The following is a 102381-nucleotide window of genomic DNA, read 5'->3' as shown; positions in this document are numbered from 1 at the left end:
ACTAAGTAGGTTATGAAGGGTACTTCACGTATCCATCAGACCTCCCCGGGTAAGAGTGTAATCTTTCCTTCCATCCATCTGCTTCATTTACTCTGTATCACCTTCGGCAGAAAGGGCTTTGTTTTGTCATGCAAACTCACCCAGTAATACCTAGCCTCATATGAAGTTCGTGTTCCTCAGATCGGAAGTTTGCCGCTCGCTTCCTTCAGATTCCGCGTCACCACGGACACCCTTGCGTTAAGCTAACTGCTACTTCTGCCTTCGCAGCTCGGGACTTTCACCCTATAGATTACACCCATGCCGGGCGCACATCAAAAAGCCCGCTGGGTTAGCGGGCTTAAATAATGGTCATTGGACAACCTAATTGTTCAATTGTATTAACATTCTTATTATAAAATATGATAACCTGAGTCTACATGGATATTTTCACCGGTAATTCCACGCGAAAGGTCGCTAAATAGGAATAATGCTGTATCTCCAACTTCTTCAGGTGTAGTTGTTCTACGCAATGGCGCTTTTTCTTCAATTTCCTTCAAAATGGAGTTAAAATCACTTACACCTTTAGCTGATAAAGTTCTGATAGGACCGGCAGAGATTGAGTTCACACGAATATTGTCTTTTCCAAGATCTGCTGCTAAGTAACGGACACTTGAATCCAAGGAAGCTTTTGCTACGCCCATTACATTGTAATTCTTAATGGCACGCTCACCGCCAAGATACGTTAAAGTAACAATGCTGCCACCTTCAGTCATTAAACTGCGAGCTTCCTTCGCTACCGCAGTTAAAGAATAAGAACTAATATTATGAGCAAGCAAGAAACCCTCTCTTGTCGTGTTCAAATATTCTCCCTGAAGCTCTTCTTTATTAGCAAAAGCAATACAGTGAGCAACTCCGTGAATGGTCCCTACTGCCTCTTTAATCTCAGCAAAACATTTAGTAATTGCTTCATCACTCGTTACATCACATGGAAGTACAATAGTTCCCTCCGCTTCTAACGACTCTGCCAATTCACGGACACTGCTTTCTAGCCTTTCTCCTGCATAAGTAAATATTAAACGTGCTCCTGCTTTATGTAAGGAGCGTGCAATTCCCCAAGCAATACTGCGTTTATTTGCTACACCCATTACAACAAATGTTTTTCCGGCTAATGAAAGATTCATAACGAAAAAGTCCTCCTAAAATATATACAAGATATTAGTACTTGGTCCTAATTTTACACTATTTTATTAAAAATGAAAAGTATGTCATCCTAATAAAACCTTTTACTAGCTTCCGAAAACTCCAATTCATTTTTTAACTCATCAACATACTCTTTTGAACCTGTAACAATTAACCGGTCATGCAGTTGCAGTTCAGTATCTCCGTGCGGTACGATGGAATCTTTCCCTCTAAATATCCTGACAAAAATAACGTCCCCTGTAAACGGAAATCTACGTAACGACATGCCATCAAAGGCTTCATTCTTTAAGACAATTTCATAAAGAGCTGTTTCCTGGTTCGTTAATATATTAATAACATGTGGAGATTCGATCATGGCCCGTAGCAATACTTTTGTTGACATAAAAGAACTAAAGACTTCTACGTCATGCTCCTTTAGATTCTGCTCAAACTCAGGGGATTCAATTCTCGCAATGACTCTAGGAACCCCTTTTTCTTTTGCCTTTATAGCAAGGGAAGCATTTAATTCTTGGTCACCAGTTGATAGGACGACAATTTCTGAATCAAACACTCTTGTTTTCTCAATTGTTTCTAATGAATAATCTGGAATCTCCTCAATATCAAAAAGTGAATTCGCAATTTGTTTTTCATCCTTCTTTATTTGTGTATGATACAGAATGGGTTCATACAACCCCGATTTTAATTCTCTTGAAATTGGTAATGTAATTTGATTAGCACCAAGGATAGCAATGGGTATCTTCTTATTGGTAATTTCTTCTCTAGGGAACAGCTTTTTAAAAACAATAGGTGTAAATATGGAAGTAATAACAGCTACCAATATCAATGTTCCCTTCATTTGCTCGGTGATAACCCCGATCCTTTCTCCAATTGTCGCTGCAGCGATGACAAGGGAAAGAGTGGAAGTAAGTAAAAAACTTGAAGCAATTACCGTTTTTGTATCATACCAAAGTTTTAGCAGATAGACTGGAATCAACTTTGATAATAAAAGTCCAATCAACAAAAATGGAATTAAAAGAAGCAGTTTTTTATCACTAAACATGGACCAAATATCTAAATCCACTCCAACCATGACAAAGAAAATTGGAATGAAGAAGCCGTAACCAAAAGAATCAAGTTTATGTACCAACTCTTGATTCGGAGATAGCAATGACACTAATACCCCAGCTAAAAAAGCTCCTAGAATATTTTCTGCTCCAATGGTTTCAGATAAACCAACTAACACGATGATCAATGTGAAGACAGCACGAGTCCCAATTTGAACTGTACCTGTTGATAATGTTTTAATAAAGCTGCGATTTTTTAATCTTTTTCCAACAAAGTAAAGAACAACCCCTGCAGCAAATAAAATCAATAATAACCAAGTATTGCTGCTTCCTGAATCATTTAACGAAACAAAGATGGCAAGTAGTATCATTGTTGCCAAGTCTGCAATAACAGCAATTAATAAAATAATCTGCCCGATGACCGTTTTCATCAAGTGTGCTTCCTTCAATGTTGGAACTACTACCCCTAATGAGATGGTCGAGATGATCAATGTCATTAAAAAGACATTCTCAATAAAGCCAGTTTTTACAAAAATATATGATAAAATGAGGGATAGGACAAAAATCCCCATGAAAATGACCGAGGACACAACAAATGAATTTGGTTCCTTTTTTCCATTAGGTAAGGTTTTACGCCTTTTACTTCTCGAAAACGAGGTGAAATCAATTTCAAGTCCACTTAAAAACATGAGAAAAATAAAACCTAGAGTTGATAAGGTAGACAGCCACATGTCTTCATGAACAATATTAAATCCACTTTTCCCGATGATTAAACCTACAATGATTTCAGCTACCACAACAGGGATGGCATTTAATTTTATACGATGAAGAAGAATGGGAGTTAAAAAGGCCATAGTAACAACTATAAGCAAAGATGTAACTGATACATGCTGATCCATTGTATTCCTCCTTACATAAAGCATTATCGCTTACATTGATTAAAATTATCACATTAACGAAAAATATGGATAAAGGGGGTTATTCCAATGAAAATCGACATCATTGGTGACATTCATGGATGCTTTCAGGAATTAAAGGAACTAACCTCTTTACTAGGCTATAATTGGGACAAAGGGGTACCCCTCCATCCTGAAAACAGAGTACTTGGCTTTGTAGGTGATTTAACCGACCGCGGACCTCAATCACTAAGAGTAATTGAAGTGGTCTGGAAACTTGTTATCGAATATAAAAGAGCTTATTATACACCTGGAAATCATTGCAATAAACTTTATCGTTTTTTCCTCGGGAATAATGTTCAAATCACCCATGGTCTCGAAACAACAGTTGCAGAATATGAATCATTATCCAAACATAAACGGGAATCTATTCGAAAAAAATTTATGACATTATATGAACAGGCCCCTTTATATTTAGTATTGGATAATAATAAGTTAGTTATTGCTCATGCTGGGATTAAACAAGAATTAATTGGTATGAACAATGAAAAAGTAAAAAAGTTCGTTCTTTATGGAGATATAACTGGAGAAAAACATCCTGATGGTTCACCAGTAAGAAGAGACTGGGCTAAAACTTATTATGGCGATTATATAATCGTTTACGGCCATACACCTGTAAAACAACCAAGAATAATAAATAATACCTATAACATTGATACAGGAGCAGTTTTCGGCGGTAGCCTTACAGCTTTAAGGTATCCCGAGATGCAAATTGTCTCCGTTCCTTCTACTATGCCATATATTGAAGAAAAGTTTAAGAAATTTGACTGAATGAACACGCTAATATAGAAAAGGCTGACCCTATGTTTGTGGGTCAGCCACAATTAATTTCAACATATCTTCAGGAAGCGGTGCCGTAAAGATTAGTTTTTCTCGAGTAAATGGATGAGTAAATTGGATTTTTTTACAATGGAGGGCTTGTCGTTTAATAAAAGAAGTGTCTCCTCCATATAAATCATCGCCAAGCAATGGATGCCCTATATAGGACATATGCACTCTAATCTGATGAGTTCTTCCGGTTTCAAGCTTCAACTCAATATGTGTATATTCCCTGAACCGATTAATCACTTGATAATGGGTACAAGCATATTGGCCATCCTCACGTACTTCCCTTTCAATGATACTATCCTCTTTTCTACCAATAGATGCACGAATCGATCCTTTATCGTTAACTATCCACCCGGCTGCCAATGCTTCATATGTTCGATTTATTTCTCTTTTTCGCTGCATCATGCTAAATAAATGATGAACATGACGATGCTTAGCAATTAAAACAATACCCGATGTCTCCCTGTCCAGTCTAGTAACAATATGTGCGGTTGCTTGGAGCCCCATTTTGTTATAATATCCGACAAGAGCATTAGCAAGGCTTCCATTCGGGTGTTCTCGAGATGGAATCGTGTTCATACCAGCAGGCTTTACTACTACGAGGAGAAATTCATCCTCATATATGATATTTAATGGTATGTCCTCACCTTCAAAGCTTGGATTCTCAGGAGGAAAAATAACTTTTAATACATCCCCAGCTATTAGTCGATATCTCACGTTTTCTTCTTTGCCATTAACAAGTATCTTTCCTCCTTTAAACTTAATATCTGTTAAGGCTGTCCTTGAAATTCCAGCATTATGTAAAAACTCCTTTATTAACAAACCACCACTGTTTTCATCAATGTCCCATTGCAAGTAAAAACATTCTGTCATATTCGATGTCCTCTTTTAATCAGCGATAAATGAATCATGCACTCTCTTCCAGAAAGGAAACGGCCGGAAGCGTGCAAATCGAATTTTTTCATCAGGAACTCTAAATTGAATCGACTTGACATCTTTATGGAGAAATGTCAAATGATCGATTGTGATTTGAAAATCAGTTCGATTCACTGGTTTTAACATGCATGTATGATGGGCTGGTAGTATTAGGGGAGAACCTACTGTCCTAAACACCCTGTTGTTTATCGATGCCATTTCGGCAACTTGAATCGCTGATATAGATGGATGGATAATCGCTCCACCTAGTGCCTTGTTGTAAGCAGTACTACCTGAAGGAGTTGATACACAAAGACCGTCACCACGAAAGCGTTCAAAATGTTGTCCTCGTATCTCCACATCCATGACAAGGGTCCCTTCAACACATTTGACTGTTGATTCATTTAATGCTAAATATCTGGATTCCTTCCCAGCATGTGAGTAACGAATGATGACTTCAAGGAGAGGATATTCTACGATCTGATAAGGAGTTTTTGCTATTGCAATTACAAGTTTCTCAATTTCATCTGGTGTCCAATCAGCATAGAATCCCAAGTGTCCCGTATGTATGCCAACAAACGCTGTTTTACTGAGACGACTGCTATATCGGTGGAAGGCATATAATAGTGTTCCATCACCGCCAATTGAAATAACAATATCTGGTTGATCTTCATCATATTTAAGATCAAAATCTAATAAATATGTACGCATTTTATGCATTAAAATATTAGATTTTTGATCCCCTTTTGATGTTATGGCAAATTTCATCATGATATCTCCTTCTACTGTATTGCTTTCAAAAGGTAGTCAGTGAAATGAGATTCGACTTTCATTTATTTCCTTCTTGTGCCGATTCCTTCTTTCTTGTAAAAAAGGCTTGTGCTTCTTGAATTTCTCCGCGAATTAAAGACATTTCCTCATCCAGGCGAAATGCTGCTTCTGCTGCCCTTTGCAGTCGCATTTTTATATCTGAAGGAAAATCACCTTTGTATTTGTAATTAAGAGAATGCTCAATTGTTGCCCAAAAATTCATTGCCAGTGTTCTAATTTGGATTTCTGCGAGAATTTTCTTTTCTCCGTGTATCGTTTGTACAGGATAACTGATCACTACGTGATAAGACCGATATCCGCTTGTTTTTTTGTGAGAAATATAGTCCCTTTCCTCAACAATCTCAAAATCATTACGGATTCTTAATAAGGATACAACTTTATGAATATCATCCACAAACTGACACATGATTCTTAGCCCGGCAATATCTTGCATTTCCTCTTCCAATTTATCCAAGGGGATCCCTTTTTGTTTTGCCTTATCCAAAATACTGGCTATTGGCTTCACTCTCCCAGTCACAAATTCAATTGGTGAATGTGTCGAATCAAGTTCAAATTGCCCCCTCATACCTTTTAATTTAACTTTAAGTTCGTCAACCGCCTGTTTATAAGGAGCTAAAAATTGATCCCATTGCTTCATGACTCCACCTCATTGCTACTTATTAAAAAATGCTTTCAATTTTCTCAACCATTGCTTTCCCATAGTTGGTATTTCCTTTAATATTGCTAATGATATATTCCAATTCTTCAAGGAAATGAGTCAGTTCCATTTCTATTTCCCCGTTTGTAAGCACTACCTCCATGTTATGAACGTGAGCCTCCTTTAATGAGCCCCATATTGGTTCTGGTATGACAACATATGTATAGTCCTCTGAATTCTCCAATAAATAAATGAAGGAGAAATGATCAGAATCAACAAGAATTTGTCCTCCTGGATTTAGATCACTCAATGATTCGGATACTTCCAAAAAAAGTTTATTTTCAATAATTTTTGCATCTGTAACGTTTAACCTTTTCTTCATCTTTTTACCTCCATCTTTACTCTACTATTTTAGCATAATCTTTTCCATTCTCCCAAAGATTGAAGTTCTAATAATATTTGCGATAATAAAAATACAGGATGGTTGAAAGGAAGAATATCGAATGAGACAAAATATTGAAATTGAATTTAAAAATATATTGACAAAAAAGGAATATATAAGGCTTCTAAAAGCATTTGATATAAAAGAAGAGCAGATTTTTTCCCATGAAAATTATTATTTTGATACTCCCAATTTTGACTTAAAAAAGGTTGGATCGGCATTAAGAATCCGAAAAAAACAAGAATGTTTTGAGTTAACATTAAAACAGCCTTCCAATCTTGGACTGCTAGAAACAACCCAAACGTTAACTAGAGAAGAAGCCATTCAAGCCATACAATATAACCAACTTCCTTCTGGGGAAATAAAAGACATCATTGAGGAACTCAAAATTCCTTATTCAAATTTCGTTTACTTCGGCCTCCTTAAGACAAATAGGGTTGAAATAAATTATCTAAATGGATTACTTGTTCTTGACCACAGCTCTTATTTGGGAAAAGAAGATTTTGAAATCGAATTAGAGGTAGATAACTATTCAGAAGGCAAAGAAATTTTTAAAAAGCTACTTCAGTATTACGAAATTCCTATAAGAAAAACAGAGAACAAAATTCAACGCTTTTATAATCAAAAACATCATAAAGGAACAACATCCTAATCCTTATTTAATGCAATTCATTTGAGATATAAAAAGAGCATTGATACAATAGAGAAAACTCAAGATGGGAATCATTTTAATTTAACACTTTAACAATATATTATTGACTTAAGAATTTATTCGAACGATTTGACTGAAATATAAAGTTGGAAGAGGAGTTGTCAACATGATTGAGAAAAAACTTACACCTTTTGAGGCTATCGGGGAAGAAACTCTTCATAATCTTATTGACAATTTTTATGGCCTTGTTGCACAACATCCTGATCTGGCTCCACTTTTCCCAGATGATTTTTCAGAGATTGCGCGTAAGCAAAAGCAATTTTTAACGCAATATTTAGGTGGACCACCGCTTTATACCGAAGAACATGGACATCCAATGTTGCGCGCACGCCATCTTCCTTTTCCAATTACCCCGACTCGAGCAAAAGCCTGGCTTACTTGCATGTCTCAGGCAATGGACAAGACAGGATTGCAAGGTCCATTAAGGGATGAATTTTATTCTCGACTATATCTGACCGCTCACCATATGATCAATACTCCCGATGATAAAGAAATTACAGGTGAAGATCGTGAATAATTTCTGGGACCCAAGTTCGAAAAACCGTTGCCACGGTACAGAGAAAAAACCAATTGAAATTTATTTGTTTATTGACCCGTTATGCCCCGAATGCTGGGCACTAGAACCAATATTGAAAAAACTGCAAATTGAATATGGACGATATTTCTCATTAAAATATGTACTAAGTGGAAATTTAGCAAACCTAAATCTCTCCAGGAAAAAAAATTATGAAAATATCGCCGATATTTGGGAGAAAACAGTAAGTAGATCAGGGATGTCTTGTGATAACCGAATCTGGTTTGAAAATCCTGTAGACGCCCCTTATTATGTATCCATTGCGATAAAAGCTGCGCAACTCCAAGGAAGACGAGCGGGAACCCGTTTTTTGAGAAAAATTCAAGAGCGATTATTTTTAGACAAGCAAAATGTATCCGATATGAATATTTTGAAGGAATGTGCCGCCAAGGCGGGGCTTGATGTTGAAGAGTTCGCCAATGATATGCATTCTGAAAGTGCATCGAAAGCTTTCCAATGTGATTTAGAAATTACATCAGAAATGGATGTTCAAGAAATTCCAACACTTGTATTTTTTAATGAAAATGTGGAGGAAGAAGGTATTAAAATTACAGGAATTTATCATTATGAAATATATGAACAGATTTTGGAAGAAATGTTGACCGAAAAGCCAGTCAAATCACCACTTCCCCCATTGGAAACATTTTTAAAAATATTTAAATTCGTTGATTCAAAGGAAATTGCAGTAATCTACAATATGACTATTCCTCAAATAGAACGAGAGCTCAAGAAATTACTATTAAAACAAGTGGTGGCTCAAATTCCAGCAAAATACGGTACATTTTGGAGATACATTAAAGATGATGAGTAATATTAGTTAAATATCACCTAATGTGTTTAGGGAAAAAATTTTATTAAAAAAATGCCTTGCAGTATAACTGCAAGGCATTTTTTTAAATACGAACAAAGGGGATGGGAGAAATTTTTCACGGTCAAACAAAGGGGTATATGTTTGTTGTGATCAACTTCACGTATTTAATATAGCACGGTAATGTAAAAGTGACAAGAAGTTTGTGCTTCATTTCACATAATTGTCAAATATTCATAAAAGTATTCAATTCACAATACAAATAATGTAAGGATGTACCATTTTATGAAAAGGGGCATTATTACCTTGAAAAAAATCACATTACCATTAATGATTCTCTTTTTTGTCATTGCCTTTTTTCTTCATATTTTGGCTCTACTGAATATCTTTCCAATAATCATAAGTGTACCACTATTGTTCCTTGCAATTCTCATTCCCATTGTCTTTATTAATAACCGAAAAAGATTTAAAGGATTTTAAAAAGGATGGTACTTTAAAAGCACCATCCTTTTTAATTATGATAATAGTTGCTCTAATTCATTTAATTTTTCTTCAAAAACTTTACATGCATTTTTAATTGGTTCAGCACTTGTCATATCTACACCAGCTTTTTTCAACACCTCAATTGGATAATCCGAACTTCCAGCACTCAAGAAATCGATATAACGTTTGACTGCTGGTTCTCCTTCTTCTAAAATCTGCTTGCTTAAAGCAGTTGCCGCACTATAGCCAGTGGCGTATTGATAAACATAGTAATTATAATAAAAATGAGGAATACGTGCCCACTCTAAACCGATCTCTTTATCAATAATAATATCCTCTTCACCGAAATATTTTTTGTTTAAATCATAATACATTTCAGTTAGTAAATCAGCGGTTAATGCTTCATTATTTTGCGCTTTTTGATATATGAGATGCTCAAATTCCGCAAACATCGTCTGCCGGAATACAGTACCTCTAAACCCTTCCAAATAGTGATTGAGTAAATAGATTCGTTTTTGCTCATCATCAATTGTTTTTAACAGGTAATCATTCAACAATGCTTCATTACATGTGGAAGCAACTTCAGCCACAAAAATCGAATAATTTCCATAAGGATATGGCTGTGTCTTCCTAGTAAAGTAGCTATGAACTGAATGGCCGAATTCGTGTGCTAGTGTAAAAAGATTATTAACATTATCCTGCCAGTTCAGAAGAATATACGGATTTGTTCCGTAGGCACCAGAAGAATACGCTCCACTCCGCTTACCTTTGTTTTCATAAACATCCACCCAACGGTTTTCAAATCCTTCCTTTAAGACCTTCGAATATTCTTCTCCTAAAGGTGCTAAAGCTTTAATGACAAGATCCTTAGCTTCCTCATACTTTATTTCCATTTTTACATCTTTCACTAATGGCGTGTATAAATCATACATATGCAGTTCATCGACGCCTAACACTTTTTTCCTCAGTTTTACATAACGCTGTAATAAATGAAGATTTTCATTTACCGTATTGACTAAATTATCGTAAACTGATTCGGGAATGTTATTAGCTGACAATGCTGCATGTCTGGCAGAATGATATTTGCGTATTCTTGCATTAAAATTATTCTTTTTAACATTCCCGCTTAGGGTACTGGCAAACGTATTTTTAAAATCACCATATGTTTTATATACCGCTTGAAATGCTTCTCGTCTAACGCGTCGATCTTCACTTTCTAAGAAACGGATATATCTGCCATGAGTAATCTCAACTTCGTTCCCATTTTCATCCTTAATAGAAGGGAACTGCAAATCAGCATTATTTAACATGCCAAACGTATTACTAGAAGCATTCATTACCTCCCCTGCTTCCGCCAATAGTGCCTCCTGCTCAGCAGATAAAATATGCGGCCGCTGAAGATTAATTTCTTCTAGGGAATGTTCGTAGAGCTTTAGTTCTGGCTTTTCATTTAAGAAATTTTTCAACTTAGTCTCATCAATAGATAGTATTTCTGGAACAATAAAGGCAAACTGGCTAGCTGCCTGTGAATAAAGATTTTTCATCCGGTCATCTAAACTTTGATAAAATGAGTTTGTGGTATCTTGGTCATATCTCATATGTGAATATGTATAGAGTTTACCAATCCGTTCAAATAGCTGATCTTGAAATTGTAAGGCATTATAAAGGGTCTCTGCACTTTCACCAAGTCTACCCTCGAATTCTTTAATCCCTGTGATTTTGCTTTTTACCTCGTGAAATTCTTTTTCCCATTCTTCGTCACTTGCAAAAATATCTTCTAATCTCCATGTATATTCAACAGGGATTTCACTTCTTAGCGGCAGTGACTTTGCTGCAGTTTCATTGGCCATTCTGAATCCTCCATTTCCTTAGTATCACGAAAAATTTTATTATATTTAATATTCTTCTTAGGATGCCTATTTCCTTTTTTCATGTAGGAAATTTTATTGCGGCATATTCTATATTATACCCAAAGCCTTATATATTCCTTTAAAAAAATCCTGTGCCTCTTTTTTCTCTTCCTCAGTGGTGGGGATGATTATTTTTCGTTTAACTTGACATGTGGTGTCTCCAGTACGAATGAAAATATTAAGTTTGATTAATTCTCTAAAATACTCCATGACTGGTACCATTGGATTAATCTCATTTAACTGCGGAAGTTTCCTTATAACAATCTCATTTCTTTTCATTCTTTTATTCACGTGAAATTGTATTTCTTGTAGTGTAATCGTTTCACCGGGATGCTTACGGGAAATTACATCTAGATATAAGTATGTTTGCCATTTCACGGGCGATGTTTGAAGATAATATGAATGAGGAAGTGGAAGACCAATTTCAGGAGGCAACAGAAAAATATTTAAATTTCTACTGTATATTTCTTTCAGAAAGGGGTCTTGTGCTGCATTGGAATGAAGTGCCCACTTCAAGGTAAAATGATTAATGGTCCTTGCCCAAGTTGCATATTCGAGTACAAACCATTTTTTAGGAGGAGCAAGCAGGGTATTTATATTCATTTTTTCAAGGGGATAAATAGAGTATTGGGCGAATGCGTTTTTTATTGAATAAGGAAATAAAGATTCAATAAAGTGAAATTGTTTTTTTTCGGGGCAATAAGCAGGAATATAATCTCCAACAGATGACTTCCTTAAAAATAAATACGAAAAGTTTGAAAATGAAATAACATTATTTCCTTTTCTCTTGAGGTGGTTTCTAGAGAGGATCCAAAGTGGAATGTAATCATTTTCCAAGTATGTTTTTGTTCTTTTTTCAAAAACCGAATCAGATATAGTTGAACATTGGTATTCCAACGCAAATTTCCTACCATTGAACATAAATAGAATATCCGGCCGTTGTTTTATCTCTTTGTCATAGTACTCCAAACGGCAAGGAATCTTCTGACGGGTAAGCCACTGATACAGCTGTAGTTTTCCCTTCATGTGATCCATCGTTTCACTTTCAAAAAATTTATGACATGTACTTCCTTTTTTATGAGAAAAATGAAAAATGCGCTGATTCCCTAATTTGAGAATAACACTTTCGCCACAAATCGGACAAATAAATTCCTCTTTTTTTCTTAATTCCAATAATGTTTCCTTTGAGTAGTAATTCCCTAGACAAATTTTCAATCCAGTTTTAGTATGGGCGGTTAACATACCATTTCCTCCTTTCCTCCAAACTATTTCAACACCTACTTCAAAAATTCCTTTAAAAAAACCCGTTCTAATGAACGAGTTTTTATAATAGTGGTGATAACAATCTTGCTGTTGATTCCAAAAGTCTGTATCCAATATGTCTTTGTTGAAAGGTTTCCAAGTCAATTTGTTTAGAGTGTTTAAGATCATTTAGGTATTCTTCAACTAGCTTTAGTGTACTTTTTGTCCGAAATAAGAAAGCATTAACTTCAAAGTTTAAGTGGAAGCTTCTCATATCCATGTTTGAAGTACCGATAGAGGCGAGTTCACCATCAACAATGATTATTTTGCTGTGCATAAATCCACGTTCATATTCAAATACCTTTACTCCTGCAGCCATCAATTCTGGAAAATACGATCTTGACGCATGAAAGACAATCCTTTTATCAGGGCGATTTGGAACTAGAAGCCTTACATCAATGCCACTTAGCGCAGCCACTTTTAACGCTGAGAAAATATCTTCATCGGGAATAAAATAAGGTGACGCGATCCATACGGATTCTCTTGCAGCACTTATCATTGAAAAGAAGATATTTTTTATAACACTCCATTCATTGTCAGGACCTCCAGCAATCAGTTGAACGCCACCATGACTTTCATGATCAATTTGCGGGGATAAATATTCTGCAGTTAAGAAACTATGATTCGTCATATAGTACCAATCTTGAAGGAATATAAGCTGTAAGGTGCGGACTGCTTCTCCTCTAAGCATTAAGTGAGTATCCCGCCAAAAACCAATTTCTTTATTTCTTCCTAAATATTCATCTCCAATATTTAATCCGCCAACAAAACCAATATTTCCATCGATAACAATAATTTTACGGTGATTTCGAAAGTTAAATTTATTGTTTAAAAATGGTAATCTAACCGGACCAAAAGATACCGTTTCAATACCAGCATTTTTTAATTCATTTATATATGATTTCGAAAGCTGCCAAGATCCAACCGCGTCATACATAAAACGAACCTTTACACCTTGACTGGCTTTTTCAATTAAAATATTTTTTATTTCTTGGCCAATTTGATCATGACGGACGATATAGTATTCTAAATGAATATGATGTCTCGCTCTTTTCAATTCCGCAATAATATGTTGAAAGGTTTCTTCTCCATTGGTTAATACTTTCGTTGCTGTATCAAAAGAAATTGGACTGTTCCCCAGCTTTTGAGCCAACTTAAATAATTTTCCTTGGTGTTCTCCCATTAGTCGGAGCTTTTCATCGCTTCTAGGGTCTTCTTCTCCTTCAATAGATAAAAAAGCTTGTTTATCAAGAAAATATTTCTTTCGAAACATTCGTTCCTTTCGATAATTCCGGCCAAATAGAAGGTAGAAAATGAAACCAACTAGTGGGAAACTTCCCAAAACCACGAGCCATGTTATGGTTTGTGTTGGGTGACGATTTTCTAAAAAGATAACAAAACCGATAAATATCACTGACAGCGAGATTAAGACGCTTAAAAAACCTAAAACCCCATTCTCCAATTGGTCCCTAAAGAAAAACAAGAGAAGAGACAGTACCAAAACGAACAGAATAACTCTTACCGTGTTTTTCAGTGTTCTCACCTACCAATAACATGCTGTAGTTAAAATATTCTCTTTATCCATGAATAAATTCATATTTCATACAAAATACCGATTTCAAATATGAAATCGGTATGATTACTAATTGAAATATTTTCTCAGTTCTGCAAATACATTTTTCGAAATAATTTCTTTACCATATTCCTGAATCCGATGAATAGTTACTTGGGTTTCATTACCATATTCCAATAACACACTTAATATATCATCAACCTCATCTTCCCCAAACAACTCTTCAGGGAATTCAGTTAATAAATAATAATTGTCTTCAAAATAATAAAGCTTTGTAATCAATTCATCCAAACCAGGGCGTTTTGCTAGGTGAATAAGGTCTTCAAAATCCTTAAATGCAATAACAAATTCAAGATTATCGTATTCAAATAGAACATCTTCATCATTAAAATTCGAATGATAATGCTGTTCTAAAAGTTCTTCTATTTTATCCTCAACAGGAGAATCTTTAAAATTATCACTAGGTATTGGAAGTTCAAATTTTTGCCCGTCTTTAGACAATTGTGCTTTTGTTACCAGAACCTCTAAACCCTTATCCAAGGCTTGAACTTGAATCCAAAGTGGGCCTTCAACCATAAATTCTTCTTCACCATGAACTTCATCCATCATTTCCCAAAAGAGTTCTTCGCTTCGTTCCCGATTATACCAAATCTCTTCACGATCGAAGCCCCTTTCTTCTATATCAACATAGGAAATATAAAATTTCACTGTGTTTTCATTAATACGTTCAATTTCCATTATTACCTCTCCCTTCCATTGATCATATTGAAGGGACAAAATACCCCCAAGCAGATAACGCCTTTAGCATTTACTCTCATATATAGTTTATTCTTTCTAAAACAGTAAAAAAGTAAATACTCTTGTACTCTCATTTTATGACAATTAAGCAGATAAGGGAAATAAAATTCACTAAAAATAAAAAACCGTTAATATGCCTAGTAATAGCTTTTATTACTTATATTGAATATATATTCCTTTTATTATAACAAAGCAACAAACAAATCTCAAGACACAAAAAAGGCCTTTTAATAAAGGCCCTTTTATAGTCTTTAATTAACCATTCTCTGTGCTTCCCGTAATTGATAAGTCCGCACTTTTCTTGGAAGAAATCGGCGAATTTCATCTTCATTATATCCAACTTGCAGCCGTTTTTCATCAATGATAATAGGACGACGCAATAAACCAGGGTTTTCTTTAATTAATTTAAATAAATCCTGTAATGGCATCGCATCCAAATTAACATCTAATTTTTGAAACGTTTTTGAACGAGTTGAAATAATTTCGTCTGTTCCATCTTCCGTCATTCGTAAAATTTCCTTAATCTCTTCCATTGTTAATGGTTCAGAGAAGATATTTCTTTCTTTGTATGGAATATCATGCTCTTCTAACCATGACTTAGCTTTTCGACATGATGTGCAACTTGGTGAAGTGTATAGTGTTACCATTAATCTTCACACTCCTCTATTATTTACGAAACTAAATTCGATATATAGCAAACCCTAAATTATAATTATTATAAAAAAGGAATTTATATTATAAATTATACACTACAAATTCTAAAAAAGATATCCTTTTTTCAAAAATAATCATAAGGGCACTATTGGGAAAAATACTTCCCTACATATAAATAAACGAATAATTTACGAAAAGGTTTCAACAAATTTTAATTTTTTTCTCAACTAAAAAAATTTATTTTTTAATGTTCGTTTCTTAAATAAATTTCTAATTCTAATCATTTCTTATCTACGATACAACTCATTCTCAATTAGTTAAACAAATTGAAAACGCATTCATTTATTAATCCTTGACACCTTATTTTCTCTTTTATTAAGTGGTAAAATCTTTTAAAATAAAGTTGGGGAAACTTTATTTAATTTAATGAAAATTCGCTCACAATGGAGGGAAATGAATGGGTGCTTTTATAACTGATTTAACAGTAGTTGCTATTTTAATTATTGGACTTACTGCAGTTATGGGTGTAATTTTAAATAGCATTGGTGAAAAGGTATTTGGCGGAAAACGCCGTAGTGAATATGTTGATCAAAGCGCAAGATTTCAAACCGGATGGAAAGCCGTTGGTGGTAAAAGAAAATAATATTTGAAAATAAAGGATATACAAAGAGCAAGTAGAGAGTCTGGTTGTCATGCGTTTCTCAGCTTCCCCAGACCATTCTCCAAGTCAAAATTTTTTATCTTAGAAATAAAACGATCTCATTTTGAGATCGTTTTATTTTGATTGTGATTGATATTTTCTAAATTCCTTTTCCGAACATAATACAAAATGGCCTGGAGTTACTTCTCTAAATTCTACAGGTTCGTTTTCTTCGTAATTATGGTCAGCAGGATTATATGTTTTCCGCTTTCGTGTACGCTCGGTTATTGGGTCTGGTACTGGAATGGCCGATAAAAGAGATTGTGTATATGGATGAAGCGGATTACGATACAATTCTTCTGCTGGTGCAAGCTCAACCATTTTACCAAAATACATTACACCTATTCGATCACTGATGTATTTTACCATCGAAAGGTCGTGAGCGATAAAAAGATAGGTTAGTCCTTTTTCTTTTTGCAATTTTTTCATTAAATTTACAACTTGAGCTTGGATTGAAACGTCCAAGGCTGATATTGGCTCGTCCGCAATAATAAATTCCGGCTCTACGGCAAGAGCACGTGCAATTCCAATACGTTGACGCTGACCTCCAGAAAATTCATGAGGATAACGATTGGCATGTTCCTTGTTTAACCCAACTGTTTCAAGCAGTTCATATACTTTGTTCATTCGGTCTTCTTTGGATTTTGCAAGGCCATGAATATCGATTCCCTCAGCAATTACATCGGCAATTTTCAACCGTGGATTTAATGATGCATATGGATCCTGAAAAATCATTTGCATTTTTCGATTAAATTGCTTTAATTCTTTTTTTGATTTTTTTCCATGAACATTGACACCGTCATATAAGACTTCACCGTCAGTAGCATCATACAATCGAATAATCGTGCGCCCTGTAGTAGACTTTCCGCAACCTGACTCTCCTACAAGCCCTAAAACTTCTCCTTTATAAATATCAAATGATACATTATCGACTGCCCTTACTTCATTTGGTTTCCCAACATTAAAGTATTGCTTTAAATTTTTAATTTCAAGTAATTTTTTTCTTTCACCCATCTATTTCCCCCCCTTTATACCAACGAATTGATTTCTTCGCCTTTTAACCGCTTCAGGAGGTTCGACTTTTGGTGCATCAGGATGTAAAAGCCATGTTGCTGCATAATGGGTATCAGATACCTTAAAGAACGGTGGTTCCTGCTCTAAATCAATTTTCATTACATAAGGATTCCTTGGTGCAAACGCATCCCCCTTTGGAGGATCCAATAGATCTGGAGGAGTTCCTGGAATGGAATACAACTCTTCATCATTTGTTTCCATATCAGGCATGGAACTAATTAATCCCCATGTATATGGGTGCTGAGGATTATAGAAAATTTCATCCGCAGTACCTATTTCCACAATCTTACCACCATACATAACCGCTACACGGTCAGCAACATTGGCAACTACACCAAGATCATGAGTGATAAAGATGATCGAAGTATCGATTTTCCGTTGGAGATCCTTCATCAACTCAAGAATTTGTGCTTGAATAGTTACATCAAGTGCAGTTGTAGGCTCATCAGCGATAAGGACCTTTGGATTACATGCCAATGCTATGGCAATAACAACCCGTTGTCTCATCCCACCAGAAAATTGATGTGGATACTGATCTACACGAATTTCCGGTTTTGGAATACCAACCAATTTTAATAATTCAATAGCCCTCTCTCTTGCAGCAGTTTTACTTAAGTTCTGATGTTTAATTAATGGCTCCATGATTTGACTTCCAATTTTCATTGTCGGATTTAATGAAGTCATCGGGTCTTGGAAAATCATAGAGATGTCTTTTCCACGGATTTTTTGCATTTGTTTATCTGTTAATTTGGTTAAATCTTTACCTTCAAAGAGAATTTGACCACTTTTTATTTCTGAATTATGTTCTGGGAGTAATCGCATAATGGATTTCGTTGTTACGGATTTTCCAGAACCCGATTCACCAACAATCGCCAAAGTTTCTCCCTTTAGTAAATCAAAAGAAACTCCTCTAATTGCTTTTACTTCACCCGCAAACGTGTGAAAAGATATATATAAATCTTTAACTTCTAAAACTTTTTCCACTACCATTCACCTACCTTCTAATCACGCATTTTTGGATCTAATGCATCCCTTAAACCATCAGCTACCAGGTTGAAACATACCATGATTAACGCAATCATAATGGACGGAATAATCATCTGATACGGAAACGCAATCATAGATTTAAATCCATCATCAACTAAGGTTCCCAAGGAAGCAAACGGTTCTTGTAAACCTAATCCAATAAAGCTTAAAAATGCTTCAAAGAAGATAGCATTCGGTATGGAAAACATAGTATTAATAATTATGACGCCAAACATATTAGGGATCATATGTTTAAAAACAATGGATGTATCAGATGCACCTAAAGTCTTGGATGCTAGAACGAATTCTTGATTTTTAAATTTCAATACTTGCGCACGAACTACGCGTGCCATACTTGTCCAACCTGTTATCGTTAGAGCGATAACAATTGGAATAATACCTGGTTTCAGCACGAGTATCATTAATACAACGATAATCAAATTCGGAATACCTACGAGCACTTCAATAATACGCTGCATTACGCTATCTACGCGTCCACCTATATATCCAGATATCGCTCCATATGTGACTCCAATGATCATATCGATTACGGCTGCCAAAAAGGCAATCAAAAGGGAAATTTGAGTCCCCTTCCATACACGTGCAAAAATGTCACGGCCTAAACTATCAGTACCAAACCAGTAATAGGCATCGATTTTGCGAGCCTCATAGGCATTATATTCTGTTCCATTCCTCCTAGTTAAAGTACCATCGAATGGAAGCCAATGAATATTTTCTAATCCTTGAATTCTCGGAGGGAGATTGTTATGTTTCGTATTTTGATGATCGAAATCATATGGTGTAAGCATTGGCCCGACAAATGCCATGATGATGATAATGGCCAAGATAATCATGCTTGTTACGGCACCCTTATTTTTCCTGACGCGAAGCCATGCGTCCTGCCAAAAGTTTAAACTTGGTTTAGCAATTTTTTCGCTTTTTGAAGGATCAATATGGGCGGGTTGAAACATATCTTTAATAATGACATTTTCTTTATTGATCATTTAGCTTTCCCCCCCGTAATACGAATACGTGGATCAATAATTCCGTATAATATATCAACAACTAAAATAACAACAACGAATAATAGCGCAAATAATAGATTTGTTCCCATGATGACCGGATAATCGTTTGTTGCAATTGATTTAACAAACTGCTCCCCTAAGCCAGGAATAGCAAAAATCTTCTCAATAACGAGGGAACCAGTCATTAAGCTGACTGCTAATGGTCCCAATACTGTAACAACTGGGATCAAAGCATTTCTTAGAGCATGTTTTACACTAATTTGCCAATAACTTGCACCTTTAGCTTTAGCTAAAGTTATATAGTCTGAACCTAATACTTCAATCATCTCTGTTCGCATAAAACGAGCTGAAATCGATAGCGGGAACATCGCAAGTGCAATGGTCGGAAGGATTGTATATTCAGGTCCTCTCCATAACATAACTGGAAGCCAGCCTAGTTTCACAGCAATATAATATTGGAGTAATCCAGCGAAAATAAATGAAGGAATGGATTTGCCGACAACCGCTAGAAACGTTGAAGTATAGTCGATCCATGAATTTTGCTTTAAAGCGGCAATAGCCCCCAAGAAGATCCCGACTAAGGAACCTAGAATCATAGCCTGCAAACCTAAGACAGCTGAAGGGCCAATTCGATTTCCTATAAGTTCTGTTACAGGAGTATTATTAAATTGGAAGGAAACTCCTAAATCACCCTTTACAAGATTAGACATGTATTTAAAATATTGAACAGGCACGGGGTCATTTAGCCCATATTTCTCCAAAAGCAAATTCTGTTGAATTTCATTTAGCTTCTGAAAGTTATTAAACGGGCTTCCGGGTATTAGCTTCATGAGGAAAAAGGTTACAGTTGCAACGATAAATAATGTGATAAACATATAGATTAAGCGATGCCCTAAGTATTTAACCATGCCTACACCTCCTAATTCATTAAATTTTCGCCATTTTTCGACAACTTCAATACAGGTAAAAAGAGAGTATATTTTTTTAATATACTCTCTTTTTAGTTATTGGTTTAGCTTATTCTGTAATTTTAATCCATTGGTAACTATAGTCTGGTCCAAAGGCATGATGTGCGAAGCCTTTTACTTTTGGATTAATTAACAGGTTAACTGAACGCTGATACATTGGAGCAAGAGCTACATCTTCTTCTAATAGAAGTTTCTCTGCATCTTGTAATGTTTTCCAACGTTTTGCCAAATCAGTATCTTCGTTTGCAGATTTAATCATCTTATCAAACTCAGGGTTACTATATTCCATGTTGTTATGGCTTCCGCCTGTTAGCCATAAATCCATGAATGTCATTGGGTCAGCATAGTCAGGACCCCATCCACCAAATAATAAGTCATAATCTTTATTGTTTTCACGATCAATACGAATCTTGAATGGTACTGCCTCAATGTTAAGTTTTAACCCTGGGAGGTTTTTCTCCAACTGATCCTTAACAAATGCATCTGTTAATTTTGCAGTCTCAGTGTCTTGACCAACATATGTTAAAGTAATTTCCTTAACACCAAGTTCTTGTAATCCTTTTTCCCAAAGTTTTTTTGCTTCTTCTTTATTAGGTTTCAAGTATTCTCCTGCATCTTCGCGGAAATCCTTGTTTTCAAAGAATGTAAATCCTTTTGGAACTACAAAGTTAGCAGGAATGGATCCATTTGCTAATACGTCGTCAACAAGAGCTTGCTTATCAACAGATAAAGCGATTGCACGACGAATGTTTTCATTCTTAAGAGCTGGATTTTTTTGGTTCATCTTAATCCAGAAAATAGATGGTTCTTGGTAACGTAATAGTGCTGGGTCCCCTTCATATTGTGAAAGGATTGCAGCTTGTGCAAGCTTCGGTGTAATATCTGCTTCACCTGCAGTAAATGCATTAGCAGATGCTTGTGGTTCTTTAGATACGTTAAAGTTAATCTTAGTTAAAGTAACTTCTTTTGCATTCCAGTAATTTTCATTCTTTTCTAATACCCACTCAGTTGCTGTAGGACCATCCCATTTGGTCATTTTGAATGGGCCGTTTGATAGTAAGTTAGCTGCAGTCTTAGCGTAGTTGCCACCTTGAGCTTCAACGAACTTTTGGTTTTGTGGGTAGAATAATGGGAATGTTAAGTATGATTCAATGTATGGAATTGGTCTTTCTAATGTAATTTCTAATGTATGATCATCTAATGCTTTAATACCTAGATCTTCAACTTTTGCTTCTCCTTTTACAATTGCAGAGGCATTTTTAATTTTGCCTTCCATAAAGTATGGACCATATGGAGAAGCTGTATCTGGGTTAATCGCACGTTGCCATGCATATACAAAGTCATGTGCAGTTACAGGAGAGCCGTCAGCCCATTTTACATCTTTCTTCAATTTAATTGTAAGAACTGTTTTGTCTTCATTATATTCTGGCATTCCATCAGCAACACCTGGAATAACTTTTTGCTCAGGGTCTAGACGATATAGACCTTCCATAGTAGCAGCAATCATCGTAAATCCAATAGTGTCTTCTGCCAATACGCTATCCATAGCAGGAATCTCAGAAGATTCAAGGACATTCAGTACTTGTTCAGCAGCTAATTTTTCTTTAGTCTTTTCGCTGCCTTCTTTTTTCTCTGTTCCTTCTTGTTTATTACCGCCACATGCTGCCAGGAACATGCTTAACACTAGCGATAAAACAAGAAGTAGTGAAAGTTTCGATTTTTTCACTAGTAGTAGACCTCCCTTTTCTATTATTCTGAAAAATTACTACATTCTCTATTATACATATTTTCAATCAGTTGTACATTACTTTTTGAAAATTAATTTAAAACTTTCAAATATTTTTTAAAGTTGAATTTCAATTAACCGTGTTATATTTTATATTTATTAAGGAAAATTCACTAAAAACCTTAATAAATCAATGTTTTGGAGGATTAAATGTGAATGATCGATTAAAGAAAAGAATTATGTTGGTAGCGTTTACACAACTTTTTATTATTATTTTGTCTATTATTACGTACCATAATATTTCGATACTAAGCTATATCAATATATCTTTTTATATTAGTTCGGCCTTGCTGCTAAGTTCCTTAATTGTTTATACGATTCAAAGCGGATTTTTTGACACCATTTCAAAGTCCTTTAATCTTGCATTTTCAAGAGGTAATAATAAAAGAAAATTTCAGGATGTCCCTGGTATATCAGAACTCATAACTTTTGATAACAAGCCCCTATTTTTTTATGGGTTTGTGAATTTTCTATTAATGTTGCTAGCTCTGGCTTTTTATTATTTGTAATACCTTGCAATCAAATATGTCATTGCTTTATAATGAAAAATAATTTAATGAATATATTGGCGATGATAAAGAGTAGTAAGTATCATCTTTCGCTTCAGAGAGTTTGTGGGTGGTGTAAACAAACGCGAAAATGATTCCGAATGGACTTTGGAGCCTCTTTCCGAAACTTTAATCCAGTAGGATTGAAACAGTAGGAGTAGACGTTATCCTTGCGTTAAAAGGAATCCAAATGAAATTTGGAACTAAGTGACTCTATTTTGAGTAATTAGGGTGGTACCGCGAGCCATTCGTCCCTAAAAAACGGGATGAATGGCTTTTTTATTTATAAAGATAATTAAGTAATTATAGGAGGTCTATCATGAAGACGATTTTTTCAGGTATTCAACCAAGCGGCACCATTACGCTTGGGAACTATATCGGGGCTTTAAAACAATTTGTGGAGCTCCAAAATGAATATAATTGCTACTTTTGCATTGTTGACCAGCACGCCATTACGGTCCCTCAGGATCCAGTAGCACTTCGAAAAAACATTCGTAGCCTTGCTGCTTTATATATCGCTGTAGGTATCGATCCTGATAAAGCAACTTTGTTTATCCAATCTGAGGTACCTGCTCATGCTCAAGCAGGCTGGATTATGCAGTGTATATCATATATTGGCGAACTCGAGCGGATGACTCAATTTAAAGATAAATCAGCTGGTAAAGAGGCAGTATCCGCCAGTTTGTTAACCTATCCGCCATTGATGGCAGCGGATATTTTGCTCTACAATGCTGATCTTGTACCAGTAGGGGAAGATCAAAAGCAACATTTAGAGTTGACGCGTGATTTAGCAGAGAGGTTCAATAAAAAGTATCGGGATATTTTAACGATTCCAGATGTACGCATTCCTGAAGTTGGGGCAAGAATTATGTCTCTTCAAGACCCGACCAAAAAAATGAGCAAATCAGACCCAAACCAAAAAGCATTTCTTTCCTTGCTGGATGAACCTAAGCAAATTGAGAAAAAAATAAAAAGCGCGGTGACTGATTCAGACGGAATCGTAAAATATGACAAAGTAAATAAACCAGGAATATCTAATCTGTTATCCATTTACTCTATTTTAGGTGGTAAATCCATTTCTGAGCTAGAGGAAATGTACCAAGGAAAAGGCTATGGAGATTTCAAAAGTGACTTGGCAGAAGTTGTTGTCAATGCTTTTAAACCAATTCAAGACAAGTATTATGAATTAATAAATTCTAGTGAACTTGATGATATTTTGGACCGTGGTGCTGAAAAAGCCAATAAAGTGGCAAGCAAAACACTGAAAAAGATGGAAAATGCCATGGGATTAGGAAGAAAAAAACGTTAGTATATGAAAAAAGGCATATAACCTTTTCCAAAAAGTGATCGCATTCGGTAGTGCGCTATTAACCTGCCGTTATTTAATAAAAAGCCTGCATCAAATGGTATGTCGATCATACCATTTGGTGCAGGCTATTAGTTTACTTTCGGACCATGTTCCATTTCCCAAAGTTTTTCAAAAAATGGTTGTCCTTTTATTAAATTTTCACAAAACGTTTCATGCTTTTTGGACCACCCATATTTAATTGCTTCATAGAGTTGTTCCCATGCTTCAGTAAAATTCATTTCCTGTATCTTTGAGTAATTCTCAGGGCACCATTCTGTATACCAGTAACGAATTTCAGCTTCATTATTAGACGAAAGCAATTGGTCAAGGGCCATAAATAATAGTTGCTTTAATTGCCGTTCTTTTCTTGTAAGTCCTATCATTAATAATGGATCAGGAGATAAAATATGAAAATCCTTTTTATTTTGCTGCTGGTTGAAGTTATATTTTTTTGCCTCATGTGTACTGATCATTTCGTATACTAGCTGTTCCTGTCTAGGAATTAATCTACTCTTCCGAATTGGAATATTATACCCTATTGTATCAACTGCCAAGATCCCCATTCCATCTGTGACGACAAAACAATAGTCAAGTTGAATCCTTTCATGATTTTTTCTAAGATATGCCTTTTGATAGATATCATCTAAAAGTTGTTGAGGTAATTCAGATAAATCATTTTCAATATAGTTAAAAAGATTCGGCTCAACCTTTAAAAGAGGAACTTGATCTAGCAGTTCAACACCATCATCTTTTCGCCATTCATGAAAATGGCAGACATTATAACCGTTTTCTTCTCCCTCAAACCAATTCACCCATACATCATGAAGATATAACATTGCTAAATCCCTCACTTCCAGTAACTGTTTGTCAATCAGTATGGGCAGTCATTAGTTAAATTATTCCTTTATATATATTTTGCTCCAATGATGCTAGTTGAACTCTGCTCAAAAAAAAAAAAAAAAAAAAAGGGGCTGTCTAAAAAGTCCATTTAAGAGAAAAATGAACCCAAATTAAAAACCCAAGAATGTTGATTTAACAGCATTCTTGGGTTTTGCTTTTATAAAGATTTCGGCTGAAATACCACTTTCCGGACAGCCCCCTTATCTTTTAGATGTTGGATTGAAAGCATCTTTTAAACCTTCGCCGACAAAGTTTATTGACAAAATAGTCAAGGTGATTATTAGTGCCGGAGGAACCCAAATCCAAAGTTTATATTGTAATACATCTGGTTCGTTTGCTGAATTTAACATATTTCCCCAGCTAGGGACTTCCTGCGGAACACCAAAACCAAGGTAACTTAATGCTGACTCAATCACAATCATCGTCGCAAATGTTATTGTTGCTTGTACAATAATCGTAGATAATATATTAGGTAATAGATGTTTAATAATGACTTTCGCCGGAGAGCAGCCGATAGAAATCGCAGCAGTAATATACTCATTTTCTTTTTCTGAGAGGATTTTACTTCTCACAATCCTTGCAACTCCTCCCCAATAAAGAAGGCTAATCACTGCGATTAAAACCCACAAACCACTAACTTTCCCAAAGAGTATGGCATTAATTACAATAACAAAAACGAGAAAAGGAAAGTTTAAGATAAAGTCTGTAAATCTCATTAACAAACTATCAATGATTCCCCCAAAATAACCAGCTATCGATCCAATTAGCGTGCCGATAAAAACCACAAAAATGGTGCAACTAATCCCCACTAAAAGTGAAATTCGGCCGCCATATAACAATCTTGTAAAAACATCTCGGCCTGATTTATCCGTTCCCAGCCAATGTTCACTTGATGGTTTTAAAGACATTTGGCCAATATTCACTTTTGTTATATCGGCCGTCGTAATATACGGTGCAAGAAATGAAACAATAGCCACAATCACGAGAAAAATAAGACTGATCATAGCTAGTTTATTTCTTAAAAATTTTTTTCTAGCAATCGCTAATGGTGATAAACTTTTTTTGGGGTATACTTGAGTAATATTTGCATCCTTTTGAGTAACGATCTGCATCCTTTTCCCACCTAATCCAACCTTATTCTCGGATCTACTACACCATATAAAATATCTGCAACAAGATTACCGATTAGTGTAATTAATGAAAAAAGCATGGTTAACGTCATTAAAACTGGATAATCCCTTGTTCCAACAGATTGTAAGAAAAGTTGGCCCAAACCAGGATAAGTAAATATTGTTTCTGTAATTATGGCACCACTAATAATGGATACAAGATCAAACCCTAAGAAAGTTACAAGTGGAATAATCGAATTCCTAAGAATATGCACATTATATATTTTACTTTCAGGAGTACCTTTCGCTCGTGCAGTCCGAACAAAATCCTTGCGACTGTTTTCAATAATATCGTTTCGTAAAAATTGTGTATAACTAGCTATATTTAAAAAAGCAAGTACAAAAGCCGGTAAAATGACATGATGTAATCTACTTAACCAATATTCAATTGACCCTTCTTTAATACCAATACCTATCGAACCATTTGAGGGAAACCATCCAAGTTTAAAGGAAAAAAAGTAAATGGCGAAAACACCTGCAACAAAGGAAGGGATTGATAAACCCAAATAGTTAAATGTTCCAATCAGATTATCACCCAGAGTGTATGGTTTTCTGCCAGCATACATCCCCATTAGAAATGCGAATACATAGGTAATAAGTATAGAAGTAAATCCTAATAATAAGGTGTTGGGAAGCCGTTCTTTAATTACTTCAGAAACACTAATTTTAAAACGTGTAGATTTTCCAAAATCTCCTTGAATAAAATTAGTAATCCACCGGAAATATTGTTGAGGCAGCGGATCATTATAGCCTAACTTTTCCCTCATTTCTGCAATATACTCAGGATTTGTATTTGTAGGATCTATTTCTCCACTAAAAGAATCTCCCGGCATTAATCTGGCCAAGGTAAATATTACAATAGAGATCAGTAACAGCATCGGAATCATGCCTAAAAACCTTCGAAATGCAAACTTTAGCATGTTCATTCTCCTTGTCTATTACTATGTGAAATACGAAGGTGAAAAAAGGGGAACAAAGGATAATTCCTTCGTTCCCTCACCATAATGGAGTTGTTGGGTCATACCTACAACGCAGTTGTTCCTTCGATGTTATTCACTATTTATTGCTTAATCCACCATTCATGCGGACGGTTGTAACCAGATACATCAAATTTTACGCCTTGCACGCGTTTACTTACAGCCATCGTTTCTTCTAGTTCAGCAATCGGAAGTATAGGTAGCTCTTCCATAAATAGCTTTTGCCATTCAACATAAATGTTTTTACGCTTTTCGTTATCAGTTCCAACAACACTAATATCCAGTGCTTGATCCAGTAATTTATCACTTTCTTCATTTACCCAGCGAGGATAATTCCATAAGGATTTTGAGCCCCAAAGTGGAGTTGGATCTGGATCGGCACCAGTTGACCAGCCACCGAAGAATACTTCCATAGATTTGTCTGCTTTATCAAGCAAATCGTAGTAAAGGTTTACATCCGTCATCGTTAATTTTGTTTTTAACCCTACTTCTTCCCAATATTGAGTCAGTGCTTTTGCACGAGCTTCAAATGTTGGGTTTTGGGTTGCATAGTGAGAGAAGTTTATAACAAATTCCTTTCCATTTGGATCTTCACGATAACCATCGCCATTAATATCCTTATATCCGGCTTCATCTAATAGTTTCTTTGCTTTTTTCGGATCATATTTATATTGTTTTAATTCTTTTTGATCAGCAGCAATCCAGTGATTGCTAGGAATTGGGCGGTTAACCGGCTTACCTACTCCAAAGAAGAACGCCTTAACCCATTCTTCCCGGTTAATCGCATAGTACATGGCTTCACGAAGTTTCTTGTCTTGATACTTAGGCTCGTTCATGACATTTTTCTCGCCATCCCAAGTACCAAGGCGGAAACCAACATAGTAATAGCTTACTCCTGGATAGGTGATTGCTTCTACATTATCAAGCGCCTTTACCTGATCGATAATGCTAGGATGGAAAGAAGTCATATCAAGTGTACCGTTCTTTAATTCACCTACAGAAAGAGAGGGGTCAATAACCTTAATGACGACTTTTTCAATATGAGGCTTTCCACCGAAGTAGTCATCAAAGCGTTCCATCTCAATGGACTCACCGGGAACAACTTTTGTTACCTTAAATGGTCCTAGACCTACAGGCTTTGTGCGGACAACTTCTGAGTTAAGCATATCTTTTACTTCAATTCCCTTAAATGCAGTGCGATTCATTGGATATGTCCAAAGATTATCCAAGTTATTTACACGGGCTTTGTCAAATGTAATTTCGATATTGTAATCATCAATTACTTTAATGCCTTCGATTTTGTCAGTTTTTCCATCATGATAATCTTGGGCACCCACAATGTTTCTTACATTCTCAAAACGAGATCCTTCGTAATCTTTATTCGCAATTGTATATAATGCGAACTCCCAGTCTTTAACAGATAATTCGTCACCATTATGCCATTTAACACCTTTTTTAATTGTAAACTTAAACACTTTGTTATCTTCTGTTGTCCAAGAAGCAATATGCGGTTGGGCCTTTAAATGTTCATCATAATCAATCAAGTTCTCATCAAAGAAATTTAATACTTGATTATCAACTGCATCTTCATAAAATATCCAGTTAAATAATCCTTTTGGCTGAGAATCAAGGGCATACACCAAAGTTCCTCCGTCTTGCGGCTTATTAGACGTTTCCGCTGAGGATCCTTCTTTCTTATTTGTTCCCGCTTTATCGTTGCTTGAGCATGCAGTTAAAAATGCTGATAATACAAGCAAGAACACTATAAGCCAATTCATCCTTATCCGCTTCATTGTTTTCCCCCCTGTTTTTATTCATTAATTATAAAAGTGGCAAGCTACTCTATGATTGGGTTTCACCTCCCTTAATGCTGGCTTGGATTTTAAACATTCCTCCATTGCTACAGGACAACGGGGATGGAATGGACATCCACTAGGTGGGTTGATTGGACTTGGTACATCACCTTTTAATATGATTCGTTCCTTCTTTCGTCTTGGATCCGGAGTAGGAATCGCTGAAATTAAAGCTTGTGTATATGGGTGCATTGGTTGTAAATAAAGACTATTTTTTTCAGCAATCTCAACCATGCTGCCAAGATACATAACTCCAATTCGATCGCTCATATACTTTACAACACTTAAGTCATGAGCTATAAATAAGAAAGTCAAATCAAATTCTTCTTGTAAATCCCTTAATAGATTTAATACCTGTGATTGCACAGATACATCCAATGCTGATACCGGTTCATCAGCAATGATTAATTTAGGTCTTAACGCTAGAGCACGAGCAATCCCAATCCTTTGACGCTGACCACCTGAAAACTCATGGGCATACTTGTAATAGGCATCCTGCGGCAAACCTACTTTCTCTAATAATTCCATTACTTCCTTTTTTAACTCTACTTTACTTTTTTTCATAAAATTATAGATTGGTTCAGCTATAATATCCCCTACCATTTGCATCGGGTTCAGAGAAGCATACGGGTCTTGAAATACCATTTGCATATCTTTTCGAATCTCTCGCAAGGATTTACCTGAAAGCCAAGTTATGTCCTTTCCATCGAAAATAATCTTTCCATCAGTAGGCTTTAACAATCTTAGAATGGTTCTTCCTGCCGTTGATTTTCCGCAGCCAGATTCGCCTACCAATCCAAGTGTTTCCCCTTTTTTTATCTCAAAAGAAATATCATCGACCGCTCTGACATGTCCAACTGTTCTTTTAAAAAAACCACCTTTTACAGGGTAATATGTTTTTAGATTCTGTATTTCCAATAAATTTCCAATTTGTGAGGATGGGGTCTCATTATTTCTATGTACAGTTATGTTTCTCACTACCTCACCTCTTCTCTTGGTTTACTAGTTTCATATTGAAGGCAGGCAACCTCATGTCCTTCCTCATTTTCAGCTAACAGTGGGGTGGTTGTACTACATTCTGGCATCGCCATTGGGCAGCGGTTTGCAAATCGGCAGCCTGAAGTTGGCATATTTATTAGAGATGGAACCATTCCTTGAATTGAACTTAATCTTTCTTCCTCCTGGTCCATTTTCGGAATCGCTCCTAATAGCAATGACGTATATGGATGTTTCGGATTATAGAACAATGAATCCACGTTTGTATGCTCTACAATTTTTCCTGCATACATAACCATTACTTCATCACACATTTCTGCAACTACACCTAAATCATGGGTAATCAAGATAATCGCCATATCATTTACTTCTTGAATCTTTTTCAGTAATTCAAGAATTTGTGCCTGAACGGTTACATCTAGCGCAGTTGTTGGTTCATCGGCAATTAATAGTTTTGGCTGACAAGCAATAGCAATGGCAATCATGACCCTTTGTCTCATACCGCCTGATAACTGGTGCGGATATTCATCAACAATTTTTTCAGGCCTAGAAATTCCCACACTTTTTAATAGTGCAATAGATTTTTGTCTTGCTTCCTTTTTTGATATTTTCATATGGTTAAAAAGAACTTCTTGAAGCTGATAACCGATTGTAAACACAGGATTAAGAGAAGTCATTGGCTCCTGAAAAATCATTGAAACATCTTTGCCTCTAATCTTATTCATTTGACTTTCTGACATATTTTCCAAATGGAATCCATCAAAAATGATCTCACCTGATTTTACTTTGCCAATTCCCTTTGGAAGCAATTGCATGATCGAAAGGCTCATGACAGATTTCCCACAACCAGATTCACCCACGACACCGACTATTTGCCCTGGTTTCACTTTAAATGATACATTATCCACTGCATTATAATACGTTCCGTCAATTTCAAAGGCTGTCTGTAAATTTTTTACTTCGAGCAATGGTTCCTCTTTAAATGAGTTTTTTGCGCTCATAAGTACACCTTCTAACTTTTTGATTATTCAGTATATTCTTTACATTTATATAAAATGTTATTACAAATTTTTTACAAAAGCAAGATAGTTTTATGTACTATGTGAATTTGCAGTTCCATAGAAAAAAAGCCCCATATTCAGGCTTTTTTACCTAATAATCTATGTCAGTCAATAAAATCCTCCGCTGGAATTTTAAAGGTTAGTTTTGTAGAAAAATTTCTGTTTTTAAAAAATTTCCCAACCATATGATACCCAATTGCATATCCTAACAAAGGCGGAATTCGCCCTCCTCCAAAAAGCAGTTCATCGTGAATTCTCTCACCCTTCGTCTTATTCAGGTGTTTTTTCAAATATTTGTCCCAATAAAAGGAAAGTTCCTTTTCCGAATACTCACTGCACCAATCGGCTATATATTTTCGTCCGCAGTGATGTAAAACAGCGTATTCTGCCAGCCCCTCGATAATGAGGGAATCAAGTAAGGTGTACTCATTCATTTTTTTCCCAAGTGCACGAAGTCTACATACATGATGATATTCGTGAACAAAAAGTGCCTCGATTTCCATTGGATCGTCATAGTTTGAAAGAAATAAAAACATTTTATCGGGATATGACACCCCTGACTTATTCCTTTCTGTCTTCTTAATAAAAAAGCCCCTTCTTTCTTCCAATGGAAATAGAAACACTGGTATATCTGGTCCAGACCATAAATCCCTATATTTGTTAAATAATCTTTCTACCATTTCCCATGCATTGTATTTCTTCATATGCTGAAAGTTTTTTTCAGACATCCGTGAAGGTCTGTACATTCTAAATTTTACAAGTTGCTGATAGATTCCTCTTACATTTTCCTCATTAAAATATGATTTTAATTTCTCACAAATTTTAAGAGGGTTATCGAAATCATTTTCTAACCATTGATCTGTCCGGATGACTCCCATTCCATTACCTCCATTTCCGACCATGGCTGCTTTTAACAGTTTATGATTAAACTAAAGAGTGGTTCATATTAGAAAAGCGAAAGCGCCCTGCCCAGCGGCGTTTGGCCTGGAACTCTCCAACTGAGATAAAGGAAACACGAAGAGCCAGAGACGAATCGATGTTGACTTATCGTAGGGGCGGAGAGTGAAGGCGTCTCGCCGCTAGGGCGCTGGAGCTGGACAATTTTCGAAGTCGAAGCGATATTTTCTAATTTTATTAGAAAAACGAAAGCGCCCTGCCCAGCGGCGTATGACCTTCTCCCAAAAGCTATCCCTTTCGGTCGTGCGATGTTGATGCTGCCGGAGTCTTCTTTATGGTGCCCTACAGCTGAGAGAAAAGAGGCTTCTCTTCGCTAGGTATTTGGACAATACATATCAAAAAGTCGAAAAATCTCTTTTTAATTGACAAAAAAAGGGGCTGTCTAAAAAGTCCATTTAAGAGAAAAATGAACCCAAATTAAAAACCCAAGAATGTTGATTGAACAGCATTCTTGGGTTTTGCTTTTATAAAGATTTCGGCTGAAATACCACTTTCCGGACAGCCCCACGTTGGAATTATTCATATTTCCGGAAGACGATTGTGGCGTTGTGTCCACCAAAACCTAATGAGTTACTCATTGCAGCTTTAATTTCTTTTGGACGAGCCGCATTCACAACATAATCTAAATCACACTCAGGATCTGGAGTTTCGTAATTCATAGTAGGTGGAAGCATGTTGTCTTGCATGGCAAGCACTGTAAAGATTGCTTCCACAGCTCCTGCCGCACCAAGTAAGTGACCAGTCATCGATTTTGTTGAGCTCATCGCTAAACGGTATGCATGATCACCAAATACTTCTTTTACAGCAAGGGTTTCAAATTTGTCATTATATTCTGTACTTGTACCGTGAGCATTGATATAATCAATGTCCTCTGGCTTTAATCCTGCATCGTTAAGAGCCATTTTCATTGCGCGGGCACCACCTTCGCCTCCTGGTGCCGGAGCAGTAATATGATAGGCATCCCCTGTCGCCCCGTATCCAACAATTTCAGCATATATTTTTGCTCCACGGGCAAGTGCATGCTCCAGTTCTTCGAGAATGACAATTCCACAACCTTCACCAATAACGAATCCATCACGGTTTTTATCAAAAGGACGGCTAGCAGTTCGAGGATCCGGATTTGTTGAAAGTGCTGTATTGGCACAGAAGCCAGCTACAGACATTTTTGTGATCGGAGCTTCTGATCCGCCCGCTACCATGACATCCGCATCTCCACGTTGAATCACTTTAAATGCATCACCGATTGAATTAGTTCCTGTTGCACATGCCGTTACTGTACAAGAATTAAAACCTCTTGCACCAAGAGTGATAGAAACTTGACCTGTAGCCATATCTGGAATCATCATTGGAACAAAGAAAGGACTTACCCGTTTGTATCCTCTCTTTTGAAATATCTCAAATTGCTGTTCAAATGTTTCCATACCGCCAATACCAGACCCAATCCACACGCCTATACGGTGTGAATTTTGTTCGTTAATTTCTAGGTTGGCATCTTTCACAGCCATCAATGCACTAGCCACAGCAAACTGTGTAAATCGATCCATTTTTCGGGCATCTTTTTTTTCAATAAAATTTTCTGGGTTAAAATCCTTAACTTCTGCAGCCACCTTCGCTGGATAGTCATCTGCATTTAGTCTTGTAAGTGGTCCAATACCAGATTTTCCCTCAAGAATTCCTTTCCAAGTTGTTTCAACATCGTTGCCCAGTGGTGTTACTGCGCCAACTCCCGTCACTACAACTCTACGTTTATTCATTTATACATTCTCCTTTTCTATTCTCTTATATGAAATGATCTTCGAATAATTTGTTTATTTTCCCCAGCGGATAGCAATTGCTCCCCAGGTTAATCCGCCACCAAAGCCAACCATGACAATTAAATCATCGTCTTTAATCTTCCCTGCTTCTACTTCCTCTACTATAGAAATTGGAATAGATGCAGCAGAAGTATTTCCATATTTATGGATCGTTTTAGACATTTTTTCAGGAGGCAGCTCTAGTCTTTGTCTTGAAGCTTCCATAATACGAATATTTGCCTGGTGTGGAATTAAGAAATCAACATCTTCTTTTGAAAGACCTGCTTTCTCCAATACATTAATACAGCTCTCTCCCATTTGTCTAACGGCAAATTTAAATACCTCTCGACCGTTCATTACTATATATTCTTCCTGATATAGGTGTTTTCCTCCTGAACCGTCTGCTCCAAGCTCAAATGAAAGGATTCCGCGGCCTTCAGATACAGCCCCAATAACAGCTGCACCTGCGCCATCCCCAAATAAAACAGCAGTATTACGGTCAGTCCAGTCTGTTATTTTTGAAAGCTTCTCTACACCGACAACAAGAACATATTTGTATACTTGGGATTCAATGAACTGTTTAGCTGTGACAATACCATACATAAAGCCTGCACATGCGGCACTTATGTCCATCGCAGCTGCCTTTTTTGCTCCAAGTTTTTCTTGAATCATACAGGCAACAGATGGGAATGGGGTATCAGGTGTTACAGTTGCCACTAAAATTAAATCAATATCCTCCGGTTGAATTCCGGCATCATCAATCGCTTTTTGTGCTGCCATAAAAGCCATATCTGATGTATCGACATCATCAGCTGCAATTCTCCGTTCTTCAATTCCTGTTCTTGTTCGGATCCACTCATCCGAAGTATCCATCATTTTTTCCAAATCAAAATTTGTCATCACTTTTTCAGGTAAATACCTACCAATACCAACAATCCCTGCTCTCATTTCGCCAACTCCTTCGGATTTATGGAAATTATATCAATAGTTTAATATCAATTATTATGACTTGGTACTAATTTTATCAAAAATGTTTTTTTTTCACAACAACTAAACTACTAGATAAAAAAACAAGCTGCCAACAAGATATGGCAGCTTGTTTCTTATTATGTATGAGAGAAAATTACTCAGGTAATTTTCCTGTTTCTTTATAAGTTTGTATATACCTTTTCATTTTTTGAACAAAGTCTTTTTTGACTAGAGGACTAAATTTACCCAAAGTGATGACATCGTCTTGAAAATCAAATGAAAGATTTCCAGACTTGAGTTCACCTTTATTAAATTGTTCAGCAACAATCTCGTATAGTTTACCAACATTCTGAATTGTACTTGTTAAAACAGTAGACTCACCTAAATCAGATTGGTCTGAAACATAACCAATGACATATAATCCTCTTTCCTTTACCCTTTCAATCACTGGGACATTATAACCATCACCAGCTGGGTAGATCACATCCACCCCCTGATCCATCATTTTATCTGCTATTTGCATCGCTTTCATATCATTATCCCAATGTTCCACATATTCGATGCTTACTTGAATGTCATTTTTCTCAGCTAGTGCCCCTTGATAAAATCCTTCAATTTCGGGCTGCCATTCATAGGCGGCTAAAACTCCCACTTTATTTTTTTTTGACATATGGGCAGCAACCATCCCGCCAAAAAAACCCATTGCATATGACTTAAAATTGAGGCTAGTAGTATTAGGATTCTTAGCATCACCATTAAAACTGACAAAGTGTATATCTGGATATTTCGAGGAAAGATGATTAAAATATTCTGCATACTCCGAACCATGGCCGAATATCAGATTTACACCTTTTTGCTCAAATTCTTTCACAGCTCGTTCAACTGCGTATTCAGAATTCATTCCTTCTTTATAAAAAACATCGACTTCCAATTTTGATTGGATCCTTAACAATCCTTCAAAACCTCTTGTCCCCCAAACCTGGTCATTGATTGTCTCAGGGACCAACAAACCAACTTTTGTTAAATGTCCCTTCGGTTTCGTAACTCCACACGCCCCCAATAAAAAAAGGCATAGTAAAATGATTCCGAAACGTTGCAGCATTCATTGCATCTCCTTCGAGCGGCACCCTAACCAAACACGTTATTTCTATTAACAGTAATAAAAAGGAAGAACATATTTTCTTTCATTCTAACCTTTGAATAATAAAATGAAAAGATTAATTTAGCTAATTGGACCTAAAACAGTTAATAGCGATCTGATGAAAGGTTCTGGTATAGCCATTTCGTATGTTCCATTTGTTTCGACAAAGAAGAAGAGATGGGCGTAATCCTTGTTGGTATTATTCTCTTGATTTCTCCATCAATTTGAAGTTTTTCTTCATTTTTTGATTTTCGATACCTCTCCTTTATTTTTAAATATTCAGCACATGTATCCCAATACATGTCCTTTCCACTTTCCAATAAATAGGTACCTGACTTTTCTGATTCTATGATATCAAGGATGGATTCTGCAACATCATCAATAAAAAGCGCATCATCCATCCACTCTCTTTCCGAATGAAAAACCTCAGTATTTAAGATCGATGCAAGAATGACTTGTTGAAACATAAATGTTGAAGGCTGCCACGGACCATAAATAGTAGGTAAATAGATCAATTGTAATCTATTAGATACCTTATTTACTTTATTGATAAATTCATGAATTTCTTTCGACCCGATCCCTTTTAGCAATTGAATGGGCAATAATAATAAAATCTTGAGATTACATTTATGTTTGTTAAAATAAGTAAGAAATTTTTGGGTGAACTGTTCATTTAAAATAATGGACTCTTGTTGTAACATAAAAAAATCATAGATAGGAAAAATCATTGTCCGATCATTGTCCGTTCCATCCAAAATTCCCTCGAACGTATATTCCTTGAAATTGGCATTTCTCCCCACCTCAAGTCTTTTCTCATCTACATAGGTACCATCCGCCTCTGGGATATGAACACCTTTTACCTCAATTCCTTTATTTAATAGGACTTGCCCAATATGAAATCCTAAAAAATGATATACACCTATAATGATGGCCTTGTCCATACTTACTTCCTCCTCAAACTAGCCTTATAAAATCCTATGCTATTCTAGAAGGAAATATTTCTTTGAGGAGGTGAACCTATAAAACCGATTCATGTGATTTAAAGAATTTGTAACATATTTTTCCAAGCTGTAGTTTTTTTTCAGGAAGGAGAAAGGTGGGATTAATAGGCGAAGAACCAAGAATTTGTTGATATTGTTTTGATTGATTGTATGACCTGGCTCCTGAGAGAACGTGAATAATATGAACTGGGATTCCATCTTCTAATTGAATCGGCACGTCCATTTTAGAAATCAAGTTGTTCAGGCCTATTTCATCCAATTGATATGCATCCATTATCTCTCTTGTTAATTTTTTGTAAAAAAGTTTATGTTCCTTTTCTTGTTCAAGATGGTATTTTAATGAAAGAATTGGATTGAGAAGTAAAACAGACCTAATATTTTCTTTCATTTTCTTCATTAATTGGATTGCTATTAAAGCACCCATTCCTTCTGCTAAAATGTGAATTTTGTGGTTAAGTATCTCACTCCGAATCACCTGATGATATAATCTTTGTGCAAGGTCAGCAGCACGTTCGCTTCCCCAATTACGTCCATAAAGATTAGAGGAAAAAATGGTGTACCCCATTTCTTTTAACTCATCGATGATGACCAGCTTTCCTTCATTTTGCGTCCAAAAGCATTTACCTTCTTCCACAAAATGTCTTTCATCACCTATCACAAGTACCCCAAATCCGGTCGGTTTTTCAGGGTAATAAATGATATTCCATTGGGTATCCATTTGAAAACTCCGGCTCTCCATCGGTAATATCTCCTTTTACATATTTCCTCACGATATTGTATGCCATTTCACAAAAGCGGCACGGGGATATGCCTATTTCCAATCATTTATAAAGAAACGGTTCATAATTTTCAAATCATATGGTAATATAAGATAGGATGTAATATAGGCAGGTGAAAATAATGAGGTATTTTTGGACGTTTTTCTGGACTTTTCTATTGGTAGAAATGCTTACATATGTGGTTAGTTCAATGTCTTCTGTTGCATTTGATTTTAAAACAGGTGCATTAGTTTCTGTAATCGTGACCATTTTAATTATTGTAGCTACTACTTTAATTCCAAATGAACCTGTACAAAAACATTAATAGTTTGACATTTCTTAGGTCCTCCATCATAATGGAGGACCTTTCATTTACACAATTGTCTACATAACCTTTAATAAAAGCTCCCCATCTGCTTCGATGATTTCTACTTTCGTGCCTTCGTGTATCCTCCCGGATATAATGTCACGGGCAAGCTTCGTTTCAATATTTCTTTGCAAGTATCTTTTTAAAGGCCTTGCCCCATAAACCGGATCGTATCCATTAACAGCTATAAATTCTTTCGCCTCTTCACTAATCGAAAGTTCTATCTGTTGCTGTTTAAGTCTATTTTCCAATTCCTTCGTTAATTTAACAACAATATTCTTAATATCCTCTAATGTCAAAGGCTTAAATAGAATCGTTTCATCAATCCGATTTAAAAATTCCGGTCTAAAATGACTTCTTAATTGTCCTAGAACTTTTTCTCTTGTCGTTTCAGATATATCCTTTTCCTGATCGGAATGATCCAGTAAAAATTGGGATCCAATGTTAGATGTCATAATAATGACCGTGTTTTTAAAATCAACCACTCTTCCTTGTGAATCAGTAATCCGTCCATCATCAAGAGCCTGCAAAAGAATATTAAAGACTTCCGGATGTGCTTTTTCAATTTCATCCATTAAGATAACTGAATAAGGCTTTCTACGAACAGCTTCTGTCAACTGACCTCCCTCTTCAAATCCGACATAACCAGGAGGGGCTCCAATTAATCGTGAAACAGCATGTTTTTCCATATATTCGGACATATCAATCCGTATGATATGTTCCTCACTGTCAAAAAGTGACTCTGCTAGTGCTTTGGCAAGTTCCGTTTTACCAACCCCAGTCGGTCCTAAAAATAAAAATGAACCAATCGGCCTATTCGGATCTTTTATTCCAGCTCTTGCCCTAAGTACTGCATCAGCCACCAAATTTACAGCTTCTTCTTGCCCAATTATCCGCTTATGAAGGATGGATTCCAGACGCAATAGCTTTTCTCTTTCACCTTCAACGAGTTTGGATATCGGGATACCCGTCCATCTGGATACTATATTAGAAATTTCTTCTGCAGTAACCTCTTCTCGCAGCAAACGGTCATCTCTTTCTGTTGCTTGTTCAAGCTCCTTTAATTCTTTTTCTGCCGATGGAATCAAGCCGTGACGAAGTTCCGCAGCCCGATTTAAATCATACTTATCTTCTGCTTGCTGCAACTCTCGGCGATATGCTTCAATTTGTTCTCTCTTTTCCTGCAATTTTTGAATAACTTCTTTTTCACTAAGCCACTTGGCTTTCATCACATTGGCTTGTTCTTTTAACTCAGCTAATTCTTTTATGAGTGCATCCAGCCTTTGTTTACTGACCTCATCTTGTTCCTTTTTTAAAGCAGCTTCTTCTATTTCCAATTGCATAACTCTTCGGGTCACTTCATCCAGTTCTGTAGGCATGGAATCAATTTCAGTTCGAATTAATGCACATGCCTCATCTACAAGATCAATGGCTTTATCAGGAAGAAACCTATCTGTTATATATCGGTCGGACAATGTGGCAGCTGCAACTAATGCCTGGTCATGAATTTTAACCCCATGATGAACTTCAAAGCGCTCCTTTAGTCCCCTTAATATGGAAATCGTATCTTCTACATCCGGTTCCTGAACAAGTACCTGCTGAAATCTTCGCTCTAATGCTGGATCCTTTTCTATATATTTTCGATGTTCATCTAGCGTTGTTGCTCCAATACAATGTAATTCTCCCCTTGCAAGCATCGGTTTCAGCATGTTGCCTGCATCCATTGCTCCTTCTGTTCGACCAGCTCCGACAATGGTATGAATCTCATCAATAAATAAGATGATCCGACCTTCGCTTTTTTTAATTTCATTCAATACGGCTTTTAATCTTTCTTCAAATTCCCCTCTAAATTTCGCCCCGGCAATTAATGCACTCATGTCTAAGGCAAAAATCGTTTTATCCTTCAGTCCTTCTGGTACATCCTTTCTCACAATTCGTTGAGCAAGACCTTCAACAATAGCCGTTTTTCCAACTCCAGGTTCGCCAATTAATACCGGATTGTTTTTTGTCTTTCTGGATAAAATTCGAATTACATTTCGGATCTCCGTATCTCTCCCAATGACCGGGTCCAATTTTCCTGTCTTAACCTCAGCAACCAAATCTCTTCCATATTTTTCTAGAGCATTATAACTCGTTTCTGGATTTTGTGAAGTCACTCGCTGGTTCCCCCTTATTTCTTTTATTGCTTTCAATACATCTTCTGAGGTCAAACCGTTTATTTGAAGGATGTTATGGATTTCAAAATCTTTCGTTCTTGCCGCAGCTAATAGAACATGCTCAACGGAAATATATTCATCAGTAAATGTCGATGCTATTTCTTCAGCTTGCACCAAGAGCTTTTGAATTTTTGCTGAAATATAGATATTTCCTTTTTCAACTCCGCTTCCGGTAACCTGAGGTTTTTTCGCGAGAATTTCTAAAAGCTTTTCTTCTACTTTTAATGGACTTATGCCTACTTTTTCGAATATGGCTGAAATTAAACTATCTTCTTGGTTCAATAAGGCTAAAAATAAATGTGGCTCATCCAATTCCTGATGATGCTTCTTAATTCCTAAACTTTGTGCTTCCATTAACCCTTTCTGCAACCGTTCTGTCATCCGGTTTATATCCATTTTCTCACTCCCTTTCTTGACCTTTTTTGACCTTTTAATTTCATTATAAGACAACGGGTGTTTAAAAGTAAATTTATAAAAGCCATCCTTTTGGATGGCTATATGTTTTGCAATTATGGTTTTCTCAAATACGTCCAGACCCTGTCATCATTAGAAGTCTCAGGAAACCTTTCTCCTGCTTTGAGCTTAATTTTTTTTGGATTGACTACATTATCCCCCGATTCTCCAATTTCAATATATATACCATTGTTTGGTGCTTTTTTACCCGGTCGAAATTGATGACTTTGCCCCATCATTTTCCCTCCTTATCAATATCATCTATATTATGACCATTATAAATGATAACGATTAGAGGAAGTTCCTTCTATTTTAAAGAATAGATTGTATTTTAGTCATGAAAGTATAGCTACTTTACTTCTTTTAAAGATTGACCAACCAGAGATATTCTTTCATGTTTTTCGACAATATTTCCTAAGAAATATGACGGATAAGCATTTGAATCATTTTTTGAAGTGCAGCCTCATCACTGATATGATAGCAAGGGATCATCGTTTCTTTTTCTATGGCAGCTATGATTTCATCCTTCCAATATAGTATTGCAACTACATTGGTTAAATTATGAAGTAATGGAATATCATTTTTATCCCTTAATAAAAGAATCTTAGGATATGTTTCTTGCTTGTATCCCTCCACTAAAATCAGATCTGGCTGAAAATACATAAGAAGTTTTATTTGCTGTTCTAGTCCATCAGGCACCTTATCAGCCTGGAGAATCAATCTCCCTTCACCTTCCACAAGGGATACATTTGCTCCTGCCTTTAAATACTTTGTAGAATCCTTTCCCTCCACAATATCCGGTTTACCGCCATGTCCATGATGCTTAATAACAGCTGTACGGATACTTGCATCCTTTAAACCTTCAATGAGCTTTAAAATAAATGTGGTTTTTCCACTGTTTTGATAGCCAACAATTTGAAAAATAACAGGCTTTACCAAGGCCACTCACTGCCTGTTTGATCTTCAAGTAATAGAACATCTACCTCTGATCCAGCCTGAATCCCTCTTGTACCTCCAGGAAGGATCATCAATGAATTGGCGCCTGCCAGACTCATGATAATATTTGATTTATCCAGTCCACTAGGGGAGACTCTAAGTCTGCCGCCATCGATTGTTACAGTACTTCGGACTAATCGTGTAAAAGGATTGGCTTTAGGAAAATCAACGTCTAATATTGCCTTCTCTTTTCTTAAGTGCGGTTTTTCTGTAAATAATTGCCTGCGAATAATTGGACGAACAAACAATTCAAACCCTACATAACAGGCGGAAGGATTTCCAGAAAGTCCAAATAGTAGTTTTCCATCATAATGGGCCACGGTAGTAACACTTCCTGGTCTCATTGAAACTTTATTAAATAATACTTGTGCATTTAATTTTTTATATATCTCAGGCAGGTAGTCAAAATCCCCTACAGAAACACCTCCTGTTGTAACCAACAGATCTACTTTCCCAATCACGTCCTTTACTGCCTCAAAACATGTATCAAATTCATCTGGCAGCTTACCGAAATATTGAACACTAGCACCTGCTCGTTCAATTTGGGCAGCAATCATATGGGAATTACTATTTCGAATTTTTCCAGGTAATAAAGGTTCATCAACTTCTAATAACTCAGTTCCTGTTGCAAAAAGCCCCACTATAGGCTTTTTGGCAACAGGAACCTTTTTATATCCAAATGCGGCGAGCATTGCTTGAATTCCAGGATTTATTAGGGTCCCTTTTTTGACTAAAATTTCTCCTTTTGTCGCGTCTTCACCACGAAAGGAAACATTTTCTCCCTTTTTAAAACTACGCTTAATGGACATATATGGTGTTCCATTCTTTTCATAAGTTTTAGCTACTTCAAGCATAACAACAGCATCAGTACCTTCAGGCATCATAGCGCCTGTCATAATTCTAACTGCTTGATAGTCTTTCACCACTTTATTCGAAACCATCCCAGCACCAATATGGTCAATTACTTCAAATTCAATGGGATTAGATTGTGAAGCATTCATCGTATCAACAGACCTAACAGCAAAACCATCATATGGTGCCCGATCAAAATGAGGTACATCACAAGTAGCTATCAAATCCTCTGCTAAATACCGACCATAGCTTTCTTCAATCAGTACATATTCCCTTTTACCAGTAATTTGAAATTCCATAATCTTCTTAACTGCTTCCCCAATCGGAATCGGTTGTCTTCTTTCAAACAATTTTATCGGCTCCTATCATTTAACGATCTATTCCTTTATGTTTTCAACATCATCCATTATAAACCTATCGAAAATTTGCAGACATATCAAATATCACATTTGTGAAAGTTTTTAAGAAAAAATGAAAATCTGGCGGTTATGTGATACAGGTCACCTGTTTTATTTCTAATTTCAATTATGCTTAAGTTAGAAAGCTTAATTTATTAACATAAGGAGGATTTTCCATGAATACATTTCCATTTACAACAAATTCTTTAGTGAAAGATATTGTTAACGGATTACCTAAATCAAGTGATCTTTTTAAACGATTAAGAATTGATTTTTGCTGCGGGGGAAATATTTCTCTTACCGAAGCAGCTAGACAAATTGGACAAAATCCCGATTCCATATTGGAGGAATTAAAAGCATTATTTGAAAAAAGCAATGCTCAAGAAACTGATTTAGAAGTTTGGACAAATTCTGATTCAAGCACCATTATTGACCATGTAATTTCCCATTATCACCGTGCAACAGAAGAAGAATTTAACATGCTAGGCCCTTATGTAACGAAAGTTTCAAAGGTTCATGGTGATCATCATCCAGAACTTATAAAAGTTCATGAATTATTTTTTGCATTGAAGAAAGAAATGTTAGATCATTTAGCGAAGGAAGAAGAAACGGTATTCCCAATCATTAAAAAGCTTGAAGACGGAACAATAGAGAATCGTGAAGATGCAATCAATTTAATTATCGAGCTTGAAAAAGAGCATGACCATGCTGGTGCCATTTTAAAGGAACTTCGCCAAATTACAAATGATTTTACCCCACCATCAGATGCTTGTGGTACGTATCGGTTAGTATACAAAAGGCTGGAGGAGCTTGAAGGATTAACTTTTATGCATGTACATTTAGAAAATAACATCCTATTCCCAAGATATTATTAAGAAAAGCGAAAGCGCCCTGGTCAGCGGCGTATAGCCTCCTCCCAAAAGCTATCGCTTTCGGTCGTGCGATGCTAATGCTGCCGTAGTCTTCCTTGTGGTGGTCTCCAACTGAGATAAAGGAAACACGAAGAACCAAAGGTGATTCGATGTTGACTTATCGTAGGGCGGAGACTGAAGGATACTAGCCGCTAGGGCGCTGGAGCTAGACAGAAGAATACGTTCTAATTAAAAAACTCTCCGCTTTGGAGAGTTTTTTAACCGCCAATGTATGACATTTCAATTTTTTTACGGTTATTATTCGTTTCTGCTGTTCGTTCATCTGAATAACGATCGTCCCGATGGTTCCATATCGATGAAATTCTTTCTGCAATTTCTTTATCGGATGCCCCATTTCTCATGAAATTTCGTATATCGTGGCCATTTCCATTAAATAAGCAAGTATAGATTTGGCCGTTTGCAGAAAGACGTACACGTGTACAGCTAGAACAAAATGATTCAGATACAGATGTAATAAAACCAACTTTAATATTTGTACCTTTGTAACGATAATGCTTAGCAACCTCACCAAAGTATGCCGCATCTAAGGGTTCTAATTCAAAATGTTCTTGAAGTAGGTGAAATATTTCTTTTTTGGTAACAACATCATCCATTTTCCAGCCATTCGTCGAACCAACATCCATATATTCAATATAACGTAGCTCCAAACCATTCTCTTTGCAGAATTTAGCCATTGGTATAATTTCTAAATCATTTAGGCCTTTTTTTACAACCATGTTTAATTTGACACCCAGCCCTGCTTTTTTAGCTGCCTCAATTCCTTCAAGGACAGGTGCAGTACCAATTCCACGGCCATTTATTTTTCCAAAAAGTTCATCATCCAAGCTATCTAAACTTATATTCACTCTTTTTAAACCAGCTTCTTTTAGTTTTGTAGCTAACTTAGGGAGCAGTACACCATTGGTTGTTAAACCTAGATCTTCAAGACCATTAATACAAGACAGTTTTTCAACTAGTACAGGCAAATCTTTTCTTAAAAGCGGTTCACCGCCGGTCAAACGAATCTTCTTAACCCCTAGGCTCACAAATATTTTTGCTAAACGCTCAATTTCTTCATATGACAACAGTGCACTTTTGGGAAGAAATTTAAAGTCTGGGCCAAACTGATCGGCTGGCATACAATATTGACAGCGAAAATTACAGCGATCAAAGACAGAGATTCTTAAGTCCCTTAATGGTCTATTTAATTTATCTTTAACAATGATTTTTTTCACTCGATCAACTCCATGAAATAAAAGAAGCTTTTACCTTATTGTAACAGAGATGCATATTTAATACTGTTATTTTATTCACTCTTGCTTCATTATTCTTTTTTTTGTAGTAATTAAAACTTAAATGATAAGTTTCTACCAAATTTTGTAATATCCATTAAAATTGTTATAAGTTTTCACTATATTGTCATTGTTTACCCCTATTAATAAGAAAATCCTGATATAAAATGGTACTAACGAATCATATTGTTAACACAAATTCAATAATTTTTTGTTCGAGGTGAACAGAATGACGACAACTTTGAAGCCTACGCATTCCATTGAAATAAAAGAGTTGCTTAAATTTGCTGACCGCAGATTTAGAAGTGAAAGAGGAAGATTTTTATTCCAAGAGGGAATGGTCGCTGATGAGCTTTATGTAATTATTTCCGGTAAAATACAAATTAGTAAAATTACATCTGATGGTCGGGAGCTATCCTTAAGAATATGCGGTGAAAATGAAATATGCGGTGAATTAACACTTTTTACCGATCAACCAAAATATTTATTAAGCGCGAAAGTCCTTGAAGAAGGTGAAATTGCCGCAATTAAAAAAGAAGTCATTGAAAGTGAGATTTTTCAGAATAGCAAGCTTGCCTTTGAGTTAATGAAATGGATGAGCGATCATTTCCGAAAAACTCAAACGAAATTCCGTGATCTTGTCCTGAATGGGAAACGCGGCGCTCTCTTTTCTACATTAATCCGAATGACAAATAGTTATGGTGTAAAAAAAGGCGATGGAATCTTAATAGATCTTCCATTAACCAATCAAGAACTCGCCAATTTTTGTGGAACTTCCCGTGAAAGCACAAACAGAATATTAAGTGAGTTAAAGCGCGATAATATCATTTCCATAAAACGAGGAAAAATAACCATATTAGATTTGCAGTATTTAAAGGATGAAATTGGCTGTGAAAATTGTCCAGCTGTTTATTGCAATATTGAGTAAGACGGGGAGATTCCCCGTCTAAAATATGAAAAAACAAAATCTCCCTTTTATCTCTTACTGGACTTGTTTTTCCCTCATAGACTTTGGAATATAAACACAAAATGGTTCACTTTCCAAATAATCTCCTGTCATCGCATATGCTCTAGACCGTGATCCACCGCAAACATAACGGAATTCACATACACCACATTTACCTTTAAACCCATCTGGATTTCTTAATGATTTAAAGATTGGTGATTCCCGATAGATTTCTGCTAATGGTGTTTCACGAACATTACCTGCTTTCACTGGTAGAAGACCACTCGGATACACATCTCCAATATGCGAAATAAACACAAATCCATTCCCATCATTTACACCTTTAGGTGCCCGACCAAGCCCATCAATAGACCCTGTTAATCCTTTTTCCGTCAATGCCGATAGATAACTAATTTCATCCGTCTGCATTTTTGCTTCACGCATTTTTTGCTGGATAACCACTCGGCGGTAATGCATGGCTTCCGTTGTTTTAATATCGAATGGCACTTTTTTGCTCAGTTCATAAAGCCAGCGAAGTACTTTTTCATGCTCCACAGGTGAAATCATGTCAGATGCCTGTCCTCTTCCAGTAGGAACAAGGAAAAACACACTCCATAACACACATTTTAATTCTTCAACCAAGTTAGCCATTTCATCGAGATGATCATAATTGTATCTTGATATAACCGTGTTAATCTGAATCGGCATTTCTAATTCATGCAAATATTTAATCCGTTCCATTGTTAAATCAAATGAACCGGATGTTCCTCTAAAATGGTCATGGATTTCCGCATTTGGACCGTCAATACTAAATGCCCAACGGGAAAGTCCGACTTCCTTCGCCTTGCGCATCGCTTCAAATGTTACGTTAGGTGTAGCACTTGGTGTCATGGAAACACGAATACCTTTTTCAACGGCATATTTGGCAAGCTCAAAAATATCTTCTCTCATTAGGGGATCCCCGCCAGTAAAAACAAGAAGCGGGTTGTTCATATCATATATTTGATCAATTAAATGTTTACCTTCTTCAAAAGTCAGCTCTCTTGGATCTCGAGTATATTGTGCATCTGCACGGCAATGCAGACATTTTAATTGACAGGCACGCGTTAGCTCCCATATAACAATAAATGGATCTTTATTAAAATCCCGGCTAAAATCCATGATGAAACGCCTCCTAATAACGGCTATCTTTAACCAATAGCCATAATTACTTCGTATTATAAAGGTGTTTATGTTAAAAAAAAGTGAACTATCTCACAATTATTGTTAAAGATATGGACGTTTTGTGAAGTGTCACAAATTTTTCGGTTTTCCCCTAATGAATTCATTGATATATCTTTAAAAATACAAAAAACAGCAGAAAATCTGCTGCTTTTTAAGAAATCGTTAATACCTCATATTTTGCTGCCAAGTCAACAAATTCAGCCATTCCACTAATTTTTCCGACAGCCAATTTATTACTTACTTTATAATGATCAGCACATGTTTTACATGCTAAGATTTCGACACCTTTTTCTTCCATTTCTTTAAGATGAACAGAAACTAAAGAATTCTCTGTCATCGTTAATACTCCGCTGTTCATACAAAATACAGCGACAGGAAGTTCTTCTTTTTGCTTTACAATCGTAAAGAAGGTTTCCAACACATTTTCACCTAAGGTTTTATCGCCATTCCCAAGTTGATTGGAACTGACTAAAATCACTTTGCCTTTCATATTTCTTCCTTTGGTCCCCCCTTAACGGATCCCTAAAGCGATTTTCGCGTAGCGGGACATCATGTCTTTATTCCATGGAGGATTCCAAACGATATTCACATCAACATCTTTAATTTCGGGAATATCTGAAAGCGCCCGTTTTACTTGATCCACAATCGTACCTGCTAGTGGGCAGCCCATGGAAGTTAATGTCATGGTAATAGTAACTTTCCCTTTATCATCCATTTCCACATTATAAACTAAGCCTAAATTAACAATATCAACGCCCAGCTCAGGATCAATAACCAGCTCAAGAGCACCCATTATATTTTCTTTTAAATCTTCATTCATTATTGATCACTCCTTATTAATTATCTGCAATAATTCCAAGTGGAAAACTTTGTATGAAAAAGAAAAGGAATAGCTCATTCTCCTACCTTTTTCTATCCACTTGTAAAGCTAGTATATCGAGTTTCCCAATGCTTTGGTGTGAATTTTTTTACAGTTTGGATATAAAATTGTTAACATAGTAACTATGAAAAGCATATTTTTAAAACCTTACTTATTTGTAGTGTAACATGAAGAGAATTATTTTCCTAAAATTTAGCATGAGAAAGTAAAATTGAAATATAAAGGAGTCTTTAAATGACAATCAGACACTTAATCGCATTGGATTTGGATGGAACATTATTAAAAGATGATAAAACGATTTCTGCGAAAACTAAAAACATCCTTAAAAAAGCAAGAGAGCAAGGACACATCGTGATGATTGCTACTGGCAGGCCTTTCCGCTCAAGTGAAATGTATTATCGGGAATTGGAACTTAACACTCCAATCGTAAATTTCAATGGAGCGTTTACCCATCATCCCCTTGATCCAAATTGGGGATTTTTCCATGAACCACTGGATATAAAAGTCGCAAAAGATATTGTGGAAACATGTAGAAACTTTCATTTTCACAATATTATTGCAGAAGTTATGGATGATGTATATTTCCATTACCATGACCAAAAACTAATTGAGATATTTAGTCTCGGAAACCCGAATATTACTACTGGAGATTTAGTCGATTATTTAAAGGATTCACCGACTAGTATGCTCATCCATACAGAAGAAGATGAATTAAAAAAAATCCGCGACCACCTTTCAGAAGTTCATGCTGAAGTCATTGACCATCGTAGTTGGGCGGCACCATGGCATGTCATTGAGATTATAAAAAGCGGATTAAATAAAGCTGTTGGCTTAAAAAAGGCTGCAGACTATTATGGGATACCAGCGGAAAGGGTTATAGCTTTTGGTGATGAGGATAATGATTTAGAAATGATTGAGTACGCTGGACATGGAATAGCGATGGGAAATGCAATTGATCAAGTAAAAAATATTGCCAATGATGTCACGTTAACGAATGAGCAAGACGGAGTTGCTTTATATTTGAAAGATTTATTAAATCTTTAGTAAGCCCTTAGCTAATCACCATTGTTTACCTATATGAACCGTTCAATGTTGGGCATACTATTTCTTGAGGCAGCACAGCTGTTTCAAAAAGAGCCTTGAGCATATTGGAGGGATTCTAAATGGGTAAAGGAAACAAATCTAAACGCTTTGTCCAACAAGGAACCGATTCGGTCAGAAAACACGATGAACGAATCCCCTACCACATGACCTATGCTGAAGCGGAAGCTCAGAAAATGGCCAATGTGAAAAACTCCTCTCTTGGAGGAATTTAACTATGGGTAATCGTTTGTTCCATGAAGCTCGAAGATTTGTTGAAATGGCGAAAACCGCAAACCCATCTGACCGCGAAGAGGCAGTAGCAAAAGCCAAGAACGCACTAAGCTCTGCTTTTGCTAACTCCACTTTCGCAGAACAAAAACAACTCCAAGAAATGCAACAAGAGCTTGACCAAATCACCTAAATGCACGATAAAGAAAGTGGAGGCGGCCTTTAAGGCACCTCCTCTTTTCATTTAAACTTTTCTAAAACGATTGGATACATGTGTTCAATTTGACCCTTATGATCTCGACCGTAAAGATTTAGAAGCAAAGAAGCATTTTGCGGCAGTTTATCTTTAGGAATATCAATTGTAAGCTGAAACGGCGTCCATTCATCCCTGTTTCCGAGTACCTTTAACGGATGCTCTTGGATATATTCCACATGCCCATCTTCAACGGAATAATAAACAATACTTTTTTGTGGACGGACCTCCCCTTTTATCAAATATTTCCCTTTGGTGCCTGACACCATAATATTACGAAAGACAGTGTTTTCCTCTGGAATCAAAAAAGCAAGGGATTTTGTTAAGTTTGAACGGTCTTTTATTGGTTTGTCATTCAAACGTATTGGTTTTAGTTGTGCCAACAAGGTATATTTTCCTGAGGGCACTCGCTTACCATCCAACTGGTAATTCCAATACTCTTTCCATGTGATTGTTTCTTTTGGCTTTAACGATATCATATGAATGGCCTGTAGAAAAAGTCTTCCTTTTGAAAATCGATATACTTCTTCCCCTTCTTGGTTAGTAATCACAAGTTCATAATACTGCGAAGTTGGAAATTCATAATGAAGAGGAAATTTTCCTTTATTTTGTAAAACTAGTTCTATTTCTACCCTTTCAGGCCCTGGTGTAACATTTACATTCAAATCGTTATTCTTTTCTCTCCATCCACCTGCTGCCTCTGTTCTAATTATGGTTGAAAAAAATAACATTATGGCACAAAGAATTATTCGCATATAAACCTCCATCTCTGCTAATCTCGGCGAAAAAACCCATAAACATCTGTAGTTTGAATGATATTTGTAAAAGCATCTGGATCCACTTCATGAATGATTCGTTCTAAATCAAAAAGTTCATATCGTGTAATGACAATCATCAACATATCCCTTGTTTCATTCGAAAACGCACCTTTTGCTGGAATCATAGTAATTCCCCGAACAAGTTTCGAATGGATAGCTTTCTTCATCTCATCCGCTTTTTTAGTAATGATAAAAGCAGTTAATTTGTGATGCCTTGTATGAATAGTATCAATCACTCTTGTAGAGGTATATAGGAAAACAAGTGTATATAGTGCTTTTTCCCATCCGTAAAGAAAGCCTGCTGTTACGACAATAATCCCGTTCAGAATAAACATATACGGACCAATAGGTTTATCCTTCAATCTCGACAATATCATCGCTATAATGTCTAAACCGCCAGTAGAGGCCCCCCACTTAAGTGTTAATCCGACTCCAACGGCAATAATAACTCCTCCAAAAACCGCATTTAATAAAATATCATTTGATACATGGATAATAGGTATAAGTTCTAAAAAAAATGATGAAAGAACCACACTTAGAAAACTGTAAATCGTAAATGATTTCCCTACCTTTATCCATCCCAGAATGGCGACTGGAATATTAAGGAGCAACAATAGTATCCCGACGGATAAATGAAAAGGGGTATAATCCGTAAGCACTTTTGAAAGTAATTGGGCAATTCCTGTAAAACCACTTGAATACACATTTGCTGGAATTAAGAAAATATTCATTCCAAGCGCACTTAGAAAAGCTCCTAAAATAACAACGAAAAATTTTTTTGTCTGGAGCCAAAACAACAAAATCCCCCCTTTTTAAGCAAGTTAAGGTAATTGTGTTTTTAATCTGAAACCGATAAACTTAAAACTATATATCATTAGTTTTTCGAAAGCAGGTGAGCTTCATGCAGGTAAAAATACTAGCTGACAGCGCATGCGATTTACCAAAAAGTTTTTATGAAGAAAATAAGGTTACCTTATTCCCTTTAAAAGTAGAGATCAATAACCAAGAATTTGAAGATGTTAAAAACATTGATCCAAAAACCGTTTATGAAGCAATCAGAAACGGCTCAATTCCCAAAACATCACAAGTTTCTCCGCTATTGTTTCAAGAAGTCTTCACACAGATGGCTGAGAATAATGAGAAGGGAATTTATATTGCTTTTTCCTCACAATTATCAGGAACGTATTCTACTGCTGTTATGATTCTCGATCAAGTAAAGGAAAAATATCCAAATTTTGATTTAACCATTGTTGATTCTAAATGTGCCTCCCTTGGTCAAGGATTGATCGTCAAAGAAGCAGCAAGGTTAGCAGCAAATAATGTATCTAAAGAAGAAATTCTGAAGAAAGTTCAGTTTATGGCAGACCATATGGAGCATTTATTTACTGTAGAAGATTTGGACTATTTAGCAAAGGGTGGTCGTGTCTCAAAAGCCTCTGCCTTCCTAGGGGGTTTACTGAACATCAAACCGATATTAAATGTGGAAGATGGAAAACTCGTCCCAATTGAAAAAATACGCGGGAAGAAAAAAGTCCTTCGTCGTTTAATTGAACTCATGGAGGAACGAGGGGAAAATTTTCAAGATCAAATCATCGGGATTAGTCATGCAGATAGTGAGGAAACAGCGATAGAAGTAAAAGGCATGATAGAAGAAGAATTTCGTCCAAAAGAAGTATATATTTCATCGATTGGTTCAGCCATTGGCGCCCATACTGGGGCAGGAACTATATCTATATTCTTTTTAAATAAAATGCCAACATAAAAGTGAGGTGTCAATTCACCTCACTTTAATTATTTATGATCCGTTTTCTTCGAGTACTGATTTTTTCCAGCTTTGCGATTTTTTTCGCGCATCATGTTCTTTTCATGGAGCAATGCATTATGATCTTGTGCTTTTTTATCATTATCTGATGTATGTGGCATTATTTTGACTCCTTTCCATAAAGATTCGCTTTATATTTTCTGTCAATATGGAAAAGAGTATGTAAGGAAGTTAATCTTTCTTGGCATAAGTCCAAAAGCCTTCTTGATAAACCTTTCCCTCTTTCATCAATTTTCCCAATGCCCGTTTAAATGCAGCTTTACTGAGACCAAAGCGTTCTTGAATATCTTCTGGCATACTTTTATCACTGTATGGCATGGCCCCGTTACGACTCATCAAATAATCATAAATCCTTTTTGCATCCGTATCCTGTGTCTCCTGTTTTCGACCAAGCAAAGAAACATTTATCGTTCCATCTTCCTTAACATCAATAATCCTTCCTTCCACCTTTTCACCTAAACGCGGTTCCTGTTTCCGCTGGGATTCATGAATGAACCCTTTGAAGCCCTCAACTGTATATATCCAGCTTCCGACTTTTGCTGTCCTATATATATATCCATGAACATTTTTATTAAAATCCTTCCTAGCCGCTTTACTGGCAATCGATTGGATCACTTGGTCCGTTGCCAGTTTCGCATATAATAGACCATTTCGGTTGACCCTTAATGTGACATAAAGAAGGTCCCCTTCCTTCGGCCAGACAGATTTGTAGGACGGCAGATCTTCCTTCCCTAGCAAGATATCTTTTCTAAGTCCGATATTTAGAAACACACCGATTTCCGGTTTCACACTCGTTACTTTTACCCAAGCATAACTGCCGACTGCAACCTCAGGAATGGTCATAGAAGCGGCAGGACGACCTTCTGAATCAACATAGATGAAAACTTCTAATTCGTCCCCCTCTTCTAACTCTCTGTTTGCGTCATTAGAATGAAGCAAAATATCCTCATCACCGTCGGTTAAAAAATAACCAAACCGTGCTTTGCGGGCAACTGTTAATATTGTAGTTTTGCCAATTAATTCTTTAATGGACATGAATAACTCCCCTTTTCTTTTTTGGAGAATATGTTAAGTTGTTTGAACTGCTTTATTTTACTATAATGTAGGCATAAAGGAAAACTTTAGTAGGATATTAAGGAAGTGGAGGTAGAAATCATGTCGAAAGACAGCTCATTTGATATTGTATCCAAAGTGGATTTTTCAGAAGTAACAAATGCGATTACTCAAACGATGAAAGAAATTAGCACTCGCTATGATTTCAAAGGAAGCAAGAGTGAAGTCACTCTTGATAAGGAAGAGCTTGTTCTAATCTCCGATGATGAATATAAAATGGAACAGTTAAAGGATGTCTTACTTAGTAAATTAATTAAGCGCGGTGTTCCGATTAAAAACTTAAATTACGGTAAACTAGAAAAAGCATCAGGGGGCACGGTTCGTCAACGCGTTAAGCTTGTTCAAGGGATTGACAAAGAAAATGCCAAAAAAATTAATACCATTATTAAAAACAGCGGCTTAAAGGTGAAAAGCCAGGTACAAGAGGACCAAATCCGTGTCAGCGGCAAAAGCCGGGATGATCTGCAAAAAATCATTTCCTTGGTGCGTGAGGCTGATTTAAGTATTGATGTACAGTTTGTGAATTATCGATAGTAGAAATGATTAGGAGCTTATAGAGACGAGCTCCAGGTTAAGTCTTTCTAGAATCGAAGATACTGCTTACATAACAAATATTAATAATGAAAACCATAGGATAATGCAAATCATAGTAAAACGCATCGGGAAACCGATGCGTCCATTATTATTCTACGCTATTTCTTTTACCTCTCTTAATAATTAAAATCAAGAACAAAAGTATAAGAAGACTAGAAATGACAACGGCTAAAATGAATGGAATGTTTAATCCTGATTTATCTGCAAGCACATATATCTCCGATTCATCACGTTCTATAACTAAGATGTATTTGTCATTCTTACTACGAACCAAATCTCCCGCCAATAAGCCGCGTAGTTCTTTACCTTTCTCTAGCTGATCAGCTGTTAATGTTACTTTTTGAGTTTCTCTAGTATTATTGATGGCAATTACTGCTGTTTCACCTTTATATTTCCGTTTATATACTGCCATACCATTTTGATCATACAGTACTTCCATTGTACCTCTAGTTAAAGAAGGCAACTTGTTTCTTAATTCGCCTAGTTTCGTCATATAGTCAATCAGTTCTTTTTCTGCACGGAAATTCATCAATCGGCGATTATCAGGTATTTCACCACCATTTAGGGCAATTTCAGTGCCGTAATAAATGACGGGAATCCCTGGTGTAGTATACAAATATGTAAGTGCTGTTTTCCAGCGAGCACCCGGAAACTGTCTTTCTTCAACAATATCTTTTGTAAATCTTGATGTAAATTCATTATCGAAGAAATTTGCCGTTACATGAGCATGTTCCCCATTTTCCGAATAAGAATTAAGAGTGGTGAAAGAACGGTTTGTATTGGCGAAAACCTTCCTTAAATTCTCACTATGACTGTAATCGAAAACGCTGTCTATTCCGGCTTTTTGATATTTTTCTTTATCAATAGTGGTATTTTCAGAAGTTATTCCCATTAGAAAAAAGTCATTTTTTTCTCCTTTTACAGCCTTTGAAAAATTACTCCAAAAACTTAAAGGAACACGGTTAACTTCAGGCAAACTATATCCATCTATATCAGTTTCGTTTATCCACCATGTAGCTGCATCAATTAATTCATTTGCTTCACTAACTTCCAAATTCATTCTATTCTTATTGACTACAACAAAATCGATAATTACTTTCAGCCCTCGTTTATGGGCTTCCTTTACTAGCTGCTTGAACTTATTCAACGTACCGAAATGTTCGTCTACTTTATAATAGTCCTGCACCCAATAACCGTGATAGCCGCCTTTTGTATTATCAAAAATCGGTGTCAGCCGGATCGTTGTAAACCCCATATCATGTATGTAATCGAGCTTATCAATAATACCTTGCAAATCACCTCCATTATATGCTTCCGGATTTTTTACATCTACATCATAATCATTGCTTATATCCGCATTATTAAAGCGGTCAATCATAATGGAATAAACCAGTTCATCTTGCCAGAATCGGCCATCTTTTTTTGGCTCTGCCTTTACTGGAAAGGCTGAAGCGAATAAAACTACCGCGATTAAGAGTAAAATTTTTTTCATATTAATATAAAACCTCCTCACAAAAAGGGAAGAGGATTTCCCCTTCCCTATACTCATTTTAATTTATTAATCTGGTTATTCCAAATTAAAATCATTCGTTCTGTTAATTCACAATGTTAATATTATAATCTTTAAACCATGTGTGCAATTGAACAAAATAGGCTAATAACTGTGGACCTGTCATGAGTTGCCCGAACCAAGGTTCCTGAAAGGAGTTTCCTCCAGACTTAACAAGTTTCTTCAGTTGCTTTTTATCAAAGAATTCATGTAGTGCCGAATTTTTATCTTTTAATATGTTTTCCATCATTATTTGGATAATCTCTGTATAAATTGGATTATGTGTTTTGGGGTATGGACTCTTTTTCCTGAATAGTACTTCCTCAGGCAAAATACCTTCAAAAGCTTTTCTAAGAAGTCCTTTTTCCCGACCACCATACATTTTCATTTCCCATGGGATATTCCATACATATTCAATTAGTCGATGGTCAGCAAATGGAACACGAACCTCTAGGCTGGCTCCCATGCTCATACGATCCTTCCGATCCAGCAATGTAGTCATAAACCAAATCATATTAATATAAAATAATTCCCTACGTTTTGCTTCAGACAAGCTTTCTCCTTCTAATTTCGGTGTCTCAGCACAAGCAAGCTGATATTGCTCCATGCAATACTCACTTAATCTTAATTGTTCCTGCCAATGGGGCTTTAGTAGACCCTCCCGCTCAGAAACGGATCGCATCCACGGAAAACCAGGCCTCTGTAAATCTTGGTGGCGATGAAACCATGGGTATCCACCAAAAATCTCATCTGCACACTCTCCTGACAAACTGACAACAAAATCCTTTTTAATCTCGCGGCAAAACCATAGCAAAGAGGAATCCACATCCGCCATTCCCGGCAAATCTCTTACCCGAACAGCTTCAAACAATTCTTGCGCTAATTGCTTCTGTGAAATGGTCTTACTATGATGAACTGTCTCGTATTGCTTTGACATTAGTCGTATCCATTTTTCATCTGAATTAGGCTGAAATTCATTAGCTGCAAAATAAGTATCATTGCCTTCATAATCGATGGAGTAGGTGTGTAACTGTCCTTTTCCTTGTTTCTCAAATCCTTGGGCTGCAATGGCAGTTATAATACTTGAATCAAGTCCTCCAGATAAAAAAGTACATAAAGGTACATCTGAAACGAGCTGTCTAGTTACAGCATCACTTACTAAATAACGAACCTTTTCAACCGTTTCCTCCAAACTATCCTTATGTTCTGCACTTTGCACATTCCAATAACGCCAAATCTTTAAACCATTCCTTGAAAAGATTAACGCATGAGCGGGTCTAAGTTCTTTTATTCCTTTAAAAACACCCGAACCGGGCGCCCTTGATGGACCGACACCGAACACTCCACGAAGGCCATCCCGATCAATTTCTGCCTTTACTTCAGGGTGTGCAAGTAATGCCTTCAATTCTGAAGCAAATAGTAATCCATTTTGATGTTCCATAAAAAATAACGGTTTAACCCCTAAACGATCCCGTCCAATGAAAAGTTGATCCTTTTTACCGTCCCAAACTGCAAAAGCATAAATGCCATTTAAATGTTCCACACAATCCTCCGCCCATTCTATATAGGCAGTTAACAGTACTTCTGTATCAGAATGCCCCTTAAAAGAATATCCTTTAGTAAGAAGAATTTTGCGGATATCCTCAGTATTATAAAGTTCTCCATTATAACAAATTGTGTAGGTATAACCTTCTTTTTGTTTGGACATGGGCTGCCGTCCCCCCGCCGGGTCAACTACGATCAACCTTTTATGTCCAAAGCCTACATGTAAATCTGTCCATAAATTCGTTTCATCCGGACCTCTTTTTTCTAACGTGTTCGTCATTTTTGTTAGGGTATCCGTTTCTTTACTTATATTTTTATGGTAATCAATCCAACCTAAAATTCCGCACATAAACCCTGCTCTCCCTTCCTGAATCTGCCTTGCATGTTTTTTATTGTATTCAGCCAGAGCAATATAGTTAATTGTCCTAATAACGAAAGTGTGTGAGGAATTCTTTCAAGGATAAAAGAAATTTTTATTTCAGCTAAAAATGATTAAAGTTATAAAAATGATGGATTATGTCTAAAAAGGAAAATGAAAGCTTTAGCACGGAGGGAAACGATGAATCGACAGCAACGAATGCATTTATACGATATTCAAATGAGGGCTTATACAGAAGGATCTGTTGAATATATTAACGACCAATGGATTTTTTTCGATGAGGAGACAGAGGAAGCTTCTTTGTTAGAGAATTTTCTCCAACAGGAAATTGAAATCTTTCGAATGAACCGTTGGAAAACAGGTATACTGGAAGACTCGGGAAAAATTCGAGTAGGAAATGAAATAATCATGGTGCGCGACCATGATAAAATTAGGATTAGAAAGCACTTAATCTATTCTCTTGAAAAATTGCTGGAAGGAATTAATGATGATGCTTTTTTTCAGTTTGTCACAACATTAAATTCTTTAAATTTCTCCATTTATGATTGTATATATTGTTATAATCATTTATCCTTCCTTTCCGATGAAGACTGTAAAGATGGGGTAAATTTCATGGTTTTTGACAATCAAGAGCATATTTGCAGTGTTCAACATCATTTTTGCTATTTTGAAAGGGTAAACGACCGATTTGAATTTACTTTAAATACAGGGAAACGATTAATCATTGAAAAAATGATCTCTTAGGAAAAGGCTCACGAATAATGAGCCTTTTTTAGTTTGGTTATTTAATCATCTTTGCCTTCATATTTTCATACCCAATGTGCCAACACTATTGACCTCTTTAATAACACGATCGAAATATCCTTTTTAAGAAAATCGGTGTAATACGAACGCGTCGACACTAAAGACATGCACTAGACCATCCCTCAATTGAAAGTATAATTTCTTAACCTATAATAAAAGCTGCTAGAGAAATCTAGCAGCCTAAAACAGAATGAATTATTGCGGATACATAATAGACATTGGTAATTTATGAAAACCTAAATACAATACAAGTAGCCATGCAACCACAAATTGAATCCATAATATGTTCGTTTTACGATTAGCAGCAGACTTTCCAAGAATCATTTCAAACAGTCCGATAATCCAAAGACCAACAACCATCTTTAAGATATACCATACATCAATATTGCTGACCATAAAAATAAGTCCTAAACCCGTTCCAATAATAAGAAGATATACTACCCTCAAAATCATTTTGACGATCTTTGCCCCTTTATCCTTTCCGCCTTTTTGCAAAAATAGGGCAATAACAAACAAAATAAGAGCTAAAGCCCAAGCTGTAACATGACCGTGAATCATTCAATTGCCTCCTATGTATATTTTTCGAAAATATCATACCATAGCCTCCGGAAAAATACGAAAAAAACAGTCCAATTAGGGTCATACATCTGTCTATTTCTTCCTCTTCACCTTCCTATTTCCTGAATGTCCGATCAAAATTTGGGCGAACAAATCACATTATATTTGCCTATACATAAGATGATACAGAAGTAATTTAAAAACAGAGGGTGTTTTTATGCCAGCAATAGTGGGAGTTGCTCAGGTGATTACACTTGGTAACAGCTCTATTTTTCATATTGGTGACGTCTATAAAATCATGCCATTTTCAAATGCAAAAACTTTTTCCGGTGCCGGCTCCTTTAATACGGGAGACCAATTAGTTGTAAATAATAAAATGAGTTCGACGAACACATACGATCCTGATACAGTAGATCAGCCGAATTTATTAAATATGTGATGAATGGAGGACTTTCCATGAATTATTACATCCAGCAGTCAATATCCATCAATTTAATAAAAATCGGAGCAATCACCAATTCATCCATCCTTCAAATCGGTAGTGCCGGTATTATTAAATCACAAGCTAATTTATATAATACAGGAGGTTTCACTGAACCCGCACCAGAGGCCGTGCATCCATATGGTGCAACAATAACCGATTTATCAGAATTACCTGCTGTACCATTACAAGCACCAGTTAGAACAAATCATCCTAACTAAAGGTATTGGAAAAAGCAACAAGTGATAAAAGGGGAGAATTATTAAATGGGGTGAGTTCATGTATCAAGATTTTTACCAATACCTTCAATCACTAAAAGGAACTATCCAGTCTCATGAAAAAAGAATAGCCATTTTGGAGCAGACCATCCAAAAAATGCAAAAAGAAATCAAAGAATTAAATGAAAAGAAAACAATTCATGTAGATCGTATAGAATATAAATTTGATCAATTAAAAGTAGAGACTCTTGATGGAACTTTAAATATCGGCTTGAATCCGAATGATTTGTCTGCAATTGAAGAGTTCGAGGTACAAAATCAAACTAATTCCCCGCCAAACTCACCAAAAATGCAAATGCAGCGCTCCTTATTCATTGAAGAAGCCATATACCGGTATTTAGATACAGACCTACCCAGAATTATGGAAGAAAGCCAGAAAAAGCTTGGAATGGAGCCAAATGATTCCTATTTTGAATTTGTGAAACAAGATATCATAAAACAGCTCCCGAATAGAATTGATTTTCATCTTAAAATGAAACAGGAAAAGGAACGTTCTAATGAAGGAATTCAAATCACAGATGAACATATTATTGAAACTTTAAAACAAGAAATCCAAAATGGGGTTATTAGCTTCTTGAAAAATCTTCCAGAATATTTGAAAGGAAGGAATCCTTAATGAATTTTGAAGTATATAATCGAGACTTATGTGTTCAAAATATCGAAATTACTGGTGTGACTAGCTCGTCAATGGTTTTCGTTGGAGATACAAATACTATTCAGCTAGCATCAATATTTGATACTCCTCCAGAATCCTTAATTATTGGCCCATTTGTTCCATTACAACCGGAAGTGACAGGATAATGTTTCAGAGAACTTCTTATGTAGACAATATTCATGTAAAATCGATATCCTATTCCTCTATATTCCAAATAGGCGACTCTCATTATATTTATAAATTATCTAGAGCTATTGCGGTCCAAAGAGAAGCAGAAATTTTTTATGATAATGAAGGAGAATTTTCTAATTATCGCGTGTTTACACGGCCTATTCACTTTGAGCCAATTGATGAACCCATTTCCATTCAACAACACCAATTACATCCGATCATAAAAGTAAATAATATGAATATTACTGGATTATCGTCTTCCTCCATGTTAAATATCGGTAGCAGCAAACATCTTTCATTGGAAGCCAGGGTTAAGCACATACGTCAAATCTTCCCAAAAGAGAATGAACATAACACTAAACCATAGCATATATTATCATAGGCAAGGACCCGACAGTCTAATAAAAAAAGGGTGTTTTTAATGCCAGCAATAATAGGACCCGTACAAATTGTCAATGTGACCGGAGGAATTGTCCATTTTGGTGATACCGTCTATATTTCTCCGAAATCCGGTTCTAAAACTTCTGCCGGTTCGGGTGGATTTAATACTGGCGGTCTTATCGTTACAAATAATGGGCTGAGCGGAACCAATGTCTTAGACACAGACCTAATTGACCAACCTATTACAGGAAATGGTTAAAAATGACATAGACCTACTGGCCTATGTCATTTTCTATTTACATCTTCAATATATGCGCCCCATCAAAGAAGAATAAATATCTCTCCGCTACTTTTCTTTTCCAAATTTGTTCAATAGCTCTTGTATATAATTGGATCTGAAGCTTGTACCTGTTTTCAAGTATTGGCTTCGCTTGTTCAAAGCCCCCTTTGAAACGATCTGTTATTCCATCCGATTTATAATCAATGAGAATAAGACCAGCTTCATCCTCAAGAATACAGTCAATAATCCCTTGAACAAAAACCGACTCCTCTTCATCTTGCCAGTCCGGATATACATCCCGTGCAGGTAAAGATAAAGTAAATGGAACCTCTCGGTGGATCCTCTTGGCATGAAAATATCTGTTTCCCAGTACGGTCTGAAAAAACTGTACAATTAAGTCTGCATTTATTACAGCTGCCTGTTCGGGAGTTAACAATTCATTTATTACCATTTGATTCACTTGGTCAATTATCGATTCACTGCTGACAGGTCTATTTAAATCTATATGTTGCATGACCATATGCATTGCTGTTCCACGTTCAGCAGGACTTATTGACTTTTCCTGCATAAATTTCGGTCGCCTTAAGATGGGCTTTTTAAACCTTCGGACAATATCTGTTCCACTTTGCTCGTCCGCTATTTCCCTTTGTCGTTTGATTTCGGAAACGGATTGCTTAGAACGGTGTGTTACTGCATTTGTAAAAGTATAATTCCAAGAAAGTCGGTCAGTGACTTCTTCTGCAAAATCAGAGACAAGAGGAACCTTTTCCCCATTCCTCACCAGTTCAATAAAATCAGTTGTTTCCTGCCCTGTAATATTCTCCAGTCGATTCAGATCCTCCGCATTCAAAATCGAAATTTTCCAGGCTGAGGGATGCTGGGTAATTTCTTGAGGAACAAGTTCATTAGGCTTAACTGAAGCCTTTAATTCTGAACAATCCTTATGGCGAACTAAAGATGGGCCAATCCAGTCAATATAACTTGAAGCAGATGCCCGTTGGTAATCTTTTAATAGCCAGTCCGTTTGTTCAGATACATCATTCCATTGCTCAAATTGTTTTGCCGCATCTCTTAAAGTGGCGGTTAAATAGAGCTTCTCCTTAGCCCTCGTCATTCCTACATACAAGACGCGCATTTCTTCGGCAAGCATTTCCATTTTCTTTTTCCGCTTAAATGCTAGTTGTGGCAAGGCAGGATAAGTAATTCGCTTTTCTGCATTTACATACTTAGTAGCAAAGCCAGAATCCTTATCAAGTAAATAGGATTTATATAGATCCATCATATTAAATTGCTTGGCCATCCCTGCCATAAATACAATTGGAAACTCCAATCCTTTACTACTATGGATGGTCATAATTCGAACAACATCTTCCTGCTCACCAAGCGCTCTGGCTGCCCCAAGATCATCGCCTCTTTCCATCATTCGCTCAATAAAACGTAAGAAACGGAACAGCCCGCGGAAAGAAGTTTGTTCATAGCCCCTGGCTCGGTCATATAATGCTCTTAAATTAGCCTGCCTTTGTTTTCCTCCAGGAAGGCCACCAACAAAGTCATAAAAGTGAGTATCCCGATATAGCTGCCATATGAGTTCAGAAAGTGCTCCTTGCCTAGCGAGCCTACGCCATTCTTTCAATAATTCGTAGAAGTGTCGCACTTTATTATAAAATGCCTCATCCGTTTCAGCTTTCCGATTTTGACAGAAAGCACTTACCGCCTCCCAATACGAACCTCGCTTGTTATATAATCGGATTTTTGCCAACTCTTCTTCATTCAGACCGACAATCGGAGACCGCAACACAGAAGCCAAAGGAATATCCTGGTACGGGTTATCGATCACTCGAAGTAAAGAAATCATGATTGTCACTTCTGTTGCTTGAAAATACCCTGTTGACAAATCAGCATAAACTGGAATCCCTTGTTGCTTAAATTCTTCCATAATTTGCGGAGCCCAAGTCATAGAACGAAGCAAGATTACGATGTCACGATACCTTAGCGGCCTTTGTGATTTCGTTTTTGTATTATAAACTAATGTTTGCTTTTCTAGTAATTCCTTAATTTTAGTGGCAATCACTCTCGCTTCTAACTGAGATTGATCAAGATCTTCTGCATCAAAATCAGCTTTTACTATCTCTGGATCTGTCTCTTGGTTGGAAGGATCTTCTGACACTTCTGATTTTTGATCAATAATGATCAGCTGTGTCGGGTAAGAAATGTCCTCTGGATATGGGGCACCTTTCCGTAATTCAGCCGCTTCATCATATTCAATTTCTCCAACCTTAACTCCCATAATTTGCTTAAATATATAATTGGTAGCATCAAGCACTTCCTTCCGGCTCCGGAAATTCTGCGCCAAATCGATTCTAAGACCGGAACCAACTCCATCTGCTTTAAAGCGGTTATATTTGCTCAAAAACAAATTTGGCTCGGCCAAGCGAAATCGATAAATGGATTGCTTGACATCCCCGACCATGAACATATTTCCATTCGATTCATCTTCTTTAGCCACAAGCTTTAAAATGGTTTCTTGAACTAGGTTTACATCTTGATATTCATCTACATAAACCTCTTTAAACTGATGTCGATAGGAAATGGCAGCTTCAGATGGAATAAAATTTCCTTCTTCAGTAACATGATCCGTTAATATCTCAAGACAAAAATGCTCTAAATCAGCATAGTCGACAATTCCTCTTTCTCTTTTAACTTTTTCAAAACGATTGGAAAATTCTTCGACAAGATAGACTAGGGTTTTAATTAATGGAAGCATTTCCTCCATATCTCGCAAAAAACTTTCCGGTCCACGGGAAAACAGCTCGTCCTTAATATCTTGGAGTTTTTTCTTTGCACTTTCCCTCAGCTTTTGTGCCTTCGCCGTCAGCTCTTTATCATATTGATCCCCTCTCACCTGTTTCGCTCTAGAGAACGACCAGCATTGCATAGCATCATATAAAGCATTCCATGATTCCTGCTTTGCTTGAATTAACATGTCTATTACTGCCAAATCATCCGTAAAATTTTCTGCCCTTGGAGCTGGACCGCCGGGAAGCTTTGTAATATCCAATCCCCGCTTAATCATTTCCCTAGCTGCATTTAATTGCAGTTCAACATCAAACAGAAGGGCTTTAATAAACGGAAGTTCTTCAATATCAGTTATATTACTTACCTCATACATCGAAACAATAGTATTCAAGTATGCTTTCGGCAACGGATTAGACTTAGCAAAATCATAAATGGATTGAACAATATCCATTAATTCTCTATCACTTCGGTCACTTGTGAAGGAGTCAACCAAGGTAAAGAATGCGTCATTTCCTAGTTTTGCATATTCCTCCTCAAATAACTCATCCATCACTTCATCTCGGAGTAATTGTACCTCCGTTTGGTCGGCAATCCGAAAGCCAGGATCGACATCGATTAAATAATAATATTTACGGATAACCTCTAGACAAAAAGAATGAAGAGTTGAAATCGATGCTTTGTTTAACAAGCTAAGCTGTTTCCTTAAATGACGGGACGCAGGATCTTTATCAATGGCCTTTTCCAATGCTTCACCAATTCGGTGGCGCATTTCTGCCGCGGATGCATTAGTAAATGTCACGACTAGCAATTCATCCACATTGATAGGATCATCTTCTGAAAGGATTTTTCGAATAATTCTTTCCACAAGAACAGCCGTTTTCCCCGAACCGGCCGCCGCGGCAACTAGAATATCTTTATCCCTGGCCATTATCGCTTTCCATTGATCATCTGTCCAAGTAACTCCTTCTGGCTTTGGAGGTATCTCAATATTTGTCAATTTCACCCGCCTCCTTTCTTATAAGTGCAAACACATCTTCCTTTGTATGAGGGACGAGAATCCGGAATCGATTATCTTCAATCGATTCATCAAATTGGCACAACGATCTAAAAGAACAAAACGTACAAGGTATTTTATCCTTTAGTTTATAAGGAGAAATCTCGATATGACCATCAACAATTGCATTCCCAGTTTTTTGATAAAGGCTGCGAACATATTGTTTGAGATCTTCAAATTCTTGCAAACTCGCAACCTTAGATTTTTTTGTAAACTGCCCATCTTTTTTTATTCCGGCTGCAATAATCTGTGAATCTCCTGATTCTAACGTTTGATCCATTAGGCGAATGGCATTTAAATCATTTAACATTAATCCGTTCATTTTAAACTTTTTCATAATTTCTTTTTCAATTTCATCTATTGTTAACATTTTCGTTGTATGCACAAAAGGATTATGAACGTGAAAATAAAGAACACCTGCAGGACTGGCCTTCATCTCCACTAACTCATTAGAGTGGGTCATAACAATATCCAAATATGTTAACATTTGCAAAGCCAAACCATAATAAACCTCTGTCAAATTAACATCTTTCTCACTTGATTTATAATCAATAACCCTCAAATATACGCTATTATCTTCGCCTTTAGCCTGGTCCACCCTGTCAATTCGTCCAGCCAATTCCATTCTCTTCCCGTTTTTTAAGGTAAAGGACAGGGGTGGTAACTTTCCGTTTGGACCAAATCCCAGTTCGAGTCCTATTGGTGAAAAACCGCTAACCTTTGCATGTTCACTTAAAACAATAGACGCACGTGTAATAATTTGCTCGAGCTTTCGTTTCATATAATGATGGCGTTCCGAGCTTAGTAGAATTTCGTTTTGTAGCTTTGGTGCCAATGTCTTTATTGCTTCTTTTGACAAGTCCTCACATTGCTTTCTGGTCAACTGTGCCCAGGATATCTTATTCTTATTAACGATTTCAGCAATTTGCTTAAGAGCAGCATGAAACAACTCACCTATATCAGGTGCCTCCAAGCGGAAAATTTGCCGTTCCCTTAATTTAAGACCATGCTGGGCAAAATGGGAGAATGAACATGCATGGTATAGCTCCATACGGGAAACACTTGCCGTGATGGTTTCTCCATACAATTCATCTGCCGTTTCTTTCGAAAGTTTAATAGCTTTATTTGTATAAAAAAGACTTGAAAAAACCTTTTCTGCCTGTTCCTTCCTGCTACTTTCCATATAAAAGTTATATACATCCCACCACAAATTAGAGATTGGATAGTTCTGTTTCTTCAACTGAAGTTGGGCATTAAGGTAGGACAATGCAGTGGTAAAATTGGATACAAACATTAGCTGCTCTTCTTCCGAACATTGGGCAGGGTCTGCCAAAAAGGAGCGTAATATTGCGTTCGGAAACATTTCTTTCATTCTTTTAATATACGATGAAGGAAGTAATGCCTTACCTTCTTCATTTGCCAATGGGTAGCTAATATAAAGTAATTCTGAAGGTGCTGTAAAAGCTTTATAAGCAAGAAAATTTTCATCAAGTAAACGAACTCTGCTACTTGGGGCAACTTTGATTCCACACGCTGTCAACAATTCCCTGTCTTCCGTCGAAAGGATCCCCTCATCGGAAAGTTTTGCTGGCAATACTCCTTCATTGACCCCCACTATGAATACGACCTTAATCTGATTTAACTTTGATTTTTCCAAATCTCCAATTAATACTTGATCAAGTGCTGGAGGGATTAGGGAAAATTGCAAGGATTCAAAACCAGCCTCTAAAATAGATGCAAATGATTTAAGTGAAACGGATTGTTCCCCGAGTATTTCAACAAACTGGTCTAAAAGATCCACAACAGCATTCCAAACCTGTTCATGTTCCCTTGCTTTCACAAGGTCTCCTTTCTCTTCCGCCTCCATTTTCCACTTTTCCAGCTTTGTAGGAATATCTAATTCTTCTAAAAATAAATAGACAGCTTCACAAAGTAGCCTTCCAGTATCTGCTCTTTTTACCCGTCTTGAAAATCGCATTAGAGGTGCAGTAATCATGACTTTTAATTCATTAATTTCTTGTTCTATTGCTTTTTCCGCATCAGTTTGAGTAGTGCCTTCAAATTCTAATCCTCTTATGCGTCGATAAGTCCATCGCTCCTTCTTTGTCCACTTATTCCCATTGATTCCATAAGCCAAGCAATAGTTTTCCAGCCTGTCCATTTTTTCACGCATTTTATCCGGATTTTCTTGGAGCGGATAAATCAAGTCTGTTTTTATCACCCTAAATACAGGTTCATATCGCCAATAAGACAAGATTACCTCAAGGCTTGAACGAATTAATTCGATTAGAGGGTGATGCAGCATAGTCCTTTTTTGATCAATAAAATATGGGATCTGGTAGTCATGAAAAACGGGCTCAGCGATCTCAAGATAATCTCCGCCATTTCTAATTAATACGGCAATATCCCGATAGCGGTATCCTTTCGTACGAACCAACTCGCGAATTTCACGCGCAATCCCTTCCATCTCTGACCTACGATTGGCTGCTTCGCAAAGGTAAATATCGGTCTTTCCATAAAAAGGTACGGTTGGCCGTGAGTCAAAATTGGATTCCAAATGATGTAGTGATGGATTCACCCACTTTTTGGATTCCTTCAATTGAATTATTTCTTCAATGACAATGTTATTCGCTTGAGCTAAGTTATAAATGGTACAACAAGTCTCTTTTGCAGTTCGAAATAAATCAAGCTCGTCTAAAGAGGCATTCAAATTGAATGAATCTGCTGTCAAAGCGATAGATACTCTTCGACATTGCTTCATGAGTTCTTGCATGATTTCGTATTCCTGAGGAGTAAAACTATTAAAACCATCTATATATATTTCAGCCTCTTTTAAATAGGTTGAGGCAGTGATTTTTTCAGTAAGTAGGCGAAAATAATCTTCTGAATCAATATATTTCCCAAATATTTCATCTTCAAACTGTTGATAAATTACTTCTAAGTCATTTAATTTATCATGCAAGACTTTTGAAGTCGAACTGTTGTCCGCACCAACAAGATTATTTCCTTTGATAAGATCTTCTGGCCTGATGCAATACCGCTTAAATTCCGTAATCATTTGTTCTAATTGCTGTACAAAACCGTTCTTATCAGCTGCCTGATTAAAGATCGATAATCGTTCTCGTTGTTCATCGATAATTTTGCGAATTAACATATTCATACCTACACTGCTTAAGTGCGTCCGACTGATACCACCAGTTTCTTGCAGAATTCTCCATGCTAGGCGAGAAAAACTATACACTTGGGTACGAATCATCCCCCCAATTTCAGGATCCGTTGCAAGCCGATATTCGGACATGAATGTCATCTGTTCAGGAACAATATAAATGATTGGGGGACCAGCGGGGTCTTCAATAAGACGTTTCCGTATCTCTTCAAGGAATAATTCTGTTTTACCGCTTCCGGACCGACCCACTATCATTCTTAAAGACATATTCGAACCTCGCTTTCGCCTGATCTTGTATTTCCCATTTTACCACAAATTAAGCACAAACGTTTGGATCGCAAATGATCGATTAATGCCCAAATAGGGATTACTACATTTAAAACGGCAAAAAAATAACACGATGTTCCAATCGTGCTGCTAAATAATTTCTTTAAAAATGAATGTCCATTTCTTGTAGCGGCCAGTAACGGAGATCCACTTTGCCGACAACTTGATCAATAGAAATAAACCCAAAATGACGGCTATCCCAGCTGCCTAAGCGATTATCACCAAGCACAAATAATTTCCCCTCAGGAACCATTTTTTCTCCAGTAATTTCTTGTAAACTAAAGTCGCCGGTAAGCTTTACAGTAGCTGAATTTTTTTTATAAATATCTAAATATGGCTCGTCATATTTTTTTCCGTTAATATACAATTGATCATTGCGATACTCAATTTTATCACCTGGTAGCCCGATAATTCTCTTAACAAAATCTTCTTTCGCATTTGCATGAAAGACAATAACATCAAATCTTTCTAACTCTCCCACATGATAGCCAACCTTATTAACCACAAGCTTATTTCCATCCTGGAGTGTGGGCATCATCGATTCGCCTTCCACAACATAATTGGAAAAGAAAAATGTGCGAATAAAGACAAAAATAATCACTCCAATGGCAAAGGCTTTCACCCATTCCATACCTTCCTTTTTCCAATCATTCTTCACCATATCTCCTCCGTTTTTCCTGTTCAAGAAATTGTGTTACCTCTCTATATTGTTTCTTACCCGTACTCTTATTCAATCTTACTTCTATTCTTTTCCCAACATACCAAAGAATAAAAATAATCACTAAAACAATGATTGTCCGATATGGCTGCGTAATCAAGGAACGAATATCATACCCAATAAAGCTAATGGTAAAAATCATCACCATTTTTCCAATACCGACGGCAAGTATATATTGGGCAACACTTAGTCTCGAAAGTCCTGCAACAATATTGACAAGCGCCGAGGGAGTAAATGGAAAACAAAGCATTAGAAACAATGGACCAAAACCATGCTGTTCCACCCAGTCCATCAACCTATAGACCTTAGGGTGTCTCAGTAAAAATGCCAGAAGCCTTTTTTGGCCGTATTTTCGAACAAGTGAAAATACCAATAGTGCGCCAATACAGGAACCAAGCCAAGAATAAAGAAATCCTAGCCACAGCCCAAAAGCACTGGCATTGGCCATTACAAACAAAAATAAAGGGAGAAACGGCAGAAAGGCCTCAAGCACTGTCAAGAGAATACCAGGTAATGGGCCAAGGGATCGATACTCCTGAATAAGGTTCATAATATTTTCAAGTGTAAACCAAGCTCTAATCGATTCAAAATCCATCCGTGTTCTCCTTCATCTGTTTATAAGTCTATTCTAAATACTGTAGTATTGGTTATTTAGTAATAAATTCGTGAAGTGCTTGTTTATTTTTTTCAAGATCAAGCTTTAATATAAATCCTTCCCCTTTAACCCTTGTTTCAGTAAAGCCATCCTCTACAGGAATCCGGAGCGTTTCGACCGTTCCTCTATTGCCTGAAAAGAAATCCTTTCCTATAAAGATCATATCGGAGGTATCCATATTTGTATTGACATATGGGGTGAGGACACCAACTAATTTTGGAAGTTTGGCAATGGTTTGGATACTGCTAAGCTGCTCACCAATTGCTTTTACCGCCTTTTGCTGTCGTTCGACACGGCCAAAGTCCCCAACCGCATCTTGACGAAAACGGACATAACCAAGCAGTTGTTCTCCGTTTAACCGCTGAAGGCCAGGTTCTAATGTAACATCAATGTTTTCTGACATTTTCTTCTCCACATCTATTTCCACACCATTCGGAAATGCCTCATCAATTAAGTGAACAAAGCCTTGAAAATTGACAATCGCATAATATTGGAGATCAATATCAAAATTTTTTTTAATGGTTTGTCTCATCAACTCCGGGCCACCGTATGCGAAGGCTGAATTAATTTTATGTTTTCCACGTCCTGGGATATCAACATAGCTGTCCCTCATAATCGAGGTTAATTTAAATGTTCCTTTATCCTCATTATAATGAGCAATCATAATCGTATCGGCACGAGATTTTTCTTTTCCTCTAGCATCACTGCCTAGTAATAAAATATTCGTCCCTCCATACTGGTCTTTCTTTCCTTCAAACTTATAAACCATTTGTTCTTCTTCACGTGCTCCATTTAGTTTTTTTAAGGATTGGTTCACCCCTTGTTTATATTGAAAATAGGAATAACCAATAACACCGCCAAGTATGAATAAAAATAGGACAAATATTTTTTTCCATCTTCTCTTTTTCTTTTTACGATGTCTATCTGATCTCATTTTATCACCTTTAGGTTTGTTTTTTCCTTTACAATTGATTGGACTTCATTTTTGGTTTCTATGTTTCTTCTTTTATTCATTTTTCCCTTTCCTATTTCCTTCTATTATAAAAAACTTTCTCATGAAATCATTGAATTTGGCAAAAAAAAAACTCGCCTCTGGCAAGTTTTTTTACAAGAATGTACTATTGCTTTTGCTAAATCTATTGGATAAAATAAAAACAGAACATAAGTTCGATAATGTGAGGTGTGATTGTAAATGACCAGAATTCCAGAGAATGACCGTGACATTATGGAAAAAGCCATTTATTTACCTATGGTTTTAACCATCTTAAATCGGGATTTATTAGTTGTGAAAAATAGTCCATTTAAATTAAAAAAACCCTACCTGGAATTAATTGAAGAAACATTGAAGGAAATTCAAAGAGAATTGGCTGAGGCAAAACAGTATATGAAAAAGAATAAGCTTCAAGTGATTCAAACAAAACGGGACGATGCTTTTACAATGTACATGTTTATTTATAAAGGTTATGAAGAAAACCATAACTACTTTAATCCAAGAATCCGAAATAAGGTCCAAGAAATCATGGAAACCTATTTTTTAAAAAAACATCTATCCCGTTAATCATTGTTAATAATTACTATTCATAGTCATGAGATTTTTCCAAAGCCTGTAGCGTTTTCGGCCTGTCCATTAAATAAAAAGACATTTTTCTGCCTTCAATTCTTTGTAGCAGTTTTGTTTTTAATAAAGACGTCCTTAACATTTGCTTTTCGATCATGCCGTATGACACCGGTAATACATGAGTGTATTTATTCCGGAATGTTATAAGTGTTTGCTGTGGACCGATTCGACGGTAATTCTCAACATGTTCAGACGAAATCCAGATACATTCATTTCCGGCAGGTGATGTTGTTGGAAAAAAGAAAATCCGATTCGATGGCTCAATGGCAATGGGAACTTTTCTCGTATACCCTATTAACTGTTTTGTTCCTTTTTTCCGGCTCTCGTAATCAACCCCAAAATATTTACAGCTATTTTTGATAACATCTAATGGTTTTAAGGGAACTAAAAATTCATCACTTATTTCGATAACCTTTGTAAATAATTTGCTCCCATATTGAACCGGCTCCAATAACATGGTAAAAGAATTTACTTCATATTCTTCCAAATGCTGATTCAATCCCCTCAACTCCTAAACTAATTAGTTACTACCACATTTTAACATGTTATTGAAATTATTCCTCCCTTTTTCCTAAAAAGTTACCAAATTATTCACAATTCACAAAAGAAAATAATAAACAAAAATTACAAATTTATTGATATTATTCAGAAAAATCCATATAATAGAAAAAAGCGTCAGAGGTGATTTTCATGAACGAAAAATCCCACACGGAATTAATGAAAATGGATGCCATGAAACGCTATCAAAGAAAAGAAAATTTTGTTCAGGACCTCTACATTGAAATGCTCTTATCGGAAATTCAATTAAGGATTGAGAAAGAAAAATTATTACTAAAAATTGATTCAGCCATTGATCGTCGTGACAAAAAGACATTTCTTCTTTTAACGAGTAAACTTAAGGAAATAAATAAAAAATTTGGAACTTAAATCTGACCGTCATCGAACGGTTTATTTTTTTATTGAAAAAAGCTTAAGACAAAAAATGTCTCAAGCTTTTTCAATTCTAATCGTTACGATGTTTTATTTGGTATTCTTCGAGCCTTGAAATGCGTTCCAGCATCGAAGGATGACTATAGCGGAATATTTTAACTAAGAGTGGAGGATTTACTTGACTTAAACTGATCCTTGATAATTCTTGAAACGAAGAAATAGCGGCATCCGGATTTTTCGTCATTTCAATCGCATATTGATCTGCTCGAGATTCCTGATAACGTGAAACCAAATTAGAGAGCGGACTTGATGCAAACAACAACATGGATATAATCATAAAAAATAATGGTAGTGAACAGATATCCGAAACTTCCTTTGTTTTCAATTCATTTCCCCATCGTTCACAGGCCCAATTCATCAGCCGATATGTCAGGTATAAGCCGAATAATGACAGCAATAAATAGCCAGCAATCCCCCAATAAATATGTTTTTCCACATAATGGGCCATTTCATGAGCCATGATAAATAAGATCTGGTCATCATTCAGCTTATTTAATGTAGTATCCCATAGAACAATACGAGCATTGGATCCGATTCCCGTGACATAAGCATTTAATGCATTCGTTTTTTCCGCCATATTTACCTCGAAAACATGATCAGCAGGAATATCTGCTCGATCAGCCAGTGCTAAAATTTTCGTTTCCAATTCCTTATTTTTCAGTGGATAAAAATCATTATATAACGGATCGATGATTACAGGCTGGATAAACATCATAAATAATGTAAATGGGATGGATAGCAGCCATGCATAAAGCCACCAACGTTTCTTACTTTTTTGCATTAACCAATATAGGACTGGTACGATAATGAGCCACGTTCCATAATTCACCCAAAAATCAATCAGCTCATCCTTCATCCATGATGGAAAGGATTGGGTAGAGATATTATATGATTTTGAAAAGTGATAGCTAATATAACTGATGGGCAAAGTAGCGACAAAAGAAATAAGAGACAACCAAAAGAGATAAATCGGTGTTTGAAGTATTTTATATTTAGCTGAATCATCTGCCCACCGCTTAAATGTTTTTGAAAATCCAAATAATAATATTAGAAAATAAATGAGCCATTCAAGCGGTGTAGAAAGGAAAAATAAAAGATTTCTTATTTTAGAATATTCCTCGCTTAATTCCAGCTCCCTGCCATTTAAAAACGTTGATGGATCTGCCCTTGTTCCTTGATATTCAAAAGGCAATACCGGATCAGCGAAATGGAATAAATACCAGTAGAAAAACAATCCATATAAACAATAGGCTAGGACCGCATAGACCCCCATTTTTCTCACCATGTTATGTCCCCCTTTTTGTACAACCTCTCTATTACATAGTTTAGATGAAAAACGAAGAAATAGAACTCTATATTAAGAAAAGCGTAAGCACCCTGTTTAGCGGCGTATGGCTTCCTCCCAAAAGCTATCGCTTTCGGTCGTGCGATGTGAATGCTACCGAAGCTTTCCTTGTGGAGACTCTCCAACTGAGATAAAGGAAACACGAAGAACCGAAGGTGATTCGATGTTGACTTATCGTAGGGTGGAGACCGAAGGATACTAGCCGCTAGGGTGCTGAAGCTAGACAGTTCTCGAAGTCGATCAGATACTTTCTTATCTATTAGAAAAGCGTAAGCACCATGTTTAGCGGCGTATGGCTTCCTCCCAAAAGCTACCGCTTTCGGTTGTGCGATGCCAATGCTGCCGTAGCCTTCCTTGTGGTGGATCTCCAACTGAGATAAAGGATACACGAAGAGCCGGAGGAGATTCGATGTTGACTTATCGTAGGGTGGAGACCGAAGGATACTAGCCGCTAGGGTGCTGAAGCTAGACAGTTCTCGAAGTCGATCAGATACTTTCTTATCTATTAGAAAAGCGTAAGCACCATGTTTAGCGGCGTATGGCTTCCTCCCAAAAGCTACCGCTTTCGGTTGTGCAAATTGGATGCTCCGAGCTTTCCTTGTTAGAGGCTCTCCAAAGAAAAAAAGGAAACACATTGAGCCGTGATTCAATCGATGTTAACTTATCGTAAAGTAGAAAGTAAAGGACACGAGACACTAGGACAGTTGTGCTAGCTGATTATCGATGTCAAAAAGAAACATTCTTCAACTCAAGAAAAAAAGCCAGTACAATCTGGCTTACATGAGATAGGAGTAAAGTGTAAGGACAGCAATAGAGCCAATCACAACGACAATTACATTTGCTCCTAAATAGGAGGCAAGAAAAGCAGCACCAGCCCCTAACACCCCATACCAAATATCATCTTCTTTAATTAAAAGAATAGCCGGGAAAATTAATGCCCCTAATGTTGCATATGGAACATTTCTCAACACTCCCTGAATAAACGGAGGTAATTCCTTCCCCTTAAATAGGACAAAGGGCAACATCCTTGGAAGATATGTAACGATACCCATTCCGATAATCATCCAAAAAATATCAATTCTCATTCACTTCACCTCGTAACCTTTTCTTTATATACTCAATGGTTTCAATAAGAATAGCAGATAATAGGGTGGATGACACGATTGACCATCCCTGTGCCATCATTTGTCCCAAGGTAAAAATAGAATTAAAAACAGCTCCGAGCACAGCTAAAAGAAAAACTTTCGTACTCTTTTTCAAGGATGGAACCAACAATCCGATAAACATCGCATAGAGTGCTACCCCCATACTTTCCTGGAGTGTATGTGGCAGGCTTGCCCCAATCAAGTGGCCGACACCAGAAAAAATGACCCAGCTCGAGTATGATATAGAAATAAGGCCGAACATATAACCGGAAGAAACCGTCCCTTCCTTTGTTGCAGCGACTGAAAAGGTCTCATCCGTAATACCGAATGCGTAAATTATTTTGTTAATTAAACGATCCTCTTCTGCCTTTTCATTTAATGTTGCACTCATCAAAAAATGTCTAATATTCACGATAAAAGTGGTTAAAATAATCTCAAAGATTCCAGTCCCATAACTGATTAGGCTTAAAGATATATATTGAGATGCCCCCGCAAACACGATCAAACTCATTAAAACCGTTTCATAGATTGATAGCCCTGAAGTTTTAGCGAGAAGTCCAAAAGTTAAGGCAATCGGAAAATATCCAATCCCAATACTGATACCGCCCTGAACACCTTTCCGAAATGAAGAATTTACTTTTCCTATAGCCAAATCCGTCAAGTTGATCACCCCTTGTTTTGTTTCAATATAAAAATATATTTTAACAAATTTTCAGATAAATAGAAATAAAATAAACATGATGGATTATCCATCATGTTTATTTCCCTTTAAATACAGGCTTTCTTTTTTCAGCAAAGGCTTGCAATGCTTCAATTCGATCCTCGGTAGGTAGAGTGATTTCATAAGCTTTACGTTCTATTAGAAGTCCTGTGTTTAAATCTACATTCATCCCATTTTTCACAGCGAACTTCGCCTGCTGTAAAGCAACAGGTCCATTATTTAGCATAAGCGAACAAAAGGCAAGACATTCATCGAGAAGCTGGTCCTGCTCGACAACCTTGGTTAATAAATCATAAGAAAGAGCTTCATTTGCAGTCAACCGGCGAGCAGTTAATATAAGTTCTAATGCCTTTGCCTGACCTATTAACCGTGGGAGACGCTGTGTACCGCCTGCACCAGGTATAATGGCTAAACTTGTTTCTGTTAATCCCATCAACGCATTACTCGTTGCTATTCGAAAGTCACAAGCCAAAGCAAGCTCCATGCCACCACCGAAAGCAAATCCGTTTATCGCTGCAATAGTCGGCTGTGGCAATTGATCAATTGCATTAAACACCTCATTAATCTTATAAAGATTTCGTTTTACTTGTTCATCGCTTAAACTTTTTCTTTCCTTTAAATCAGCCCCGACACTAAAAGCCCTATCCCCAGCACCAGTAAAAATTACTGCACGAATATCCTTAGACATGCGAATATTTTCTACTGTTTCCTGTAAATCCAGTAGAGTGTCATAATTAAATGCATTCAAACTTTGAGGACGGTTAATAGTCACGATTGCAATATGATTATTCAATTCCAACAAAACTGTATCCATTATTCCCACTCCTTTCCTTTTTTACATTCGAAAAAGCTAAACAAAAAGCCTGCTTTTATAAAAAATTTTTAGGAAAAAATGGGTTATACAATTTGTGATACTTGTGCTTTAAGAGCCCTTCTTAAAATTTTTCCAGTTGTATTTTTTGGTAATTCTTCTAAAAAGAATACGGATGAAGGCACTTTATATTTAGCAAGATGTTCTTTACAATAGCTAATGATATCTACGTCTGTAAGGCCAGGATTTTTGCTAACTACATATGCATGTACTGCCTCTCCTTGATTTGGATCCGGAACACCAAGAACAACTGCTTCCACGATATCCGGATGCTCATAAAGAACTTCCTCAACCTCACGAGGATATACATTATATCCCCCAACAATAATCAAATCCTTTTTCCGATCAACAATATAGAAGTAACCTTCTTCATCCATTCTTGCCATATCACCTGTATAAAGCCATCCATTCTTGAGCACAGCTGCGGTCTCCTCCGGCATTTTATAGTAACCTTTCATCACGTTAGGACCGCGAACAATCAACTCTCCCACTACACCGTGAGGGACCTCTTCCCCAAGCTCATTGACCACCTTGGTTTCCACATTAATAATTGATGTTCCAATAGAACCCGGCTTGCGCGGACGATCTAGTGGATTAAAGCATGTTACCGGTGAAGCTTCAGATAAACCATAACCCTCAGAAATCAGCACATTAAATTTTTTTTCAAAATTATTTAACAAAGATACGGGAAGAGAGGCTCCACCAGAAATACAAAGTCTTAATGTTTTTAAATCCTCAGGATTTCCTTCCGGATATTGATAGAGAAAATTATACATCGTTGGAACACCGGCAAAAACGGTAGCTTTATAGTTTTTTGCTACTTGAAAGATTTCTTTCGGACTGAACTTAGGAACAATTAATAGTGTTGCTCCTCTTAATAAAGGCGCATTAAGGGCAACGGTCAGGCAAAAGACATGGAACATTGGTAAGGTAGTAATAACGCGGTCATCATTGTTCATATTTAAATAATCGCCAACATCCTTGGCATTGCTGTATAAATTTTTATGAGTGAGCATTGCACCTTTTGGTTTGCCAGTAGTACCAGAAGTGTAAAGAATAACAGCCGTATCATCGTCATGAAGAACGGCATCTTGGAAACTTAGATCCCCCGAAGATATTACATCTGTAAACGATTTCAATTTAGGGTAGACTGAAAGATTGGCAATACCTTTCTGATTTAATCCATTATGTTCTGTTTCACAGATAATATAACGCTCCACGGTTGGTAGGAGTGTATGCACCTTTTCGGCTAATGGGATCATCATGTCCAATCCGACAACGACCTTGACATCGCCATTATTGAGGATATACTCAATTTCATCTACGGTGTAAATTGGATTCACCGGGATGACAGTTGCTCCTAATCTTAATGCCCCATAAAAACTAATGACAAATTGCGGAGAATTCCCTAATAGCAGTGCAATATGATCTCCTTGTTTTACTCCTAATTTTGCAAGACCGGAAGCAAACTTTGTAATTGCCTCATCCAACTCAGCATATGTACTAGATTGTCCCATAAAGTAATAAGCGACTTTTTCGGCAGAAACCTTGGCAGTATCGCGAAGCTGTGAGGATAGGTTCATTTTACTCCTCCTTTTATGAATGAATGATCATTCATTTATTTATTTTAATTTTCTAAATATATTATATTGAATGACTTTTTGGTGTACAAGTATAATTTATAAAAATTCTGAAAAATAACCCGCTAGAAAAGGACAATCACCTTTGTCAGCTGCTAATAGCCTCTGCAAAAGCGATAAAGTTTGATCTTACAACACATGTGATACATGTTGACTATACATTTGGAGGAGTGGACGATCGCCTCTAGACTATTCTCGCAATCGGAATATTCATTCCTAACTAATAAATAAAGCACCTTAAAAAAGGTGCTTTTAAACTATTCATTAATATAGTAAGGAAATAAATTCTTCTTTTGAAATATTTCCAAAATAATGGTGTGTATTCAAATCAGCCAATGCCTTTTCAATTTCATTTTTCTCATAACGAATGCCTATGAGTTTTTCCTCTATTTCTCCAACATCACCGACACCAAAAAAGTCACCGTAAATTTTACAATTTTCAATCATCCCTTTATTTACTTCGAGCCGGACATCAATGGAACCTGCAGGGAATCGCTTTGAATGCTGCAAGTTAAATTTAGGAGATTTGCCATAATTCCACTCCCAATTTTGGTACCTTTCCTTTGAAAGTTGGTATATTTTCTCCCAATCTTTCTCAGTTAAAACATATTCCGGTACTTGCTCCTGCCCGTCAAAAATAAATTTTAATAGTAACGAGCGGAATTGTTCGATAGTGATTTTTTCCTCTAAAAACTCTGAAATATTGGCTACCCTACTTCTAACAGATTTAATCCCTTTTGATTCAATTTTATCTTTTTTCACCTTTAAGGCTGATACCACATTTTCAATCTCCGAATCAAATAATAATGTTCCATGGCTAAACATTCGACCTTTTGTTGAAAATTGGGCATTACCTGAAATTTTCCTTCCATCCACTTCTATATCATTGCGGCCGCTCAGCTCAGCGTTAACACCCAATTTTTTTAATGCAGCAGTAACAGGTTCCGTGAATTTTCGGAAATTGTGAAAACTTTCCCCATCATCTTTTGTAATAAAACTAAAATTTAAATTTCCTAAATCATGATAAACAGCTCCCCCACCTGAAAGTCTTCTTACAACATGTATTCCATTTTTCTCAACATACTCAGTATTGATTTCTTCAATGGTGTTTTGATTTTTCCCGATAATGATAGACGGTTCATTTATGTAAAATAATAAGTACGTTTCATTTATATCAAGATTTTTTAAAGCATATTCCTCAATCGCTAGATTTATCCGGGGATCAGTTATTCCTTTATTATCAATAAATAACATGCTTAAAAGGCCTCCTTTAAAGTGCTACCGTTAAAAATTCGTCGGCAAGCTTTATTATACCAGTAAACTCTCTAGATGCCTCATTAAGCAAATCAGAAAGATTACCATAGTGAGGTAGGTGAGTAAGAATTAATTGATGGACAGCTGCTTGTTGAGCATACCGACCAGCCTCTATACTGTTCATATGACCTGCCGACTTTCCATCTTGCCCTCCATAAAAATTACATTCGCAAAGTAAAACATCTGCTCCTTTGCTAAATCCAATAAATTCTTCTTTAAAGGCACTATCCGCGGTATAGACTAACTTTTTACCACCTGCTTCTATTTTCATTGCATAACAAGGCACCGGATGGTCAGTTTTTAAAAAGGAAATATTAAAAGGTCCTACAGTTAAAAGCTGACTCGGATCATAGGCCACTCCTTTGGTAATATTCTTATAAGTTAATTTCGAAAATTCAAATTTATTAAATGAATGGCCATAGATCGGTAATGTTGGAACTTCTTTCCCTAAGAACCCCTGGATAAGCCTAGCATGCTGCAATACTCCAATATCAGCAATGTGATCTGGATGATAATGCGAGAGAATTACTGCATCCAATTCTTCTGGAGCTAAAATATTTTGTAATTTAGATAGTACTCCACTTCCACAATCTATTAACAACTGAAATCCTTCATGTTCCAGTAAGTATCCTGCGCTTGCTGCATTTTTCTTTGGATAGCCTCCCCAGAATCCGATAACCGTTAATTTCATGATCTATTACCTCCCATTCTTTATTTATTACTATTTCCAATTGACATACTTTCCCTATTATTAATACAGAAAAAACCAGCCAAATCAAATGATTATAGCTGGTTTTTTCATCATCATTCATTCACATGTAGCTTATATGATTGACGATATTTAATTGTAAAATAAATAATGGTTAAAATGGCAAACAATAAGATATAGCTTAATAAAATGAAACTATTATGCCACATGAAACTGTAGTCTCCACTTGAGATTACCGCTTTAAAGCCAAAGACTGTATATGTCATTGGAAGATATGCATTAAAATGCTGTAAAAATTCCGGAATTAATTCAAGTGGAAATGTTCCAGCACTTGTTGTTAATTGGAAAATCAAAATGATGATAGCAATAAAGCGACCCGCATCTGCAAAGGTTGTTACTAAAAATTGAACAAGAGCAATAAACGTCAAGCTAGTTAATATGGAAAAGAAAATAAACTTTGGAGTACTTTGGACATGCAAGTCTAATCCGAATAAAAGAATTGCGTCAGCCAATAACGCCTGAACGATCCCAACTCCAGCCATAATTAAAAACTTCCCTGCAAACCAGTGGAATCCGCTTGACGGCTTCACAACTGTATCACGCATTGGGAAAACAATAGATAACAGCAAGGCACCGACAAATAAGCCTAATGATAAGAAATAAGGTGCAAATCCTGTGCCATAGTTAGGAACTGGGTTTAGTTTTTCATCAGCTAGTTTGACTGGTTTAGCCATCATATCATACGTTTTGTCCGTTGCATGAACTTTGGAAGCTTCAGTTGCTCCTTCTGACAACTTATTAGCCAATTCCTTCGTTCCATCTGTAAGTGTGTCTGATCCTTCTTTAAGCTGTTCGGATCCAGCTGCTAATTTTCCTGTCCCTTCTGTTAATTGATCTGTTCCATTAGAGAACTGTTTTAAACCGGAAGATAGTTCCGTTGCCCCATTATTTAATGCTGTTGCTCCCTCATATAACTGATGAATTCCATTCTGTAGTGTTTTTTGATTTTCATTGATTGTCCCAATACCACTGATTAATTGGTCAAAGTAAGGATTTGTTTTATTCTCTATTTTCTTTTCCAATCCGTTTGAAGCACCACTAAGCTGACTATTTAACCCTGTCTTAAATTGATTGAAACCTTCATCTAATTTAGAATCAAGCTCAGTTAAAATTTGTTGTTGCAGCTGTTCTTTAGACGGTGTATTTTGTTGCATTTGAGTCATTATTCCACTCACAAGCTGTGGTGATACACCATTTTGAATTAATGCATTTGAAAGCTGCTCCATTTTTGCGGTTTGCTCATCTATTAATTGCTCCGCTATTTGTGCTGATAATGATGTTGATAATTGAGATTGAAACTGATCAATCCCCTTATTTAATTGACCTATATTTCCAGTTAATTGTTTTTCGATTTCAGAAGCAATTCCAGCAGGAAGTTCTCGTTTTAGCTGTTCTAAACCAGAATGCACTTTGTTAGTTCCTTCAATCAACAATGGAAGGCTATCATCTGCCTTACCTAAACCTTTTTTAATTTCCAAAGTTCCTGCTGAGAGTTTTTGGGAACCTAGAGCCGCCTCTTTGGAACCTTCACGAAATTGAATGGATTTTTCCGCTAAAGTGGCAAGGCCTTTATTTAATTCTTTTGTTCCTTCATTTAATGCAACTGTACCATCGCTTAATTTTTCAGCACCTTCACTTGCCTTCTCAACTCCATCAGCAAGCTCAGATATTTTCTCAAACATGGTTTCCGCATATGTCTCCGTTACTTTTTCAGATACAGCAGTTTTAATTTTTTCAACCGCTGTTCCCCCGATTTGAGAAGATAGAAAGTTAAAACTTTCATTTGGTATATATTTTAATTCCAACTTTTTTGGGTCATCATCTAATAATGTCGTTGCATTTTTAGAAAAATCTTTTGGAATCTCTATGAGCATGTAGTATTTTTGGTTTTTTAGCTGTTTATACGCTTTTTGTTTGTCAACTTTTTCAAATCCAAAGTCTTTGCTTTTCTCCAGTTTTGCTACAAGGTCATTACCAAGATGTAATTGATCTCCTTCAAATTCAGCTCCCTGGTCCTCATTAACTATTGCAACGGGAAGTTTACTTAAATTTGCATAAGGATCCCAAAAAGCCCAAAGAAACATGCCTGCATATAACACTGGAACAAACATAACTGCAATTATTGGGATTAAAACCTTTTTATTTTTAAAAATGGTAGAAAGCTCTTTTTTAAAGAAATGATTTTTCATCTTTCATGCCTCCTTTTATAAAAATTGACTATTTTATTCATTTGGTCAATACACTACAAAAAAATAAACCCCAAAATATCTGTAAAAAAACAAAATGACCAAATGAACATATCAGTCATTTATTATCACCCAATGAGTATACTCCTATTTTTCCCCGTTTGCAAGTAGAAAAGCGAAAGTCCCCTGCTCAGTAGTGTATGGCCTAAAGATTCTCCAACTGAGATATAGGAAACAAGATGAGACTGTGTCGAATCGATGTTGACTTATCATAGGACGGAGACCGAAGGCGTCTCGCCCTCTAGGGTGCTTTCACTAGATCATTTTTAAAGTCAAATTAAATCAAAAAAGGGGCTGTCCGGAAAGTGGTATTTCAGCCGAAATCTTTATAAAAGCAAAACCCAAGAATGCTGTTAAATCAACATTCTTGGGTTTTTAATTTGGGTTCATTTTTCTCTTAAATGGACTTTTTAGACAGCCCCTTTTATCTTTAAATATTCTAAAACTCCTTTAACAGCAGCTTCTCCCTGATCGATACAATCAGGTACACCTACTCCACCATAAGAAGCACCAGCCAGAAATACACCCGGAAGCTCTTGCTTCATTTTTTCCAAAATCGTTGCAAGACGCTGTTTGTGGCCTACTGTATATTGTGGCATGGCATTTTTCCATCGTGAAATGATCGAAAAATCGGGATTCATCGTGATATCCATTGTTTTCTTCAAATCATCCAGAACAATTTTATTAATTTGATCATCGGAAAGATCGACAATGGTCTCATCACCGGCCCTACCTACGTAACAGCGAAGTAACACTTTTCCTTCTGGCGTAGAATGCGCCCACTTTTTATGTGTCCAAGTACATGCAGTAATTGAATAATCACTATTTCTAGATACGACAAATCCAGTTCCATCAATATCATTCTTAATTGCTTCCTTCGGAAAAGCCATTGCAACTGTGGCAACAGATGTAGATGGTACAGTTTTTAATGGATCAAAAAAACGATAATCAGAAAACATAGACTGAGTGATTTGGTGCGGAGTTGCTGCGATAACGCAGTCTGCCGTCATTTCTTCTCCGTTATTAAGAAAAATTCTATATTGACTATTCATTCTTGTAATCTTCTCAACTTTATGTCCTTTTAAAATAGAATGAGGATCAAGCTTTGCTTCTATTGCTTCGGCAAATGACTGTAATCCCGTTTTAAAGGTCAGGAAAGCCCCTTTGGTCGGCTTATTTTGTACAGGCTGCTTTGCCTGATTAGGGGTAGATTTTTTCATACCAATAATTAAACTACGATACTTTTGTTCTACCTCATAAAATTGGGGAAATGTTGACATTAAACTGAGTTGATCAATGTCCCCTGCATAGATACCTGACAATAAAGGTTCGATTAAATTTTCAACGACCTCATTACCTAATCTTCTGCGGAAAAATTGTCCCAAAGCTTGGTCTTTTCCAGCTTCTGAACGCGGAAGTAGAAAATCTGCTGCAGCTCTCAGCTTACCGGGAATTGAAAAAAGACCAGTGGTGATAAAGGGGCCAATTTCCGTCGGGATCCCCATGATAGATCCACCAGGCATCGGATGAAGTTTATTATTAACCAATACATACGATTTACCCGTAGAGTTATGGACTAATTGATCATCCATCCCAACCTCTTTAGCCAATCTAATCATACTTGTTTTTCTAGCTAAAAAAGAATCCGGTCCCCGCTCAATCGTAAAACCGTCCCTTCTGACAGTTTGTAATTTCCCCCCGAGACGGTGAGACGCTTCAATTAGTTGAATATCGATCGGAAGTTGATTTTCCTTTATTTTTTTTTGCAAATAGAAGGCTGAGGTCAGTCCGGCAATTCCTCCCCCAATGATAACAACTTTCTGTTTTTCTTCCGCCACGGAAGTCACCCTCTTTCGTTACCTGAGTTTCCTTTACTGTACTGCTTTTAAAACAACAGACGCCAATGCATCAATAAACTCTTCTTTGGCATTTGGCATTTCCGGGCGATAATAGCTGGCACCAATTTCATCAGTTACAGCTTTACATTCAATATCATTATCATACAGTACTTCAAGATGATCAGACACAAATCCCACTGGTGCATAGACAAATGCTTTATATTGATGTTTATTATATAAATCTCTTGTTAAATCTTGTACATCAGGTCCTAACCATGGCTCAGGCGTATTGCCGGCACTTTGCCAACCAATCACATAATTTTTTACACCCGCTTGTTTAGCAATTAATGTCGCTGTATCCTGTAGCTCTTGTGGATATGGATCTCCAAACTGCAATATTTTCTCTGGCAAACTATGAGCAGAAACAATAAGAACCGCTGCTTGTTTCTCTTCTTCAGGCATACGATCAAAAATTCTTTTGACTTGATCCGCCCAATAATTAATAAATTTCGGCTCTTTATACCAGCTCTCAATTGTTATAATTTTAGGCCCACCGAGTTTCTCTGCTTCCTGTACTGCTCTTCCATTATAAGATTTAACGCTAAATGTAGAAAAATGTGGTGCTAGTACAATACTTACGGCTTCTGTAATACCATCTTCATGCATCTGCTTAACAGCATCCTCGATAAATGGTTCAATATGTTTTAATCCGAGGTACATTTTAAATTGGATCTGATTTTGAATTTTATTTAAATGTTCTTCCAGTTTTTCTGCTTGTGCAAGGGTAATTTTAGCAAGCGGTGAAATTCCCCCAATTGCTTCGTAACGATTACGGAGATCCTCCAGCATTTCGGTAGTTGGCTTTCGCCCATGTCGAATATGAGTATAGTACCGTTCTAGATCATCTAAAGTGTAGGGTGTGCCGTATGCCATAACGAGCAAACCCATTTTCTTTTTTGTCATATGTACACCTCTTTGAATAATTCCATTTTCCCTATCAAATTAGGGACAGGGCCATAAAGATAAAGCAATCATCCATGCCTCCTTTATGCCCCTTTTTTCACAGCTTATTATATTGTGCCAAAAATCCTAAATATTTACCAAGTAAGTTGCTTCAATCACAGATTTTAACGCTTTTTCTGTATTGAAGAATATTCATGGATAAAGGCTGTTAATCTCTTTAATGTTTCTGGATTAACAGATGGAAATACGCCGTGCCCTAAATTGAAGATATAACCATCCTGAGCCATACCTTGATCTAAAATTGCCTTGGCACGTTCCTCCACAACTTCCCAAGGAGCTAACAAAATGGCTGGATCCATGTTACCTTGAATTGTTTTGTGAATCCCTAGTTCCCTTGCCTGTTTAATAGGAAGTCTCCAGTCTAGTCCAACGACATCAAGTGGTAAATCATTCCATTCTAATGCAAGGTGGCTAGCTCCCACTCCAAACATGATCAATGGAACATTTTCTTCTTTTAATGCAGAAAAAATTCGATTCATAATTGGCTTAATATAATTGCGATAATCTTCTACATTTAACGCTCCAACCCATGAATCAAAAATTTGAATTGCACTCGCACCAGCATTAATTTGTGCTTTCACATATGTAATAATCATATCTCCGAGCTTATCCATTAGAGCAAACCATGCTTTCGGCTCTGCATACATAAATGCCTTCGTTTTATTGTAATTTTTGGAAGGGCCGCCTTCAATCATGTAACTAGCCAGCGTAAACGGTGCACCAGAAAAGCCAATTAATGGTACCGATAATTGCTCCTCTGTCAATAGTTTAATTGTATCTAAAACAAAAGGGATATCCTCTTCAGGATTAATTTCTCCAAGCTTTTCAACATCTGCAAGTGAACGAATGGGATTGTCGATCACAGGACCTACACCAGACTTAATGTCTACATGAACGCCCATTGCAGGTAGCGGTGTCATAATATCTTTGTATAAAATCGCTGCATCTACGTTATACTGTTCTACAGGCAAACGTGTTACATAAGCACATAATTCAGGTTGATGAGTAATTTCAAATAAAGAATACTTTTCTTTAATCTCTCTATATTCTGGTTGTGAACGTCCTGCCTGACGCATATACCAAACAGGAACGTAATCTGTTTTCTCTCCGCGCGCAGCTCTCAAAAATGTGTCGTTTATTTGCTTTTTCATAAAATGAATTTCCACCTTTCAAAGACATGTCTGTTTCCCATTGTAATATATAAAGGGCAAATTTAAAAACTTTCAAGTAGGTAGACAGTTTCACTATATCGGTTATTCTTGTATAAGTATAGCCAGCTGTATGATCTGTCATAAAAAATTCGAATTTATGTTTGTAAAATTTGTCATTCTGTGTGTTTTGCACGGTTATCCACTAAACCTTGAATAGTATCGTTTTCCAAAGAAGAGAAAGGTATAAATTTGATAAAAACATAATAGCTTTCTCTTTTTTTTAATAAAGATAGACGCCTTAGCGTCCTAACATCTTCGCTGTCATCCCCACGATCAGACCACATCAATTCTCTTCTTGGCTCATTGTATTTCCTTTATCTCAGTTGGAGCCCTCCTGGTCATACTCCGCTAATGGACGCTTCCGCTTTCCTATTCTCCTTTCACCCTTTTGGGCTATTTTCATATTCTGTATTACATCCATAAAAGGATGAGAAAGGAGTCCATAGTATGACTGTAGAGTTGACCGCTCTTCATTGGATATATGTTGTGTTCATTGTCCTTATTATTGGGTTTATGGTCGCAAGACGTGACACAACTATTGTATGTATTGCGGGCATCTTTTTAATTGCCATTACAGCCACAGGTAGTATTAGCCATTCAGTCAGTAGTATTTTTAATAGTTTTATCTTTGCCATTCAAGAATTACTATCTACGATCCTTGTTATATCCATCATTGTAGCAATGAGTCATACATTAACATCCACCGGGATAAATGATGTAATGATTTCACCGTTTCAAAGACTGATTCGCAATCCCTCACTTGCTTATTGGACCATTGGTATCTTAATGATGATCATCTCTTGGTTCTTTTGGCCATCGCCAGCGGTTGCCCTACTTGGAGCCGTTTTATTACCGGTAGCTATTCGTGCAGGCCTTCCAGCACTTGGAGTTGCCATGGCCATGAACCTATTCGGCCACGGTATTGCATTATCAGGTGATTTTGTGATTCAAGCTGCACCCAAATTGACGGCGGATGCAGCAGGATTACCAATTGATGAAGTAATTTCAGCGAGTGTCCCTTTAGTATTTATTATGGGATTGGTAACAACTATAACAGCATACTTTTTCCTTAGACGAGATATGAAGCGAGGAGTATTCAAAGCGATTACATGTAATACCGATCCTCAAGCCAATACATCCCAAAATAAGGCTCTTTTAACACTTGCCCAAAAAAGATTTTTTGCCATTCTCGTCCCGTTATTATTTGCCGCTGATGTTACAGCAATGATTTTACTAGATCTAACCGGCGGGGATGCTACCGCATTAATTGGCGGAACCTCCATTCTCATTCTCCTATTTATCTCATTAACCGGATATAAAGATAAAGGTCTTGAAAAAACAACACAATTTTTAATTGAAGGTTTTCAATTTGGCTTCAAGGTGTTTGGACCCGTAATACCCATTGCCGCCTTTTTCTATCTTGGAGATGCAGGGTTTACAAAAATTATTGGGGAATATTTACCTAGTACTTCTCAAGGGATCGTCAATGATTTGGGGGTTGCCTTAGCCAATATCGTCCCATTGAGCAAAGCAGTGGGGGCCATTACTCTTACAACGGTTGGTGCCATTACAGGGCTTGATGGTTCAGGATTCTCCGGAATCTCCCTAGCTGGCTCGGTTGCCGGACTATTTGCAGTTGCTATAGGAAAAGGTGCGGCTACGTTAACTGCCCTTGGACAAATTGCAGCCATTTGGGTAGGCGGGGGTACACTTGTACCATGGGCATTAATCCCAGCAGCAGCCATCTGTAATGTCGATCCTTTTGAATTGGCAAGAAGAAATCTTGTACCAGTCATTATTGGCCTAGTCATTACGACCATCATAGCCATGTTTTTAATATAGTTTTTAGAAAATCTAATGACATGGAAAACGCTTCAGACCCTGTTACTTCATGTTTGCGCTAACATTCTGACTAGAAATACGTAAGTGTTTTCCTATTTTTATGCCTTTATGACAAAATGTGTTGTTGATATTAATAAAAGATCTTCTTAATCGAAGATCTTTTATTAGTTCTAGTTGAAAAGGATATATATTTTTTGATAACCAAATGGCAATACAGAAGCAACGATTACACCTGTAATGATGGATGAAGTTGAAAAAACAATAAATTTTTGAAGTGATATCTCATTTCGCTTATAAGCAATTTTGAATGCCTTTAACATATAATATACAGTAATTAGTATAATAATAGCTGAACATACACTTGTTAAAATGACTTCCATTGCGTCCCTCCTGCCATAATAGTCTTTTAGCTAATTTTTACCCTCTATAATCAAAATTTCCCTAATTGTTCATTTTATGATCGAAATACTATAATGTATTCCATATTTAAACCACTATTACAGCTAGAAAGAACAAAATATTAGTACAGAACAAATATCTACCCATTAAAAAAACACAAAGCATTAACGATTTTTATTGGGCTTTTTGTAAGATTCGTAATCGGTACGCATTCATGGCTGTTTCACCTAGAGTTTTAAGAAGATTGTTATTGGCATAAGCACCAACAAAGGCTCCAATTCCTGGTACGAGCTGCAGCATTTTAACAAAATCTATATAATCACGATACTCTTGTTGAAACTTCCGCCAATCCATTTCAACAAGCTCCTTTTTTCGCTCCTCCCAATTTTCAATTACTACTAACGTATTCCGACGAATTTCATCACTGGAAAAAGCTAGCTGAAATACATGTAATAGAAATAAACGTTCTTCATATTCTTTCGTATCAAACCCATAAATGGAGGCTGATTCAAATAAAAATTTCATTTTGATCGTTAATAGTAGCGGAAAATCCGCTAGGCCAAGTAAGATTCCGCCTGCCCCTGTTCCTGCCCCTTCAATGATGGCCGTTTTCTGAAAGCTAGAGATCTTTTTCCTAACAAGCTCATCTCTTTCCTCTAATGATAATCCGATTGCCTGTTTTCTATTGGTCGTTAGTTGAGAACCAAATAATGTCGCCTTAACCATTCCTTTAATACTCTCTGTCATTAACTCATGAACCTTTTCCGGAATGAATTCGTTTATTTTTTCTTGTGCTTTTTTGGAAACACGGTTCATCATCCCAGAGCGCCGGGTGATTTTTCGTTTCCAATCTTCAATTTCATCATATACTTTTAATTCATACTCATTCATTGGTCCACCCCACCAACTTCGTTTACAAAGTAATACGAAGAGTTTAGTTCTTCGGTTTCAAAAAAAAAATCCCCATTCCAACTGGATGAGGACTTCTAGAACTTTAAACGATTTTTACTATAAAAATAAACAAATATCCAATTAAACATCAATCCAACAATGAAACCAGCCAAAGCATATAGAAATTCGCCCTTAATAGAAAGCATGAAGGCAAAAAATACTGCTTCAATCGTCATTATGACCATTAGCAAAAATTGAAAAGCGTTCTGCTTATGTTTTGGATCCACTGGATATAAATCCACCCAAAGCTTATTTTGATGATGATTCCAAAGAGGAAGCAGTTGGAAACCCGTTAAATATAAAAATAATATAATCAATAATAATTGCCCTAAACCAAAGGAAATAAAGTAAATTGCGAGTGATCCAATGATCGTTAAACGGACAAATAGCCCCAAGTAATCGGAAGACCTTAAAAAGGTTCTTGAAAACAAATATAAAAATGTCTTTTCTTTTGAAAAAGAAATTCCACGAATGAATAAATCTAGCCATTTTCTTCGTTTAACTGTGTCCTTAAGTTTCGGAACGTCTGTAAACAAGTTCGCCAGCCGGTAAAACGAAGCCATTCTTTTTTCTTCCTGCTCAATCAATAAATCCCATTTTAAACCTATTTCTTTTGTTCGAGAATGGAAGAAATAATAATAAATCATCATAATAAATCCTATACTCAATAGCACAAGAAAATTTGCTTGTTTTAGTAACAAATACGAAAACGTCGCATTCACAAAATACCGAACAATCATGTCCGACCTATGAACAGAGGATGGAACAAAATAAGTTATATGCCAAGAAACTGCTAAATTCCAAGCCTTTATCACCAATAGAAGAAATAATATAGGGAAAAATAAACGATAGTTTGTCCCACTAACCTTGACATACATTGGCATAAGTACCGCTAAGACTAGTAAAAGAATATATCCTTGAAAAATAAAACTACTTATTTTCGACCAACGAAAATAACCTCTCAATTGATTCTCTAGTGGCAGCAAGAACACTTGATCTGCATGAAGCAAATAATTATATACCGGACTATAAGCAAGAAATAATCCAAGGATAATGGCCATAATGATCTCAGCCGGAAAATTGGATGAAAGCGTTTCAATCCATTGCTGATAATAATAAGCTCCGCTCCCAATTAAAAAAATCAGGACAATTACTAGGTGACCATTAAAAATATACCGTAAATACCTATTCAGCTCTTTAACGCGAACCCCTATACGGTCCCTCCAAAGCTTTTTATCATCAAACATAATTTTCTTCCTTTGTTAATTGAATATATATTTCATCCAATGTTGCTCCACGCATGGAGAATTGTTCCCTTAACTCCTCAAGCGTTCCTTGAGCTCGAATCTTTCCTTCATGTAAAATGACAAATCGGTCACAATATTTTTCCGCGGTGGCTAGGATATGCGTGGACATTAAAATACCTGCCCCATTTTCTTTCATTTTTTTCATTAAATCCAGCAAGGATTGAATACCAAGCGGGTCAAGTCCAACAAATGGTTCATCAACAATATATAATGAGGGCTGGACTAAGAAGGCACACATAATCATGACTTTCTGCTTCATTCCTTTAGAAAAATGTGCTGGAAACCAATTTAAGCGCTTCTCCATCCGAAATTCTTGCAGTAAGGAGGTGATACGATTCTTATATGTAGATTCATTTAATCCGTAAGCCATTGCTGTCAATTTTAAATGCTCTTCCAATGTTAATTCTTCATATAATATCGGTGTTTCCGGTACAAACGTAAACAATTTGCGATATGCCTCTTTATCTTCCCTAAACGTTTTTCCTTTTATCTTTATGACTCCACGATGTGGATCCATTAATCCAATGATATGTTTAATAGTGGTACTCTTACCTGCACCATTTAATCCAATTAACCCAACCATTTCTTTTTCCCTTACTTCAAATGAAACATCTTTTAAGACCGGATTTCTTGTATATCCTCCGACTAAATTTTCAATGGTTAATAAAGACATTCTCAACGCCCTTCCGTATCATGATTACTATATATTTTATCAAATAGAAGACATACAGAAAAACCGCAACACATATTTTCAATGTAATTTTGTATATTTCTTTCGTAATGGGACATGATAATCTTCGAAGGGGAAATTAGTTGATGAAGTGATTCATCAAGATTGAAATGAGGTGTTTGTCAAAGACAATATCCGTTTCAACTCATAAAGCTTCATAAAACGTTTCAGGTAAGGGGATGGTTGTAATGTACAATGTACAGGAAAACCATTTAGGTTCAAATAACACTGGTCAATTGCAAAAAATTGTAAATGAGGTGTTTATCGCAGACTATGTCCGTTTTTATAGGTGTGAATAACCGATAAAAACACTTAGGGGATGGTCAGCTTGAACCATAATGTTTCTTTATAATAACACTTTATTGTCAAATGAGGTGTTTATCAAAGAACATTCCTGAAGCGAAAGTCGATGTTGAAGCAGTTCCCCTTCGAGGGCGGGATTCCATGCGAATCCTGCCTTTTTCTTTTTATTTGAACATGGTAAAATAATACAAACCATAAAATGAAAGGCTGGGTTGTATATATGAGTGATTGTATTTTTTGCAAAATAATAAAAGGTGAAATTCCATCTGCAAAAGTTTTTGAAAATGAACATGTATTAGCTTTTTTGGATATTAGCCAAGTGACAAAAGGCCATACTCTTGTCATTCCAAAGGTACATAAAGAAAACCTATTTGAATTAACACCGGAAATTGCTAGAAATTTATTTGAAGTAGTTCCCGCCATCGCCAATGCTTTAAAAACAGAATATGAACCTGTTGGTCTAAACACTATCAACAACAATGGTGAACAGGCTGGACAAACCGTATTCCATTACCATATGCATTTAATTCCAAGATACGGTAAGGGAGATGGCTTCGGAGCCGTTTGGAAGAACAATCAAAATGATTATACGCCAGATCAACTTCAGGAAATGGCTGCTAATATTAGCAAACATTTATAGTATAATTGTCTGAAAATTATATCTTTATAATAGGTTACTATTATGTTATAATATCGTTAGTTCTTCGCTGCAGGCATGGAGCGCACTGTAGGGGGAATCAGTTGTTTAGAAGAGCAGAGGAGAGATGAGAAATGAATACGAAAAAACTTGTTGTACTGTCACTGCTGGCAGGGATTGGAGTCGTTCTGCATGCGGTGATGCCAGCTTTCTTAACCATTAAACCGGATATGATGCTGGCTATGATGTTTTTAGGAATTCTGCTTATTCCTGAAATCAAGAGTGTGTTGCTTCTGTCCATCGTGACAGGAATATTATCAGCCATAACAACAGGTTTCCCAGGAGGACAAATTCCAAATATCATTGATAAACCTATCACAGCATTGGTCTTTTTCGGTTTATTTTTAGCTTTAAAGAAGTACGGAAAAACCATTTTTGGCGTCGCGCTTCTTACCGCCATAGGAACAATTATCTCCGGTACCGTCTTTTTAGCTTCTGCCTATTTGCTTGTAGGACTACCAGGACCATTTGCAGCACTGTTTGGAGTTGCCGTTTTACCGGCTGCAGCTCTTAACACGATTACGATGATAATTTTGTATCCTGTGGCACAATCGATTATGAAGCGAACCAAAATAACAACGACTACCGCCATTCAAAAATAAATGCAGAACTGTTAAGAAAAGAACCCTTTGGGTTCTTTTCTTAAATTAAAAACATTACCATATATAAGTAATAATGAAAGCGATTAACAAACAAATACCTCCGCCTCCAGCCAGTGTGATCGCTCTCTGCTTTATCACCTGCTTTGGCGGGAAAACACCGGGTCTTGCCATATCCATTAAATATTTACCAGCACCTAATAAAAAGATAGCACTAACAACATAGAAAAATAATGCTGTACTCTTCATTTCATGTCCCCCTGCCAGGTACAAAATTTCGTAGATGTTGTAACTATTTATATGTTTAAGTGTCCAAACCTATGAAAAATTTGACATGCTATTTAAGAAAATTATCATCCTTATTTTTAAGTTTAAACCATCGATATTTTTAAGCCAGATAAAATGAATAATAAGGATTTTTTGCAAAAAGTTTTAATTTAATTTCTAAAAATTTTGTTAATTTCCCTTTATTAATTTTTATTTTATTGGCATAATGATAATAGAGTAATATAAAAGTAGGTGAATTGGGGATGCCAGAAAAACAATATTCAATGAAGGAAGCGATGCTTTTTAGTCAACGAATTGCGCAATTAAGTAAAGCATTATGGAAGTCAATAGAAAAAGACTGGCAGCAATGGATCAAACCTTATGATTTAAATATTAATGAGCATCATATTCTAATGATTGCCTATCATTTAAATGGCGCATCTATTTCTGATGTGGCTAGATTTGGAGTTATGCATGTCTCAACAGCTTTTAATTTTTCAAAAAAATTAGAAGAGAGAGGTTTGCTGAAGTTTTCTAAAAAAGAGAATGACAAGAGAAATACCTATATCCAACTAACAGAGAAGGGTGAAGAGGTATTATTTAATTTAATGGAAAATTACGAACCAAAAGGAAGTGCCGCTTTTTCAGGTGCTTTACCACTTCGTGAATTGTATGGGAAATTTCCGGATATTATTGAAATGATGGCAATCGTTCGTAATATTTATGGAGATGATTTTATGGAGATTTTTGAACGTTCCTTCCATAAAATTGAAAGCGAATTAATTGAAGAGAATGGAAAATTAAAAAAAGCAGTACCAACTAAACAAGAGCTAGCCTAACTAATTTAGAAATTTGGCTAATTCCTGAAACAACGGTTCAAATAGTTTTTGAGAATCACAAGCTTGGATTCCCTTTTTAGCATCGAGTTTGCTTGGCAAAAACAATAAGAATTCTTCAAAAAGCGGATGAAAATGTATATACCCTTCCGCTTTTTGCTGTTCCATTTTCTTGCTCCATTGACTGCACTTGAAATAGAATGAGTCTATTTCCTCTTTGGTAAGACCATGTTTAATAATTAGACGATAAAATTCATAATGGGGGTTATCCACAATCTTTAAAAGCAATTTCTAATGAAACTCTAATCATTCAATTTTTTTCATCAGTAGTTCCATATCGTTCATTACTCTGCCCCTTTTTTGTCACTGTTCTACATTTAATACTTTTATTATTTACCTTATTCATGCTTGGATAAACCCCTTTGTTTAAAAGGTTGAAAATATACCTCCTTTAATTCAATCAAAATGACTATCTTTTTTGCGGTATTTTTGGTAATCTAATAACATCACTTTAACAAATGGGAGGGAATCATTGATGATCTCCATTTTTATTGTTTTCGCTGTCTTTATATTGTTTTATATTAATAAGATGACCAGCTCGCTTTGCATTCAGAAAGAAATTCCCGAAGAGAACCAACAAAAAGTTTTTCACACCATTAATGTTCTCGTTACCATATTGCTCATTTCTTCCTATATTGAAATTCTTTATACATAAAATATAATGCGAATTAGCAACAGTCAGGGAACAATGAATACAAAAATGAAGCGATGAGGCTAACCTCATCGCTTTTTATTTGCTAAATCACCATACCCATGATGCTCCAACGATAATTAACAGGATGAAAAGAACAACAATTAGTGCAAAGCCTGCACCGTAATTACCTCCACCTGACATATACCAATACCTCCTTTTTGCATTTTCTAAGATATACTATTCATCTGAATCCCATTGCGACTAGGCACTTATCTTATTTTTGGAAAAGTAAGCTTTAGCATGTTTAGGATGGAAGTAAATGATTAAATTTTTGCAGAGGTTCCCATTTATGTTATAGTAAAGAATGTGGACAAATTTACTATTTAGGAGAGATTCATCATGAAGAAATGGATATTGGCCCTTTCAATTGCTGGCGGGGTTCTTGCATTAAGTGCGTGTGGTTCTTCAGAGAAAATTGCAGAAAGTAAAGCAGGAAATGTCACCCAAGAAGAACTATATAACGCTATGAAAGATAAGTATGGAGAGCAGGCTTTACAACAGCTCGTCTACGAAAAAGTCCTTTCAAAAAAATATAAAATAACAGATGAGGAATTAAACAAAAAAATCGACCAATTAAAAGAAGACTTAGGTGGGAACTTTGAATTAACTCTTCAACAATATGGCTACAAAAATGAAGAGGACTTAAAGAAAATGATGAAAGTGGGCATGATGCAAGAAAAAGCAGCAATGAAGGATATTAAAGTAACAGAAAAAGAATTAAAAGAATACTATGAAAATTATAAACCTGCTATAAAGGTACGTCATATTCTTGTTGCTGATGAAGCGACTGCCAATGAAGTAAAGAAAAAGCTAGATGGCGGTTCTAAATTTGATGAAGTGGCAAAAGAATACTCAACAGATACAGCTTCCGCTCAAAATGGCGGGGAATTGGGTACTATCAATAATCAAAATGCAGCTCAATATGATGAAGATTTTATTAAAGCTGCCTATGCATTAAAAGTAAATGAAGTAAGTGCACCGGTTAAAACTCAATTCGGTTACCATGTTATCCAGGTAACAGACAAAAAAGAGAAAAAGTCATACGATGAAATGAAGGAAGAAATTGAGTATGAAGTAAAATCTTCAAAAATTACGAATGATGACATCAATAAAGCGATGAAACGTGAGCTTAAAGATGCAGGCGTGAAAATAAATGATAAAGATTTGAAAGATGCTCTAGAGATCGAAACTTCAGACGATAAGTAAAATAAAAAAGCGGAAGTATTCTTCCGCTTTTTTCATTCGCCCGTAGCATTTATCCCTTCACGCATCTTCTTTTCTTTTTCCATGCGTTTCATATAAATTTCACCTTCGCGTTCAATTTCTTCCATTTCCAATTTCCGTTCTTCTCTTCCGGTTTTTATTGCCATCCATGCACTAACAATAATTCCGGCAACTACTGCATAGATCCAAAAAGGTATAGTCAATTTTTACCCCCCCTTTTTTATCTGGTTGTCCACTTTTTAATACATCATATTCCATCTATATGAAAATATTCATCTACAAAAAAATAACCCGATATCTCGGGTTATTTGTGAAAGACAGGTTTATAGAATGAACGATTATCCAAGGCAAAGATCCGTTCAGTGAATTCTCCAGGTTTTACCCTTTCTAATGCTCGGTCCAGCATGTTCATCTTTGCATCGAGATTGTCAATATAGTGAAGAATCTCTGCTTCTTTTATAAGTGGCGGCTTTGGGCTACCCCATTCTGCTTTTCCATGATGACTTAGGACAAGGTGCTGCAGAATAAGAACTTCTTCTCCATGGATGCCTAGTTCTTCAGCAGCCTTACCAATTTCATTAATCATGATTGTTATATGGCCCAGTAAATTTCCTTCAAGCGTGTATACTGTTGAAATAGGACCGGATAATTCGATAACCTTTCCCATATCATGCAAAATAACACCTGCATAGAGCAAGTCTTTATCAAGACTCGGATACAAGTTGGCGATCGCCTTGGCTAAATCCAGCATACTAACAACATGGTACGCAAGGCCAGAAACAAATTCATGATGATTTTTTGTTGCTGCCGGATATTCAAGAAAGGCTTTTTGATGTTTCTTAATTAAATGCCGGGTAATTCTTTGGATATTTGGATTTTTCATTTCAAATATATATTGTGTAAGTTTGCTAACTATTTGATCCTGACTTAAGGGAGCGGTTTCCAGAAAATCTTCCAATTTCACTTGGTCGGATGGACCAGTGCTACGAATCTGGCGGATTCTAAGCTGATTCTTGCCACGATAATTTTGCACATCCCCTTGAACCTTTACAATGCTTTGTGGGGCATATGTTTTTTCATCCTCTTCATTCACATCCCAAAGCTTGGCCTCTATTTCCCCACTTTGGTCCTGAAGAATTAACGTTAAAAACGGCTTTCCATTACTCGCAATCCCTTTAGTAGAATTTTTTATTAATAGATATAATTCAACTTGATCTCCTACTCCATAATGCAATATTCCTTTAGTCAACCTTTCCACACTCCCTTCAACCTAGTAAAAGTATATCATATCCTGTTTCTACCCTACGAAACAATCTGAACAGCACCTTTTTCCAGCCTCAAAATATTCTCATTAGGAAAGAACGATAACAAGTGTTCGTGACAGGTGAAAAACAATATTTGATTTTGCTTAAGTTTATGTAACAGCTTAAAAACGAGTTTTGTTCTTCTTGCATCGAAATTGACAAAGCTATCATCAATTACAATTGGAAATTTATAGTTCTGATATATTGTTACCATTAATGCAAGCCTAATAGAAACATACAATTGCTCGGTCGTTGCCTGACTTAATTCATCCGCCTCAAACAATGTTTGGTCCTTTCTTTCTACCAAAAACCCACTGCCAGAAGGATGCAGGTGAATCCTATAATAATTTCCATTTGTTAAAAAGTACAAAAATTCCTCTGCTTTTGACAACAATAGTGGTAAATGTTTATTTTTGTATTTTTCAATCGTTTTTGTAAGAATATTTTGGGCAAGGGCATATACCCCCCACTCTTTTGCCATTTCCTCAAGCTCATATTTCTTCTGTTTATAATGATGAAGAATATCGGAATAGATTCCTCCATCTTCAATGATTTGAATTTCGTATTGAACCCGGGCCTGTTCTTCCTGCAACTCCTTCCATTGATTACGAAGAAAATCTATCTCTTTTTGGCAGTCAGAAATTAATTCGTCACAATTACGAATTGCTAAAAAGTTTTCTCTTTCTTGTTCTGAAAGAATGGAGTATTGTAGCTGCTTTTTGAGATTTTCAAGACGTTTAATAAGGTCTGCACGTTTTTCTGCCTTCTCACCTAATTCATAGAATTGAGATACTGTTTCTGCATTTGCCTCATTTAGCAATCGATCATGTTCCATTTTCAGAGATTGCCATTCCCTTTCTTTTTGCTGGTACTCTGATACAAGGTCAGCAATCTTCGCTTTCCTTTCCTCCATTTTGATCCGCTTCTCATTTTCAGTTTTGAGCTTATTTCGTAATAAATAGGAGGTTTTATGTATATCAAGAGCCCCTTCTGACAGGTAGCGGGATCCATAATGGGTAAGTTCCTCCATCAGTCTTGCTTGTTTTTGATGAATGTTACTAATCCTTTCAATCAATTGATTTTTTTCCCGAATGAATGCTTTATACTGTTCAATTTGCTCAAATGCTTCAAGTAAAAGTGTATTAGCCATCTGTTCAGGAATTTTTAACTCTTTACCAATCGATGATAACTTTTCTTTGTAATTAGCAAAATCCGATTCCCATTCTTCAAATTTAACTATGATTTTTTTATAATTCGCTTTCTGTTGCTTCAACTTTAGTTTTAATATCTGTAGCTTGTTGCGGTGCTGATCATCAAGTTTTATTTTCTCTTCAAGAGAACGAATGTCCTGATACGAGGCTGTTTGGAGTATTTCTATAATTTGTTTTTCTTTTTCTCTTAATTTATTAAGATCGTTTAAGATTTTTATTTCTTTTACGTTTTTCAAACTTTGAAACATAAAAAACCCTAATATGAGACAGCCAGCCAATCCTATAAATAACAAAACCCATTGTTTAGAAATCATTCCATATAAGGTTAGAATTACTAAAATCAGCTCAATGGTAATAAATTGTAATCTCAACTTTCCGTTTGCAGCTTTTTCCTGTTCAATCAATAATTGATTGAATTGGATTTGTTCTTTAATGTTTTTTAATTCCTCTTCGAGCGCCGTTTTATCATGGTTCCGGAGCTGTTGCTCAAGTTGAGATCTTTCAATCTCAGGAAGACAAAGACTTTCGGTTAACCGAACCTCTCTTTCCAGTGCTTCCAACTCATTTAATTCCTGTTGATGTAAAATATCGAGCTCTTCTTTGACATCTGCCAACTTTTCGCCTTGCCTTGACAGGTTTACTACCTCGTTTTTCATAGAAATATTCGTATTAATAGATTGAATCTCTTCTTCATTTAGTGGCAAATGTAATTTTTCTTGAATAGCAGAAAGCTCCGTTTGAACTGTTGTCAGTTTTGATTCATATTGACCCTTTTCAACTGTCAACTGTTCGTACAAGGGGACTTGGTCAAGTAATGTTAAAATCACCTGTTCTTCTTTTAATAAATCACAGTCGGGATTAAGTTCCCCTACCTCTTCTCTGACAAGTCGAATCCTCTCCGACAAGCTTTTCAGCTCCGCTTCGAGTGGAAGAATAAGCTGATTTAATTTTTCTAAACGTTCCAATCCACGGACGGGAAATTCAATTTCCCCCAATGTTTCTAACTCTTTTTTCGTCCATTTTTCTTCTTTTGCAATGGACTCTATCCTTTTCCATTCTTTTAATTTTTCCGCTTGGATGTTTTTATTCTCCAGCTGCTTATTGATTTCAGCCATTTCTTGTTGAAGTTGACCTCTTTTTTGAATTAACATTTCATAGTCCTTCAGTTTTGCAGCTGCCTTTTTTAAATCTTGACTTATTTCATGAACCTTCTGTAATTTTTCATTCAAAATTGGTTTCCTTCCGCCTGGTTTAAAACGCAAGTCCAACTCTTTTTGTAGTTCTAATTCAGTCTTTGCCAGTTTTTCAGTACCTAAAGTACCTGCAGAAAACAAAAATCGTCCCAAATCTTCTCCTTTCATTTGATGGATATTCTGCAATCCTTGTAAATTAAAAGAAAAAATAGCCTGGTAAAGACTTTTATCAAAATTCCCCAACAAAAAGCTTAGTAGTTCCTCTCCGCCAACTTTTCCACTATCTAGAACAACCTTCACATCCCCTGCTGCTTTTCCTTTTACACGTTCAATAACAGCATAGCCATGTTTTTCATGGTAAATTCGAATATTTCCGCCATACCTTGTACTATGCTTTGGCTCATAGCGAAGCTCATTTTGCTGTTTCGTCGGAAAACCAAATAAAATACTATTTATAAATGACATGAGCGTGGACTTGCCCGCTTCATTTTCACCAAAGAAAACTTGAAAATCCGAAAGCGAGTCAATTTTAATATTTTCCAATTGTCCATAACCGTATATATGCATCGAAACAATCTTCATCTCATTCCCTCCTTTTTAATTACATAGTAGATCAAGCAATAACTTCTCTGCTCTTTCTATTAATTCTCGTTTCTCATCCTCAGATAAAGGAGATAAGTGTTTTTTGCCCAGTCGATGCTCATATAACGAAGCGATAGCCTCATCAACATTTTCAAAACACTCAATCGTTTCAAAAAGATTCCCGTAAAAATTCGCTTCCTTCTTTAGCTGTTCCTTATCAATTTGCCGTGACTCAGTGATGTGTATATCTGCGATCCAAACAAATGATTCTTCATCCTTCTCCTCTTCCAGTAGAAGATCCAAAAGATTGGTTTCCACATTTTTCATTTCGTAATCGTCAGCTAATTGAAGATTTTTTATATGAAAAGACAAAATGGCTGCTGAATCGTCTTTACGGTATTTATTCATTTCCTTATGACATAATTGAAGTAGATCTTGAAACCGACTCACTGTAGAAGCATCGACCATTACCTGCTCCCACAAAATATCTGCTGCTTCTATAAACTCCAATTTGGCATCCATCTCGGTTAATGTAACATGATAAAACCCCTTACTCCCTGTTTCCTTTTTATTCCTTCCTTGTATATTCCCTGGGTAAACGATAGGTGGGTTTTCCGCTAAAACAGCTCGCTTATGAATATGGCCTAATGCCCAATAATCAAAGTCTTTTTCCTGCAACTCCTGCACTGTAAACGGAGCATAATTATCATGAACGGTTCCTGATGCTTCATTACCATGAAGGATTCCGATATGAAAATCGGCTCCTTCTTCTTTTTGATATTCAACTATTTTTTTTTCAAAAACATGGCGGGTTGGATAACTAAAACCATAAAGATGTACCCGCTCTCCAGTTCTTGTTTGCTGTTTTTTTATTTCCACTTTTCCAGGAAATACGTGAACATTTGGTGGCATGTCTAAATGAACCCATGAACCGTTTAAATGGTCATGATTCCCATGTACAATATAGACAGGTATCCCATTTTCCTCCAACCTTCTCATTTCTGCCCGAAAACGCGAAAGGGCTCTAAGGCTGCGGTCCTCTCCATCAAATAAATCACCTGCTAAAATGACAAAATCCACCTTTCGATCTATAGCGGTTTTGGTTAGTTTTTTTAGAGCAGTAAAGGTACTTTCCTTCAACCTAGAAAAAATAGTTGCTGGTAAATGTTTCAACCCAGTCATTGGGCTGTCCAAATGCAAATCTGCCGCATGGATAAACGTAACTTTTTTCATAAATATTTCCTCTCTGGAATTCTTTTCTTTATTGTAGCATGTCAGAAATGCGAATGCACGTTCTGATTAGAAAAGCGAAAGCCCCCTGGTTTGCAGTTTTTTACATAAAATAAAAGGGGCTTTGTCGGTAGTGACCCCTTAAAGTTAGAGTTTTTCATTATGCAATTAATTGGCTGGTATGAATTCGATATTCAACTGGACTCATACCAGCCAGTTTTTGTTTTATTCGCACATTGTTATAATAATCGATATATTTTTCGATTTTCTTTTTCAATTCTTC

General features: G+C 36.4%; 103 protein-coding genes and 1 other annotated feature. Of the genes, 31 read left to right on the top strand and 72 right to left on the bottom strand.

Annotation, left to right across the window (positions count from 1 at the left end):
- Positions 1-389 precede the first annotated feature (389 nt).
- Positions 390-1160 (bottom strand): enoyl-ACP reductase FabI, encoded by a 771-nt coding sequence (fabI, locus tag GZA11_RS03885; RefSeq protein WP_038540471.1) that lies wholly within the window; start codon positions 1158-1160, stop codon positions 390-392.
- Between the two features lie 89 nt (positions 1161-1249).
- A complete protein-coding gene (locus GZA11_RS03880) occupies positions 1250-3121 on the bottom strand; it encodes a monovalent cation:proton antiporter family protein (RefSeq protein WP_163182942.1) in 1872 nt (623 codons plus the stop codon).
- 87 nt (positions 3122-3208) lie between these two features.
- Between GZA11_RS03880 and prpE the strand changes: the two genes are divergently transcribed.
- Positions 3209-3949, top strand: coding sequence for a bis(5'-nucleosyl)-tetraphosphatase PrpE (prpE, locus tag GZA11_RS03875; protein WP_163182941.1), 741 nt, complete (start codon positions 3209-3211; stop codon positions 3947-3949).
- Between the two features lie 30 nt (positions 3950-3979).
- Here the strand turns inward: prpE and GZA11_RS03870 are convergent, their stop codons facing one another.
- The 4 genes from GZA11_RS03870 to GZA11_RS03855 form a co-directional block, all read right to left on the bottom strand.
- Positions 3980-4879, bottom strand: a complete 900-nt coding sequence (locus GZA11_RS03870; RefSeq protein WP_163182940.1) for an RluA family pseudouridine synthase — start codon at positions 4877-4879, stop codon at positions 3980-3982.
- 15 nt (positions 4880-4894) lie between these two features.
- Positions 4895-5689: an NAD kinase gene (locus tag GZA11_RS03865; RefSeq protein ID WP_038540459.1), complete on the bottom strand. Its 795-nt coding sequence runs from the start codon at positions 5687-5689 to the stop codon at positions 4895-4897.
- Positions 5690-5750: 61 nt separating this feature from the next.
- Positions 5751-6389, bottom strand: coding sequence for a GTP pyrophosphokinase (locus GZA11_RS03860; protein ID WP_038540456.1), 639 nt, complete (start codon positions 6387-6389; stop codon positions 5751-5753).
- Positions 6390-6411: 22 nt separating this feature from the next.
- Entirely contained in the window at positions 6412-6771 is a 360-nt protein-coding gene (locus GZA11_RS03855; RefSeq protein ID WP_163182938.1) for a UPF0738 family protein, read from the bottom strand.
- A gap of 121 nt (positions 6772-6892) precedes the next feature.
- Here GZA11_RS03855 and GZA11_RS03850 point away from each other — a divergent pair, with 121 nt between their 5' ends.
- The 4 genes from GZA11_RS03850 to GZA11_RS03835 all read left to right on the top strand — a co-directional run bounded on the left by GZA11_RS03850 (position 6893) and on the right by GZA11_RS03835 (position 9405).
- Complete coding sequence (locus GZA11_RS03850; RefSeq protein WP_038540451.1) at positions 6893-7483, top strand: CYTH domain-containing protein; 591 nt, start codon at positions 6893-6895, stop codon at positions 7481-7483.
- A 166-nt stretch (positions 7484-7649) separates the two neighbouring features.
- Entirely contained in the window at positions 7650-8060 is a 411-nt protein-coding gene (locus GZA11_RS03845) for a globin domain-containing protein (RefSeq protein WP_038540448.1), read from the top strand.
- Positions 8026-8928, top strand: a complete 903-nt coding sequence (locus GZA11_RS03840) for a ClpXP adapter SpxH family protein (RefSeq protein WP_163182936.1) — start codon at positions 8026-8028, stop codon at positions 8926-8928. The genes GZA11_RS03845 and GZA11_RS03840 overlap by 35 nt, the downstream gene beginning before the upstream one ends.
- A gap of 282 nt (positions 8929-9210) precedes the next feature.
- Entirely contained in the window at positions 9211-9405 is a 195-nt protein-coding gene (locus GZA11_RS03835) for a hypothetical protein (protein ID WP_038540441.1), read from the top strand.
- A gap of 35 nt (positions 9406-9440) precedes the next feature.
- Here the strand turns inward: GZA11_RS03835 and pepF are convergent, their stop codons facing one another.
- The 5 genes from pepF to spxA all read right to left on the bottom strand — a co-directional run bounded on the left by pepF (position 9441) and on the right by spxA (position 15638).
- Positions 9441-11258 carry an oligoendopeptidase F gene (gene pepF, locus GZA11_RS03830; protein WP_038540438.1) on the bottom strand — a complete coding sequence of 606 codons (1818 nt, stop codon included), beginning with the start codon at positions 11256-11258 and terminating at the stop codon, positions 9441-9443.
- A gap of 108 nt (positions 11259-11366) precedes the next feature.
- Positions 11367-12560 carry a competence protein CoiA gene (locus GZA11_RS03825; RefSeq protein ID WP_163182934.1) on the bottom strand — a complete coding sequence of 398 codons (1194 nt, stop codon included), beginning with the start codon at positions 12558-12560 and terminating at the stop codon, positions 11367-11369.
- Positions 12561-12642: 82 nt separating this feature from the next.
- On the bottom strand, positions 12643-14154 hold the full coding sequence (gene cls / locus GZA11_RS03820) for a cardiolipin synthase (RefSeq protein ID WP_038542192.1): 1512 nt from the start codon (positions 14152-14154) through the stop codon (positions 12643-12645).
- Between the two features lie 108 nt (positions 14155-14262).
- A complete protein-coding gene (mecA, locus tag GZA11_RS03815) occupies positions 14263-14931 on the bottom strand; it encodes an adaptor protein MecA (protein ID WP_038542189.1) in 669 nt (222 codons plus the stop codon).
- A 311-nt stretch (positions 14932-15242) separates the two neighbouring features.
- On the bottom strand, positions 15243-15638 hold the full coding sequence (gene spxA / locus GZA11_RS03810) for a transcriptional regulator SpxA (RefSeq protein ID WP_038540436.1): 396 nt from the start codon (positions 15636-15638) through the stop codon (positions 15243-15245).
- A gap of 464 nt (positions 15639-16102) precedes the next feature.
- Between spxA and GZA11_RS03805 the strand changes: the two genes are divergently transcribed.
- Positions 16103-16288, top strand: a complete 186-nt coding sequence (locus tag GZA11_RS03805) for a hypothetical protein (RefSeq protein WP_163182932.1) — start codon at positions 16103-16105, stop codon at positions 16286-16288.
- A gap of 132 nt (positions 16289-16420) precedes the next feature.
- Here the strand turns inward: GZA11_RS03805 and GZA11_RS03800 are convergent, their stop codons facing one another.
- From GZA11_RS03800 to GZA11_RS03780, 5 genes are all read right to left on the bottom strand, one after another.
- The gene (locus GZA11_RS03800; protein WP_038540428.1) at positions 16421-17359 is read right to left on the bottom strand and encodes an ABC transporter ATP-binding protein; all 939 of its coding nucleotides are present in this window, start codon (positions 17357-17359) and stop codon (positions 16421-16423) included.
- Entirely contained in the window at positions 17360-18403 is a 1044-nt protein-coding gene (locus GZA11_RS03795) for an ABC transporter ATP-binding protein (RefSeq protein ID WP_163182944.1), read from the bottom strand.
- A 17-nt stretch (positions 18404-18420) separates the two neighbouring features.
- Positions 18421-19449 carry an oligopeptide ABC transporter permease gene (gene opp3C / locus GZA11_RS03790; RefSeq protein ID WP_038540425.1) on the bottom strand — a complete coding sequence of 343 codons (1029 nt, stop codon included), beginning with the start codon at positions 19447-19449 and terminating at the stop codon, positions 18421-18423.
- Positions 19446-20378 carry an oligopeptide ABC transporter permease gene (opp3b, locus tag GZA11_RS03785; RefSeq protein ID WP_163182930.1) on the bottom strand — a complete coding sequence of 311 codons (933 nt, stop codon included), beginning with the start codon at positions 20376-20378 and terminating at the stop codon, positions 19446-19448. Before opp3b ends, opp3C begins: the two co-directional genes overlap by 4 nt.
- A 109-nt stretch (positions 20379-20487) precedes the next feature.
- Complete coding sequence (locus GZA11_RS03780) at positions 20488-22164, bottom strand: peptide ABC transporter substrate-binding protein (RefSeq protein ID WP_163182928.1); 1677 nt, start codon at positions 22162-22164, stop codon at positions 20488-20490.
- Positions 22165-22403: 239 nt separating this feature from the next.
- Between GZA11_RS03780 and GZA11_RS17015 the strand changes: the two genes are divergently transcribed.
- Together GZA11_RS17015 and trpS are read left to right on the top strand one after the other, a co-directional pair.
- Entirely contained in the window at positions 22404-22733 is a 330-nt protein-coding gene (locus tag GZA11_RS17015) for a DUF3899 domain-containing protein (RefSeq protein ID WP_374718085.1), read from the top strand.
- Positions 22734-22786: 53 nt separating this feature from the next.
- Positions 22787-23031 (top strand) — a binding site (T-box leader).
- Between the two features lie 60 nt (positions 23032-23091).
- Complete coding sequence (gene trpS, locus GZA11_RS03770; RefSeq protein ID WP_235924825.1) at positions 23092-24081, top strand: tryptophan--tRNA ligase; 990 nt, start codon at positions 23092-23094, stop codon at positions 24079-24081.
- 128 nt (positions 24082-24209) lie between these two features.
- Here trpS and GZA11_RS03765 read toward each other — a convergent pair whose 3' ends face one another.
- From GZA11_RS03765 to GZA11_RS03710, 12 genes are all read right to left on the bottom strand, one after another.
- Positions 24210-24956, bottom strand: a complete 747-nt coding sequence (locus tag GZA11_RS03765) for a YjbA family protein (protein WP_038540411.1) — start codon at positions 24954-24956, stop codon at positions 24210-24212.
- Positions 24957-25220: 264 nt separating this feature from the next.
- The gene (gene opp4C, locus GZA11_RS03760) at positions 25221-26132 is read right to left on the bottom strand and encodes an oligopeptide ABC transporter permease (protein WP_163182926.1); all 912 of its coding nucleotides are present in this window, start codon (positions 26130-26132) and stop codon (positions 25221-25223) included.
- 11 nt (positions 26133-26143) lie between these two features.
- A complete protein-coding gene (opp4B, locus tag GZA11_RS03755) occupies positions 26144-27109 on the bottom strand; it encodes an oligopeptide ABC transporter permease (protein WP_163182925.1) in 966 nt (321 codons plus the stop codon).
- Positions 27110-27249: 140 nt separating this feature from the next.
- The gene (gene opp4A, locus GZA11_RS03750) at positions 27250-28959 is read right to left on the bottom strand and encodes an oligopeptide ABC transporter substrate-binding protein (RefSeq protein WP_163182924.1); all 1710 of its coding nucleotides are present in this window, start codon (positions 28957-28959) and stop codon (positions 27250-27252) included.
- A 24-nt stretch (positions 28960-28983) separates the two neighbouring features.
- A complete protein-coding gene (locus GZA11_RS03745) occupies positions 28984-29988 on the bottom strand; it encodes an ABC transporter ATP-binding protein (protein ID WP_407938530.1) in 1005 nt (334 codons plus the stop codon).
- An 8-nt stretch (positions 29989-29996) separates the two neighbouring features.
- The gene (locus GZA11_RS03740; RefSeq protein ID WP_163182922.1) at positions 29997-31016 is read right to left on the bottom strand and encodes an ABC transporter ATP-binding protein; all 1020 of its coding nucleotides are present in this window, start codon (positions 31014-31016) and stop codon (positions 29997-29999) included.
- Between the two features lie 164 nt (positions 31017-31180).
- Positions 31181-31954, bottom strand: a complete 774-nt coding sequence (locus GZA11_RS03735; RefSeq protein ID WP_038540395.1) for a DUF2268 domain-containing protein — start codon at positions 31952-31954, stop codon at positions 31181-31183.
- Between the two features lie 594 nt (positions 31955-32548).
- Positions 32549-33787 carry a beta-ketoacyl-ACP synthase II gene (fabF, locus tag GZA11_RS03730; protein WP_163182921.1) on the bottom strand — a complete coding sequence of 413 codons (1239 nt, stop codon included), beginning with the start codon at positions 33785-33787 and terminating at the stop codon, positions 32549-32551.
- 54 nt (positions 33788-33841) lie between these two features.
- Positions 33842-34774 carry a beta-ketoacyl-ACP synthase III gene (locus GZA11_RS03725; protein WP_038540389.1) on the bottom strand — a complete coding sequence of 311 codons (933 nt, stop codon included), beginning with the start codon at positions 34772-34774 and terminating at the stop codon, positions 33842-33844.
- Between the two features lie 175 nt (positions 34775-34949).
- The gene (locus GZA11_RS03720; protein ID WP_038540386.1) at positions 34950-35897 is read right to left on the bottom strand and encodes a BMP family ABC transporter substrate-binding protein; all 948 of its coding nucleotides are present in this window, start codon (positions 35895-35897) and stop codon (positions 34950-34952) included.
- Positions 35898-36040: 143 nt separating this feature from the next.
- Positions 36041-36877: a hypothetical protein gene (locus GZA11_RS03715; protein WP_038540383.1), complete on the bottom strand. Its 837-nt coding sequence runs from the start codon at positions 36875-36877 to the stop codon at positions 36041-36043.
- Between the two features lie 76 nt (positions 36878-36953).
- Positions 36954-37676: a hydrolase gene (locus GZA11_RS03710; RefSeq protein WP_163182920.1), complete on the bottom strand. Its 723-nt coding sequence runs from the start codon at positions 37674-37676 to the stop codon at positions 36954-36956.
- 161 nt (positions 37677-37837) lie between these two features.
- On the opposite strand from GZA11_RS03710, the gene GZA11_RS03705 reads away from it, so the two are divergent.
- Positions 37838-38020, top strand: a complete 183-nt coding sequence (locus GZA11_RS03705) for a YjzD family protein (RefSeq protein ID WP_038540378.1) — start codon at positions 37838-37840, stop codon at positions 38018-38020.
- 59 nt (positions 38021-38079) lie between these two features.
- Here the strand turns inward: GZA11_RS03705 and clpB are convergent, their stop codons facing one another.
- The 4 genes from clpB to GZA11_RS03685 form a co-directional block, all read right to left on the bottom strand.
- Entirely contained in the window at positions 38080-40674 is a 2595-nt protein-coding gene (gene clpB, locus GZA11_RS03700; RefSeq protein ID WP_163182919.1) for an ATP-dependent chaperone ClpB, read from the bottom strand.
- A gap of 113 nt (positions 40675-40787) precedes the next feature.
- Positions 40788-40967, bottom strand: coding sequence for a YjzC family protein (locus tag GZA11_RS03695; RefSeq protein WP_038540372.1), 180 nt, complete (start codon positions 40965-40967; stop codon positions 40788-40790).
- Positions 40968-41145: 178 nt separating this feature from the next.
- The gene (gene mobB, locus GZA11_RS03690) at positions 41146-41676 is read right to left on the bottom strand and encodes a molybdopterin-guanine dinucleotide biosynthesis protein B (RefSeq protein WP_051968291.1); all 531 of its coding nucleotides are present in this window, start codon (positions 41674-41676) and stop codon (positions 41146-41148) included.
- Positions 41664-42929, bottom strand: coding sequence for a molybdopterin molybdotransferase MoeA (locus GZA11_RS03685; RefSeq protein ID WP_038540368.1), 1266 nt, complete (start codon positions 42927-42929; stop codon positions 41664-41666). The genes mobB and GZA11_RS03685 overlap by 13 nt, the downstream gene beginning before the upstream one ends.
- A gap of 224 nt (positions 42930-43153) precedes the next feature.
- Here GZA11_RS03685 and ric point away from each other — a divergent pair, with 224 nt between their 5' ends.
- Positions 43154-43852: an iron-sulfur cluster repair di-iron protein gene (ric, locus tag GZA11_RS03680; protein WP_038540365.1), complete on the top strand. Its 699-nt coding sequence runs from the start codon at positions 43154-43156 to the stop codon at positions 43850-43852.
- Positions 43853-44106: 254 nt separating this feature from the next.
- Here the strand turns inward: ric and moaA are convergent, their stop codons facing one another.
- Positions 44107-45123: a GTP 3',8-cyclase MoaA gene (moaA, locus tag GZA11_RS03675; RefSeq protein ID WP_038540364.1), complete on the bottom strand. Its 1017-nt coding sequence runs from the start codon at positions 45121-45123 to the stop codon at positions 44107-44109.
- 286 nt (positions 45124-45409) lie between these two features.
- Between moaA and GZA11_RS03670 the strand changes: the two genes are divergently transcribed.
- Positions 45410-46108 (top strand): Crp/Fnr family transcriptional regulator, encoded by a 699-nt coding sequence (locus tag GZA11_RS03670; protein WP_038540362.1) that lies wholly within the window; start codon positions 45410-45412, stop codon positions 46106-46108.
- A 54-nt stretch (positions 46109-46162) separates the two neighbouring features.
- On the opposite strand, the gene GZA11_RS03665 is transcribed toward GZA11_RS03670, so the two are convergent.
- The 3 genes from GZA11_RS03665 to GZA11_RS03655 all read right to left on the bottom strand — a co-directional run bounded on the left by GZA11_RS03665 (position 46163) and on the right by GZA11_RS03655 (position 48170).
- Positions 46163-47287, bottom strand: coding sequence for a TIGR04053 family radical SAM/SPASM domain-containing protein (locus tag GZA11_RS03665; RefSeq protein WP_038540359.1), 1125 nt, complete (start codon positions 47285-47287; stop codon positions 46163-46165).
- A gap of 214 nt (positions 47288-47501) precedes the next feature.
- Positions 47502-47840, bottom strand: a complete 339-nt coding sequence (locus GZA11_RS03660; RefSeq protein WP_038540357.1) for a DsrE family protein — start codon at positions 47838-47840, stop codon at positions 47502-47504.
- 21 nt (positions 47841-47861) lie between these two features.
- Positions 47862-48170 carry a metal-sulfur cluster assembly factor gene (locus tag GZA11_RS03655; protein ID WP_038540354.1) on the bottom strand — a complete coding sequence of 103 codons (309 nt, stop codon included), beginning with the start codon at positions 48168-48170 and terminating at the stop codon, positions 47862-47864.
- Positions 48171-48464: 294 nt separating this feature from the next.
- Here GZA11_RS03655 and GZA11_RS03650 point away from each other — a divergent pair, with 294 nt between their 5' ends.
- From GZA11_RS03650 to GZA11_RS03645, 3 genes are all read left to right on the top strand, one after another.
- Complete coding sequence (locus GZA11_RS03650) at positions 48465-49274, top strand: Cof-type HAD-IIB family hydrolase (protein ID WP_038540350.1); 810 nt, start codon at positions 48465-48467, stop codon at positions 49272-49274.
- 119 nt (positions 49275-49393) lie between these two features.
- Positions 49394-49546 carry a hypothetical protein gene (locus GZA11_RS16435; RefSeq protein WP_163251348.1) on the top strand — a complete coding sequence of 51 codons (153 nt, stop codon included), beginning with the start codon at positions 49394-49396 and terminating at the stop codon, positions 49544-49546.
- 2 nt (positions 49547-49548) lie between these two features.
- Entirely contained in the window at positions 49549-49734 is a 186-nt protein-coding gene (locus tag GZA11_RS03645; protein WP_038540346.1) for a DUF3813 domain-containing protein, read from the top strand.
- A 47-nt stretch (positions 49735-49781) separates the two neighbouring features.
- Here the strand turns inward: GZA11_RS03645 and GZA11_RS03640 are convergent, their stop codons facing one another.
- Together GZA11_RS03640 and GZA11_RS03635 are read right to left on the bottom strand one after the other, a co-directional pair.
- A complete protein-coding gene (locus GZA11_RS03640) occupies positions 49782-50549 on the bottom strand; it encodes a BsuPI-related putative proteinase inhibitor (RefSeq protein ID WP_051968290.1) in 768 nt (255 codons plus the stop codon).
- 17 nt (positions 50550-50566) lie between these two features.
- Entirely contained in the window at positions 50567-51409 is an 843-nt protein-coding gene (locus tag GZA11_RS03635; protein ID WP_163182918.1) for a YitT family protein, read from the bottom strand.
- A 104-nt stretch (positions 51410-51513) separates the two neighbouring features.
- Here GZA11_RS03635 and GZA11_RS03630 point away from each other — a divergent pair, with 104 nt between their 5' ends.
- Entirely contained in the window at positions 51514-52374 is an 861-nt protein-coding gene (locus tag GZA11_RS03630; RefSeq protein ID WP_163182917.1) for a DegV family protein, read from the top strand.
- A 29-nt stretch (positions 52375-52403) separates the two neighbouring features.
- Here GZA11_RS03630 and GZA11_RS03625 read toward each other — a convergent pair whose 3' ends face one another.
- Positions 52404-52535 carry a DUF3941 domain-containing protein gene (locus tag GZA11_RS03625; protein WP_081905143.1) on the bottom strand — a complete coding sequence of 44 codons (132 nt, stop codon included), beginning with the start codon at positions 52533-52535 and terminating at the stop codon, positions 52404-52406.
- 70 nt (positions 52536-52605) lie between these two features.
- Entirely contained in the window at positions 52606-53469 is an 864-nt protein-coding gene (locus GZA11_RS03620; RefSeq protein ID WP_038540340.1) for a CvfB family protein, read from the bottom strand.
- A 120-nt stretch (positions 53470-53589) separates the two neighbouring features.
- On the opposite strand from GZA11_RS03620, the gene GZA11_RS03615 reads away from it, so the two are divergent.
- Positions 53590-54081, top strand: coding sequence for a YajQ family cyclic di-GMP-binding protein (locus GZA11_RS03615; protein ID WP_038540337.1), 492 nt, complete (start codon positions 53590-53592; stop codon positions 54079-54081).
- A 148-nt stretch (positions 54082-54229) separates the two neighbouring features.
- Here GZA11_RS03615 and GZA11_RS03610 read toward each other — a convergent pair whose 3' ends face one another.
- Both GZA11_RS03610 and asnB read right to left on the bottom strand, forming a co-directional pair.
- The gene (locus GZA11_RS03610; protein WP_163182916.1) at positions 54230-55633 is read right to left on the bottom strand and encodes an alpha-amylase family glycosyl hydrolase; all 1404 of its coding nucleotides are present in this window, start codon (positions 55631-55633) and stop codon (positions 54230-54232) included.
- 103 nt (positions 55634-55736) lie between these two features.
- Complete coding sequence (gene asnB / locus GZA11_RS03605) at positions 55737-57584, bottom strand: asparagine synthase (glutamine-hydrolyzing) (RefSeq protein WP_163182915.1); 1848 nt, start codon at positions 57582-57584, stop codon at positions 55737-55739.
- Between the two features lie 210 nt (positions 57585-57794).
- Between asnB and GZA11_RS03600 the strand changes: the two genes are divergently transcribed.
- The gene (locus tag GZA11_RS03600; RefSeq protein WP_038540328.1) at positions 57795-58358 is read left to right on the top strand and encodes a DUF2777 domain-containing protein; all 564 of its coding nucleotides are present in this window, start codon (positions 57795-57797) and stop codon (positions 58356-58358) included.
- 255 nt (positions 58359-58613) lie between these two features.
- On the opposite strand, the gene GZA11_RS03595 is transcribed toward GZA11_RS03600, so the two are convergent.
- Positions 58614-58976, bottom strand: coding sequence for a YisL family protein (locus GZA11_RS03595; RefSeq protein ID WP_038540325.1), 363 nt, complete (start codon positions 58974-58976; stop codon positions 58614-58616).
- 217 nt (positions 58977-59193) lie between these two features.
- Between GZA11_RS03595 and GZA11_RS03590 the strand changes: the two genes are divergently transcribed.
- The 6 genes from GZA11_RS03590 to GZA11_RS03565 are packed head-to-tail and all read left to right on the top strand — an operon-like array spanning position 59194 to position 61201.
- Positions 59194-59415, top strand: a complete 222-nt coding sequence (locus GZA11_RS03590) for a spore germination protein (protein WP_038540322.1) — start codon at positions 59194-59196, stop codon at positions 59413-59415.
- Between the two features lie 17 nt (positions 59416-59432).
- On the top strand, positions 59433-59678 hold the full coding sequence (locus GZA11_RS03585; RefSeq protein WP_038540319.1) for a spore germination protein GerPB: 246 nt from the start codon (positions 59433-59435) through the stop codon (positions 59676-59678).
- 58 nt (positions 59679-59736) lie between these two features.
- Entirely contained in the window at positions 59737-60351 is a 615-nt protein-coding gene (gene gerPC, locus GZA11_RS03580; protein WP_163182914.1) for a spore germination protein GerPC, read from the top strand.
- Positions 60351-60536, top strand: a complete 186-nt coding sequence (locus tag GZA11_RS03575; RefSeq protein WP_038540312.1) for a spore gernimation protein GerPD — start codon at positions 60351-60353, stop codon at positions 60534-60536. The genes gerPC and GZA11_RS03575 overlap by 1 nt, the downstream gene beginning before the upstream one ends.
- Positions 60536-60928: a spore germination protein GerPE gene (locus tag GZA11_RS03570; protein ID WP_038540310.1), complete on the top strand. Its 393-nt coding sequence runs from the start codon at positions 60536-60538 to the stop codon at positions 60926-60928. Before GZA11_RS03575 ends, GZA11_RS03570 begins: the two co-directional genes overlap by 1 nt.
- Positions 60929-60982: 54 nt before the next feature.
- Positions 60983-61201, top strand: a complete 219-nt coding sequence (locus tag GZA11_RS03565; protein ID WP_038540305.1) for a spore germination protein — start codon at positions 60983-60985, stop codon at positions 61199-61201.
- Between the two features lie 37 nt (positions 61202-61238).
- Here GZA11_RS03565 and addA read toward each other — a convergent pair whose 3' ends face one another.
- The 5 genes from addA to GZA11_RS03540 all read right to left on the bottom strand — a co-directional run bounded on the left by addA (position 61239) and on the right by GZA11_RS03540 (position 70872).
- Positions 61239-65015 (bottom strand): helicase-exonuclease AddAB subunit AddA, encoded by a 3777-nt coding sequence (addA, locus tag GZA11_RS03560; RefSeq protein WP_163182912.1) that lies wholly within the window; start codon positions 65013-65015, stop codon positions 61239-61241.
- Positions 65002-68505: a helicase-exonuclease AddAB subunit AddB gene (gene addB / locus GZA11_RS03555; RefSeq protein ID WP_163182910.1), complete on the bottom strand. Its 3504-nt coding sequence runs from the start codon at positions 68503-68505 to the stop codon at positions 65002-65004. Before addB ends, addA begins: the two co-directional genes overlap by 14 nt.
- 163 nt (positions 68506-68668) lie before the next feature.
- The gene (gene lepB, locus GZA11_RS03550) at positions 68669-69223 is read right to left on the bottom strand and encodes a signal peptidase I (protein ID WP_038540296.1); all 555 of its coding nucleotides are present in this window, start codon (positions 69221-69223) and stop codon (positions 68669-68671) included.
- Positions 69213-69878 carry a TVP38/TMEM64 family protein gene (locus tag GZA11_RS03545; protein ID WP_038540293.1) on the bottom strand — a complete coding sequence of 222 codons (666 nt, stop codon included), beginning with the start codon at positions 69876-69878 and terminating at the stop codon, positions 69213-69215. Before GZA11_RS03545 ends, lepB begins: the two co-directional genes overlap by 11 nt.
- A gap of 52 nt (positions 69879-69930) precedes the next feature.
- Positions 69931-70872 (bottom strand): LCP family protein, encoded by a 942-nt coding sequence (locus tag GZA11_RS03540; protein WP_038540289.1) that lies wholly within the window; start codon positions 70870-70872, stop codon positions 69931-69933.
- Positions 70873-71130: 258 nt separating this feature from the next.
- Here GZA11_RS03540 and GZA11_RS03535 point away from each other — a divergent pair, with 258 nt between their 5' ends.
- A complete protein-coding gene (locus GZA11_RS03535; protein ID WP_038540286.1) occupies positions 71131-71496 on the top strand; it encodes a hypothetical protein in 366 nt (121 codons plus the stop codon).
- A gap of 16 nt (positions 71497-71512) precedes the next feature.
- On the opposite strand, the gene GZA11_RS03530 is transcribed toward GZA11_RS03535, so the two are convergent.
- Positions 71513-72055 (bottom strand): competence protein ComK, encoded by a 543-nt coding sequence (locus GZA11_RS03530; protein WP_038540283.1) that lies wholly within the window; start codon positions 72053-72055, stop codon positions 71513-71515.
- Positions 72056-72246: 191 nt separating this feature from the next.
- Here GZA11_RS03530 and GZA11_RS03525 point away from each other — a divergent pair, with 191 nt between their 5' ends.
- Positions 72247-72483 carry an IDEAL domain-containing protein gene (locus GZA11_RS03525; RefSeq protein ID WP_038540281.1) on the top strand — a complete coding sequence of 79 codons (237 nt, stop codon included), beginning with the start codon at positions 72247-72249 and terminating at the stop codon, positions 72481-72483.
- 76 nt (positions 72484-72559) lie between these two features.
- Here GZA11_RS03525 and GZA11_RS03520 read toward each other — a convergent pair whose 3' ends face one another.
- From GZA11_RS03520 to hemE, 11 genes are all read right to left on the bottom strand, one after another.
- Positions 72560-73831 (bottom strand): M48 family metallopeptidase, encoded by a 1272-nt coding sequence (locus GZA11_RS03520; RefSeq protein WP_038540278.1) that lies wholly within the window; start codon positions 73829-73831, stop codon positions 72560-72562.
- An 836-nt stretch (positions 73832-74667) separates the two neighbouring features.
- Positions 74668-74976: an AzlD domain-containing protein gene (locus GZA11_RS03515; RefSeq protein ID WP_163182908.1), complete on the bottom strand. Its 309-nt coding sequence runs from the start codon at positions 74974-74976 to the stop codon at positions 74668-74670.
- Positions 74966-75697, bottom strand: a complete 732-nt coding sequence (locus tag GZA11_RS03510) for an AzlC family ABC transporter permease (RefSeq protein WP_038540273.1) — start codon at positions 75695-75697, stop codon at positions 74966-74968. Before GZA11_RS03510 ends, GZA11_RS03515 begins: the two co-directional genes overlap by 11 nt.
- Positions 75698-75794: 97 nt before the next feature.
- Positions 75795-76571, bottom strand: coding sequence for an enoyl-CoA hydratase-related protein (locus GZA11_RS03505; protein WP_038540269.1), 777 nt, complete (start codon positions 76569-76571; stop codon positions 75795-75797).
- Between the two features lie 83 nt (positions 76572-76654).
- Complete coding sequence (locus GZA11_RS03500) at positions 76655-78211, bottom strand: fatty acid--CoA ligase family protein (protein ID WP_163182905.1); 1557 nt, start codon at positions 78209-78211, stop codon at positions 76655-76657.
- Positions 78212-78532: 321 nt separating this feature from the next.
- Complete coding sequence (locus GZA11_RS03495) at positions 78533-79522, bottom strand: lipoate--protein ligase (protein ID WP_163182903.1); 990 nt, start codon at positions 79520-79522, stop codon at positions 78533-78535.
- 16 nt (positions 79523-79538) lie between these two features.
- Positions 79539-80273 (bottom strand): MBL fold metallo-hydrolase, encoded by a 735-nt coding sequence (locus GZA11_RS03490; RefSeq protein WP_163182901.1) that lies wholly within the window; start codon positions 80271-80273, stop codon positions 79539-79541.
- A gap of 113 nt (positions 80274-80386) precedes the next feature.
- Complete coding sequence (locus GZA11_RS03485; RefSeq protein WP_163182899.1) at positions 80387-82540, bottom strand: YhgE/Pip domain-containing protein; 2154 nt, start codon at positions 82538-82540, stop codon at positions 80387-80389.
- A gap of 467 nt (positions 82541-83007) precedes the next feature.
- A complete protein-coding gene (gene hemY / locus GZA11_RS03480; RefSeq protein WP_163182898.1) occupies positions 83008-84435 on the bottom strand; it encodes a protoporphyrinogen oxidase in 1428 nt (475 codons plus the stop codon).
- 33 nt (positions 84436-84468) lie between these two features.
- Positions 84469-85398 (bottom strand): ferrochelatase, encoded by a 930-nt coding sequence (gene hemH / locus GZA11_RS03475; protein WP_163182896.1) that lies wholly within the window; start codon positions 85396-85398, stop codon positions 84469-84471.
- A 164-nt stretch (positions 85399-85562) separates the two neighbouring features.
- Entirely contained in the window at positions 85563-86609 is a 1047-nt protein-coding gene (hemE, locus tag GZA11_RS03470; protein WP_163182894.1) for a uroporphyrinogen decarboxylase, read from the bottom strand.
- A gap of 507 nt (positions 86610-87116) precedes the next feature.
- On the opposite strand from hemE, the gene GZA11_RS03465 reads away from it, so the two are divergent.
- Positions 87117-88511, top strand: a complete 1395-nt coding sequence (locus tag GZA11_RS03465) for a hypothetical protein (RefSeq protein WP_163182892.1) — start codon at positions 87117-87119, stop codon at positions 88509-88511.
- A 170-nt stretch (positions 88512-88681) separates the two neighbouring features.
- Here GZA11_RS03465 and GZA11_RS03460 read toward each other — a convergent pair whose 3' ends face one another.
- The 4 genes from GZA11_RS03460 to GZA11_RS03445 all read right to left on the bottom strand — a co-directional run bounded on the left by GZA11_RS03460 (position 88682) and on the right by GZA11_RS03445 (position 91841).
- Positions 88682-88891 carry a hypothetical protein gene (locus GZA11_RS03460; protein ID WP_038540243.1) on the bottom strand — a complete coding sequence of 70 codons (210 nt, stop codon included), beginning with the start codon at positions 88889-88891 and terminating at the stop codon, positions 88682-88684.
- 193 nt (positions 88892-89084) lie between these two features.
- Entirely contained in the window at positions 89085-89801 is a 717-nt protein-coding gene (locus GZA11_RS03455) for an EcsC family protein (protein WP_038540240.1), read from the bottom strand.
- A gap of 95 nt (positions 89802-89896) precedes the next feature.
- Complete coding sequence (locus GZA11_RS03450; RefSeq protein WP_038540236.1) at positions 89897-91108, bottom strand: ABC transporter permease; 1212 nt, start codon at positions 91106-91108, stop codon at positions 89897-89899.
- Positions 91101-91841 (bottom strand): ABC transporter ATP-binding protein, encoded by a 741-nt coding sequence (locus tag GZA11_RS03445; RefSeq protein WP_038540235.1) that lies wholly within the window; start codon positions 91839-91841, stop codon positions 91101-91103. Before GZA11_RS03445 ends, GZA11_RS03450 begins: the two co-directional genes overlap by 8 nt.
- A 580-nt stretch (positions 91842-92421) precedes the next feature.
- Between GZA11_RS03445 and GZA11_RS03440 the strand changes: the two genes are divergently transcribed.
- Positions 92422-92841, top strand: a complete 420-nt coding sequence (locus tag GZA11_RS03440; protein ID WP_038540232.1) for an HIT family protein — start codon at positions 92422-92424, stop codon at positions 92839-92841.
- Between the two features lie 131 nt (positions 92842-92972).
- Entirely contained in the window at positions 92973-93500 is a 528-nt protein-coding gene (locus tag GZA11_RS03435) for a tryptophan transporter (protein ID WP_038540229.1), read from the top strand.
- Positions 93501-93554: 54 nt separating this feature from the next.
- Here GZA11_RS03435 and GZA11_RS03430 read toward each other — a convergent pair whose 3' ends face one another.
- Positions 93555-93746: a hypothetical protein gene (locus tag GZA11_RS03430; RefSeq protein ID WP_038540225.1), complete on the bottom strand. Its 192-nt coding sequence runs from the start codon at positions 93744-93746 to the stop codon at positions 93555-93557.
- Between the two features lie 281 nt (positions 93747-94027).
- On the opposite strand from GZA11_RS03430, the gene GZA11_RS03425 reads away from it, so the two are divergent.
- Positions 94028-94603, top strand: a complete 576-nt coding sequence (locus GZA11_RS03425; protein WP_038540222.1) for an HTH-type transcriptional regulator Hpr — start codon at positions 94028-94030, stop codon at positions 94601-94603.
- Here the strand turns inward: GZA11_RS03425 and GZA11_RS03420 are convergent, their stop codons facing one another.
- Entirely contained in the window at positions 94604-94888 is a 285-nt protein-coding gene (locus GZA11_RS03420; RefSeq protein WP_081905142.1) for a DUF1878 family protein, read from the bottom strand.
- 247 nt (positions 94889-95135) lie between these two features.
- On the opposite strand from GZA11_RS03420, the gene GZA11_RS03415 reads away from it, so the two are divergent.
- Complete coding sequence (locus GZA11_RS03415) at positions 95136-95315, top strand: hypothetical protein (RefSeq protein WP_038540219.1); 180 nt, start codon at positions 95136-95138, stop codon at positions 95313-95315.
- 87 nt (positions 95316-95402) lie between these two features.
- Here the strand turns inward: GZA11_RS03415 and GZA11_RS03410 are convergent, their stop codons facing one another.
- Positions 95403-95495, bottom strand: a complete 93-nt coding sequence (locus GZA11_RS03410; protein WP_038540216.1) for a YjcZ family sporulation protein — start codon at positions 95493-95495, stop codon at positions 95403-95405.
- Positions 95496-95693: 198 nt separating this feature from the next.
- On the opposite strand from GZA11_RS03410, the gene GZA11_RS03405 reads away from it, so the two are divergent.
- Positions 95694-96560 (top strand): peptidylprolyl isomerase, encoded by an 867-nt coding sequence (locus GZA11_RS03405; RefSeq protein ID WP_038540214.1) that lies wholly within the window; start codon positions 95694-95696, stop codon positions 96558-96560.
- 32 nt (positions 96561-96592) lie between these two features.
- Here the strand turns inward: GZA11_RS03405 and GZA11_RS03400 are convergent, their stop codons facing one another.
- The 5 genes from GZA11_RS03400 to GZA11_RS03380 all read right to left on the bottom strand — a co-directional run.
- Positions 96593-96781, bottom strand: coding sequence for a sporulation YhaL family protein (locus GZA11_RS03400; protein WP_038540212.1), 189 nt, complete (start codon positions 96779-96781; stop codon positions 96593-96595).
- A gap of 101 nt (positions 96782-96882) precedes the next feature.
- A complete protein-coding gene (gene yhaM, locus GZA11_RS03395) occupies positions 96883-97827 on the bottom strand; it encodes a 3'-5' exoribonuclease YhaM (RefSeq protein ID WP_163182890.1) in 945 nt (314 codons plus the stop codon).
- A 53-nt stretch (positions 97828-97880) separates the two neighbouring features.
- The gene (locus GZA11_RS03390) at positions 97881-100868 is read right to left on the bottom strand and encodes an ATP-binding protein (RefSeq protein ID WP_163182888.1); all 2988 of its coding nucleotides are present in this window, start codon (positions 100866-100868) and stop codon (positions 97881-97883) included.
- Between the two features lie 15 nt (positions 100869-100883).
- Positions 100884-102101, bottom strand: coding sequence for a metallophosphoesterase family protein (locus GZA11_RS03385; RefSeq protein WP_163182886.1), 1218 nt, complete (start codon positions 102099-102101; stop codon positions 100884-100886).
- A gap of 157 nt (positions 102102-102258) precedes the next feature.
- Positions 102259-102381, bottom strand: a 123-nt coding sequence (locus tag GZA11_RS03380) for an IS3 family transposase (protein ID WP_163182820.1), incomplete at its 5' end; no start/stop codon positions are given.

The organism is Neobacillus sedimentimangrovi (genome assembly GCF_010614825.1).
GTDB classification, from domain to species: domain Bacteria; phylum Bacillota; class Bacilli; order Bacillales; family Cytobacillaceae; genus Neobacillus; species Neobacillus thermocopriae.
Note: the sequence above shows the minus strand (reverse complement) of the source record. Positions and strands in the feature narration are given on the sequence as shown.

What these genes read in the sequence shown, in the direction of transcription:
- GZA11_RS03630 (WP_163182917.1), top strand. Translation starts at nt 51,514, where the DNA reads ATGCAGGTAAAAATACTAGCTGACAGCGCATGCGATTTACCAAAAAGT.
- opp4B (WP_163182925.1), bottom strand. Translation starts at nt 27,109, where the DNA reads ATGCTAAAGTTTGCATTTCGAAGGTTTTTAGGCATGATTCCGATGCTG.
- GZA11_RS03425 (WP_038540222.1), top strand. Translation starts at nt 94,028, where the DNA reads ATGCCAGAAAAACAATATTCAATGAAGGAAGCGATGCTTTTTAGTCAA.
- addB (WP_163182910.1), bottom strand. Translation starts at nt 68,505, where the DNA reads ATGTCTTTAAGAATGATAGTGGGTCGGTCCGGAAGCGGTAAAACAGAA.
- GZA11_RS03615 (WP_038540337.1), top strand. Translation starts at nt 53,590, where the DNA reads ATGTCGAAAGACAGCTCATTTGATATTGTATCCAAAGTGGATTTTTCA.
- GZA11_RS03805 (WP_163182932.1), top strand. Translation starts at nt 16,103, where the DNA reads ATGGGTGCTTTTATAACTGATTTAACAGTAGTTGCTATTTTAATTATT.
- GZA11_RS17015 (WP_374718085.1), top strand. Translation starts at nt 22,404, where the DNA reads ATGTTGGTAGCGTTTACACAACTTTTTATTATTATTTTGTCTATTATT.
- GZA11_RS03460 (WP_038540243.1), bottom strand. Translation starts at nt 88,891, where the DNA reads ATGGAAGTCATTTTAACAAGTGTATGTTCAGCTATTATTATACTAATT.
- GZA11_RS03520 (WP_038540278.1), bottom strand. Translation starts at nt 73,831, where the DNA reads ATGGTGAGAAAAATGGGGGTCTATGCGGTCCTAGCCTATTGTTTATAT.
- GZA11_RS03495 (WP_163182903.1), bottom strand. Translation starts at nt 79,522, where the DNA reads ATGTTATTTATTGATAATAAAGGAATAACTGATCCCCGGATAAATCTA.
- GZA11_RS03450 (WP_038540236.1), bottom strand. Translation starts at nt 91,108, where the DNA reads ATGTTTGATGATAAAAAGCTTTGGAGGGACCGTATAGGGGTTCGCGTT.
- GZA11_RS03880 (WP_163182942.1), bottom strand. Translation starts at nt 3,121, where the DNA reads ATGGATCAGCATGTATCAGTTACATCTTTGCTTATAGTTGTTACTATG.
- GZA11_RS03710 (WP_163182920.1), bottom strand. Translation starts at nt 37,676, where the DNA reads ATGGAGAGCCGGAGTTTTCAAATGGATACCCAATGGAATATCATTTAT.
- GZA11_RS03570 (WP_038540310.1), top strand. Translation starts at nt 60,536, where the DNA reads ATGTTTCAGAGAACTTCTTATGTAGACAATATTCATGTAAAATCGATA.
- clpB (WP_163182919.1), bottom strand. Translation starts at nt 40,674, where the DNA reads ATGGATATAAACCGGATGACAGAACGGTTGCAGAAAGGGTTAATGGAA.
- GZA11_RS03595 (WP_038540325.1), bottom strand. Translation starts at nt 58,976, where the DNA reads ATGATTCACGGTCATGTTACAGCTTGGGCTTTAGCTCTTATTTTGTTT.
- GZA11_RS03445 (WP_038540235.1), bottom strand. Translation starts at nt 91,841, where the DNA reads ATGTCTTTATTAACCATTGAAAATTTAGTCGGAGGATATACAAGAAAT.
- GZA11_RS03465 (WP_163182892.1), top strand. Translation starts at nt 87,117, where the DNA reads ATGACTGTAGAGTTGACCGCTCTTCATTGGATATATGTTGTGTTCATT.
- GZA11_RS03835 (WP_038540441.1), top strand. Translation starts at nt 9,211, where the DNA reads ATGAAAAGGGGCATTATTACCTTGAAAAAAATCACATTACCATTAATG.
- GZA11_RS03415 (WP_038540219.1), top strand. Translation starts at nt 95,136, where the DNA reads ATGATCTCCATTTTTATTGTTTTCGCTGTCTTTATATTGTTTTATATT.
- GZA11_RS03625 (WP_081905143.1), bottom strand. Translation starts at nt 52,535, where the DNA reads ATGCCACATACATCAGATAATGATAAAAAAGCACAAGATCATAATGCA.
- GZA11_RS03505 (WP_038540269.1), bottom strand. Translation starts at nt 76,571, where the DNA reads ATGGATACAGTTTTGTTGGAATTGAATAATCATATTGCAATCGTGACT.
- ric (WP_038540365.1), top strand. Translation starts at nt 43,154, where the DNA reads ATGAATACATTTCCATTTACAACAAATTCTTTAGTGAAAGATATTGTT.
- GZA11_RS03725 (WP_038540389.1), bottom strand. Translation starts at nt 34,774, where the DNA reads ATGAGAGCAGGGATTGTTGGTATTGGTAGGTATTTACCTGAAAAAGTG.
- opp4C (WP_163182926.1), bottom strand. Translation starts at nt 26,132, where the DNA reads ATGCAGATCGTTACTCAAAAGGATGCAAATATTACTCAAGTATACCCC.
- GZA11_RS03585 (WP_038540319.1), top strand. Translation starts at nt 59,433, where the DNA reads ATGAATTATTACATCCAGCAGTCAATATCCATCAATTTAATAAAAATC.
- GZA11_RS03440 (WP_038540232.1), top strand. Translation starts at nt 92,422, where the DNA reads ATGAGTGATTGTATTTTTTGCAAAATAATAAAAGGTGAAATTCCATCT.
- gerPC (WP_163182914.1), top strand. Translation starts at nt 59,737, where the DNA reads ATGTATCAAGATTTTTACCAATACCTTCAATCACTAAAAGGAACTATC.
- spxA (WP_038540436.1), bottom strand. Translation starts at nt 15,638, where the DNA reads ATGGTAACACTATACACTTCACCAAGTTGCACATCATGTCGAAAAGCT.
- GZA11_RS03870 (WP_163182940.1), bottom strand. Translation starts at nt 4,879, where the DNA reads ATGACAGAATGTTTTTACTTGCAATGGGACATTGATGAAAACAGTGGT.
- GZA11_RS03405 (WP_038540214.1), top strand. Translation starts at nt 95,694, where the DNA reads ATGAAGAAATGGATATTGGCCCTTTCAATTGCTGGCGGGGTTCTTGCA.
- GZA11_RS03740 (WP_163182922.1), bottom strand. Translation starts at nt 31,016, where the DNA reads ATGAGCGCAAAAAACTCATTTAAAGAGGAACCATTGCTCGAAGTAAAA.
- GZA11_RS03545 (WP_038540293.1), bottom strand. Translation starts at nt 69,878, where the DNA reads ATGGATTTTGAATCGATTAGAGCTTGGTTTACACTTGAAAATATTATG.
- GZA11_RS03825 (WP_163182934.1), bottom strand. Translation starts at nt 12,560, where the DNA reads ATGTTAACCGCCCATACTAAAACTGGATTGAAAATTTGTCTAGGGAAT.
- GZA11_RS03515 (WP_163182908.1), bottom strand. Translation starts at nt 74,976, where the DNA reads ATGAGAATTGATATTTTTTGGATGATTATCGGAATGGGTATCGTTACA.
- pepF (WP_038540438.1), bottom strand. Translation starts at nt 11,258, where the DNA reads ATGGCCAATGAAACTGCAGCAAAGTCACTGCCGCTAAGAAGTGAAATC.
- GZA11_RS03500 (WP_163182905.1), bottom strand. Translation starts at nt 78,211, where the DNA reads ATGAACCTATCCTCACAGCTTCGCGATACTGCCAAGGTTTCTGCCGAA.
- GZA11_RS03620 (WP_038540340.1), bottom strand. Translation starts at nt 53,469, where the DNA reads ATGTCCATTAAAGAATTAATTGGCAAAACTACAATATTAACAGTTGCC.
- GZA11_RS03850 (WP_038540451.1), top strand. Translation starts at nt 6,893, where the DNA reads ATGAGACAAAATATTGAAATTGAATTTAAAAATATATTGACAAAAAAG.
- GZA11_RS03435 (WP_038540229.1), top strand. Translation starts at nt 92,973, where the DNA reads ATGAATACGAAAAAACTTGTTGTACTGTCACTGCTGGCAGGGATTGGA.
- GZA11_RS03430 (WP_038540225.1), bottom strand. Translation starts at nt 93,746, where the DNA reads ATGAAGAGTACAGCATTATTTTTCTATGTTGTTAGTGCTATCTTTTTA.
- GZA11_RS03705 (WP_038540378.1), top strand. Translation starts at nt 37,838, where the DNA reads ATGAGGTATTTTTGGACGTTTTTCTGGACTTTTCTATTGGTAGAAATG.
- asnB (WP_163182915.1), bottom strand. Translation starts at nt 57,584, where the DNA reads ATGTGCGGAATTTTAGGTTGGATTGATTACCATAAAAATATAAGTAAA.
- GZA11_RS03665 (WP_038540359.1), bottom strand. Translation starts at nt 47,287, where the DNA reads ATGGATTTTAGCCGGGATTTTAATAAAGATCCATTTATTGTTATATGG.
- GZA11_RS03650 (WP_038540350.1), top strand. Translation starts at nt 48,465, where the DNA reads ATGACAATCAGACACTTAATCGCATTGGATTTGGATGGAACATTATTA.
- mecA (WP_038542189.1), bottom strand. Translation starts at nt 14,931, where the DNA reads ATGGAAATTGAACGTATTAATGAAAACACAGTGAAATTTTATATTTCC.
- GZA11_RS03485 (WP_163182899.1), bottom strand. Translation starts at nt 82,540, where the DNA reads ATGAAAAATCATTTCTTTAAAAAAGAGCTTTCTACCATTTTTAAAAAT.
- GZA11_RS03660 (WP_038540357.1), bottom strand. Translation starts at nt 47,840, where the DNA reads ATGAAAGGCAAAGTGATTTTAGTCAGTTCCAATCAACTTGGGAATGGC.
- opp3b (WP_163182930.1), bottom strand. Translation starts at nt 20,378, where the DNA reads ATGGTTAAATACTTAGGGCATCGCTTAATCTATATGTTTATCACATTA.
- GZA11_RS03765 (WP_038540411.1), bottom strand. Translation starts at nt 24,956, where the DNA reads ATGTTATATCTTCATGATGTATGGGTGAATTGGTTTGAGGGAGAAGAA.
- opp4A (WP_163182924.1), bottom strand. Translation starts at nt 28,959, where the DNA reads ATGAAGCGGATAAGGATGAATTGGCTTATAGTGTTCTTGCTTGTATTA.
- fabF (WP_163182921.1), bottom strand. Translation starts at nt 33,787, where the DNA reads ATGAATAAACGTAGAGTTGTAGTGACGGGAGTTGGCGCAGTAACACCA.
- opp3C (WP_038540425.1), bottom strand. Translation starts at nt 19,449, where the DNA reads ATGATCAATAAAGAAAATGTCATTATTAAAGATATGTTTCAACCCGCC.
- GZA11_RS03845 (WP_038540448.1), top strand. Translation starts at nt 7,650, where the DNA reads ATGATTGAGAAAAAACTTACACCTTTTGAGGCTATCGGGGAAGAAACT.
- GZA11_RS03865 (WP_038540459.1), bottom strand. Translation starts at nt 5,689, where the DNA reads ATGAAATTTGCCATAACATCAAAAGGGGATCAAAAATCTAATATTTTA.
- GZA11_RS03525 (WP_038540281.1), top strand. Translation starts at nt 72,247, where the DNA reads ATGAACGAAAAATCCCACACGGAATTAATGAAAATGGATGCCATGAAA.
- GZA11_RS03735 (WP_038540395.1), bottom strand. Translation starts at nt 31,954, where the DNA reads ATGGGAGTCATCCGGACAGATCAATGGTTAGAAAATGATTTCGATAAC.
- fabI (WP_038540471.1), bottom strand. Translation starts at nt 1,160, where the DNA reads ATGAATCTTTCATTAGCCGGAAAAACATTTGTTGTAATGGGTGTAGCA.
- trpS (WP_235924825.1), top strand. Translation starts at nt 23,092, where the DNA reads ATGAAGACGATTTTTTCAGGTATTCAACCAAGCGGCACCATTACGCTT.
- prpE (WP_163182941.1), top strand. Translation starts at nt 3,209, where the DNA reads ATGAAAATCGACATCATTGGTGACATTCATGGATGCTTTCAGGAATTA.
- GZA11_RS03800 (WP_038540428.1), bottom strand. Translation starts at nt 17,359, where the DNA reads ATGGGTGAAAGAAAAAAATTACTTGAAATTAAAAATTTAAAGCAATAC.
- GZA11_RS03610 (WP_163182916.1), bottom strand. Translation starts at nt 55,633, where the DNA reads ATGAAAAAAATTTTACTCTTAATCGCGGTAGTTTTATTCGCTTCAGCC.
- GZA11_RS03390 (WP_163182888.1), bottom strand. Translation starts at nt 100,868, where the DNA reads ATGAAGATTGTTTCGATGCATATATACGGTTATGGACAATTGGAAAAT.
- GZA11_RS03410 (WP_038540216.1), bottom strand. Translation starts at nt 95,495, where the DNA reads ATGTCAGGTGGAGGTAATTACGGTGCAGGCTTTGCACTAATTGTTGTT.
- GZA11_RS03455 (WP_038540240.1), bottom strand. Translation starts at nt 89,801, where the DNA reads ATGAATGAGTATGAATTAAAAGTATATGATGAAATTGAAGATTGGAAA.
- GZA11_RS03860 (WP_038540456.1), bottom strand. Translation starts at nt 6,389, where the DNA reads ATGAAGCAATGGGATCAATTTTTAGCTCCTTATAAACAGGCGGTTGAC.
- GZA11_RS03855 (WP_163182938.1), bottom strand. Translation starts at nt 6,771, where the DNA reads ATGAAGAAAAGGTTAAACGTTACAGATGCAAAAATTATTGAAAATAAA.
- hemE (WP_163182894.1), bottom strand. Translation starts at nt 86,609, where the DNA reads ATGAAAAAGCAAATAAACGACACATTTTTGAGAGCTGCGCGCGGAGAG.
- GZA11_RS03535 (WP_038540286.1), top strand. Translation starts at nt 71,131, where the DNA reads ATGACCAGAATTCCAGAGAATGACCGTGACATTATGGAAAAAGCCATT.
- GZA11_RS03840 (WP_163182936.1), top strand. Translation starts at nt 8,026, where the DNA reads ATGATAAAGAAATTACAGGTGAAGATCGTGAATAATTTCTGGGACCCA.
- GZA11_RS03655 (WP_038540354.1), bottom strand. Translation starts at nt 48,170, where the DNA reads ATGAATGAAGATTTAAAAGAAAATATAATGGGTGCTCTTGAGCTGGTT.
- GZA11_RS03540 (WP_038540289.1), bottom strand. Translation starts at nt 70,872, where the DNA reads ATGAGATCAGATAGACATCGTAAAAAGAAAAAGAGAAGATGGAAAAAA.
- GZA11_RS03670 (WP_038540362.1), top strand. Translation starts at nt 45,410, where the DNA reads ATGACGACAACTTTGAAGCCTACGCATTCCATTGAAATAAAAGAGTTG.
- GZA11_RS03720 (WP_038540386.1), bottom strand. Translation starts at nt 35,897, where the DNA reads ATGCTGCAACGTTTCGGAATCATTTTACTATGCCTTTTTTTATTGGGG.
- GZA11_RS03385 (WP_163182886.1), bottom strand. Translation starts at nt 102,101, where the DNA reads ATGAAAAAAGTTACGTTTATCCATGCGGCAGATTTGCATTTGGACAGC.
- GZA11_RS03715 (WP_038540383.1), bottom strand. Translation starts at nt 36,877, where the DNA reads ATGGACAAGGCCATCATTATAGGTGTATATCATTTTTTAGGATTTCAT.
- GZA11_RS03695 (WP_038540372.1), bottom strand. Translation starts at nt 40,967, where the DNA reads ATGGGGCAAAGTCATCAATTTCGACCGGGTAAAAAAGCACCAAACAAT.
- GZA11_RS03565 (WP_038540305.1), top strand. Translation starts at nt 60,983, where the DNA reads ATGCCAGCAATAATAGGACCCGTACAAATTGTCAATGTGACCGGAGGA.
- GZA11_RS03490 (WP_163182901.1), bottom strand. Translation starts at nt 80,273, where the DNA reads ATGAAATTAACGGTTATCGGATTCTGGGGAGGCTATCCAAAGAAAAAT.
- GZA11_RS16435 (WP_163251348.1), top strand. Translation starts at nt 49,394, where the DNA reads ATGGGTAAAGGAAACAAATCTAAACGCTTTGTCCAACAAGGAACCGAT.
- GZA11_RS03600 (WP_038540328.1), top strand. Translation starts at nt 57,795, where the DNA reads ATGAATCGACAGCAACGAATGCATTTATACGATATTCAAATGAGGGCT.
- GZA11_RS03590 (WP_038540322.1), top strand. Translation starts at nt 59,194, where the DNA reads ATGCCAGCAATAGTGGGAGTTGCTCAGGTGATTACACTTGGTAACAGC.
- GZA11_RS03640 (WP_051968290.1), bottom strand. Translation starts at nt 50,549, where the DNA reads ATGCGAATAATTCTTTGTGCCATAATGTTATTTTTTTCAACCATAATT.
- GZA11_RS03575 (WP_038540312.1), top strand. Translation starts at nt 60,351, where the DNA reads ATGAATTTTGAAGTATATAATCGAGACTTATGTGTTCAAAATATCGAA.
- hemH (WP_163182896.1), bottom strand. Translation starts at nt 85,398, where the DNA reads ATGACAAAAAAGAAAATGGGTTTGCTCGTTATGGCATACGGCACACCC.
- GZA11_RS03645 (WP_038540346.1), top strand. Translation starts at nt 49,549, where the DNA reads ATGGGTAATCGTTTGTTCCATGAAGCTCGAAGATTTGTTGAAATGGCG.